The following is a 113815-nucleotide window of genomic DNA, read 5'->3' as shown; positions in this document are numbered from 1 at the left end:
CAGCAGATGACCACTACGGGCAAGTGCCGCCTCCGGCGTGAACTGCCCGCTGAGAATAACGCCATCGCACTCAAGACGACTAATTTGCCCCTTGGCGTCTTCGACGACGACGCCTTCCACCTTGGTGTCGCCCAGAATTTCAACCAAGCGCGTTCCCGTGTGGAGCGCCACACCGGCCAGCCTTGGGAACAATGCGCAAGGCCAGCGCGCTGTGACGTGCTTGTTGGCCTCGATCATTGCGATAGGGCGAATTCTGGCATGGCGGCAGGTCAGGATGGCCGAAAAGGCGACGAGTTCGCTGCCGAAGATAACCGGTCGCTGGAACGGGCGGCGGTTCTTGAGATACACCATGGATTGCAGCGCGCCCGTATTCAGAACGCCCGAGACACGGGCCCCAGAGACCAGCCGCGCGGATCGCGGGGTTTCGCGCACACCGGTGGCGAGGATCACCCGTTTTGCGTTGAGTTCAGTCACTCCAGTTGGTGTGGCAAGCCGCAGCTTGCCCTGCGCGCGGGCTTCTACAACGGTCGTAAGCGTGCGAATTTCAACGCCTGCAGTCTGTGCCGACGCGACAAGGCGTTCTGCATAGGTCGGGCCGGTCATGATGCGGTTGAACTCCCGCAACCCAAAGGGCGGATGTCCGCAATGGCGCGGAATACCGCCCGCCTCTGCTTCGCGCTCCAGCACGACGACTCGCTCCACTCCTGCGGATTTCAGCGCACTCGCGGCGGCCAGCCCGGCGGGGCCACCGCCGATAATTGCCACATCGACATCACTCATGAGAAAGACGCTCAGCCATCGCCGACACGAAACAGCCATCGGTCAGTTCTGCCAGCCGCGCCGAGCAGTAAAACCCCTGACACCGCCCCATAGTGGCGCGGGTTTGCCGCTTCAGACCTGCCAACGACCGTGCAGGCAACGGGCCATGCAAAGCGGTCTCTATTTCGCGCCTTGTGACCAATTCGCAGTGGCACACCACCTCGCCCGCGCCGTCTTGCTTCCAGTCGCGTGGGCCAGCCTCGGACAACATATTGGCTTTGGGCACTACAGGGTCAGGCAGCTTGTCATGCGATGCCCCCATTTTTTCGTACAAGCCATAAACGTGCCGCGCGATCCCCAACGCGCCGCTAAGACCGGTCGAACGGATGCCGCCCACGGTGATCCAGTTCTGCTCTGACGTCGCACTGACGCGGTATTCTTTCTGGTCGGATGCCGGACGCAGACCCGCATAGGTCGCCGTTATTGGCATGTCCTTCAATGCGGGGATTTTGGCGATACCATCTGCAATCAAAGCCTTCAGGGTCTCATCATCGGTAGAGGCGTCAGTGCGGCTGTCCTGCTCCTCGGCGGTCGGGCCGACGGCCAGATTTCCGAACACCGTGCGGAACACGACAATCCCTTTGGTTGTCTCGCTGGGAACGGGCAAAATGATCGCAGACACCAAATCGCTGGCAGCCTTGTCGAACACAACAAACTGCCCCTTACGCGGTTTAATTTCGAACTGCGCCGCGCCCAGCAACGCTCGATTCACGACATCCCCGTATAACCCAGCGCAGTTGATTACATGGCGCGCGCGGAGAGTTCCTTTTGTCGTCACAACGCGCCACTCCTCCCCATCAAACGTGCCCTCCGCAACCTCGCAAGAGGTAAACACCTTCGCGCCGTTCTCCATTGCTTGTCGCAGATAGACGTATGGCGCGGACCACGGATCAATGAGGCTTTCGCCCGGAACGTGGACCGCCCCCAAAGCGTTCCGACTGAGGTTTGGTTCCCACGCGCCTAAGGTTTCCGCGTCGACCAGTGCGACATCAGTCACACCTTTGAGATGCGCTTTGGCCTTGATGCTTTCGAGGTTGCGCAGCTCGTCTTGGGTCCATGCCACGACATAGGCCCCCGCATTGTCTTGCACCAATCCCAAGCTGTCGCGAATGGCCTGATATTCCGCGTATCCGTCGCGTATGCAGGCCAGTTCCAACGAGCCTTCGGGGGCATCAAAGCCGGTGTGCAGGATCGCGCTGTTTGCCTTGCTGGCACCGTCCAGAATGTCGGTGCCTTTTTCCAGCACAGCAACCCGCGCGCCTTCCAAAGTGAACCGTCGCGCCACGGCGCAGCCGACCACACCAGCGCCGATCACCACCACATCAAACAGTGATTGGTCCAAGACGGAGGCAAAATTTTCCGTTGATCGCTGTAGAAGTATTGACAATCCGTGACCAATTATTGACCGTTTGCTGACTACTTTTGTAGATTTCGTGACCATGTTAGTCAATATCGCCGGAAAACTATGAAAAAGCACAAGAGGCAATCCAAGCTGATCGAATTGGTCAGAAAGCGGGAAGAAGCGTCAGTCGAAGATCTGGCGCGGCTTCTTGAGGCATCGCGTGAAACTGTGCGCCGCGATCTGACGCAGCTGTCCGATCAGGGCAAAATCCAAAAGGTTCATGGCGGCGCAACCCTGCCCCGCGCCCTTGGTGAAGGGCATTTTCAACAGCGTATGTCTGAAAACGTAGACGCCAAAATGAAAATCGCAAAACTGGCTGCCGAGATATTCAAACCGGGCGAGACGTTGTTACTGGATACCGGCTCGACCACCTTATTTCTGGCCGAGGAACTGGCCAAATCCGCAGGTCTGACAATCGTCACGAACTCTACAGAAATTGCCCGCACCATAAGCAAGGGGAACAGCGGCAACCGCGTGTTTTTGTTGGGGGGCGAGTTCAGTGCGGCCAACAACCAGACACTTGGGGCGATGGCGACAACGCAGCTTCGTGCATTTCGCGCCCATCACGCTGTCTTGACCGTTGGCGCAATGGATGCGCGAACTGGGGCGATGGATTTCAATTTTGACGAAGCACAGGTGGCGCGGGTAATGATCGAACAATCCAACGAGGTCACCGTGCTTGCCGATGCCTCCAAATTCGAGGCCTTGGCATCGTTTGAAGTGTGTCCGCTTTCCTCGATCCATCGTATCGTTAGCGACGGCCCCGTCCCGAATGACATCCGCGAAGAACTTGTTGCCGCTGGCAAGCAAGCCGTGATCCTCGAATGAGCCGCCTTGTGACCTCCAAACTCCTAAACCAAACCGATGGGCCAGCCTTCGAGGTGGTCAACCGAAGCGGCCAGAGCCCCGTTGTGCTGGTCTGCGAACATGCTGCCAATCGCGTGCCGGCTGGGTTAGACAGCCTAGGCCTGTCCGAAGAACAACTTGAGGCGCATGTAGCATGGGACCCCGGGGCTTCGGCGTTGGCCAGAAAGCTTAGCGACACGTTCGACGCATCATTGATCGAAGCGCGGTTCTCGCGTCTGGTTTACGACTGCAACCGCCCTCCCGACGCCACCAGTGCGATGCCTGCAAATACCGAATTCTGCCCGATCCCTGGCAATGCACATATCACCGAGGCCGAGCGCGTAGCGCGCACCAAAGACATATACGAGCCGTTCCACGCGGCGGTTACAAAGGTCCTAAGTGAGACACCGGACCCCGTTCTGGTGACCATCCACAGCTTCACCCCCGTTTTCCACGGTAAGCCCCGTGATGTTGAAATCGGGCTCCTGCATGCAGCGGACACCCGTTTGGCGCAGGCGATGATGCCAACGCTCGAAAGCTCTGCTTACGACGCCCGTTACAACGCGCCTTACGGGCCAGAAGATGGCGTGTTGCACAGTATCGAAAAGCACTTGTCGGGTCGGCGTCTTCCTTATGTAATGATAGAAGTCCGCAATGATCTGATCGCGACCGACGCTGGCCTGTCCGACATTGCCACCCTACTCACGCAAAGCCTCACCCGTGCGCTCTCCAGCATGGGCGTTCCCCAGTCCCTAGCCAATCCGGATGTATCTGATGCCAAATAAACTGACCTTCGACGCGCTCAAAAAACAAGTGAAAGCCGGAGAGATCGACACGATCCTTGTCTGTCTGGTCGATATGCAAGGGCGTTTGATGGGCAAGCGCTTTCTAGCCCAGCATTTCGTCGACAGCGCCTATGAGGAAACCCATTGCTGCAACTACCTGCTGGCGACTGATCTGGAAATGGCGACGCCGGACGGCTACGCCTCCACCAGCTGGCAGTCGGGCTATGGCGACTATGTGATGAAGCCGGACTTGGAGACCTTGCGCCCCGTGCCGTGGCTTGAAGGGACGGCAATGGTTCTGTGCGACGTGTTGGATCACCACACGCATGAGGCTGTTCCGCATTCCCCACGTGCCGTGTTGAAGAAGCAGCTCGCGCGGTTGGACGCGCTTGGGTTTAGTGCAGCGATGGCGACCGAGTTGGAGTTTTTCCTGTTCGAGAAAAGCTATGACGAAATCCGCAAAGGCGGCTTTCGCGACCTGACCCCGATCAGCGGCTACAACGAGGACTACCATATCTTCCAGACCACCAAGGAAGAGCATGTGATGCGGCCAATCCGCAATCACCTCTATGCCGCGGGTATCCCGATTGAGAACACCAAGGGCGAGGCCGAGGCGGGGCAGGAAGAGTTGAACATTCGCTACGACGCGCCGATGAACTGCGCCGATCATCACACGATTGCAAAGCACGCCATCAAGGAAATCGCTTGGCAAAACGGTCATGCGGCGTCGTTTTTGCCCAAATGGCATCAAGACCGCGTCGGCTCGTCCAGCCACATTCACCAGTCACTTTGGAAGGAGGGAAAGTCCGCGTTCTATGACCCTGACGCCAAGCACGGGATGTCTGATCTGATGCGCCATTACATGGCCGGCTTGATCAAATACGCGCCGGACGTGACCTATTTCCTCGCGCCATATGTGAACAGCTACAAGCGGTTCCAGAAAGGCACCTTCGCGCCGACCGGCACCGTGTGGTCCATCGACAACCGCACCGCAGGCTTCCGGCTATGTGGCGAGAACACCAAGGCGGTGCGCGTGGAATGCCGTGTGGGTGGGTCCGACCTGAACCCGTACTTGGCTATGGCCACACAATTGGCCGCAGGCATTGCGGGCATCGAGGAAAAGCTAGACCTGCAACCTGCGTTGACCGGTGATGCTTATGAAGACACAGGTGCCAAGCAAATACCCGCCAACCTGCGCGACGCGATGGTCACGCTGAAAGGTTCCAACATGCTGCGTGCGGCGCTCGGGGACGTGGTAGTGGACCACTACCACCGCTGCGCAGAGGTGGAACAGGAAGATTTTGAGCGCGTTGTCACCGATTACGAAATCGCGCGCGGATTTGAGAAAGCCTGAGGGGGAAGACCAGTGACCAAAACTTTAAAATGCATCTCTCCGATTGACGGATCGGTGTTCGCTGAACGCCCCGTATTGAGTGTCCCCGAGGCCGAGGCCGTCGCCCGCACCGCGCGTAGCGCCCAACCCGCTTGGGCCGCACGCCCCTTGCAAGACCGCATTGATCTGGTGATGGCAGGCGTCGCCGCCGTGGGCGCGATGAACGACGAAATCGTGCCGGAGCTGGCCCATCAAATGGGTCGTCCGATCCGCTATGGCGGCGAGTTCGGCGGATTTAACGAGCGTGCCAGCCATATGGCCGAGATCGCGCAAGGCGCATTGGCGAACATCGAAGTCTCCAACGACGGTGACTTCCACCGCTATATTCGCCGCGTGCCACACGGCGTCGTGTTGGTCGTAGCCCCGTGGAACTATCCGTACATGACCGCAATCAACACCGTGGCCCCTGCCCTGATTGCTGGCAATACCGTGGTGCTGAAGCATTCCACCCAGACTTTGTTGGTCGGCGAGCGCATGGCGGCGGCCTTCCATCAAGCGGGCATCCCGAAAGAGGTGTTCCAAAGCATCTTCGTCGACCACGACACCACGTCACATCTGATCGGCAACCGCAGCTTCGATTTCGTCAACTTCACCGGCTCTGTCGGTGGCGGTCAGGCCATGGAGCGCGCGGCGGCGGGCACCTTCACCGGTGTCGGGCTGGAACTTGGTGGCAAAGATCCGGGTTATGTGATGGAAGACGCCGATCTGGATGCTGCGGTCGATACGTTGATCGACGGGGCGATGTTCAACTCCGGACAGTGCTGTTGCGGGATCGAGCGGATTTATGTGGTGGAGGCCCTCTACGACCAGTTTGTCGAGAAGGCCGTGGCGATCGTGAACGGCTACAAACTTGGCAACCCGCTGGACCCGGACACCACCATCGGCCCAATGGCCCATACCCGCTTCGCAAACGAGGTGCGTGGGCAAATCGCGGAGGCGATATCCGATGGTGCGAAAGCGCATATAGCCTCCTTCACAGAGGATGACGGCGGCGCATATCTGACGCCGCAAATCCTGACCAACGTGACCCATGATATGCGCGTTATGCGCGAAGAAAGCTTCGGGCCGGTTGTGGGCATCATGAAAGTCAAAGACGACGCGGAAGCGATTGCGCTGATGAATGACAGCGAATTCGGCCTGACCGCGTCGCTTTGGACAAAAGACATTGAACGCGCCCAAAGGGTCGGCGACCAGATCGAAACGGGCACGGTGTTCATGAACCGCGCCGACTACCTTGATCCGGCCTTGTGCTGGACGGGCTGCAAGAATACTGGACGCGGCGGCGGCTTGTCGGTCATTGGCTACCACAACCTGACACGTCCAAAATCCTACCATCTGAAGAAGGCACACTAAGATGAACCTGACTGGCAACTGGTCCTACCCGACCGCTATCCGCTTTGGCGCAGGGCGTATTTCGGAAATCGCTGACGCATGCAAATCTGCCGGCATGTCCAAACCTTTGTTGGTGACGGACAAGGGGCTGGCGTCGATGGAGATCACCACGCGAACGCTCGACCATCTGGAGGCGGCAGGCTTGGGGCGCGGGTTGTTTTCCGAAGTCGACCCGAACCCCACGGATAAGAACGCCGAAGCTGGCGTCGCAGTCTACCGCGAGGGCGGGTATGATGGCGTCGTAGCGTTTGGCGGCGGCTCAGGCCTTGATCTGGCGAAGGTTATCGCGTTTTGGGCTGGCCAATCCCGCCCGCTATGGGATTTCGAAGATGTCGGCGATTGGTGGACCCGCGCCAACCCCGACAAGATCGCGCCTATCGTCGCCGTTCCAACCACGGCTGGCACTGGCTCCGAAGTCGGGCGCGCCAGCGTGATCACCAACTCGGACACGCATGAGAAGAAGATCATCTTCCACCCCAAAATGCTGCCCACTGTGGTGATCTGTGACCCGGAGCTGACGGTTGGCATGCCAAAGTTCATCACCGCAGGCACCGGCTTGGATGCCTTCGCGCATTGCGTCGAAGCCTATAGCAGCCCGCATTACCATCCGATGAGCCAAGGGATTGCGTTGGAGGGGATGCGGCTGGTCAAAGAATACCTGCCCCGCGCCTATGCCACCCCGACCGACCTTGAGGCGCGCGCGCACATGATGTCCGCTGCCGCCATGGGCGCAACCGGTTTTCAAAAAGGTCTGGGTGCCATTCACGCGCTGAGCCACCCGATTGGGGCTGTCCATCACACCCACCACGGCACGACCAACGCGGTATGCATGCCTGCGGTGCTGCAATTCAACAAAGACGCGATAGCAGCGCGGTTTGATATGGTCGCCGCCTATCTGGGGATCGCTGGCGGGTTTGACGGGTTCTGCGCCTATGTGGACGAGTTGAACGCATCGATGTCGATCCCGAAAACACTGACGGAGCTTGGTGTAAAAAACGCGGACCTGGACTTGCTGACCGACGCCGCCTTGCGCGACCCGAGCACGGGCGGAAATCCGGTCGAGATGACCGCTGCGAATACCAAAGCGTTGTTTGAGGCCATACTCTAGCCGCCACATTAATCGGGTTGGCGGCGAGAGATGCGCCGCCGACTTCACACTATGCCTTCACACGCTCCATTATTGGATCATACAGCGGTGCCATATGGACCGTGCATGGCACCCGTTCTGTCGCGACCTCCAACTCGTAGTCGCCATCCATCACATAGTTCGCGTCAATGAGTTCATCCGATCGGACATAGCCGTATCCGATTGATTTGTTGAGCGTGTAGCCAAACCCGCCGCTGCTCAGCCACCCGACCCGCTTGCCGTTCCGGTAGATGGTTTCTCGACCGGACAGCACAATATCAGGGGCCGCGGTGAAGCCTGCGAGTATTTTCTTCACCCCGTTGTCCCGCTGCGCCTCGGCTGCTTTGCGCCCTTTGAAGTCGATGTTCTTTTTCAATTTCACCGCCCACGCCAATCCAGCCTCGGCGGGCGTGTGGTCTGGGCCTATATCCGCGCCCCATGCGCGGTAGCCTTTCTCCAATCGCATGCTTTCAATCGTCCGGTAACCTGCGTCTCGCAACCCGAACTCCGCGCCCGCTTCTACCAGTGCGGTGTAGACCGTGGTGGCGTATTCCACTGGCAGGTGAAGCTCCCAACCCAGCTCGCCAACATAGGTGACCCGCAATGCGTTCACAGGGCATCCGGCTATGCCGATGGTCTTGGCGGTGCCGAACTTGAACGCTTTATTGGAGACGTCTGCTTTGGTGACCTTTTCAAGAATGTCGCGTGCCTTTGGCCCCATCAGCGACAAGACTGCATATGCGGACGTCACATCGACCAGTTGCGCGTTCATGCCGTCAGGGATGTTGCGCGATATCCATTCAAAATCATGGGTCGCGAAACCGGTACCGGTGACGATGTAATACTCGTCCCGCGCCACGCGGACTGTAGTCAGGTCGCACTCAATGCCGCCACGATCGTTGAGCATTTGCGTGTAGATCAACGAGCCCACCGGCTTTTGCACGTCATTGGCCGCAATCCAGCTGAGCGCTGCTTCTGCGTCCGGCCCTTTGAGGACGAACTTGGCGAAGGAAGTCTGGTCGAACAACACCGCTGCTTCGCGCCCGGCTTTGTGCTCCTCGCCCACGACGTCAAACCAATTCTGTCGCCCGAAGCTATAGACGTCTTTCGGCTCCATCCCCGAAGGCGCGAACCAGTTTGGCCGCTCCCATCCAAGCTTTTCACCAAAGCAAGCGCCTTTGCCTTTCAGCGTCTCGTACAAAGGTGACTTCCGGCAAGGCCTGCCGGAGCTGTGCTCCTCGAACGGCCATGCCATCGTGTAGTGTTTGCCATACGCCTCGACAGTGCGTGTGCGGACCCAGTCAGTGTCGAAATGCGGGCGGCCAAAGCGGCGGATATCTACCGGCCACAGATCAAATGGAGGCTCGCCCTTGGCGACCCATTCCGCCAGCGCCATCCCCGCCCCGCCACCAGCGGCGATGCCGTAGGCGTTGAAGCCTGCACCGACGTAGAAGTTCTTTAGCTCCGGCGCTTCACCCAGAATGAAATTGCCGTCCGGTGTGAAGCTTTCCGGCCCGTTCACCAATTGCTTGATGCCAGCGGTCTGCAAGGCTGGCACGCGGCCCAAAGCAAGCTCCACAATCTGCTCGAAATGATTGAAATTGGAATCGAGCAACGTGTAGTGGAACCCCTCCGGGATACCTTTGAGCGCCCACGGGATCGGGTTCGGCTCGTAGCCGCCCATAACCAATCCGCCGACTTCTTCTTTGTAATAGGTCAATCTGTCGGGGTCGCGCAGCGTCGGCAGGTCAGACGTGACGCCGTCGATCTGTTCCGTGACCATGTACTGGTGCTCCATCGGCACCAGCGGCACATTCACCCCGACGGTCGCCGCGAAATCGCGGGTCCATTGGCCGCCGCATAGAATGACCTTTTCGCACTCGATGAAGCCCTTTTCCGTCATCACACCTTTGATCACGCCGTCTTCAAGCTTGATCTTGGTGACTTTCGTATCTTCGAAAATACGCGCTCCAGCCATGCGGGCGCCTTTAGCAAGCGATAGCGTGATGTCGGACGGGTTGGCTTGCCCATCGGTCGGCATGTATGCCGCGCCGACCACATCATCGACATTCATCAATGGCCACAAATCTTGCGCTTCTAATGGTGTGAGCAGCTGCATCTCCAGACCGAACGAATGTGCTGTCGTTGCCTGTCGCTTTACCTCGGTCCAACGTTCCTCGTTACACGCAAGGCGCAGGCCGCCATTCATTTTCCAGCCGGTTGCTTGGCCTGTTTCCTTCTCCAACGTGTTGTAGAGATCAACTGAATAGCCCAGCAATTGCGTGATATTTGCGTTGGACCGCAACTGCCCAACAAGCCCCGCCGCATGAAAGGTCGTGCCGGAGGTCAGTTTCTGCCGCTCCAGCAAGACGACATCAGTCCAGCCAAGTTTTGCCAGATGATACGCCGTGGAGCAGCCCACGATACCACCCCCGATAACGACGGCCTTTGCACTGGTTGGGAAGGTGCTCATGGTGTTCCTCACATTGCTTTGAAGTCAGACAGCGCGGCATAAAATCGCGACATGTTTTTTCGGGTGTATTCGGCGTAGTCGAAGTCGATTTCGGAGTGGATTTCCGACACCATGCTCCACATCGTTTCGCGCAGCAGGGAGGCGCATTTCATCGCCTGATAGCGATTGCGCAGCTGGTCCGTCACAGGGGTTTCGAAATAGGTTTCCAACAGCCAACTCTCTTGCCGTTCGTTCAGTTCATTGTTGGACGCGAGCCCGGCGAGATCGAACAGCGGGGAGTTGAAACCGCCATACTCCCAATCCAGCAACCACAACCGATTTCCATCATCTATGAAATTCGCTGCGAGCAGATCATTGTGCCCCAGAACCATCTGCACTGGCCCGACGGATCGCTCCAGTTTGTCCGCGGTTTCCAGTAGGTCCGGCAAAATTTTTGTGTAGCTTGACCGGCCGTGTTTCAACGACGCCGCGTAGTCACGCAGGACATGGAAAACCCAGAATGTCAGAATGGGGCCACGCAGAAACCGGACCGCATCGGTGTGACAGGTTTTGAGCAGTGGTACGATCCGCTCCAGCTTGGTGTCTTGGCGTATTGCTTCCTCGTCCAATGTGCATCCTTCGACGAAGTCCAACACCATGATGCCGGGCTCTGTATGCACAATAGTCGGCGCGATCCCCACCGCATATGCCGCTGCATGTACGGCTTGCTCGTTAAAGCGCATGATCTGGTGAAGCACGATGTCCTCGCCCACACGCACGACGTAGCGCTTGCCCTGATCCCAGACCGAGACGTTGAAATTGGTGATACCGCCGCCTAGAAACTCGACCCCCTCCGCGGCTTTCCAGATGGGCAAATTCGAGACCTTGTCCAAGGCTCTTTGTTCAGCTTCGGTCAAGATCCCATCCCCATTTTTGTGCGTGCTCTGGTGGCGAAAGCGGACAATATGCGGTCGGCAATGATGGCGATGAAGGCCACCGACAGCCCTGCAACAATACCTTGTCCGGTGTTGGCTTTGGTCAGGGCGATATAAACCTCCTGCCCTAGGTCACGCGTGCCGACCAAGGCGGTGATCACCAACATGGACAGCGCCAGCAAAATAGTCTGGTTCAGGCCAAGCAACAGTTCGGGCAAGGCCATGGGCAGCTTGATCCGCCAAAGCAACTGCCTTGGAGTGCAGCCGGACACCAGCCCGGCCTCTATGAGTTGCGGATCGACACTGCGCACGCCATGCGCCGCATAGCGGACAGCGGGGGCCATCGCATATAGCACCACCGCGACCATGGCCGAAAAGTCGCCGACGCGGAACAGCATCACAACAGGGATGAGATACACGAAACTTGGTAGGGTTTGCAGCGTGTCGATGAACGAGCCGATGATGCGGTTTGCCCTGTCGTTTTGGGCGGCAAATATGCCCAAGGGGATACCGATTGCCGAAGCCACCAATACCGAAACTCCGCAGAGGTAGACGGTGACCATTGCCTTGTTCCAAAGTCCGACGGCCGCGATAAAGGCTGTCAGAACACCACTAAGAAGCCCAAGTCCGATACCGCCGACCCGCCACCCGATCAATGTCATCACGATGATGCCCCACGCCCAAGGGATCCCCACGAAGAAGCGTTTCACGGGCAAGAGCAGATAGGTCAGGAACACGGTTTTGACCGCCTCGAAGGCATCGAAGAAATGGACGTTGATGTAGCCGATGACGTCCGACCAGAACGTGCCGGTCGATAGGGTCATGCTCTTGGGGTAGTCCTGAACGGCAGGGAAGATGTAGGACAGCAGGAAGGTCCCGACCGCCACGACCAACACGGAAACAAGCCAAGGATGACGCTTTGCTAAGTTTTGGGTGGTGTGGTTTGCCACCTCGTCGGGAACCCGTGTGGCGAAGGCCTGACTGAGCCTGTCCAGCGCGATTGCCATAACCACAATGGCGACCCCCGCCTCAATCCCGCCGCCGATATCTAAACGGCGCAACGCGGTCAAAACGTCATATCCAAGCCCGCCTGCGCCGATCATCGAAGCGATGATGACCATGTTCAGCGACAGCATGATCACCTGATTGACCCCCACCATCAATGTGGGTGCCGCCGAGGGGATGATCACCTTCCACATCAACTGTCGCTTGGTGCAGCCGACCATAACGCCCACGTCGTGAATTTCGCTTGGCACCCCTCTCAGGGCGACGATTGTCACGCGAACCATCGGGGGCATTGCGTAGATGATCGTCGCGACCAATGCGGCGACCGGACCGAAGCCGAACAGAAACAGGATTGGCACCAAGTAGGAGAAAACCGGGACGGTCTGCATCAGGTCCAACACGGGCCTGATCATGGTTTCAAAATATGGCATGCGATACGCAAGTATGCCCAGCAGCAAGCCCCCGACTGCCCCGATGGGAACGGCGATCAGAACCGAGGCCAGCGTCACCATTGCGCTGTCCCATTGGCCAAAGATTGCGAGGTAGCCGAAGCATCCCGCCATCAACGCGGCCAGATTCCAGTCGCGCGCATAATGGCCCATTGCAACCAAAGTGACGATGACGGCAACCCAGCTAAGCGACGGCGCCACATCCACTGCATCGCTGCCCAGCCCGACCGAAAAACCGTCGATCAGCGCGTTCCGCGCGAAGCTGTATGGAGCTTCAATCAGTGCGGATATGAACCGCGTTAAATCCCGAAAGCTGAACAGGCCGAAACTGGCGTCCTCGACCAGCCATTGCATGAAGGCGCTGATATTGGCTTCCAGATGCAGTTGCGCTTGGGCGGGGTATTTAATGATCCAGCGCGCACCAAGAGCCTTGTAAAGAGGGAAAGAATAAGCCGACAGCGCCCATGTGACCGCAAAGACAGGCAGCCAGAACAGGGCCGCCTTTTGTAGGAATATGCGGCGCAGCAGGTTCATTTCTTCAGCACCCGACCAACCAACACGTCAATGACAGCTTGCCGACCAATTGTGCCAACAGCGTTGCCATCGCCGTCCAGCACCCTGAAAGGCAAGTCGCTTGCCTCAAGCAGGTCCGCGACCGCTTCGATGCGCTGACCGATGCCCACGTCACCTGCTGTTTTGATGTCAGAGCCCCCGCTTGTCATCACAGCCCCGACCGTAAGCACTTTCGAGCGCGTCACATGGCGGGTGAATTCTTCGACGTAATCTGTCGCAGGATTTAAAACCAACTCCTCAGGGGTGGCGACCTGAACAACCTTGCCATCCTTCATGACGGCGATCCGGTCCGCCAGTCGAATGGCCTCGTCAAAATCATGGGTGATGAAGACAATTGTCTTGTGCAAAAGGTTTTGCAAACGCAGGAACTCGTCTTGCATCTCGCGGCGGATCAACGGATCAAGCGCCGAGAACGGCTCGTCCAGAAACCACAGGTCAGGCTCGACTGCCAGGGATCGCGCGATACCGACGCGCTGCTGCTGTCCGCCTGACAGTTGACGCGGATAATATGCCTCGCGGCCCTTCAGCCCGACCAGTTCTATGACCTCGCGCGCCCGCGCCTCGCGGGCAGCCCGCGGGACACCTTGCACCTCAAGCGGGAAGGCCGTGTTCTGCAGAACGGTCAGGTGTGGAAGCAAGGCGAATTGTTGAAACACCATGCCCATTTTCTTACGGCGGATTTCAATCAGTTCGGCATCGCTTGTGGTGAGAAGGTCTTTGCCTTCAAACAGAATTTCGCCGCCCGTCGGCTCCACCAGTCGCGACAGACACCGCACAAGGGTGGACTTTCCTGAGCCCGAAAGCCCCATGATCACGAAAATCTCTCCCTGCCGGATTTGCAGGTTCACCGCTCGGACCGCCCCGATCAGCCCGTTGGCCTTTAGCGCATCTGAGCTGGGATTTCCGTTATGCTCGCTGTGAATACGTGATGCCTGTGAGCCATAGATTTTCCAGACGTTTTTGCAGTCCAGTATGATGGGTTTTTCCATAACATCCTCAGATGCAGGCTAATCGGACCGGGAAAGCCGGAGATATCGCGCTTGGTAGGTTTGTCGGGTGGGCTCGTGCGCCCACCCCTTTGTCGCGGAGCTTAGTCGGCGATCCAAGTGGACCAAGCCGCCTCATTGGCCGCGAGCCAAGCGTCGGTCACCTCGTCGACCGATTTGCCGTCCAGATCGACCGCTGCAACCATATCTCCCATATCGTCATTATTGACCGAGAAGGCTTCGATTGCCTTGGCAGCACCCGGCCAAGTTTCGGCAACGGTTGAAGATGCAACTTTCCAGATCGGGCCGGTTGGCTTGCCGCAATCATAGGCCATCGAGGTGTTCATCCCGACGGACGGATCGTTGTAGCACTCGGCCGAGTATTCAGGGAACTTTACAAAGCTGCCTTCATACTTGGTCGGTGCCCAGTGCGGAGCGTAAATCCAAAGCACGATCGGCGCTTTGCGCTGGTAGGCACTTTCAAGTTCGGCGAACAATGCGGCGTCGGTGCCTGCGTGAACCACCTCGAAATCCATACCCAAGGCTTCGACGCGTTCATCATCAAAGCCGCCCCATGTGACCGGGCCACCCAGATAGCGGCCCATCGGTGCGGTCTCAGGCGTGGCGAACTCACTGGCACAATCGTTCAGTGCTTTCCAGTCGGGCAAACCTGGGCAGACCTCTTCCATATACGCCGGATACCACCACTCCTCGATGGCAATCATTCCGGTTTCACCCATATTGACCACCTTGCCTGTCGCCGTGGCCTCGTCCATGGCTTCGCGGCCGGTGGTTTCCCAGATTTCCATGGCAACATGCAAATCGCCCGTCTTAAGGCCCGCAAACTGTGCAATGTAGTCGGCCTGCACATATTCGACGTTATAGCCCGCTTTGGACAATACCTTGCCCATGAGGGTCGTTGTGACCAGTTGACCGGTCCAGTCATGCATCGTCAGCTTGATAGGCTCTTGAGATTCAGCAGCAGCCAAAGCTGCGCCAGCAATGCTAAGCCCTGCGACGGCAGCCGCGCTAAAAGTGAAAATACGCATAGAATTCCCCTGTCTTGTTCGAGTTGCAGACCCAGAGCCCCCCAAGAACGCTGGATTCGGTTTGTTCTTAACGTCGAAGTTTCAACACTCAGCGCCACATATCAATAGTAAAACCACATTTGTGTGGTTTTTATTGTAGTCGAACTGTGTAATTTGTGGCTTTCTGTATAAATATTCTACGATTCCTGAAAGACCCGCTTATGAATGCGCCCACCTCACCACATGCCAAGACCAGCCAAGATGCGCAGATTTCGCACCGTGCGAAGGAGATTTTGGACCTGATCACGGTGGCGGGCGGCAACATGCGGATTCAATCCATTGCGACTGCGCTGGATGTTTCCGAAGAAACGGTACGCCGGAACCTCAAGCCCCTCTCGGAGGGAGGGTTGGTGAAGCGGGTGCACGGAGGTGTCTATCTCCAGCAAAGCTCCAGCGAGTTGAGCTTTGCACAGCGCATGGACGAAAATCCTGTCCCCAAACAGCGCATTGCAGCCCATATCGCGGGATTGATCAGCGACGGCAGCTCACTATTTCTCGACATCGGTTCAACGACTACATTCATCGCAAAGGCGTTGCGCACCCACAAGGAACTGCTGGTTGTCACCAATTCTGTGGCGGTTGCCCATACATTGGCTGCGCATAACAACAATCGCGTCTTCATGCCGGGTGGGGAACTACGCGCTCATGACGGAGGCATTTTCGGGGCACAGGCCATTGAGTTCATCCGTCCATTCCATATGGACTTTGCTGTCCTTTCGACGGCGGCGATCAACGCGACCAACGGATTCATGCTGTTCGATCTGGAAGAGGCATATTATTCCCGCGCAATCATCGAGCGCGCCCAAACGCGGATCATCGCGGCCGATAGTTCTAAGTTCGGGCGCACAGCGCCCATCTCGATTGGGCCCGCGTCCGATGTAGAGTTGTTGATTACCGATGCCGCACCACCGCCCGACATCACAAATGCAGCGCGCGATTGGTCCACGGAAATCGTCGTCGTCGACTAGAACATAATCCAAAGGACGCACCTATATGCCCGATACTCTTGATACGCGCCTTGAAACGGTGCTCGGCATAACCGAAGACGCCAGCCGCATTTCACTTGCGCATTTCGAAGGCGCTTTGCACATCGACACCAAAGATGATGCCAGTCCCGTTACAATCGCGGATCAGGAAACCGAGCAATATATTCGGAGCAAACTCGAAGCCGCATTTCCCGAGGACGGAATTTTCGGAGAAGAGTTCGACAACCTGCGGCTGGACAGCGCTACCATCTGGGTGATTGACCCAATCGACGGGACCAGATCCTTTATTGCTGGTGTTCCATTGTTCGGGATGTTGTTGGCTATGGTTCAGGATGGCAGCCCTGTCCTAGGCATCTGCCGTCTACCCGCATTGGGGCAAGTGTTTTCAGCAGCCAAGGGCATGGGGGCAACGCGGAACGGTGCTGCCATTCGAACCTCCGGCCAGACAAAGCTGCGCGACGCGATGCTGTTCATCAACGAGGGCGAGAATATCTACGCCAATGAGCCGGATGTTTTCGATCGCCTCACCAAAGCAGGCAAGTTGCGGCGCCTGTCTTACGACTGCCAGCCCCATGCTTTGGTCGCGTCAGGGCAAATTGATGCCGTGGTTGACTACAACCTGAAGCCTTATGACTACCTCGCCATGGTTCCGATCATCGAAGAAGCCGGTGGCGTGATCACCGATTGGCATGGGGCAACCTTGGACTTCAACTCAGACGGTCGCGTCGTTTCGGCAGCAACGCCTGAGCTTCACGCCGAGTTGTTGACGCTGCTCAACGCGGACTAGCCGCGAACAGCGCTCAAATGATCTGCAAATTCTGGCGAGGTCATCAACGCCTTGCAGCGCTCGAACCGCCCGACCGAATACGCCCAGAAGTCCTCTGCCGGATTGCCATCCGCGTGTTGGATCAGCCCCCATAGCGTCCAGAGCAGATCACACATCGCTTTGTAGATCACCATTCGCCCCATTTGCGCAGCGGTGGGCGGCGCGCCAAAATAGGCGCTCAACATTTCAACGTCTTGAGAGGCAGTCAAACCCGCCTCAACCGACAAATCGCCCAAATCCCATAGGGCGTCGTTCATGCCCGAATATTCAAAATCAACGATCCACATTCTGTCGCCATCATCCAAAAAATTCTCGCAAAGCGGATCGCAATGGCTCGGCACTAGCTCCCCCGGTTTGTCCGATAGCAACTGTTTGATCGGCTGCGCTTCGGCCACGACGGTGTGATAGCCATCTGGCAAATTTGTCTCCTTTTGAGACAGCACATCCAGATACTCGTCAATCATGGCGAACAACTCAAAACGGAATTGAAAGGTACTTGGTGCGTTGTGTAGCTGGCGCAACGCCACCCCTGCCCGCGCAGGCGCCCTAGCGCGACTCTGAAACAGATCAGGGGTCATGGTGACAATGTCTTCGATGCACTCATTGACCATGACACCACTTGCGCTGTCAGCCCATAGAACCGCAGGTGCAACACCGGCCTCATGAGCCACGCGCGTGTTGTGAATCTCGACCTTGCGGTCGATGTAGTCCTCGGTCCCTTGACCCGGAATGCGGACCACCACGCTACGCCCCGCAACCTCGACGCGATAGACAAGATTGGTCAAACCGCCCATACGCTGGATGTCTATATCCGCGGCATCAATACCGGCAAAGCCTTCGACCTTGCGCAGCACCTCAAGAATTCGGGTTTCGTTTTCGTCTCTCATGCCTTGATCCCCCAGTTCATGCCTTCAGCCGCATATTCTGCGGGTCATATTGAGGCCCGTCTACCCGCGTGATTTTGTGGCGTTCTCCAAACACTTCCAACTCGAAATCGCGTTCGTCTAACAGTTGCGACGGCAGGTATCCGAAGATGATCGTCTTACTCACGGTGTACCCGAACCCCGCACTCGTCGCGACGGATACAGTTTTGCCGTCTTTTACGATGGTTTCACCACCCGTTGTGGGCAGTTGGTTGTCGCAAACAAAAGTACACAGACGCTTGTAAATTCCGTTGGCCTTCTGGTGTTCAAGCACTGCGCGCCCTACAAAGTCGGATTTGGTTTTCAGATGCACCCGAAAGCCCAGCCCTGCCTCGATTGGTGTATAATCTGGTGTGATGTCGGCGCTCCAATAAAGATAGCCCTTCTCCAAGCGCAAGCTTTCAATGGCGCGGTAGCCAATATCGCGAATGCCATGCGCCTCCCCTGCTTGCTTTAACGTATCGTAAACATGCCGCGCAAACTCTGTAGGGATGTGCAATTCCCAGCCCAGCTCTCCGACATATCCAATTCGTGCTGCCAGAACTGTGGCAGCTCCGACGACGATTTGCTGCGCCGTGCCGAAGGGAAACGCACCGTTCGACACGTCCTGTTCGGACACGCTTTGCAGCACATCACGGGCCTTGGGACCGCATATGTTTACGACCGCACGGGCCGAGGTCACGTCAATCAAATGAACCGACCCATCGGTAGGCAAAGCGCGACTGATCCAGTCGCTGTCATGCACGCCAAAGCCTGATCCGGTCACGATATAGAACCGGTCGTGCGCCGTGCGGGTGATCGTCACGTCGGCTTCAATACCACCCTTTGCGTTGCACAGCTGCGTGTAGATGACAGAGCCCACCGGCTTGTCCATGTTGGACACAGCGATGCGTTGCAAAGCTGGCAAGGCACCTGCACCAATCATCTCGAACTTGGAGAAACTGGACTGATCTATCAGGGCAACACCTTCGCGAACGGCCTGATGCTCTTGCGCCGCGTATTGCTTCCAGCCGGGGTTGATAAACGCCAATTGGTCAACCGGATCAACCCCGTCGGGTGCAAACCAGAGCGGACGCTCCCAGCCGTTTTTAGAACCAAAAATAGCGCCGCGTTGCTCCAGCCGCTCATGAAGCGGACTTAGTCGTAGGTTACGCGCCGTTTCCGCTTCTTGCCCCGGATAGCGCATCTTGTAGTGGTGGGCGTAGTGCTCGACCGCGCGGGGATACATGAATGCCTTGGTGGCGTGATGCGGGCTGAAACGGCGCACATCCAGCGGCCAAAGATCAAGGCTGGGGCTACCGTCGAGGATCCATTCCGCGATCATCTCGCCCGCACCACCACCCGCTGCAATCCCGTAAAGGAACCCCGTCGACAGCATCAGGTTTTTCAGGTTTGGGGCCCAGCCCATGACAAAATCACCGTCTGCGGAATACGGGATCGGTCCGTTGATGACTTGGCGGATGCCTACCTCGTTGACGACCGGCGTCACCTGCCCCGCCATTTCGGCCAATGGCGCAAAGCGGTCCAGGTTGTCGGGCAAAAGCTGGCGGATGAATTCTCCGGGGATACCCTTGTCCCCAAACGGCAGAGTGTCGTCTTCGTACCCACCGATGACCAAGCGCCCGCCGGCATCGGGCTTGTAGTAAACCAACCGTTCCGGGTCGCGCAGTGTCGGCAAGCCTTTCACCAACTCGGGATCGGGCAACGGCTCGGTGACAATATACTGGTGTTCCACCGCGCAGGCCGGGACGATCACGCCAAGCTTCGCCGCCAGCTCGCGGCTCCACATACCCGCGGCCAGAACGACCGTTTCCGCCTCGTAGTCGCCTTCGGTGGTCATCACTTTTTTGATGCGGTCGTTTACGATCTCAAAGTCGGTGACTTTCACACCTTGCAGGATTTTCGCTCCATGCATCCGCGCCCCGCTCGCGATGGCTTGGCACAGGCTGGCCGGGTCAACATGCCCGTCGGACGGGATAAACGCAGCGCCCTCCAAACCTGTCGCGTCAATATAGGGGAACAGCGCTTTCGCTTCGTCGGGCGAAATCATCTCCATTTCGAGATCGAAGCTGCGGGCCATTGTCGTCAAGCGCTTGGCTTCCAGCATCCGCTCTTTGGTTGCAGCAAGTCGTAGGCTGCCGACTTTTTTCCAGTCAAACGCCATCCCCGTCTCGGCTTCCAACTGGTCATACATCGCGACGGAGCGTTTCAGCATCCTTGTTGTATTGCGTGATGACCGTAGCTGTCCGACCAGACCAGCGGCATGCCACGTCGCCCCTTCAGTCAGCGACGCCTTCTCAAGAAGAACCACATCTTTCTCGCCGGACTTTGCCAAATGATACGCAATCGAGCAGCCGATGATGCCGCCACCAATGATCAGATGCTTCGCTGAATGTACCGCCATGACATGCCTGTAATGCTAAATTCTCCTCCTATAAGGCTTCCATTCAAAACAACATTTAGCAACATATTTTTTGCTTTTTGTTGAATTTCAGCCTTGAGGCACGATTTCGCATCCCATATTTTAGCTGAAATCTTAAAATGGGCACCCAATGTCAAAGCACGAGCAAGAAATCCTGTCCCTCGTAAACCTGCGGGGAACGATCACCGTGGTTGAGTTAGCTCAGACACTGGATGTCTCCGACCAGACGATCCGGCGAATTGTGAAGCCGATGGAAGAGCGCGGCGTTGTACGAAAAGTCCATGGCGCGCTCATCAGTACGCAAGAAGTTATGGATCCACCCTTCCTTGCGCGGATGAATAAAAACCGCGCAGCAAAGGTTGCGATTGCCAATTGCGTTGCCGAACTGGTGCAGGACGGATCGTCACTGGCCATAGATACCGGCTCCACGTCAGGGTATGTCGCTCAGGCTTTGCGGCGGCGGAAAAACCTGACAATCGTGACCAACTCTGCCTATATCGCCAGCACCTTGTCGATGGTCGAGGGAAACCGCGTGTTCATGGCTGGCACCCAGTTAAGAAACCATGACGGCGCAGCGTTTGACCGTGCGGCCTTTGACGTTATCGCAAGTCTCACGGTCGAGCATGCAATTCTCTCGGCCTCCTCGGTTCACCCGACACGCGGGTTCCTGGCCTTCGATCAATGTGAAATCGACATTGCGCGCGCGATGATAGATATCTCTGCACGAACAGTTATGGCCGTTGATGCGACGAAGTTCTCGGCAAGCGGCTCCCTGCCCTCACTACGCATGCCGGAGCTGCGGGCGAATGACGTGGTTGTTGTCGACCAATCTCCGGGAGCGGCGTTCTCGGATTTGATCGACCCCAAGCAGCTGGTTGTTGCGGCAGGCCAATAGGCTAAACGCGGCGTCCTTTGTCATTGAACGCCATCTCGTCGTCAGCACCCCAATCCACACCGACCGGATCGCCCGCGACCGGTAAAGCCATCGCGCCGTCCTGTCTGACCGTGAAGGTCTCAGTTCCCGAATCCATCCGCAGGTGAACGAGTGTCTCGGCCCCGAGCGCTTCGGTGAACACCACGTTTCCACTCAGCTTGCCCTGCCCCGAGGGTAGAAGGGTTATATGCTCTGGACGTATGCCGATTTTGGACGCCCCCTTTGGTGCGTCCGGCACCAAAGCCGCGTCGATGAAATTCGTCGCGGGTGAGCCGATAAAACCGGCCACAAACTCGGTCTGCGGGTTGGAGTACACTTCTAACGGCGCGCCGATCTGGTCGGCGACGCCACCGTTCATCACCACCATGCGGTCGGCCAGTGTCATTGCTTCGACCTGATCGTGGGTCACATAAAGCGCGGTGATGCCAAGGCGCGATTGCAATTCCTTGATCTCAAGCCGCATCTGGACGCGCAGCTTGGCGTCTAGGTTAGACAGCGGCTCGTCGAACAGAAACACCTTGGGCTTGCGCACAATCGCCCGCCCCATGGCGACCCGCTGACGTTGCCCGCCGGACAACTCGCGTGGCTTGCGTTTCAGGTAGGGTTCCAGCTGCAACATCCGTGCGGCCTCGGCCACCCTCTCCGTGATCTCCGCCTTGGGCGTCTTGGCGATCTTCAGGCCGTAGGCCATGTTTTCCTCGACCGACATATGCGGGTAGAGCGCGTAGTTCTGGAACACCATCGCAATGTCGCGGTCCATCGGCTCCACCCCGTTGACCTGCGCTCCGTCGATCAGGATCTCGCCGGAGGTCACCGTTTCAAGCCCTGCCACCATGCGTAGAAGCGTGGACTTGCCGCAGCCGGACGGACCGACGATGACGATAAATTCGCCGTCCTCGATGTCGATATTCACGCCGTGAATAACGTCGGTCTTGCCGAACGATTTCTTGATATTGTCGAGCTTGATCGTTGCCATTTATTTCTCGCTATCCACAAGTCCGCGTATGAAAAGACGCTGCATTGAGACCACCACAATCACCGGCGGCAGCATCGCCAGTATCGAAGTCGCCATGATCACCGGCCAGTCCGCATAGTCGTCTCCACTGGGGAACATCTGTTTGATGCCCATGACGATTGTGTTCATCGACGGGTCCGTGGTGATCAGCAGCGGCCAGAGGTATTGGTTCCAACCATAGATGAACAGGATCACGAACAGCGCCGCGATGTTGGTCCGGCTCATCGGCAGCAAAATGTCCCAGAAGAACCGCATGGGTCGCGCGCCATCGACGCGGGCGGCCTCGGCCAACTCGTCCGGCACGGTCATGAAGAACTGGCGGAACAGGAAGGTCGCCGTGGCGGACGCAATCAGAGGGAAGATCAGGCCGCTATAGCTATTGAGCATGCCGAAGCCCGCCACGACCTCGTAGGTCGGCACGATCCGCACCTCCACAGGCAGCATCAGTGTCAGGAAGATCAGCCAGAAGAACAGCCGCCGTCCGGGAAATTTGAAATAGACAATGGCAAAGGCCGACAGCAGCGAGATCAGGATTTTTCCAAGCGCGATACCCATTGCCATGATGAGCGAGTTCATCAGCATCAAAGCCACCGGCGCGTTGATGCCGGAGGTCAGCGCCTTGGAATAGTTGGTCAGGAACTGGTCACCCGGCCAAAGCGGCATCGGCGGGCTGATGATATCGGACTGGGTCACGGTGGAAGCAACGAACGCCAGCCAGATCGGAAAGAAGATGACAAGCACGCCGATGATCAGACCCACATGGGTGAAGTAGTGGCCGATTCCACGTTTCTCGACCATGCCCTCGTCAGGAATACGCGCCATCAGTAATGCACCCTGCGTTCGATGAACTTGAACTGCACGATGGTCAGCGCCCCTACGATCACCAGCAAGATCACCGATTGCGCGGCGGAGGAGCCAAGGTCCTGGCTCACGAACCCGTCCGAGAACACCTTATAGACCAGAATGGTCGTCGCCTGTTGCGGCCCGCCGGAGGTGATGGTGTGGATCACGCCAAAGGTCTCGAAGAAGGCGTAGACGATGTTGACCACCAGCAGGAAAAACGTAGTCGGGCTGAGCAGCGGAAACACGATCGTGCGAAACCGCGTCCAGAACCGTGCGCCATCGATGGCGGCGGCTTCGATCACCGATTTGGGGATCGCTTGCAGCCCGGCAAGGAAGAACAGGAAGTTGTAACTGACCCGCCCCCAGCTGGAGGCGACCACGACAAGGCCCATCGCCTCCGCCTCGTTCAGCACGTGGTTCCAGTCATAGCCGAGCAGGCCCAGATACCATGACACTACGCCCACGCGCGTGTTGAACATGAACAGCCACAGCACACCTGCGACCGCAGGGGCCACAGCGTAGGGCCAGATCAGCAGCGTGCGGTAGACGCCGGAGCCCTTGATCAGCCGGTCTGCAAGCACCGCCAGATACAGCGCGAAGCCCATGGACGTTACCGTGACCAATAGCGAGAAAACGGCGGTCGTCACGAAGGATGCACGGTAGTAGGGATCGCCTAAAAGATATTCGAAATTCCCCAGTCCAACCCACCGCATTGAAAGGCCAAACGGGTCGGGAATGAACAGAGACTGATAGATCGCCTGCCCAGCCGGATAGAAGAAAAACACCGCCGTGATAATGATCTGCGGCATCAGCAGGCACATGGGCAGAAGCCAGCCTTTAAAGGTGACGCGCTTTTCCATTCAGAGATTTCGCCCCTTCAATCCGTCGCAAGTGCAAGGCGCCGGAGTATGTCCAGCGCCTTGCAGATTTGATTTAGCGGTTTGCTTGCTCAAAGCGGCGCAGCAACGCGTCACCGCGCTCCTTGGCGCTATCAAGGGCAGTTTTCGCGTCTTTGTCACCGGCCCAGACAGCTTCCAGTTCTTCATCAATGATCCCGCGGATCTGGTCGAAGGAGCCCAAACGCAGACCTTTGGAATTGCCGGTTGGGGCTTTTCCAGTCATCTGCATGCCAGCAATCTCCGTGCCCGGATTAGCGTCATAGAACCCTTCCGCCTTGGTTTGCTCTGCAGCTTCTGTGGTGATTGGCAGGTAACCGGTGTTCTGGTGCCATTTCGCCTGAACGTCGGAACTGGACAGGAAAGACAGGAACTGGGAGACGCCTTTGTATTCTTCAGCGTCATGTCCAGCCATAACCCACAGCGACGACCCGCCGATGATGGTGTTTTGTGGGGCGTTGCCCGCACCTTCCCAGTACGGAAGCGTGCGAATGTCAAAGTCGAACTTTGCCTCCGCCTTCACGCCCGCATAGCCAGCAGAGCTTTCTGTAAACAGCGCGCATTCGCCTGCGCGGAAGTTCGCGCCGCCTTCGTTACGCCGTCCGGTGTAGATGAACTTACCGTCTTTAGCCCACTGCCCCATCGCTTCGATATGGGCGACCTGTACAGGCCCGTTCATCATCAGCTCGGTGTCGAGACCGGCAAAGCCATTCTCCTTGGACGCGAATGGCACGTCGTGCCATGCTGACAAGTTCTCCAGATGGACCCAGCTTTGCCAAGCGGTGACCAGCGGGCAATCCTCGCCGCCGGCCTTCAAACCGTCGAGCGCTTCGCCCACGTTCTGCCATGTGGACAGGTCCATGTCAGGATCCAGACCGGCAGCGGTGAACGCGTCACGGTTCACATACAGAACCGGCGTAGACGAGTTGTAAGGAAGTGACAGCATGTCGCCATCAGTCGTCGTGTAATATCCTTTGACAGCGCCCATATAGGCGTCAGGGTCAAACGGCGCACCGCCTTCTGCCATCACTTCGTAGACAGGCTTGATCGCACCTTTTGCCGCCATCATTGTGGCGGTACCGACCTCGAAAACCATCAGAATTTGCGGCTGCTCACCGGCGCGGAATGCGGCGATACCGGCGTTCAGAGTCTCGGAGTAGTTGCCCTTGTGGCTGCCAACGACAACAAAGTCTGACTGGCTTGCGTTGAACTCTTCGATTTGCTCGGCAAGCAGCTCTCCCAAGCGTCCGGTGAACGCATGCCACCACTGGATTTCTGTTGCAGCATACGCGTTTGATGACAGCGCGATGGTCGACGCAAACGCGCCGAGAAGTGTTCTGATCTTCATGATGTCCTCCCAGACTCACTAATGATTTCTATTCTATACCACCAGCTTAGCGGTACGGTTGCGAGCGTGGCAAGTCTGTTGGGCCACAGCGGCGTAACCCCAGCACCCGATTGCCTCGCGCAAGCTCTAGGTCTTGAAAGTAACAGGAAAAAGACGGCTGGTCGCAAATCCTGCATCCCCATCGTCTCGCTGTTTCGTAAGCGGTGCTTTCATGTCAGGTAAGCCCGAACACGTTTGGAGGTCACTATCCCGCTCAAAACCAAATCCGGCGGATTTAGCTTGTTCGTGGCTGCCGCCAGCGTGTTGCGCGTCGCTCGACCACACCGATGACGCCGTATTCAAGAACAAGCATCAACGCCACAAAGCTCAGCGCGTAAGCGAGCACGTATCCGGTTTCAAACAGCTGGAAGTAGAGATGTATCTGAAACCCGACCCCGTCACTGCGACCCAGAAATTCAACGACCAGCACAATCTTCCAGATGATTGCCAACCCATTGCGGGTGCTGGACGCCAGATAGGGCCATAGCTGAGGCAGGATGACATGACGCAACCGCGTTAGCACCGACATGCGATAGGCCTGCGACATCTCCCTGAGTTTGGGGTCAAGCGCGTGCACACCTTCGCGAACCGTGACCGCAACCATTGCTGTCTTGTTCAAGGCGACCGCCGTAATGGCAGCCACTTCATTGAGCCCGATCCACAGGTAGCACAGCACGATCACCACCAATGCCGGCACATTCAGCAGCACCACCAACCACGCCCCGAACCAGCGATTAAGCGTGTCGTTCATCCCCATGGAGATGCCGATGACGACGCCAAACGCCATGGCCAGAATGAACGCGAGCAAAACGCGTCGCAGGGTGGCGAGCACATGTCGGGGCAATTCGCCCGAGGCAGTTTCGCTAACAAAAATGCTCCAAACCTCACTTGGACTTGGCAACACCGTCGGATCTGCCCCCCACCACGCGGCACCGGCCCAAAGCGCAACCAGTCCGGCAAGGGAGATCACAACCACAATGGCTTGATTTTGAGGTGACGAGATCGACATAGCCGTCAGACTGTCACGGAAAGACCTGCGCGCCCAAGGGCTAATCAACGCGCTTATACCTTAGTCGAATAGGGGCTGCGCCCGCGCCCACCTAGTCTGCAGTTATGTTGGGAGGCAAATCACTCACTGCGCTGGTTTGGGGCGCGGCCCTTTGGGTCGCTTGCGCCCTGTCGGTTGTTGCGGAGCCGTTATCCCGCGAAACGCTAGCGCCTTATATCGTGCCGCCCATGTCGTTGGGTGAGCCGCTCAATGACCAAGGAGTCTGGCAATTGCTGAACTCCGGCGGGGCAGAAGCCGGATACGTCTTCGAGACAGAACCCATGGCCCCGCTTCCCGGTTTTTCCGGCGCCCCGATCAACATGCTGGTGGTTCTTGATCTGGACGGTCGGTTTCTGGACGTCAAACTCATCTCCCACAACGAGCCCATTTTCGTATCGGGTCTCGGTGAGGCTCCGTTCCACAAATTCTTCGAGCAATATCGCGGGCATTCCATCTCGGATAGTTTGGTGGTCGGCACGCCATATGGGGGCGGCGGAGGTGGGTCAGCCCTTGTCTATCTGGATGGGGTAACCAAGGCGACAGCCTCGGTGCGGATCGCGCATGAGAGTTTGCTTGCTGCGGCTCTGAAGGTCGCGCGCGAGAAAATGAACGGCATCTCGACCGGTCCGCCAGCCTATCCTAATCTCGAATATTCCGAACCGCTGGACTGGGCCGCGTTGGTCGAGCAAGGCATCGCAACCCGCAAAGTGGTTTCCAACGCCGAACTCAATGCCGTGTTTGAAGGTACCCTCTGGGAAGATGACGATCCGGAAGCGCAGGATGATCCCAACGGAACTTATCTTGATCTCTGGATCATAGACCTCGGCCCGCCGTCCATTGCAAAGGCGGTTTTGTCCAAGGACAGCTACGAAGAACTGCGCGAGTTCATGTCGATTTCGACGACGGACGAGCCGGTGCTGCTTGTCGAAACTGCCCGCCATGGGCTTATCACCGAAGACTTCGTGCGAAATACGGCGCCAGACCTCATCAGCGCCGATCAGGGGGGCTTTCCCGTGGCCTTCCGCGACGCCGATATCTATGTCGAGATGAACAATGACCTGCCCGAAGACATTCAAGACGGCGCCGCGCTGATTTTACGCACGGACCGGCGCCTCGGGTTTGATCCGGCAGCTGACTGGACCCTGCAAGTCAAAGCCCTTCGGTCCCATGGCGTGTTCCAACCCGAAGTCGGATCCGTCACGCTGACCGCAACCCACGCAACGCCGGAGCGGTTCTATTCGCGCCCCGAAGTCGTCAAGCCCACGCCGCCCTGGGTTGACGCTTTGCGCAACCGGGCCACTGATCTGGTTATACTTTGCGTTTTCGTCGTTGGGCTGATCGCTCTGCTGGGGCTGCGCCTCAACCGCTTGGCAGGACACAAGTTCTTCACCCCGATCCGATTAGGCATTCTGGCACTCGTGACGGTTTTCATTGGCTGGTGGGGACAAGGGCAATTGTCCATCGCAACCCCTATGGCGGTTCTTCGCACTGCGAAAGACAGCGGAAGCTTCGCGTTCTTGCTTTATGATCCGTTTTCTTTGGTCATCTGGGCCGTCACCATCCTTGGATTTGTCCTCTGGGGTCGTGGGCTTTTCTGTGGCTGGTTGTGCCCGTTTGGCGCGATGCAAGAATTTGCGCATCATTTGGGGCGTCTATTGCGCCTGCCGCAGATCGAGCCAACAGTGAAATGGGATCACCGTTTGAAATGGCTGAAATACCTCGTGCTGGCGGGTCTGGTAGCAATCATCTTTATCGCCCCTGCCCGACTCGATAAAGCCATTGAAGTGGAGCCTTTCAAAACTGCGATCACGACATTCTTCGTCCGCGAATGGTATTACGTGGCCTATGCCGTTGGCCTGCTGGTTTTGTCTATGGTGCTGTTCAAGGGCTTCTGCCGTTACCTTTGCCCGCTTGGGGCGGTCATGGCGATTGGCGGGTTGGTCCGGGGCCGCGACTGGATCGCGCGCCGTGCGGAGTGTGGCTCCCCATGCCAGCTGTGCCGCGTCAAATGCAACTACGGGGCGATCAAGAAAACGGGCGAGATCGAATACTCGGAGTGTTTCCAGTGCCTCGACTGCGTGACAATTCATGATGACGAGACACAATGCGTCCCGCTGATCCTCGCCGCCAAGGGGCGTAAAGTAGGGATGGCTGCCGAATGAAACTGACCCGCCGCCGTTTCCTTACAATTTCAGCTGCGTTCGCAGCCCTTCCGGCGCACGCCAACAGCTGGCAGGGCCGCGCATTCGGGGCCGATGTCAGCATTACGATCAACGGCCCGCGCGATTTGGCAAAACCAGCCCTCGCCGAAGCTCGACGAACCATTCGCGAAATTGAGCAATTGTTCAGCCTGTATGATCCAGCATCCAGCCTGTCCCGCTTGAACAACTCTGGCGCGCTCGTCGATCCCGACCGCTGCTTCCTTGCGCTCATGAAAGCTGCCGATGACGCCTACCGGATCACCGGTGGCCTTTTCGATCCGACCGTGCAGCCATTATGGCGCGCGCTTGCAGAAGAGCACGACCCGACCGTTGCCCGGGCCGCAATCGGATGGGAGAGAGTCAACTTTGACACTGATCGGATCACCCTTGATGCTGACCAATCATTGACCTTCAATGGGATCGCGCAAGGCTTTGCCACCGACCTCGTCGTCGATGCGCTAACGCGCAGCGGCTTGGCGAATACACTGGTTAACATTGGCGAGTATCGCGGGGTCGGCGGGCCATGGAGCATCGGGTTAAGCGATCCAGATCACGGCTACTTCGGGACACGTGCGCTCACTACCGGTGCTGTGGCGACCTCAAGCCCCTCAGCGCTTAGTCTGGGTGCGCATGCTCATATCTTACACCCCACCGCGCGCCCTCAATGGTCAACGGTGTCGGTCGAAGCCGCGACCGCCACGATGGCCGATGCTCTGTCCACTGCGCTGGTTTTGGCACCACGTGACGCGGTTGAAAACATCGCCCGCGCCGCTGGGCTTCGTCGGGTGACGCTGGTGACTTTCGACGGCGATCTGACCACGATCTAGCCCGACATGAAAAAGGCCCCGCCGAGGTGGCAGGGCCTTCCCATCACTTAATGCAAACCGGACTACGAAGCCGCCGCGACTGCCCGCTTAGTCATCACCGCCACCAAATGTGCGCGATATTCGGCAGAGCCGTGCAAGTCCGCGATCAAGTCGTCGGCACTCACGGTGAGACCGTCCAATGCACCCGCCGAGAAGTCTTTCGACAGTGCCTCCTCGGCAGCCGTCCAGCGATGCACACCCTCGTTGGAAGCCCCCGTGACAGCCACGCGAACACCGTCCGCAGTTTTCGCCACGAACACCCCGACCAGCGCGAAACGCGAGGCGGGTTGCACGAACTTTTGGTAGTTGGCTTTCTCGGGGATCGGAAACTTGACGGCGGTGATTATCTCACCCTCGTCCAGTGCCGTCTCGAACATGCCGACAAAATAGTCATCCGCCGCAATCTCGCGTTCATTGGTCACGATGGTCGCGCCAGAACCCAAAGCCGCCGCAGGATAACACGCAGACGGGTCATTGTTGGCAATGGAGCCGCCAATTGTGCCGCGACTGCGCACCGCCGGGTCACCGATGTTTGCGGCCAGTTCGGAAAGCGCTTTGTAACTGCCATCCGCCGCGACATCGTCATGAGTGGTTCCGCCGCCGATGGTCAAGACACCACCGGCAGAGGAAATCCCCTTCATCTCGGCCACGCCTGTCAGCGAGACCAGCTTTTCGGGGCTGGCCAAGCGTTGCTTCAGCGTCGGGATCAGGGTTTGCCCGCCCCCCAGCGCTTGCGCGTCTTCATTGCTCAATGCGGCGACCGCTTCGGCCACGGTTGCAGGGCGCTCTATGTCAAATGCATACATGTGCTCTCTCCTCTCAAGCGTTCTGCATGGCCGACCACACGCGGTGTGGGGTCATTGGCATGTCGATATGGGTGACGCTTTTACCGCCGGATTGCAACGCGTCGATAACAGCGTTCACCACCGTCGGAGGTGAGCCGATGGCCCCCGCCTCACCGCAGCCTTTCACACCCAACGGGTTATGCGTACAGGCATTCCCTTGGCTGTGATCGACGGTGTAGAACGGCAGATCATCTGCGCGCGGCATGACGTAGTCCATGTAGGACGCGCTCAGCAACTGGCCGTTCTCGTCGTAGGTGGTGTTTTCCAACAGTGCCTGACCGATGCCCTGGCCCAAGCCGCCATGCACCTGACCGGTCACGATCATCGGATTGATGACGTTGCCGAAATCATCCACTGCGGTCATGCTTTCCACGGTCACCTTGCCGGTCTCGGGGTCGACTTCGACCTCGCAGCAATAGGCACCGGACGGATAGGTGAAGTTGGCCGGATCGTAGAATGCGGTTTCCTCCAAACCCGGCTCGATGTCCTCCAGAGGGAACTCATGCGGGATGTAGGCTTTCAGCGCCACCTCCCCGAAGGTCACCGATTTATCCGTGCCAGCAACCGAGAACACACCGTCTTTCAGCTCAATGTCACCATCGGAGGCTTCCAACATATGGGCCGCGATCTTCTTGGCCTTGTTGATGATCTTCTCGGTGGCACGCACCACGGCGGAGCCGCAGACAGCCAACGAGCGCGAACCATAGGTCCCCATCCCGAACGGGATCTTGGACGTGTCGCCATGCACGATGTCGATGCTTTGCGGATCAATGCCCAGCATTTCTGCCACCACTTGCGGGAAAGCCGTCTCATGGCCTTGGCCGTGAGAATGCGCGCCTACCATGACGGAGAGGTTCCCCGTGGCGTTCACTCGAACGGTGGCTGCATCGTAGAGGCCCACACGAGAGCCAAGCACACCCACAAGGTTTGACGGCGCGATTCCGCAAGCCTCGATATAGGCGTTCACGCCGAAGCCGCGCAGCTTGCCTTTCTTCTCGCTCGCTTTACGACGAGCCTCGAAGCCAGCCACATCGGCGACCTTCTCCATCTGGTCCATCAGGGCATCGTAATTGCCGCTGTCATATTCCAGCCCGGCGGCACTCGCGAAGGGGTACTGGTCGGGTTTGATGAAGTTCTTCCGGCGCAACTCGATCGGGTCCATGCCGATTTCGCGGGCCGCTTTGTCGATGACACGTTCCAGCGAAAACGTCGCTTCCGGACGACCAGCGCCGCGGTAGGCATCAACCGGTGCCGTGTTGGTAAAGACCGCCTTCACATTCACATAGACGTTGGGAACTGTGTAGTTGCCCGCCATCAAAGTGCCGTGCAGGAAGGTCGGCGTCGCAGTCGAGAAGTTCGACAGATACGCCCCGACATTGGCCATGGTTTCGGTACGGAAGGCGAGGAAGTTACCGTCCTTATCCATCGCCAACTCGATCTTGGTGACGTGGTCACGACCATGCGCGTCCGTCAAGAACGCCTCGGTCCGGTCCGCAGTCCACTTAACCGGACGCCCGATCTTCTTGGCCGCTGCCAGCACCAGAGCCTCTTCACCGTAATGATAAATCTTGGAGCCGAAGCCACCCCCCACATCAGGGGCGATAACCGTCAGCTTGTTCTCTGGGATACCCAGCACAAACGCCGAGATCAAAAGCCGCGTCAGGTGCGGGTTTTGCGACGTGGTGTGCAGCACGTATTCGTCGTTGGCGCGGTTATACTGTGCCATGGAACAGCGTGGCTCCATCGCGTTTGGCACCAGACGGTTGTTGACCAATTCCAGCGTCGTGACATGATGCGCGCCTTTGATGGCAGCATCAGTTGCGGCGCGGTTGTCTTCGATCCAGCCCCAGTCAAAACACTGGTTGGTGCCGATTTCGTCATGCACATAGTGATCAGCCGCCAAAGCGTCCTTCATATTCACAAGCGCGGGCAGTTCTTCGATGTCAGCCTCAATGGCTTCAACGGCGTCTTTAGCCTGCTCGATTGTTTCGGCAATAACGGCGGCATAGGCGTCGCCTACATGACGTACTTTGCCGTGTGCCAAAACAGGCCGCTTGGGCTCTTTCATCGGCTCGCCATCGCGTGAGTTGATCAACCAGCCCGCGGGGTTGCCGCCAACTTCAACGAAGTCTTCGCCAGTGAACACCGCCAGCACACCCGGCATGGCTTCCGCTGCCGAAGTGTCGATGCTTTTGATCACACCATTGGCCACGGTCGAGCGCGCAAACACCGCCGACGTCTGGCCGAACATATTCATATCATCGCAATACTGACCTGTCCCGGTCAGAAAGCGGACGTCTTCGCGGCGCACTGTTGAGGCGCCAATTCCACCATCTTTGGGCATGAAAATTCCTCCCTTATATCTCTATTATTCGGCGGCGATGGCACTGACGTCCTGTCCGGACGCGGCCATGATTGCCTTGACGATGTTGTGGTAGCCCGTGCAGCGGCAGATGTTGCCTTCAAGATACTCGCGCACCTCGGCCTCTGACGGCTTGTGGTTGTCCTTCAGCAAAGCCGCCGCAGACATCACCATGCCCGGTGTGCAGAACCCGCATTGCAACCCGTGGTGCTCTTGAAACGCCGCTTGGATCACGTTCAGCGAACCATCCGCGTTGGCTTGCCCCTCGATGGTCGCCACATCGGCCCCATCAGCTTCCGCCGCAAACATAGTGCAGGATTTTACCGGCTTGCCATCCACATGAACGACGCAGGCCCCGCATTGCGAGGTGTCGCAACCGATATGGGTGCCGGTCAGGTGCAGGTCTTCGCGCAAGAAGGAAGACAGCAGCGTGCGCCCCTCCACCTCACCCGAGACGGACTTGCCGTTGATGGTCATCGTTACTTTGGTCATCCTATCCTCCCTTGGATATCTTTGTCTTCTCAGGCGCAGTCCGTCAGCTTACCAGCCGTTTGAACCAGCCCTTTTTCTTGGTCTCGTCATTGCCACCTGCGGCATCTTCTTCTTCGCCCGCCACCGGCGCGCCAACGGCGTCTTGGAAATTATTGAAGAACTGATCCGCCATCTTCTTGGCGAAGCCGTCAATGATGCGAGAGCCGAGTTGTGCGAGTTTTCCGCCGACCTTGGCCTCCACCTCATAGTGCAGAATGGTGCTATCACCCTGCGCCTCTAGGCGTACATCAGCGCCACCCTTGGCAAAGCCGGCAGCCCCGCCCTTGCCTTCGCCTGAAATCGTCATGCTCACTGGCTCGACGATCTCGCTCATCTGCACGGCCCCCTTGAAGGTCGCCTTCACCGGCCCGACTTTCTGGACAACCGTCGCCTCGAAACCTTCGTCGGCAGAGCCGGTCATTTCCTGGCATCCCGGCACGCAGGCTTTCAAAACTTCCGGGTCCAGCAAAGCAGCCCATACGGTGGCCACATCAGCATTAATCTCGCGGCTGTCACTCAAATTCATGGCAGATTCCGTTTCCTTGTTATGGCCAACCTACGTTCACGTCCCGCCCCCGCCTATGAGACTAAGGGTGTAGAAGCGGTTGCAGCATCAGCGATCCGGGGGCTGAAAACTCAGCCCAAAACTTTCGTAAATTTTCGCGATGCGACCGTCTTGCAGCGCGTAATTGATGGCGTCATCAACAGCGTATGACAAGGGGCGGTAGCGAAAATTCACGGCCACACCCAGTGTCCACTTGCTTACAGCGAAACCCGCGAGGGGCGGTTGATGCACCGCAGTGCTGTCGTCTAACCCGTATTCCAGTTGCGCCAATGGGCCCATCGCAGCCTTGGTCTTACCATCCGCGAGGGCCTCCATAGCAAGTCCCATATCCGCGAAGCGCTGCACGTGATTGGCAAGCTGACCACCTGCAAAAGATGACAGGTAGAAGTCGGAAATCGAGTCATTCTCAACGGCAACAGGATCAAACCTGAAATAGGCAGGCACAGGTTTTTCGTCAGGGTAGCTCTTTTTGTCATAGGCAATCGCGATGGACTCGGACGCGTATTGCCCCGTGAACACCACCTGCTCTACGCGGCACTTGAAAGCACTGTCATACGGGATCCGCATCATCACGTTGGAAACGCGTCCCCCGACGATCGGCCCCACCCAGATATTGTTGCGCAGGTCGGCTTCTAGGTTTTCACCGGCTGCGACGAAGTTAAACCGCGCCTCAATGCCCAAATCTGCCGCGATCAGTTTGGCGATCTCGACATCTACGCCTTTCGCCTTGCCAGCCTCCTCCCAACTGTAGGGTGGATAGTCTGCATAAACGGCGAAAAGCATGTGACCTTGATCCTGCAGCACATCTAGATCTTGCCCGACAACATCGCGTCCGACATTTTGCGGGCGCTCCTGCGGGACATAATCTGCGCAGGGATCAGCAGCGTGGACCTGCCCCGCCAAGAGCAGGCCCACAACCACCAGGGAGAAACGCTTTACGCCACGCATCATTGTCAGTGCGCTGCAGATAGGCCGATGGTCAGCGTTTCCGCTGCCGATTTATAGGCATCAGGTGTGCCATCAATGAGGTTCGCCGCACGATATGCGACCGAGTCAGCAACAGGTGCGCCTGATAGGGTTTCGATGCTGCCTGCGATTTCCGTCAGGCGCGATCTGATCGCATCTGCGTCTGCGCCACTCGTGTCGGTCGCATAGCCTGCCAACTGATCACGCAGTTCCTTGAGTTCGTCCGAAACCTCTTCCATCGCATCACTGTCCGGACGGGTCTCAATATAAGTGCGGATGGCCCATGCAGCGTCTTGCCCTAGCAACTCACCAAATGCCGGCATTTTGGTAATGCCGTTTTGGGTATAACCAGTGCGGAACCGCTCGACGAACCATTCGTCGCCGTATTCTTCAGCCTCAAGGAACCGTAAATCCGGGGCCAAACCACCTGAAACCACCTCCAAACCGTGGCAGCGCGCGCAGTTCTGGTTGTAACCGGAAGAGCCGATCTCGACGGCTTTCTGCCAAACCTCCTCCCCGACTTCGGAGGCTCGGTAAGGGTTTTCTGTCAACCATTCCTCGCCCGTCTCCGGCAAGCCGGCGGTGTCAACGGGCTGCGGGTTCACATCCCCATGTGCATAGGCCAAAGTGGTTGCCGCAAAGATGGCCCCTGCAGTCAATAAACCTTTGAACGAAGCGTTGTGCATTCCTATCCTCCCAGAACGGCGCAATTCCCTTTCCCTGCTTTTAAGACAGGCCAGATGCTTTGCGGTATTGGACTTTGGTTGTGGTCCGCCGGACTTCGCGACCAAAGTCTCATTCGACCGCTCGTAGATGGCTTGCTAGCCTCGACGGTAAGGGAGGACATTCTATGCATCGGGTCATAATTTTGACAACGGCCTTGCTTTGCGGGCAAGGCGCAACAGCTGACGTTGCACTGGATGTTGGGTATCTCAGTGTCGAAGCGCACCGCCCCCCGACGCTGTCAAATCTCGACCCGGTTCCTGCCAACCTTGGCTTGGCAGGCGCACAGACTGGTCTCCAAGACAACCTGACGACCGGCAAGTTTCTTGGTCATGGTTATAGCCTGATCGAAGTCCAAGTGTCCGTTGGAGAAGATCCTTTAGAGCCCGCCCGCGATCTCCTGCAATCGACCTCATTCATTCTATTGGACGCCCCCGCCGAGACGCTCGCCGCAATCGCGGACCTGCCCGAGGCGCAGGGCGCCATATTGTTCAACACTTCAGCGGGAGAGCTGTCATTGCGAGACACAGAGTGTCGCGCCAACCTTCTGCACAGCTTACCTTCTCACGCGATGCGCACCGACGCGTTGGCGCAGTTTTTCGTCCAAAGACGCTGGAACGATCTGGTGATGATCTTCGGCAGCTATGCGCAAGACCAAGCCTATGCCGAAGCCATGCGGCGCTCTCTCAAGAAGTTCGGAATGGCGCTATCCGAAGAAAAGTCTTGGGCGTTTGATGCCGACATGCGTCGCACGGCGTCTCAGGAAATTCCCTTGTTCACGCAGGACCTCGGCGACTACGACGCCTTGATCGTGGCGGACGAGCTGCACGATTTCGGCCGCTACGTTTTGTATAACACTTGGCAGGCGCGCCCTGTCGTGGGCTCCGAAGGTTTGTCTGCCGTCACGTGGTCCCCCGTGATCGAGCAGTGGGGTGCTGCGCAACTACAAAGCCGTTTCTCGGACGCCCATGCGCGCGACATGGCTACGCAAGACTATGCCGCTTGGGCCGCCATGCGCAGCCTAGGCGAAGCCGTGACACGCACCAATAGCGCGGACCCCGACACGCTGCGGAGCTACATTCTGTCTGACAGTTTCGAGCTTGCCGGTTTCAAAGGCCGCCCGCTCACCTATCGCGCATGGAACGGGCAACTACGCCAACCGATCGCCATCGCCCACCCGCGCGCCTTGGTGGCCCAAGCCCCGCTTGAAGGGTTTCTGCACCAAACGAACGAACTTGATTCACTGGGGCTCGATCGCCCCGAAAGCCAATGCGAGGCCTTCCAATAATGCTCCCCATCTCAAAACATGTCATCGCAGGCGGCACCGCCTTCTTGCTCTGCTCAACGACGACCCACGCCGGTGAAATCTGGGTCACAAACGAGAAAGACGATACCGTCTCGGTGATCTCAACCGAAACCTTGGAGGTCATCCAAACCTACGAGACGGGCGAGCGCCCGAGGGGGATTACCTTCTCCAAGGACTTTTCACGCGTTTATATATGCGCATCAGACAGTGACGCGGTGCAAGTCATGGACCCGAACACTGGCAAAATCCTCCACGACCTTCCGTCCGGCGAAGACCCTGAACAATTCGTCCTGCACCCTGATGACAAACATCTCTACATCGCCAATGAAGACGATGCGATTACCACGGTGGTCGACGTAGAAAGCCGCAAGGTCGTTGCGCAAATTGACGTCGGCGTGGAGCCGGAAGGAATGGCTGTTTCCCCCGATGGCATGGTCGCGATCACCACCTCCGAGACCACGAATATGGCACATTGGATCGACACCACGACCCAGCAGTTATTTGCAAATACCTTGGTCGACAGCCGCCCGCGTCACGCCGAGTTCGTCAAGGACGGCTCCGAGATGTGGGTTAGCTCGGAGATTGGCGGCACGATCACCGTCTTCGATGTGGCGACGCAAACCGAGAAGGCGAAAATCAGCTTTGAGGTTCAAGGCGTTCATCCTGATCGCGTTCAACCAGTCGGCTTCGAATTCACCGAAGGCGACACATACGCCTTCGTTGCCCTCGGCCCCTCAAATCACCTCGCCGTGGTGAATGCCGAGACCTATGAGGTCGAAGATTACATCCTTGTCGGCCGCCGCGTCTGGCATATGGCCTTTAACGCCGACAGGTCGCGACTGTTCACGACAAACGGCGTGTCCGGCGACGTCACCGTTGTTGACGTCGCTTCACGCAAAGCACTCAAATCCATCAAGGTCGGTCGATTCCCTTGGGGTGCTGCATTTCGCCCCTAGGGACCACGCTCCTAAACTTTCGCAGCAACTCCGAAAGGAATCTCCATGCGCTCAGCTCTCTTGGCATTAATCCTCACCACCTCGGCAGTATATGCGGAAGGCTTTGGTGCAGCTGGCCTGTTATCCGGCAAGAACAAAGAAGATCTGCCACCGATCATCCTGTCATCAGGCGTGCCACTATCCGATGCCCCGTGGGTGCTGAAGTCCGGCACGTATTACGAGTTCGAGATACAAGGTGACGGGTCGCAGGAACTGGCTTTGGTTGGCCCCGAGTTCTTTCGGGCGATCTGGGTCGACGAAATCGTGGTGGAAGGATTGGAAATCCGCCCTCTCGGCCTCGACAGCATCGAATTTGACGAGGCAGGGGAAATGGAAATAGGGTTCGTGGCAATCAAGCCGGGGCGTTACTACCTGAAAATACCGGGAACGACTGGCGAAACCCAACGCGTTGAAATCACCATCGAATGACTGGACTGAAAGTCTCTAATCTTAGCTACCACTACGGCGCGAAGATCGCGTTGAACGAGGTGAGTTTCGAGTTGAAGACCGGCGAGTTCTGCGCCCTTCTGGGTCCGAACGGAGCCGGAAAATCTACGCTGTTCAACCTGCTGACGCGTCTGTTCGTGTCACCGAACGGGCATATAGAGATCGCAGGTCACGATCTGTCACGTTCGCCGCGCAAGGCATTGGCACAGCTTGGTATTGTCTTCCAGCAAACCACTTTGGATCTAGACCTGACAGTGCGCCAGAACCTGTCCTACTTCGCAGCACTTCACGGCATATCCGGCGCAGACGCAACGCGGCGCATCGATGCATCGCTGGACCGTCTAGGCATGCTGGAACGCGCCGACGAGAAGGCCCGCACGTTAAACGGTGGCCACAAACGCCGCGCCGAAATCGCACGAGCTTTGATCCATAACCCCATGGTTTTGCTGCTTGACGAGCCAACGGTAGGACTTGACGCTGCCGCAAGGGCGTCCATCACAAGTCACGTTCATGATTTGACCGCTGACGGCACAACAATCCTTTGGGCGACCCACCTTACCGATGAAGTGCGCGATGATGACCGGCTGATCATCCTGCATCAAGCACATATTCTGGCCGATGGAACAGCGCGTGACATAAGCGGCAAAGCCCCGCTGCAAAGCAGGTTCCTGGACCTCACCGCGGCGCCTGTATGAGCGCTTACCTGACCTCCCTGCGCGCCATCGTTACCCGCGAGGCGCTGCGTTTCATCCACCAACGCGAGAGATTTATTGCAGCGCTCGTTCGCCCGCTCATCTGGCTGTTGGTGTTCGCCGCAGGGTTCCGCGCCGCACTTGGCCTGAGCATTATTCCACCCTACCAGACCTACATCACCTACGAGACTTACATCGTGCCCGGATTATGCGGAATGATCCTTCTTTTCAACGGGATGCAATCCTCTCTTAGTTTGGTTTACGATCGCGAAATGGGCTCGATGAAACTCCTTCTGACCAGCCCGTTGCCACGATGGTGGTTGTTGTTTTGCAAGCTCCTCGGCTCCACCATCATCTCGGTTCTGCAAGCCTATGCCTTTCTGGCGATCGCAGCCGCTTTCGGTATCACCATGCCTGCGATCGGATATGTCACGGTCCTGCCCGCGCTGGTCGTGGCTGGGGTCATGCTTGGGGCGCTTGGCCTGCTTTTGTCGAGTTTCATCAAGCAATTGGAAAACTTTGCTGGCGTGATGAACTTTGTGATCTTCCCGATGTTCTTCCTCTCTTCCGCACTTTACCCACTTTGGAAAATGGCGGAGTCCTCGAAACTGCTCTACACAATTTGCGCGCTTAATCCATTTACACACGCCGTGGAGCTGATCCGCTTCGCGCTTTACGCCAGCTTCAACGGGCCTGCCTTCCTTTGGACAGTGCTCGTGACAATCATGTTCACCGCAGCTGCGCTGTGGGGATATAATCCCGCCCGAACCGGAATAAGTCGCAGAGGCTGACCTATCCTACGACCACGACATGGGTGAGGTTTCAGGCGAGGTTTGCTATTCTAACCGCAACAACTCGGGATATATTCAAATGAACAGACTTGTCGTCATTGCTGCTTGCCTGCTTGTTCCAATGTCTGCCCTCTCGGCAGAAACAGCTTCTAGGACCATTGAGGGACAGCACGGAACACTGAACCCGCAAGACACGGGGATTGGCATGCTCAAGCGTAAAATAGAGCTGGGAATGACCGATACGGTAACTTGCGCGATGGGCTACTACGTCACCAAATCCGGAAGCCACGATCTTGCGCGCAAGTTCTTCAAACAATGCGCGGAGGCGGGATATACCGGTGCGATGACGTGGATGAGCCAGCTGGAAAACAACGGGCTTGGTGGTGACTACAATCCGGACGCCGCCACCGCATGGGACAAGCGCGCGGCCGATGCCGGGGATCCTGTTGGCAAGTTCAACTATGGTATCGGTTTAATCCGTGGCCACGGTGTTGACCGGAATGAAGACCTTGGGCGTCAGTACGTCGACGAGGCGGCCAATGACGGTCTGCAGATTGCGAAGCGACTGCAAGGTGCCGACTATGATTTGGACGAAGTAACGCCGGACGCCGACAATTGGAAATACGCGCCCTTGTTCTGAACATCGCTGATCACCTTGGCTGGCGTTCCCCCTAAAGTAACGATGCGGCTGGCGAGCTTTCGGGCTTCCTCCGCGACATGGGTGACCAGAATTGTCGTCACCTGATGCGCTGCCCTCAGAGTGGCAAACAGCTCCATCATCTCCTCAACCAACTCGGGGTCGAGTGATACGAAGGGTTCATCCATCAGCAACAAGTCTGGCTTGACTGCAAAAGCTCTGGCCAGTGACAAGCGCCGTTGCTGCCCAAGGGATAACTGCGACGGAAAATCATCTTCCCTGCCCGCAAGACCGACATCCGCCAATGCCTGATCCGCTTCAGCCACCGAGACTCCAGTCGCGATGCGAATGTTGTCGCGCAACGATCGCCACGGCAGCACGGTTGGCTCTTGAAACACCATCGCAACCACACCTTCTACATGGCACTGACCGCCATAGTCGCGTTCCAATCCGGAAATGATCCGCAGGAGGGACGTCTTGCCGATGCCGGATGGCCCCACCAATGCCAGCGTCTCGCCTCGCTTGACCTGAAGCGAGAACACTCCCAAAATCGGCAAGCCTCCCAAATCCAGCGAGGTTACCTGTAAATCCAAAACCGGTCTCGTTGTGTCCGGCTGTGAGCTGGTGAGGCTGGTCACCGCGCGCAGCACATCAGTTGCCGCTCTGCAAAAACGTGCCCTCGGGCAACTCTGTTGCTTTGCCCAACAAGTCTTCGCCCCCTAGCTTGACCATAAGCGCGAGCATGCGGGCTGCCGCCTTCTCGTCAACGGGGCCCGCGTCGGGTATGCCCGCGCGGAAGCCTGCCTTGAGCGCTTCGAACTGGGCATCCGTCTTCGCGTTCATATTCGGGCGCAAGCGGTCCCACTCGGCGTCGTCCTCGGCTAGGATTTCTTTGGCGGCGCGCGACGCCGCAGCCATCCCGTTAACCAGATCAGGGTGGTTCCTTAGCAATTCGCCTTTCACAACATAGCCCAAAAGCGGCGTGTTGGGGTCGAGCCCCAGATCGCTGGCTGCATCTGCAACGTCCACCAGTTTGCGCATCCCTGCGGCTTCCATCTTCGCCATGAAGTGCCAGAAATTAATCGCACCGGCGGTCTCGCCAGACAGTGCTGTTTTGAAGATCAGCGGTGGGGCGCCGAAAACCTGCTCGGTCTCTGCAGCCAAATCCATACCGTAGTTCTTTTCGGCGTAGGCGCGCAAAATCAGCCAGCTTTTATCCAAAGGTCCACCGGCGATACCGATCTTGGTTCCTTTTAGGTCTGCAAGTGTTTGCGCTGTGCTGTCCTTGCCGACCAGCAAACCGCCTACCGCCTTGGAATACGGGATGAACACATAGTCTTTCCCCGACGCCCTTTGCCGTGCGACCCAAAGCCAGTCGGAGACGATCACATCGGCCTCACCGCCCTGAAACGCGACTTGCGCGGCGGAACTGCCCGCCACGCCTTGCACCTGTAGATCAAAGCCGTTCGCGGCGTCCAACCCGTGTTGTTTGATCGTGTTCAGCTCCCAATTCACGGTGCCAAACTTCAAAACGGCAGCCCGCAATGCCGGGGCCTCTGCCCAAGCTGCCGTCGTCAAAAGGGCAGCGACCATAGCGCCACCGAGCGAGTTAAAGAATGTCATGTATGCCTCCCGTTTGTAGCAAGACTACCACTGGTCAGCCCTGCTGAAATACGACCAAAGGACAACGTGAGAACCACCGAGAGCTTGATGCAGATCAACTTAGCGCATCCCAGACAGGTGCATCCCTTACATGACCTAAACAGGAGATTTGATATGGGACGCACACAGTTTTTTAGCAGCCTCGCTTTTGCGGCAGGGCTTGCAAGCAGCGCAGCTTTCGCCGGAGCCGCCTACGAGAACGTAAAGGTTGAAGCGGGTAAAACCCTGTTCGATGCCGAGTGTCATCGGTGCCACGCGGACAATTCATCAGACCCGTCTTATGGCCCTACACTGATCGGCATTATTGGACGGCATGCTGGTACTGTGGCCGACTACGAGTATTCAGAAACGCTCGCCAATGCTCCAATCGTTTGGACGCCCGCCGCCCTCAGGGCTTGGATGGAAGACAACCAAGGCTTCATGCCCGGCACGAAAATGCGTCACGTCGGCATCACCGACCGCACCGTTCAAGACTTCATCTTGTCCTATTTGGCCACGCTAAAGAACTGAAGCGGCGATTAAAATTCGGCGCGGCTGCCTAGGGCTACCCGCGCCGAGCGCCTGTGAGTCGCATCAAAATCAAGATGCCGCCTCTCTGTGTCAAGGCGTTTGGGGTCTTACGACCAATGTTCAATATCTAGAAACAGTCTTTCTAAGAATACTCACCCTCGGGTCGGTCTGCGCTCTGAATTGGTGCGCGACCTTATTGGAACGGCAAAGGGAGGAACCACAATGAACAGGTTCGTAATGGCCGTGACAGCCGCAGTTTTGGCAACAGGTGTTGCACATGCGGAAGTCACCGAAGAAATGCTTCTGAACGACACGGCGTCTACTGGCGATGTGCTGACGAATGGTATGGGGCGCCATCTGCAACGCTACTCGCCTCTGGAAACGCTCAACAAAGACAACGTCAAAAATCTGGTTCCTGCGTGGGCCTTTTCGCTTGGAGGCGAAAAGCAGCGCGGGCAAGAAACACAACCTTTGGTGCACGATGGGGTGATGTATATCACCGGATCATATTCGCGGATGTATGCGATCGACATCAAGACAGGCAAGGAAATCTGGCAATATGACGCCCGCCTGCCTGAAGGCATCCTGCCTTGCTGTGACGTTGTAAACCGTGGTGCCGCGATCTTTGGCGACAACATCTATTTCGGCACGCTTGACGCCCGAATGGTCGCGCTGAACGCGAAGACCGGCGACGTCGTCTGGAACAAAAAGATTGCTGACTACAAAGCGGGTTATAGCTACACCGCAGCGCCGCTGATCGTCAGAGGCTTGGTCATCACCGGCAACTCCGGCGGTGAATTTGGCATCGTTGGCGAAGTGCAAGCGCGCGACGCGGAAACGGGTGATCTGGTTTGGACGCGCCCCGTGATCGAAGGGCACATGGGCACCCTGAACGGTGAAGAATCCACCATGACGGGTGAGCTGAACGCGACTTGGCCTGGTGACATGTGGAAGACTGGCGGCGGGGCCACATGGCTTGGCGGATCCTACGATGCCGACACGGACACCTTGGTGTTTGGTGCAGGCAACCCTGCCCCGTGGAACAGCCACCTTCGGAACGCTGGCACACCGGTCGAGGGCAACAAGGGCGACAACCTTTATGCCGCCTCCCGCATCGGCATCGACCCTGCAACGGGCGAGATCAAGTGGCACTACCAGACCACCCCACGCGAAGGCTGGGACTATGACGGCGTGAACGAAGTGGTGGCCTACACCGACCGTTCCGACAACAAGCGTTGGGCCACGGCTGACCGGAACGGCTTTTTCTATGTGCTGAACCGCGAGGACGGAAAATTCGTCTCGGCTGTGCCATTTGTGAAAGACATCACTTGGGCGGAAGGCATCGACGACACCGGTCGTCCAATCTTTATCGAAGAGGGCCGCCCGGGCGACCCAACGGCAGCAGCAGATGGCAAGAAAGGCGAGGTTGTCTTCGCATCCCCGTCCTTCCTTGGTGGCAAGAACTGGATGCCAATGGCGCATTCGCCCAAGACCGGCCTGTTCTATGTGCCTTCCAATGAATGGGGCATGGATATCTGGAACGAGCCGATCACCTACAAAAAAGGGGCTGCCTATCTGGGTTCCGGCTTCACCATCAAGCCAAACTACGAGGACCACATCGGCAGCTTGAAGGCCATCGACCCCGACACGGGTGAAATCAAGTGGGAGTTCAAGAACGACGCTCCTCTGTGGGGTGGCGTGATGACAACCGCAGGCGGTCTTGTCTTCACCGGCACGCCAGAAGGGAACTTCATCGCATTTGATGACGAGACAGGCGAGGAGCTTTGGTCCTTCCAGACAGGCTCCGGAATTGTCGGCCAGCCCATCACCTGGGAACAGGATGGCGAGCAATATGTCACCGTGATCTCCGGTTGGGGCGGCGCTGTCCCGCTTTGGGGTGGTGAAGTCGCCAAGAAGGTGAACTACCTCAACCAAGGTGGTCTGCTGTGGACATTCCGTCTGCCCGCACAGCTTGCGGCTAAATAAACCGATCAAAAAACATTGGACGCCTCCTTCAATTTAGGGGGCGTCTTTCTTTTCTTAGACTAAGACCTTTTGGCAAGTGACCGAGACCATGCCAACGCGCTAGTCTACCCCCATGACACCACATGGCTTGCCCACATCTGAACCTATCAAACAGCAATTGCAGAAAGGCTGGGCTTTGATCATTGATGATCACCCCCTCTTTTGCGACGCGTTGGAACTCACGCTGAAGTCGGTCGCGGATTTCAGCGAAGTCGTTACGGCCGATTGCCTTGAAGCCGCGCTTCAACGGCTCGACGGGCAAACACCACCTTCTTTGATCCTGCTTGACCTCAACCTGCCAGACGTGAGCGGCCTTGACGGGCTGATGCGCTTAAAGCGGCGCGCCGAAAAATCACCGGTCGTGATCGTATCTTCTATGACTGACAACTCGATCATCAACGGTGCCATCGTTGCCGGTGCTTCGGGCTTTGTTCCAAAACATAGCCGCCGCTCGATCTTCAAAGAGGCGATAGAGCACATCGCAAATGGCGGCATATACAAGCCTTCCGGTTTCGTTGAAGGAAACGCTTCCGAGGAAACCGGTGAAACCGTCTCACGCCTTTCCTCACTGACCAATCAACAGGCCCGTATTCTGGAGCTGATCTGTGAGGGCAAGCTCAACAAACAGATCGCCTACGACCTGTCGATTGCGGAGACCACGGTCAAAGCTCATGTCACTGCGATCATGCGCAAACTCGGCGTTCAAAGCAGAACACAGGCCGTATTGGTGGCGCAGGATGCGAAATTTGCAAGGGTCTTGCCAAGCTCTGATTGAGCGCCGTATCGTCGGGCTCAGGGAGATTAATTCAACATGTTGGTTGACGGTGGGACTGCAGACGTAACCGCATTGAAGGACCGTGCTCCTTCGGGCATTTTGTGTACTGCGCAAGTGCCATGGACGAACACGTCTCCCGTGACGCAGATACTCAAAGAACTTGGGTCGACCCTTTTTAGCGCAGTGGCCTTGTTCGTCAGCCCCCTTGCGGATTTCAGCTATGTGGTTGCCGAAGCCGAACGGTGTTTTCCCGATACGGATGTTCTGGCCTGTACGACCGCCGGAGAGATTGGCAACACCGGGTATGACGAAGGGCTCATCGTTGCGATCGGTTTTCCAAAGTCTGGGTTTGCAACCAAATCCCTATTGATTGAAGGTATCCAAGACCTGCACGCCCAGCCCCTCATCGACCGTATCGCGTTGGAACGTGTTGCCTTGCAAGAGCTGAATCCCGACATGGAACACGGCTTTGCCTTCCTTGTGGTCGACGGGCTGTCACTTAGCGAAGACACCTTGGCCGCGACCATCTCCCCTGCCCTGCGCGACATGCCAATTTTTGGCGGCTCGGCCGGCGACGGGATTGATTTCGGCGAGACACTCGTAGCCCTGAACGGCAAAATTTCCAGCAATGCAGCTGTACTGACCTTGATGAGAAGCCGTCACAAAGCTCGCGTCTTCAGCCTTGACCACCTTGTACCCACCGAACGGCAAATGGTGGTGACCGAAGCTGATCCGGACCGACGCATCGTTAAGTCTATCAACGCAGAACCCGCCGCTCGTGAATACGCGCGAATTGTCGGCAAGGACCCCGAACAGCTCGACCGCTTCACCTTTGCCTCGCATCCTGTCGTGGTGCGGATCGGTGGCACCCATCATGTTCGGGCGATCCAGCAAGTAAACGACGCGGGTGAACTGGTTTTCTTCTCTGCTATCGACGAAGGAATGGTTCTGACCGTCGCGAAGCCGGACAACATGGCCGAACACCTGCGCCGCAAGATGGAAGACCTGTCCAAGGACGGTGTTCCTGCCAACATTATCGGATGCGATTGCATCTTGCGCCGGATCGAGGCCGAGCAAACGCAGATGAGCCGAGAGCTTTCCGATATTTTGTCCTCCCATCGGGTGACGGGATTTTCGACCTATGGCGAACAGATTGGGCCTTTGCACGTGAACCATACGATGAGCGGCGTGGCCTTCTACCACACCGAGTCATCTTCAGAGTGACCTCAGATGTCGTTGATTAACCCCGCCGATTCAGTCGAGCGCCAGAACGAGAAGCTGTTGCAGATCGCGCAGTCTCTCATGCGGCGTGTAGAGCAAAAGAACGAGCAGTCCGGCCTTGCCTATCAACAGTTCGAACGCGCCGCGTTGCTGGAGACGCAAGTTCGCGAGCGCACGCGGGCGCTGGAGCGAACGCTTGATCTACTTCAAGATTCAAACGCCCGCCTCGAGATCGCGAACCTTGAAACAGAAACCGCGCGCGCCAACCTGACCGAAGCGATCGAGACGATCAACGAAGGCTTCGCGCTCTTTGACACCGAAGATCGGCTGGTTCTCTCCAACAGTCGTTTTTGTCGCGACTTGCTGGATATTGAGGAACGGCTGGTCGCAGGACTTCCGTTTCAAAACTATGTCTCTTTGATCTCCAGCAGTCGCTTTCTTGCACTGCCTGAGGGCCAGCAGCCCCAAGAATGGGCTCAGCTACGGATGCAGCGCCACGGCGACGAGCATGTGGTGTTTAACGTCCAACTTCTCTGGGACCGTTGGTTGCAAGTCAGCGAACACCGGACGTCCCGGGGCGGCACCGTCATCTTGCAAACCGATGTGACCGACATCATCCGCATGGAGCGTCAGGAACGCGACAAGATGCGCGACCAGCAAGCCAAAATGCTTCAAGCCACGCTGGACCACCTAAATCAAGGCGTCTGCATCTTCGACCACAACCAAATTCTTGTCGGCTGGAACAAGAAAATGGACGGTATGCTCGCCCCCCCGCGCAGGCGTGCAGCGATCGGTATGGAATTTTCCACGCTGTTGGACCGGTTACGGGATGATCTGGTTTTCCATGACGGATTTGACGCCGAGCATCTCAGCAAATGGGCCAACCATTCCATCAGGCGTCGGCCCATGGCGTTCGAAGTTAGTCGTGGCGGCAATCAAATTTTCAACGTCTTCGCGCAGGAAATGCCGGATGGCGGGTTTGTGATCAGCTTCACGGACGTCACTGCAGAGCGTGAAACCGCGCGGGCGCTTTATGAGATGAACGAGTTTCTTGAACGCCGCGTTCAGGATCGCACTCAGGAACTGGGTGTTGCACTGGCGGAGGCCGAGCGGGCCAATGCCTCCAAAAGCCGGTTCGTGGCAGCGGCAAGCCACGACCTCTTGCAACCGCTTTCCGCAGCAAAGCTCTTCATCTCCTCGTTGCCCGACAAGGTTGAAAATCCGGAGGCGCTGGAGGTTATCGCAAAAACCGAAACCGCTTTGATGGGCGCGGAGCAAATCATTGAGGCCTTGCTCGACATCTCAAAACTCGACGCAGGCAAAGCGGTCTTTAAAGTTCAGCCGCTCAACCTGTCGCGCATCTTCGCCCCGCTTCGTGACGAGTTGTCGCCATTGGCGAACAAAAAGGGCATCGAGCTTAGGATCGTAGATTGCGATTTGAGCGTGCGCAGCGACCCGGGCTATCTGCGTCGGATCGTTCAAAACCTCGTATCCAACGCGATCCGCTATACTAACCAAGGCCGAGTGCTTGTCGGTGTAAGACGCGTGGGGGAGCGTGCAAAAATCGAAGTCTGGGATACCGGACGTGGCATCCCAGAAAGCGAACAGCGTACGATTTTTCAAGAGTTCCACAGGCTTGATGCCACCAACTCGGAAGCGGGTCTTGGGCTGGGTTTGGCGATTGTTGAGCGTGCCTGTAAAGGTCTGGATCACGAGTTGAACCTATGGTCCGCACCAGGTGTCGGGAGTTGTTTTTCACTGATGGTTCCAGTCAACGACGCGAAAACGGAGCGCACGCAGCCTGAAGAATTCTCTCCATCCCGAGACGCAAAAAACTTGCACGGCCTCTTGTTCATGCTTGTCGAAAACGACCCCCAGCTGGCAAGTGCCATGTCGATGATGATCGAGGGCCATGGCGCATCCGTTATCCATGCACATAGCGCCGAAGAAGCGACCGCCCTGCTTCATGAAATCGAACTGATACCCGATGCGATGCTTTTGGATTATCACCTCGGTTACGGTCGGACGGGCACCGAATTCTACGAATCCCTGTCCGCCGATTATCGGGACGTCCCAACCGCCATCGTGTCAGCCAACCGCTCCAAAGAGTTGAAGGACACATGCAAGCGCCTGTCGCTGCGGCTGCTTGAAAAGCCGATCAGCAAAGAGAGCCTGAGAGGCTTCCTGTCCCAAATCCCGACGGCTCGCCACGTGGAGTTTTAGGCCATTCTCGATGCCTTCAGGCGTCTCGGTCCATTATCCACTTCACCTCCGGTGCTGGTAGGAAGCGCCATTTCCGAAGCGGCCCGGCCATCACATTCAGATAGTACATCTCGAACCCATAGGGCGCGCCGCAAGGATGGTGTCCACGCGGCACCAGAACCACATCCCCATCGGCCACCGCCATCGTCTCGTCCAGCTGCCCGTCGTCGGTATAAACGCGCTGAATACCGAACCCGTTGGCCGGGTTTAGCCGGTGGTAATAGGTCTCTTCGAGGTAAGTAATTCGTGGGTAGTCATCCTCGTCGTGGCGATGACTGGGATAGGAGGACCAGTGTCCCGCAGGCGTGAATACTTCGGTCACGAGCAAACTATCCGCGTAGTCCTCGTTCTCCATCGCGATGTTGTTGATGTGGCGTGTGTTGGTGCCTTTGCCGCGCTCTGTCAGTGTGATGCCATCCGGCCCGATCCGACGCGCTTCATGCCCGCCCTTCCCGGGTGCGGAGCAGACAGCGATGACGCACTCGGTTTCAGCCACCGCCGCCCAATCGGTTCCGTTCGGCATATAAAGGCAATGCGGCGGTGTTTTTTCAAACACGCTCATCCGGTCCCCTAAAACGCCCCAATCCCGTTCAGCGCCTTGTATCGCGGCCTTTCCTTCAACCATGACAAGGATCACCTCGCGATCACCCGTCGCTTCCGCGATGCGTTCACCGGCCCGCAAGCGATGAAGCGCAAACCCGACATAGCGCCAGCCAGCCGATTCAGGCGTGATGTCATGCACCTTGCCGTGGGTGCCGCATGGTTTTCGCTGAAGATCCGCCATATCGGGGGCTACCTTTCGAGTTGATCAAGAACCTCAATTACATCAGCGCGTGCCGACCGCCAGAGACTCCACCTCTAACCTTGTGCCACCATATGGCGCGTTGGGATAGGGGCGGTCTCATTTCACACGCTAGTAGTCTTTCTCGAAGAACACACCGATCCCCGTGTCGCCGTCACTGCTCAGGCGGCCGCGAACAGTTACTGTCGGGCTGACCTCAAGGTTGAGGTTGATCTGGCTTTCTCCATCACTCTTGACGGTGACATCTGTGTAGATGTTGTCAGAGATATACTTGCCCACTTTCGCTTGCGTGTTGCCGTCCGCATCGGTTCCGATATCCAAATCGTCGACACCTAGCTTGTCGCGGATGCCGTCGGTCAGACTGGTCCCGCTTCGCCCCGCAAGCGTCCGGACGGCTAAGGCCAATTGCACGGCCTGAAATGCCGAAATTTGCGTGACTTCGCGTCCAAACAGCAACAGGGACAGCGCTTCCTCCTCTGGCAGCTCTGGCGACGAGGTTACTGTGACTTCCGGCTCGGATGCCAAGCCTTCCAATAACAGCCCGACCGTCACATCCTCGACCTGAGACGTCGCAGCGAACTTGATCACCGGATCAAAGTCACCACGCAATCGCACAGATCCTTCGGTCAGATTTAGCCGCCTTCCCAACAAATCCAGACGACCACGGATCAGATCAAATCCACCGACAGGGTTCACGTTATTGGTGGTACCTGTCAGGCCCAAAGTGCCGCCCAGTTCAGCATCTAACCCCCGTCCGCGTACGAACAAGCGGCTAGGAATACGCAAGGTCAGGTTCAGCGGAAAACCCGGAGTGCTTGATTCCACGGCATCGCTTTCCTTGTCCAACCCGGCGAAGCGAAGCGTTCGGCGGACATCTTGCGACGGGTTCAAGTGGCGCAACCCTTCCAGTGCGGAATAGGAGGGACCAAATTGCGGGATCCTGATCTCCGCCGTTTCGACATCGATCACACCGCCGATTGTGGCTCCACCAATCAGCGCTCCGTTGACAGTCAAGCGCCCCCCGAGCGTGGTTTCGAACAGGGACGCATCGCGCAGAGTGACGCGCTGAAGGTCGGCAGTTAATTGGGCGTTATAGGGCGATGTCAGTGACACTGGGCCGCTCAGCGTTACACTGCCTCCGGTCGACACGCCCGCATCAAACGACAGCTGCGCCTGCCCACCAGAGAGCCGGACTTGCCCATTGATTTGGTTAAGGGCCGTGCTTCGCGACGGAATGGCTAAGCGGCCGTCAACAATGTTCACTTGGCCGGATACGGATTGCAACGCCGGTGGTCCGTTCACCTGAAGATCGAAACGCGCAAGTCCGGTCAGGTTTTGCCCCTGCAAACGCGCATTAATCAATGCCAAAGGGGCCGAGCCGTTCAATGCGACGGCGACCGTCGAGAAATCCTCAGCCACACGACCGTTGGCCGCGACAGCAACGCCACCAGGCCCCTGACCTGAGGCGTCAATCGCCCAGGATTGCTGCTGCTTCACCGCAGTACCGCTCACATTTGCCGGACCGGGAAAATCGGGAACGATCAAGCCCAGATTGGCAAGTGACACGCGGTAGTCCAATTGCCCCGCCTCCGGCCCAAAACTCCCGCTCACCTGCGCATCAAGGGCCGAGCCGTCGACTTCCAAACTTCGAATGAGTGTGACGCCCGCGACATCGCGGGTTGCGGAAAAATCAAACCGCGTGGCCCCTCTCAGCAATGGCTCGAGCGTTGGTTGACCGAACGCAATAGATTGCGCCTGACCGCTGGCCGTCAAATCGAAACTGCCTCTCAAGACATCCGCATTCCCCGACGCTTCGAGGTTTACCCCACCAGAAAGCCCCCGCCCTGCCAGCTTGGAGAAGGCCGACAGCCTTTCGACAGCTGCTGTAACCGTACCATCGACAAGAAGGTTGCCATCCTTAAAGCCCCGCACCGTGCCGCGATAGTCTGCCTGCGTCCCGCCGGGCAAGGACGCGGTTGTGGCAATGGTCCAAACGTCGCCATCTTGCGTCGCTTCAACCGTGAGGTCGGCAGCACCGCTCAACTCAGGGAGAGCTTTGGAGACATCCGGCAATTTGGCACGCAACGTGGCCACGCTTCCGTCTGTCCGCAACGTGGCGTTTGCGTCTATGCTTGCGTGGTCCGTCGCTATTCGTAGAGGCTCTGCCTTCAATCCGTTCTCGTTACGCGACAGCCCCAAAGTCAGCTTGCCCTCACCCGACAACAACGGGTCGAGTTGGGCGACACCTGTGGCAAGGTTGCGCGTTGTCCCGTCAAAATTAAGGTCTAGGACACCCGTCAAAGGTTCCAGCGCCCCAACAACGGCGAGATCCGCAGCACCAGATAAATCAATCTGTGCAAGCCCCGCAAAACGAGACAGATCTTCAGCGATCACCTGTAGGTCAGGAGTGACTTTTATAGCCTCAACGCTGTCGGTCGCATCGACCGAGAGCTCACCCGTCAGGCCATAGTCGCTGCCCGACAGGTCAATTTCACGCACACTCAGCACGCCGCTATTGGCCCACTCAAAAAGAAGTCCACCGCGCAACCGATCCCCGACAGCTTGTGCGAACGCCGCATCTTGTAAAGCGATGCCCTCAATCTTTAGCTGCAAGGTTCCGTCGACACTTTCGGCAGCCTTTTCAATGGTGCCAGCAGCGTCGAACTTGGCCAAGTCCAGCCGCAGCCCGGCTTGCTCCACTCCGCTGGCGCGTCCCAGAAGTTGCCAAGCCTCACCAGCCTCCGCATCGAATGTTCCGAATAGCTCCACCCGCTTAACAGACGTCGCAGGCCCCGGGAGTGGCAAGACGACAGTGTCGCCGTCCGGTGGCACAATTTCACCATCCAGCTTCAGTTTATTTGGCCAGCCATCCGCGCCAATTTCGGCGGAGCCTTGTATTTGCATTGCAGCGGTTTGGAGGTTCAGTTCATCAAGGTTGATACCCCCCACTACAGAGCGGTCCCCTCGCGCCTTTAGCTGGATATTGGTGCCAAGAAACTCGGCGAATTCCGGCACGAAGACCGGCGCCACGTCGCCGCTCAAATTCACTGCAAAGCCGGTGCCACCGTCGGCATCCGTTTTCAGCTCGACCACACCTTGAAGGCGATCTTCACCATCGGTCGCAAGCAGAATGTTCGCACTGAAATCCGTGACCGGATCATCGCCTTGAACCGTGAGCGTGATCGACGGATGGCCGGGTATGTTGAGCAGTTTTACCGCGATCCCGTCCGCAGGTTCGGTCAGGTTCAAGTCCAGTAACAGGTCGCGCGAGGTGTTGTCGAACTCAGCCGCCAGACTGAAATTCCCTGCTTGATCCAAGCGTTCGATTTCAAGAACAGCAACCCCGGCACCATTTGCCAAACGTGCATTTCCCGATACGGAAACTTGCGCCGCTTCCCCGAACATCTCGGCAGCAACATTGACGGCTCCGATCTTCAGGCTGTCGACATTGACCGACACAGGCAGGTCAGGCAATGAAAACGCGCCGCTCGCCTCCGGGGAGGGTAATGCTGTGTCTGCAGCGACCGGCTGCCGGATCAGATCAATTGTCTCAACGGATATTTCGGCAATCTCGATTTGGCCGCGCAACAAGGCAGAGCGGTTCCACGCCAGAGAGACACCATCCGCACTGAGCCAGACCCCTTCCGTATCGGCAACGGTAATACGCTCAACGGTCGCGCGCGCACTGAGCGCACCTTCGAAGCCTTCAAGCGTGACCTTCCCGCCATCGCTAGACAATGCGTCCTCTAGCAAGCCCTGAATATAGCCGCGATCGCTGTTTTCCTGCTGTCCGAGCGCCGCAAACGGGGCAAACACAAACAGCAAGCAAAGAAGAAGACCCCGCATCAGAATGCCTGCCCTATGCCGACATAAATCTGAACGCCATTTCCGGTGTTACCAGCAACAGGGGCCGCAACGTCCAAGCGGATCGGACCAACCGGTGTTTTATAGCGCAGGCCCAAGCCCGCGCCTGCGTGCCAGTCACCATTGCCCAAACTGTCCGCGCCGACATATCCGGCGTCCACAAATGCAACCACGCCGATGGTGTCGGTGATGGATTGGCGCACCTCACCCGACAGGCCCGCGAAGGAGCGCCCCCCCAAAGTTCCGCCTGCGACAGGTGTTGCAAGGGACTGGTAGGGTTGGCCCCGCACCGTGCCACCACCGCCGGAATAGAATAGAAAGTCGGGCGGCGCGTCTTGAGCTGTCACGCCGATCAAAGAGCCAAGCTGCAATCTACCCGCCAAAACCGTCTTCTTTTCCGAACCAACAGCATAGTAGCCTCGTGCATCAAAGCTCAGATGTGCCCCGCTTCGGCCCTGAACTGACTCGTAAAACGGTGTCGCTTTACCTTTCAGATAAAACCCTTGGGTTGCATCCAGCCTGTCATCCCGCGCGTCGTAGGTCAGCGAAATCGGGAAGCTGAACATCTGCAAGGTCCGCTTGGTATTCGGCGTGGCGTATAGGTCGGTCACTCGTGAATAGCTGTACCCGATCCCAAGCTCGCCTGTCAGCCGCTCGCCGAACTCATGCGAAGCACCGATAGCCAGCTCGACCTTCTTCTCGATGTAGTCTTCTTCGTCGGTGTAGTAGGTCCCGAATTCGGCAAAGAACAAGGTGTCGGGGCCATACACGGCAGGCTTTTCAAGGCGGAAGGACAACGCATAATCTATGCCGCTCGATGTTCCACCGATCTGTGCAATCTCGGAGTCGATGCGGAACAGTTCTGCCCCGCCCAGAAAGTTCCGGTGCAGCCAATATCCGGACACCGTCAGACCGTCCAAACTGGACAACTCCAGCCCGCCACCGATGCGGCGTGGCTTTCTGTCTATGACATTTATCTGCATATCAAGCGTGCCGTCTTCGGCGATCTCGTCGGCCTCTGTGACCTGGACCGACTTGAAGGTACCCACTTTGCGCAACCGCGCGGCAGCCTTCTTCACCGCGTCGGGGTCAAAGACCTTTCCGCTCGGCAGGCCTGCGATGTTTCTGACGCGTTTCTCGCGCACGGCTGTCTCGCCAGTCACCGCGACTTTACCGAAGGTGGCCCGCCGCCCTGTCGCGATCTCTACGTCCACATCAAGCTGTGCTGTTTTATGACGTGCCAACACCGATTGATCGGCAACCTCCGCTTTCGCGTAGCCAACCTGTCGCCAGTCGTCGACGGATTCTTTCACCGTGCTGCGGACGACATCTGCAAGCGCGGGTGCACCCGTTCTGAAACCGGACTGCAAAGGGCTGGTGTCAACCAACGGACCGATATTGGCTCTTCCAAACCGGAAAGGACGTCCGGGCTCCACGCGAATTTGCACGACATCCACGCGCGCCGGTTCACGGAAAGGATCAATGAGCGCCGCCTCTCGACCATCCACAAGCACGCTCACGACCGATGAGTAATACCCTTTTGAATACAACACTTCGATGAGTTGGGCATATTCCGACCGTGCCGCAGTGATTACATCACCGGTCGTTACATTACCGTCCAAAGCCCTCAGGACTGAGTTTGCCTGCAGGCTTTGCTGCAATTCGGCGTCCGCGCTGCCGATCAACTGCACATCAACGCGCTCAAGCGCGCTCGCAGTTCCGGGGAACATCATCCCAAGAAAGCCAGCGGTTATGAGACGAATTAAATTGTACTTGATCATCGACGTTGCACCCTAGGCCCAGACTATCCGAGGCGCGCGCAAGCCACCATCGCTTTAGCGCATCTCGGCATCAAATCGTGCTTGACCCGACCAGACCGAACACGCGCTTTTCTTTCAACGCGCGCCGCTCCTATTTTGTTCCCAATCCATGCGTTCCTTCGCGAAGGTCAAGCCGCACTTTCCAATGTCTCTTCGCGCTTTACGACGGCCTCTGCAAGACAATGCGCCACGGCAAACACAAGTGTGAACATGGCTCGCAAATTCTCCGCCTATCACCACGTTTGGGTTCAAAGCAACCATGACGGGGGTTCAGTATCCGCATGACCCGAGACCGCGGCCTGCGCGCACTCTTCCAGACTTCCAAATCGCACTTCGCACCCTGTCAGACCATTCGCGTAATGGGAGTATTTGCCCGAGTTGGTCATGAGAACTTTCGTATCCGGAGGGAACACCGGCTTTGTGATCGAGCACCAACAGAGATCGGCAATGACCTGAACGCCAGCACGCCGAAGCACGTCAACAAGGCCTTCCAACGTCGCGTCTTCCAACACTTTTCGACCGACTGTTACGATCATGGCAGTCTGTGGGTCGCAGGTCTTTCCATGCAGAAATTGTGCGAGCTTCCGGCATTCTGAGAGCGAGGCATGAGGGCTTCCGATCGCGACAAGGTCGACCTGTGCACCACCCGTATTGAACTCTTGCCAGACCAACGCCAAATCGGGCGACGTAATGTCGAAGACCGCCGCGTCGGCCACGAGCAGTCGCTCACCCTCTGGCGTATGACCGCGGACATGCAGCATCGGAGCCGCCGAGGTCGTGCCAAACGCCGCGCACAATGCTTTCAGGTCGTCGGAGGATGGCGAAGCATGCTCCAACCCCGTCAGAACAGGAATGCCGCTGGGCGATTTGCAACCTGCCAACCATCCCAACATCGGCCACAGGGCGTCATCATAGGTCTCGGGTAACGCGACGCGCAATTCGCACTCGGGCACACGGTTGGCGGCCAGGTACACGCCGGTATTCGGGGCGCGCCCCGTCATGGCAATAAACAGATCCAGATAATCCGGGTGTTTCTCGGTTCGTGCACCAAGAACGGAATTTGCAAAGATCACAGCATTCGATTCGGACCAGCCAATGGCCTCGCCCAATTGTGGCCTGTCGTCCAAAAGGTAGGGGGCGCAGGTAAAGGTCGCGCGCGCGCCCATAATCACATAGGCATCTGCAAGACGGCTGGCTTTATTGCCAAAATCAGGCACGACGCCTTGAGATGACCAGTTTTTACGGTCGACCGAAATCGCGTTGATCGTCGTGGGTATGCGGGTCTTCGCGCCCATCTGGAGCATCTTTTCTGCGAAGTCGAGATTGGCATCATGTGCAAGGATGCAGCCGTCGATATGCGCGCGGGTCACATCGACGAGATCACGCGCGCCCTGCACCGCCGCCATCAGGCACAAGACCTCCATCGCAACTTGCAACGCTGGTCCCTGTTGTCCAGCCAGCATGGCCCGGTCGGTGTCATTCAAGGCCAATTCGTCCAGATCAGGGTGTGATAAACCCACCGTCTGCCTGCCAAAAAACAGCTCATCACCACTAATTCTTGCGGTCGTTTCTTTGGACAATTCATCATAGATCATCGGCGAAAGCCGCAACACAGCGACCGGACGATCGAAAAGGCGCTCAGCGATCATCGCGCCCAGTGTCAGGATGTCTTCATCTTCGCGAAACACGAGTGCGGCAGGGGCGCAGCCATTCCGCGCCAATTGCAACAAAACGCCACTGCCGCTGCACGACCCGCGCGAGCTTGGCATCAAAACGATTTTTCCGGCAAGGCAAGCCCCGTGATCGGGATGGTGAGCATCAATGATCACCCCCGTATCAGGATCAACGCCACCCCAAAAACTCAGCCCTTCAAAGCAGGTCAGGACGTCCCCTTCGGCGTCGTTTTGAACAAGGAGCATCGCAATGGACGCGTCAGGCACTTTCAACATCCTCGCTCACAGCTTCGGAAATCACTAGCTCGGAGACAACCCACGAAGGCGTTCGGACCGGCGGCGCAGCATTTCCAGGACGAACAGCAACGCAACTGAGACTGCGATCAGGATCGTCGCCACAGCTAGGATGGTCGGGCTGATTTGCTCACGCAGGCCGGTGAACATCTGCCATGGCAACGTCTTTTGTCCGGCGGAACCTACGAAGAGCACCACCACAACCTCGTCAAACGACGTGATGAAGGCGAACAGGCCGCCTGAGACGACGCCAGGCAGGATCAATGGCATCTGCACGCGGAAGAAGGTTGTAACCGGTCCTGCGCCCATGTTGGCCGCCGCGCGGGTCAGCGATTGGTCAAAGCCCACCAAGGTCGCGGTCACGGTAATAATCACGAAGGGAATACCCAACGCTGCGTGCGCCAGAACCACGCCCCAGTAGGTACCCGTCAGCGTGAAGGGCAGCTCAAGCTTTCCGTAGAACGGGATCGGAATATAGGGGTTGGAATAGAAGAAATACATGCCCGTCGCCGAGATGATCAGGGGAACGATCATCGGTGAAATCAGCACCGCCATAATCGCCCGCCGGAACGGCACGTGGCTTTGGGACAGACCGATGGCGGCCAAAGTCCCCAAGGAAACAGACAAAATGGTTGCCACAGGGGCAATCTTCAACGAGTTACGTAGCGCCAGTTGCCAATCGGAATTGGTAAAGAAATCCTGATAGTGCTTCGTAGAATAGCCCGCAGGATCAAATGCCAGCATCTCCGGCGTGAAGGTAAAGAAGTTCTCCGCGTTAAACGACAGCGGGATGATCACAAGGATCGGCGCGATCAGGAAGAAGAAAATCACCCCGCAAATGACGCGGAAACTGTAGTACCAGACGCGCTGGCCGGTTGATGCATATGGTGGCAATCCAGACATATCTCAGCCCCCCAGCTTCACGTTATCAATGCCAACGATCTTGTCGTAAACCCAGTAGAGAAGCAGCACCACTGCCAACAGGATGGATCCCAAGGCCGCCGCCAGCCCCCAGTTCAAAGAACTGGAAATGTGGTAGGCAATCCGGTTGGAAATGAAGACACCCTTGGTGCCCCCCACCAGTTCCGGTGTGATGTAGTAGCCAATCGACAGGATGAATACGAGAATGCACCCTGCCCCGATCCCCGGCACAGATTGCGGGAAGTAGACCCGCCAGAACGCCGTCCAGTCGGTTGCGCCCAAAGACTTGGCCGCCCGCAGGTAACTAGGTGGGATTGTTTTCATCACCGAGTACAGCGGCAAAATCATAAACGGCAGCAGGATATGCGTCATGGCAATGATCGTACCCGTCTGGTTGTTGATCAGTTGCAGTCGCCCATCATCGGCAACAAGGCCGATCCAGACTAGAACGTCATTGATCACACCCTGCTGTTGAAGCAGCACTTTCCATGCCGAAGTCCTCACCAGCAGCGACGTCCAGAACGGCAGCAATACAAGGATCATCAGCAGGTTGGCCGTGCGATCCCTCAGGTTCGCCAGCAGCCATGCAATCGGGTAGCCTAAAAGCACGCACATACCCATGATCGACAGGGACATGATCATGGTGCGAATAAACAGCACAACATAGATCCTCTCGCTCTCGGGCCGCGCCTCGGCGCCATCTGGGCCTTTAAGCAAATCAACGGAGTTCAGGAAATAGCCATTGGTGTATTTCGGCGCGTAAATCTTGATGGTCTGCCAGACATCAATATCCAGCCAATCCTTATCGACTTCCACGAATTGATCGCGCAGCGAAACCGGCTCCACCCCCGAAACATCGACCGCGACGGGTAGCGAAGCCCCGGCGACTGCCTCGTTATAGAGGGCGGTGTAGACAAAATCCCATGGCTCTTCTTTGGCCGGATCGTCGTTGTCGACCTCCACGATCATTTTAGCCCAAGCATCATAAGTTGCAGCGGTTACAGGCACAGCGGCGCGGACGGTGTCGTCACTCATCCAAGCGGCCCATTGGCCCGGATCGGCATAGGCGGGGTCAGCATCGCGGAAAGCATCGGCATATACGTCGGTATCAAACCGCTTCACGCGGCGACCGGACTTACGAAACAGCGATGAAACGCCAGTCAGCTCATAATTCAAACGACTGCCCAGTCGCGTATGGGATTTGTATTCGGTGGCAAGCGCCATATCGGTATAAAGCGCGTTAAAAACTGCCTCGCCTGGCGCTTCTCCACTGGAGCTGTCCCAGCCTTCGAGCGCTTTGACAGTACGCGGCAAAGTATCCGACACAATCTCGTTTTCGACCGAGCGGAACAGCATGTCAGCGATTGGCATCACGAAGGATACCAGGATGAAAATAAGCAAGGGGGCGATCAGGGCCAGCGCGCGCAACTTCTGACGGCGCAAGGCGCGGTTAAGTGAGGCCTTTAGGGGCCGTCCATCTGCTGCCAAAACCTCTGTCACGTTTTCCGCCCCAGTCTTTGAAAAGTTCGTTCAAGCGAAATGGGGCGCAACACACGGTCGCGCCCCATAACCAATCAGTTTATTTGGACAACCATGCCTGGAATTTTGCATCCAGATCGTCACGGTAATCAGCCCACCACTCGTAGTTATACAAGAAGGTGTTCTTGGCGTTGTTCGGATCGGTTGGCATATGTGGTGCCATTTCGATACCCAAGTCAGCGTGCTTGCCGACCAGCGGTGCAGAAGATGCACGTGCCGGACCGTAAGCGATGTACTTGGACTGATCCGCCAAACGCTGTGTATCCGTTGCGAACTTGACGTAATCCAGCGCACGTGCTTCGCGCTCTGGGGTCAGGCCTGCGGGGATGATCCAGCCGTCGAGGTCGAACACTTGCGCGTCCCAGAGCATTGCAACGGGTTGCTTTTGCTCTTCAATCAAGCTGAACAAACGACCGTTATAGGTCGAGCCCATGACAACTTCGCCATCTGCCAGAAGCTGCGGCGTATCAGCGCCGGCGGACCACCAGATAACATCGTCTTTGATGGTATCGAGCTTGGCAAAGGCTTGCGCCTGACCTTCTTCGGTTTCCAGAACGTCATAGACTGCGTCCTTGGCGACGCCGTCACACAGCAGCGCCCATTCCATGTTGTTGATCGGACGCTTTTCGAGCGAGCGCTTACCTGGATAGGCATCGGTGTCGAAGATCGCGCAGATCTCAGTCGGAGCAGTGTCACCCACAAGATCCGTGCGGTAACCAACTGTGGTCGAATAAACGATCTGCGGGATGAAGCATTCGGAGACCAGCAAGTCGCCAAAATCGTCCGAAGCCTTGGAGCCGTCATCGCCATCTGCCAATTGCGTGTCAGGATCGATTTCCATCGCCAGACCTTCGTCGCACAGACGGATCGCGTCAGATGCTACAACGTCGACCACGTCCCATGTGACGTTGCCCGCTTCGTTCATCGCACGCAGTTTCGCCACGGCTTCGGCAGAGCTTTCATCGTTGATGATGTTGACTCCGGTATTCTCCATATAGGGCTCGTGATAAGCCTTTTGCTGCGAGTTGGAATACGCGCCGCCCCAGCTTACGATCGTCATTTCATTGGCCATATGCCCGTCCGCCAAGGCCATTGAGGCCGTCAGCGTCAGGCAAGATGTAGCCATCAGTTTCAGTGTCGTTTTCATGTATTTCTCCCAGTGTTTGCCCGGTCTTTCGTCGAAGGTTGGAGCGTTCCGGGCGACCGCTCCACCGCATGCATCAGGCGTCGAGCGCCCGGCAATCTTCCGGCATCCAGCCTATTTCGATCATCTGACCCGGCTTTAGACGGGCTTGATCCGGTGCGTTGCGTGTCTTGATCACGAATTCATCTGTACCCGCGACGCGCAACCGCGTTCTGAAAATATCACCCATGTATATGAACTCAAGCACTTCGGCTTTCAGAGTGTGGGCGTCGTCGTGCAAGCGTTCCCGATTGAATTCCACGCGCTCGGGGCGGATCGAAACTCTGGTGCGCTCCCCGACCTTTGTGACGTTGACAGGGACGGCGTCGATGATGTCACCGCTATCTAATTTCACAATGCAGGTATCGCCTTTGATCTCTTGAACAACGCCGTCCAAGGTGTTGTTTTCACCAATGAACTGCGCGACGAAACTGTTCTGCGGCTTCTCGTAAAGCTCGTCTGGTGCGGCCAGCTGCTGAATCCGTCCATCATCAAAAACCGCGACCCGATCCGACATCGTCAATGCCTCGGTCTGGTCATGGGTGACGTAGACCGTGGTGATCCCCAGCTCGTGGGCAAGGTTGGTGATTTCAAACTGCAATGTTTCCCGAAGCTGCTTGTCGAGAGCGCCCAAAGGTTCGTCCATCAAGACCAGTTCCGGCTCGAACACCAGCGCGCGTGACAGTGCAATCCGCTGCTGCTGGCCGCCCGAAAGCTGTGCGGGACGGCGACCTGCGAAATCACCCATCTGAACCATGTCCAACGCGCGTTTCACCTTCTCTTCGCGCTCGGACTTACCGATTTTGCGAACTTCCAGTGGGAAAGACAGGTTTTCAGCGACGGTCATATGCGGGAACAGTGCGTAGTTCTGGAACACCATACCAATGCCACGCTTATGCGGGGGGATGTTGTTGATCGAAACGCCATCGAGCAAAATATCCCCGTGAGTGGCTGTCTCAAACCCTGCCAGCATCATCAAGCAGGTGGTCTTGCCCGATCCCGATGGGCCAAGCATTGTGAGAAATTCGCCCTTAGGCATGGACAGATTGAGGTCCTTTACGACCAAGTTTTCCCCGTCGTAGCTTTTCTGAACGCGTTCAAAAGCTACGAATGCGGACTTTTCTTCAACCATCGAGACCATTTCCCCCAAATGACGTCTCACGCACGACACGCGAGTTTGTCGAATTTCGGCAATCCTGTCTGCTCAGTGTCCGGAACACAACCGGAATTCCAGAGAAAGGCCGCAAAGCCTTCCTCTGAAAGCATTTTTAGCCAACGACGTTAAAGTCAGGACCGTAAGGATAGCCCGTGATATTGTCATTTCCGTCCTCGGTAATGACTAAAATATCGTGCTCGCGATATCCCCCTGCTCCGGGCTGGCCATCGGCGATCGTCAGCATCGGCTCCATGGAGATGACCATGCCGGGCTCCAGCACCGTGTCGATATCCTCGCGCAATTCCAGCCCCGCTTCACGGCCGTAGTAGTGAGAGAGCACACCGAAGGAATGCCCGTATCCAAATGTGCGGTATTGCAACAGATCACGTTCCGCAAAGAAGGTGTTGATTTTCTCGGTTACCTCCGCGCAGCTTGCGCCGGGCTGGAGCAGGCTCATCCCGTATTCATGGGCGGCCACATTGGCTTCCCATATTTTCAGGCTCGCCGGATCGACCTCTTCAACAAACAGGGTGCGTTCCAGCGCGGTGTAGTAGCCCGAAATCATCGGAAAGGTGTTGAGGCTGAGGATGTCCCCCCGCTCCAGCTTGCGCGATGTCACCGGGTTATGCGCCCCATCGGTGTTTATTCCTGACTGGAACCACACCCAAGTGTCACGGTACTCGGCGTCAGGAAAGCGTTTGGCAATTTCCAGCTCCATCGCATCACGACCTGCCATGGCAACGTCGATCTCGCGCACGCCCGCCTTGATGGCGTCCTTTATGGCGTAGCCACCGACATCGGCGACATTTGCACCGGCGCGGATCAGATCAATCTCTGCCTTGGACTTGTGCATCCGCTGGATCATTGTTGCTGGTGCAATGTCTTTGGAGGATTTCGGGCTCAGGAACTCATCCAGCAGCGCCTTTTGCGCAAGACTGATGTGATCCCCCTCATATCCAATGGTTTTGCCCGATCCGGTGACCGATTGAATAGCGCGCCAGTAGTTGTTCCGCTGCCAGTCAGTATAGGTGACGTTGTCGCCATACCCACGGCGCCAGGGTTGTGCTGCATCAATGCCAGCGCTGAATGTCACGTTTGCGTCGGCAGTCACGACCAAGGCGTAAGGCCGCCCGAACGAACAATATAAAAAGCCGGAATAATAGGCGATGTTGTGCATTGAGGTGAACACGCAGGCATCGACACCTTCTGCGACCATCGTGGCGCGCAGCTTGGTCAGGCGCGCCTCGTATTCCGCATCAGCGAACGGAAGAACTCTCTCTCCCTGGTGAAAACGGTAGCTTTGTGGACGGTCCATTTGGTACTCCTTCGTTCCGCAAACCGAGACAGAATGAAGGATAAGAACCTTCCTCTCCGCGGCAGCGGCTAAGCAAGATCCCGGCGTTCAGGACGAAAACTCAGGGGTGCAACATGTGCAATGACGACGCCATCGTCAGCCCAACGCCTGCAATCTGTTCAAGTTGGGGGATTCTGGCAAGGTTAATCTTTTCGGGTTTCAGCATTCTCGACGCATCGCCTAAGAACTTTTCAGAGATCAATCCCATTTCAACACTTATTTCTTGTTCGCGCACACGCAACCTAGCTTCGCCCGCGAATTCGAAATCCAATTTCTCCGCGCTTGCATGGCGGCTGCCGTGTCGGGCATGATGCCTTATGGAACATTTCAGGCTAATGGCGAGATACATTCTGGCCCTGATCGCTATTTGCGCCGGCCTTCCCGCCAATGCGGAAATCTGGATCATTGCCACGCGGGCAAACAATATCCATTGCGAGATGGGCGATACGCCGGGGTCGACCCAGATGATGTGCAATATCTTCCGCAGATCCGGGCCACTTGCCCTCCCCAAACCCGCAGATTGCACAGCGCAGTGGGGCCACGCGTATTTCATCACCGACCGAGGGCCGGTTCAGATGCTATGTCTAGAGGAGCGATCGAATGACTGGCCGGGGAATGGTAAACTCGACATCGGCAAACCTTTGAAATTCGGCGGCGTCACATGTGCAGCAACCCGCAACAAGCTGAAGTGCAAGAACCTCGACGGCTATGGATTCTATCTGTCGCGCGGGGCCCAAGAGATTTTCTAAGTTGGCCAGAGCCATGTGACTTTGCGACCGATAGGATTGATGAATTCGCTTGGTCACGTGCAACGACACGCTGTGTTTTTTTGGGCCCGCACCGGAAATTTAGCTAAGGTTTCGCGGGTTCATAATATCGATCGAATTGCTGTCTGATCTTACTCAGTTTCGGATCAATGTAGGCGGTGCAAAAAGGCTTCTCGGTGTTTGACCTGTAGTAATCCCGAAACTGTTCCGGCGATAGTTTGAACCCGTCAAAGGGAAGCGTCATTGTGATAATGGAATTATCAAAGTCACATTGCGAGGCAATGATATGGCACCGAACCATATCTGCTTGGCTATCGGAATATACATACACCGCACTGCGATATTTACCGCGCATTTTGTGTTGAGATGTGCTGGCGTGCGTTCTCAAATGCACGTCAATCAACACCTGCAGCGGTATTACGTCCGGCTCGAAGGTAACGATAACGGCTTCCGAATAAGTGTCATGCGGGGCAAGGGATTTGATGAACCCCTGCTCCACTTCGGTGACGCCCCGAAGCGACTGGAACACTGCTTCCGTGCACCAGTGGCAGCCGCCGCCGAAGCCGATCTTCACTTGGTTGATTGAAATTCCGTCAGCGCAAAAACTGTTGATGCGACGCGAGTTTCACCCATCGGCACTTCCTGATGGACTGGCATTATTTCGAGCAACCCGCCCGATCCATTTTGAAAGCGGAGCCGCAGAGACGCCATGCAAAATGATCGACATGAAGACGGTCATCGAGACACAGGCGAGCAGTTCTTGTTCACCCAGGAAGTCGAATTCGTCCATCATGATGAGTGTAAACAGGATGGAAGCCAGGCCGCGCGGCCCGAACCAGCCCAGAAACAGTTTTTCCCGCAGGGCAAGGCCGGTTCCCAGAAGCGACAGCCAGATCGGCAACATTCGCACAACAGTCAGGAACAACGCGGCCAACACCACAGCTTCCCACGTCACGTGTTCTAATCCGTCCGGCAAGAGCAGCGCCCCAAAGACCAAAAATGCAAACATCGTAAGCAGTTGCCCGACACCCTCCATGAATTCCCCGATGAAGCGAATTTCATGCTTGTATGTATTGCCAAACACCATGCCCGCGACGAATGCTGCGATGAAACCGTTGCCCCCGACGATCTCCGCCCCGATGAAGGCGGAGAATGCCACGGCCAAAAAAGCGACCCCTCCCGCGGCTTCGGCCATAAGCTCATAGTCTTGGGCCGCATCCATGCTCTTGGCAAAAATCCAACCGAACGTGATGCCTACGATTGGCCCCAAAACAACTTGCAGCATTGCAGAGGACGCAAGCCCATCGGTATTGGCCCCCTCCAAACCCGCAGATGCCATGATTGCACCAAACAACACGAAAGGCAGCACCAGTCCGTCATTCAGCCCGCTTTCGACATTGATCGTCTGGCGCAGGCTTTCCGGCACATCAGGGCTAGAGACTACAGTCTGTCCCAGTGCCGCGTCGGTCGGGGTCAACACGGCAGCTGTCAAAAGCGCCATGGCCAGCCCGCTTTCTGGGTTGAGAAGATAGGCCACCATCATCCCTAATCCGATGGTGAGCGGCAACCCTATGATCAACATGCGTAACGGGGTTTTGAAGTTCCGGCGAAGAGTTCGAAACCGGACATGGCTCGCATCAGAAAACAAGACAAGCACTAGCGTAATTTCTGCCAAAAAGCGTTTGCCTTCAGCCAGTATCTCTGGCTCAGCCAACGCTTCGATTGGCCGAGCGCACAAGTACCCGATCACCATGAAGATAATAGGCAAAGTGACGATCGTCTTTGCGATTGCATTGGTGAGTAGCGAATAGATGAAGATGCTTGCCAAGACGGACAACACAATGAGGTCTGTAGACCAATGCAACGCTTCCATCTCAAGCCTCCAAAACGTGTGATGCACCCTGCTGCGACGGCTTATTCACTGCTGTGTAGCCAGCCGATTTAATCACCTGTCGAACAATTCCGTGAAATTCAACTCGAACGGGATCGCCCCGTCTGTTCTTACAACCAAAAGACGGGACGCGTCACGGACTAAGCAGATTAAGGAGTCCTAGGGATCAAGCGTCTTTGACAGGTAATCCATCAGCGCCCGCACGCGTCGGGGCTGAACTACCCCTGCTGGATAGACCATTTGCAGCGCATTTGGGTTCGGTGAGAACGCATCAAGGAGTGTGACAAGGGTGCCAGCCGCCAGATCGTGCCTCACGTCCCATTCGGATTTCAGCGCCACGCCCAGACCGTTCAGGCACCATTGCCGGATCACGTCGCCGCCGTCGGCAATCCGGTTGCCTTGAACACGGCAAGTTCGCTGTTTTCCATCAACGACAAAGACCCAATCCTGATCGGTGCTGCTGCCAAACCGCATGATCAGGCAATTATGATGGTCAAGATCATCAGGATGTCGGGGTACGCCGTTGCGTTTTAGATAGTCTGGGCTGGCGCAAATCAGGCGTTGATTGGGGCCCAGTTTGCGCGATTTCATCGTGCTATCAGATAATTCGCCGTATCGCAGGGCGAGGTCGATGCCTCGGCCGACCAGATCGATATACCCATCGCTCAGTGTCAGATCGACGGCAATTTCAGGATGTTGCAACATGAAGCTGTCAAGCAAAGGCACAATCTGGCTGCGGCCCAGATCGTTCGGTGCGCTCACATGAATTCTGCCAGATATCTTTTCGACGCCCAGCTTAATGCGGGCTTCGGTCTCTTCGGTTTCGGCCAGAATACGGCGCGCGCCTGTCACCAGCTCGCGGCCTTCGTCGGTCAGACTGAGCGAGCGTGTTGTGCGCGTCAAAAGCCGCGCGCCATAATGCGCCTCAAGGGCTGCCAGCCGGTCCGTCACGGTCGCGGGTGACAAGCCGACCTCACGGCCAGCCGCCGCCAACCCCCCTTTTTCGACGATCTTTAAGAACAATTTGAGGTTTTCGATCAGCATTTGACTTTCATTATACGGTCAGAGCAAATTATCATTTCACATTTTGATCAATTATGCGGCGAAATCGCAAGTGTTAGTTGATGCCCAACCAAAGGAGGGCATTATGCACCTTGATCACATCACCCTGCGCACACGCGATCTGGCTGGAACACGAGCGTTCTTTCTGGAGGTCTTTGACGAACTGGAAGAACGCGACCGGCCTAAAGCGATCCATCGAATCCCCGGACACTGGCTCTATGCGGGCGACAAGCCGATCGTTCACCTGATCGGCGCGCGTGGCTACGGGACAGATACCTCCGCCGAAGCCTTCGATCACGTCGGGATCTACCTAGACGGCTACAAGACGTTCCGCGCCAAGCTCGACGCTCTCGCGATCCCGTATTCCACCATGGATCTGCCCGAGATTGAAGAGCGACGTTTGTTCTTCCGAACGCCATCCGGTCCCCTTCTGGAGGTCGTGTTCACTGAACCCACGACGCCGCACGGCACCCCAATTATCTGATTTTTCTTCTGTTCCAGGAAAGGAACATCCCATGTCACTAAAATCGAGCATGCCGCTGCAGGTCTGGATATTGACCTTAGCCGCCTTCGCTATAGGCACCGCAGAATTTGTGATCGCCGGTATCCTCACCCAAGTCGCCGAAAGCCTGAACATCTCGGAAGGACAAGCCGGCCACCTAATTACGGCCTATGCGCTGGCCATCGTCATCGGCGGGCCAATCCTTACTTTGTGGCTGGCTAGATACCGCAAGCGGGTGGTCCTGATCGGGCTGATGGCGTTGTTTGTCGTCTCCAACCTGATCACGGCGTTCTCGACCGACTACACAACTTTGATGATCAGCCGTGTAATGGCCGGTCTGACACAAGGTCCGTTCTACGGGATCGGTGCTGTCGTTGCGACGCGTCTGGTGTCCGAGAAAATGGCCGGACAGGCTGTGGGCCAGATGTTTGCAGGCCTGACCCTTGCGAATGTTCTGGGCGTGCCTGCTGGCGCATGGATTGGCAACATCTATGGCTGGAACGTCACGTTCGTCGCTGTCGCCATCCTCGGCGCATTGGCCGCTACTGCCATTGCGTTCGCCATTCCGACACAAGGGGCAGAAGAACCAAAATCCGTACGCTCCCAGCTCGGAGCATTCCGGGACCCGCAACTGATCGCCAGCTTGATGATCACCACGCTGGGCTGGGTTGGGTTCATGACCTTCTATGGCTATATCGCGCCAATCGCCGAGAACATTGCAGGCTTCGAGCGGTCATCGCTGACCTGGATTTTGGTCATCGTCGGCTTGGGCCTGGTCTTAGGCAATACGTTAGGCGGCAAGACTGCTGACAAGAACCTAAGCGCTTCGCTGATCGGCTGGCCCGCCGCAATGATCGCCTCGCTAGTCGTTGTCGGACTGGTCGCCTCGCAACCCTATCTGTTCGTTGCCGCCGCCTTTGTCTTCGGTGTCGTCTCCTTCGCCAACGTGCCACCGATGCAAATGCGGGTCATGAAACACGGCGGCGACGCGCCGGAACTTGCGGCAACCGCCAACATCTCCGCCTTCAACATCGCCAACGCCTTGGGCGGGATCATCGGCGGGATCGTTGTCGATAGTAGCTATGGAGCAAGCTACATCCCTTTTGCCGCCACAATCGTGCCCGCACTCGGGTTAGCCTTCATCATCTGGCAAGAGCGCAAATCGTCCTCTCCTACCTTCACAGTTTAATTTGATCAAAAGGAACACCCCCAAGAAAGCCGTCGGATTTACACATTACTTGCCCGTGCAGAACGCCAATTCGTTTCTTAATCTAGACATCAAAACACAAACACCCAAGAGGCGCGACATTCTGATTGCCGTCGAAGCTGTCGCGGTAAGCCCGGTCGACAACAAAGTGCGCGCACCGAAGGACAAGATCGAGGACACCCGCGTATTATCGGGTACGGCGCATCAGGCGTGGTTGAGGCTATCTGCCCTGAAGCGACGCTCTTCAAGCCCGGAGACGAGGTGTATTATGCGGGCGACATCACACGCTCCGGCACCAACGCAGAATTCCACCTTGTCGATGAAAGCCAAGACTTCGCCCCGCCCACCTTAATCAGGATAAAAAAGCCCACAAAGTCGCTAACTTTGTAAGGCTTTTCCTTTGGATTGAGATTCCTAACCTTGATGTCGCTGAGAAGCATTGTGGGGGTACGCACTTTTTTCAAACTTCATCGCACCCCCAAATCTACCCCCTTTGTGGGGAAACGCAGTCGAATGTGAAAAGACGGCGCTGGACAAACGATCTCGATAAACCTCTTATAAACAAGGCTCAATCGAATGTCATCGGACAAATCTGGATACTGAAATGGTGCCCCCACACGGACTCGAACCGCGGACCTACTGATTACAAATCAGTTGCTCTACCAGCTGAGCTATAGGGGCACTGGGCGCGCTTATAATGCGATGGGATGTGATTTCGCAAGGCCGTAAATGAAACATTTATCCCCTCAATTTGCTTTCACGTTTGATTGCCCGCCGACAGGTCGGTAAACAGGCGTGAACCCGCAGACATTCGCAAGGCCTCGCTCGCATGGAAATCGTTCTACACGTCGGCGCGCACAGCACGGACGAAGATAACCTTCTGAAATGCCTTTATAAAAACAAGGCGACCCTTGGACAGCGCGGGATCGTTATCCCGGAGCCCTCGCGTTACCGGCCGGCCATCCGTGAAACCATGCAAGCCTTGGTGGGCGATGTCGCCCCGATCGAGACGCAAGAAGCGTTGCTTGATAGCATCATGGACGAAGACCAGGCGGAACGTGTCGTCCTAAGCCATGAGAGCTTTTTCTGTGTGCCGGGACGCAGTATCGGCAATGGTGAGTTTTATCCAACAGCCAGCTTTAAGGCCGCCAGATTGCGCAACCTATTTTCGCGTGAGGACGTGCGGTTCTGCATTGCGGTGCGTAACCCCGCCACCTTCATTCCAGCCGTGTTTGAGCGCGCTAAAGACCCCAATTTCGAGCATTTCCTCGATGGGTCCGACCCGATGGCGCTGCGATGGTCCGGCCTTATCACGCGCATCCGGTCCATGGTGCCGGACGCCCCCATTACTCTGTGGTGCAACGAGGATACCCCGTTGCTTTGGCCACAAATCCTTAAGGCAATCGCCGGCACAGATGACGGTTACCGGTTCGAAGGCGTCAATGATTTCCTCGGCACGATAATGGGCCGCGGTGGATTGAACCGTTTGGAAAGCTATCTGGAAACCCATCCGCCCCAGACCGAAAACCAGCGGGAACGCATCATTGCGGCTTTTCTCGACAAGTTTGGCGCGGCTGCGTTGGAGCAGGAAATTGACCTTCCCGGCTGGACCGAGGCGTATGTGAACCAGCTTTCCGAGTTCTATGACAGGGATCTGGAATTGCTTGATGCAATGCCCGGCGTCACGTTCTTGACGCCTTAGGCCACCTACATTCCAAGCGCTTCTTTATACAGTTCCAGAACGGCCTCTTCTTCCGAGATATCCTGCGGATCACGCTTACGCAGCGCCATCACCTTCCGCAGCACCTTGGTGTCGTAGCCACGACCTTTCGCCTCTGCCATTACCTCTTTTTGCGCTTCGGCGATGTCTTTTTTCTCCTGATCAAGGCGCTCGTAACGCTCGACGAATTGGCGCAGTTCATCTGCGGTGACACGGTAGGTGCTATCGACGACGGAGGTGTCAGACATTGGCGTGGTTCCTTGACGCTTGAATGGATCAGAGCCCAAGGGGATACTAAGCCCCGCCCCCGCCTTCAAGGTGCAAACGGTTGCGACATGCGCCGGAACGGGCTAGGCCACCGCCACAGACACGAAGGAGCGTACACCATGTCCAATCTGATCCCCCTCGGGGCTGTGATTACAATGATGGGTCTTCTTGGCCTGATCTGGTGCATCTACAAAGTCGCGCGCGCGCGCAAGCAGGGTCTCAGCGACGAAGAGTTGCGGGCTGTCATGCAAACGACCGTCGGATTGAACCTTGGGGCGCTGCTCTTGTCGGCGGTCGGCCTAATGATGGTCGTGCTGGGAATTATCCTTGCCTGAGGCCTAGATCGAGCCTGCTTCAACCATAAAATTGTTCGCCGTGCACATTGCCGCGTCGTCGGACGCCAGAAACAGCACCATGCGCGCCACATAGATCGGGTCGATAAGGTCAGGCAGGCATTGACGGGCGCGGTGCTTTTCTATGGACTCGGGCGTGACCCACAATTCCTTCTGTCGCTCTGTCATGATCCATCCCGGCACGACGGTGTTCACCCGAATACGGTGGTCGCCCAAATCGCGGGCCATCGTGCGGGTCAGGCCGTGCACTGCAGATTTGGCGGTCGCGTAGGCAGGAAAACCGCCTCCCGCCTCCATCCACGAGTTTGACCCCAGATTGATGATGCTCCCTTGTCCGGCCTCGATCATGCCCGGCGCCACGGTTTGGATTGCAAAGAACATGTGACGCAGGTTGTTTTGCATGCGTTCGTCCCAATACTCCGGTGTCACGTCGCGCCAGTCATGGCGGTCGTCGCGGGCGGCGTTGTTGACCAGAACGTCAAACGCACCGAGTTCCTCAGCCACTGATTCAATCGCCGTTTGCATCGCTGAAATATCGCGCAGATCGCACAAGGCATGGGACGCGCCAGTTGCTTGCGACAGCTGAGCACTTGCCTCCGCATCCCGGTCCAGAAAGGCCACCTTCGCCCCCTGATCTGCAAAGGCCGCAACCGTCAACGCCCCTATCCCCGACGCGCCGCCAGTTACCAAAACACGTTTGTCTTTGAGGCTGGGGTAATTGGCGAAGTCGGACATGGGAGAGCTCCTTGTGGTGTGTGCTTGCGAAGGTCGAAATCTGACGTCACACTCCCGCGCAAAGGGAGAATATGCAATGAGCAAAGAACGTGTGGGGTTCGTAGGAGTGGGCCTGATGGGGCACGGGATGGCCAGCAACATTCTGGCGGCTGGCCATCCGTTGACGGTCATCGCGCATCACAGCCGCGCTGCGGTAGAGGATCTTGTCGGACGTGGGGCTTCCGAAGTCGGTGATCTGAAGGCCGTCGCCCGCACTTCAAGTGTTATCCATATTTGCGCCCCCGGCTCCCCGCAGGTCGAAGCCATCGTGGCCGACATGCTGCCCGCCATGACCAAGGGTACGGTTGTCGTCGACTGCTCCACCTCTGATCCGGGGTCAACGGTCAAGCTGGCCGAACAGCTTGCAGCGCAGGGTTGCCATATGGTCGACGCGCCGCTTGGCGGTACACCCGTTCAAGCCGAGGCGGGTCAGCTCGCGACCATGGTCGGTGCGGCGGATGACATATTCGGCCGCGTCAAACCGATCTTGGAGACATGGGCGGGCGCAGGCGTTGTCCATCTTGGCGCTCCCGGCAAGGGTCATCAGATGAAGCTGCTGAACAATTTTCTAGCGATGGGTTATGCCGCGATGTATTCCGAGGCGCTGGCCCTCTCCGAAAAAGTCGGCATTTCCACCGCGCAGTTTGATAGTGTCATTCGCGGCTCGCGCATGGATTGCGGCTTCTACCAGACCTTCATGGGCTACGCTTTGGACGGCAACCGAGAGGCTCATAAGTTCACTCTAACCAACGCCTTCAAAGACATGCGCTATCTGGCGTCTATGGCTGACGGGGCGGGACTTGCCAACCCGATTGGTGGCGCGGTGAAAAACAGCTTTGCTATGGCGGTAAACACGGGCGGCGACGGGTCCGAGGACTACGTGCCACATCTGGTCGATTACGTCGCCAAAGCGAACGCGGTCACCAAGGCCTAGCTGGCATTCAGCTCGGCGAATTTCTGGCGCTCCTGCGCCAGCATTGTCAACACGGGCGCGGCCCCCCAAAGCGTCGGCTCTTCGGGTGCCAACACCGACAGGCGTGAGGCGATGATTGACGGCGTGGTCGCGTCTGCATCCATCATCGGGCCGCCCCTGCTGCGCGGGTAGCCAAAGCCAAGCATCATGACGACGTCAATGTCGCTGGGGCGCGCCGCCACGCCTTCGCCCAACAAGCGCGCACCTGCGTTCACGATGGCCAGCAATATGCGGTCGCGAATGTCACGGTCCGAGAACGTGCGCGGGGTGATCCCCTTTTGTGCACGGTGCTCCGCAATCAGTTTCAGCACGTCGCCATTCGGCACGCCTTGGCGTTGCCCTTCGGCGTAGATGTAGTAGCCGCGATTGGATTTCTGCCCCAGCCACCCCTGCTCGACCATCTTGTCGGCAATCTCGACATACCGCGCATCGGGATCGCGCGGCTTGGTCTGGCGACGAGCATAAGCAATGTCGAGGCCAGACATGTCCGCCACTTGATACGGCCCCAATTGAAACCCGAACGACCGCATCGCTCCGTCGATCTGCGCCGGCGTTGCGCCGTCTTCCAGCATAATGTCAGCCGCGTGGCGGTAAGCCTCAAGAATGGAATTACCAATATATCCTGTCCCGAACCCGGCATGGACCCGCGCCCGCACAGGTGTTTTCCCCAAAGCCCGCACAAAGCCCTGCGCCGTCATCACAGACTGGGCCGAAGCGGTGTCATGCACCCCGACCTCAACAAGCTTGTTGACCTGCGCCGGTGCAAAGAAATGCAGCCCGACGGTGTCTGCGGGACGCCCGCTCGCCGCGGCGAGGGCAGCTAGGTCCAGATAGGAGGTGTTCGTAGCAATCACCGCGTCCGGCTTCGCCAGCGCGCCAATCTCTGCCAGCATTTGCGATTTGAGATCGAAGTCTTCCGCAATTGCCTCAACAATCAAATCCGCCTCGCCCAACGTGTCGAGCTTGTTGGTCAGTTGCAAATGCGTCAGGGCAGCAGCCCCCTGCGCCTCCGACAACCGCCCCTTGGCGACGGAACGTTCGTAATACGCGCCGATGCGCTCCAGCGCCGCGTTCACACCACTTTCGCCCTGCTCGACCAAGGTGACCGCAAACCCGCTTTGCAGCGCGGCGATGGCGATACCAGCCCCCATCATCCCGCCGCCGACGATTGCCACACGGTCTACCTGCGCTGGCTTGGCCTCAGTTGCTTCGGGGAACTTCGCGGCGGCGCGCTCTGCGAAAAATGCGTGACGCAGGCCTTCGCTTTCTCGCGACGCGATGCAGTCCTCGAACGCGGATCGCTCCACGTCCAAACCCGTCTCCATCGGCAGCAGCAAAGCGGCCTCGACGCAATCGACAATCTTGTGCGGTGCGAGCGCATTTGCGCCCAATTCCATCGTGACCTGTTCACGACGCGCCGCAACCGACGCCATATACCCCGCGCCATCGGCAAGATGCGTCCGGTTGGCGCTGGTCGGTCGCGTTACAGCAACGGAGCGGGCATAATCCACGGCCTCCGTGCGCAAATCATTGTCGGTGACCAGGTCGATCAACCCCATCTCGGCGGCAATGCCCGCGCCGACCTGATTGCCCGAAAGCATCATATCAAGCGCCAGTTCCGGGCCAATCAACCGGGGCAGCCGCTGCGTGCCCCCGGCCCCAGGAAGGGTGCCAAGGTGAATTTCCGGCAATCCCATTCGGGCAGATTTTGCCGCGATGCGGTAATGCGCGGCCATCGCAAGCTCCAGCCCGCCACCCAGCGCGGTTCCTTGGATGGCCGCCACCACAGGTTTGCGCGCCCGCTCGATCAAATTGCACAGTTGTCCCAAAGACGGCTCTTGCGGCGCCATGTCGAATTCGCGGATGTCTGCCCCCACCGGAAATGTGCGGCCATTGGCGGCAATCACAACCGCGTCGGTTTGCTCATGCGCCACCGCGGCGTTTAAAGCGGCGGCAATTCCGCGGCGCACAGCGACCCCAAGCGCGTTGACCGGCGGGTTCTCGATCACAATAAGCGCGACATTGCCTTGGCGCTCGAGCCGGACGGGGTGTTTTGGGGCCTGTTTCATATGGCTTTTTCGCTTGGTTCATGAGCGATGTCTACTGCCTGTTTGATCAGCACCGGTATCGCAGCCGCGTATTTTTGTGCGGCCTCAGGATTTGAGGCATTTCCCCCCTGCGCCCGCGCCACGACACCTTGCAAAATAGCGGCCAGACGGAAGTAGCTGAACACCAGATAAAACGGCCAGTTTGCGGGCGGTGCGATCCCGCGCTTGTCGCAATATCGCGCTACATAGGCGCGCTCCGAGGGCAGGCCCAAGCTTTCGCGGTCCAGTCCGCCCAACCCGCGCATTCCGCCCTCATAGGGCAATCGCCATTGCATGCATTGATACGCCAGATCCGCCAGCGGGTGCCCCAAGGTGGACAATTCCCAGTCCAGCAAGGCAATCACCTCCGGCGCATCTTGCGCAAACATCATGTTGTCCAGCCGGTAGTCCCCATGCACCAACGCCACCTGCCCGTCATCGTCGGGCAAATGCAGCTCCAACCATGCCATGATACCTGTCATCCCGCGATCCGGCGTATCGACAGAGGCAAGGTATTGCCGCGACCAGCGATCAATCTGCCGTGCAAAGTAATTCCCCGGCTTGCCGAAACTGCTCAGGCCCACGTCAGCGACATCGACGCTATGTAACGCCGCCAGCGTATCGGCCATCGCGTCATAGATCGCACCACGCTCGTCCGGCGATAGGTCAGGCAAGCTCGGGTCCCAGAAGATGCGACCCTCCAGATATTCCATCACAAAGAAGGCCCGCCCTAACGGAGATGCTTCGTCCGTCGCTAGATGCAGCATCTTCGGCACGGGAACAGGGGTCTGGGCCAAGGCTGCCATGACCTCGAACTCCCGCTCGACCAGATGCGCGGATTTCAGCAGAACGCCCGGAGGTTTTGACCGCAGCACAAAGCTGCCCGTGTCGGTCATCATCTTGTAGGTCGGGTTTGATTGACCCGTTCCGAATTTCTCAAAACGCTTGATAGCCCCTAACTCCGGCATCTGCGCGGCAAGGTAGGGGTTCAAGCTGGCAATCATTGAATCTGTGGTCCCGCCCATATGCCGACATTACCCCGCTTTGCGCGATTGACAAGCGTCGCTCTGCCGCCGACCCTCTGCACAAATCTCAGGAGGCACATTATGGATTTAGGGATCAGCGCCAGACTGCGCCCCATCCGCGACGCGGTGATTGAAATGGTACGCGATGACATCGCGCCTCTTGATGCCGAGTATTTCGCTGAAGTCGAGGTCGGCGATCGCTGGGACCTCACCCCGCGCCAAAGCGAGATCATCGAAGGGTTGAAAACCAAGGCCAAGTCCGCTGGCCTGTGGAACCTGTGGTCCCCCGTCACAGGCCACGCGCTGTCCACCGTCGAATACGCCTATCTGGCCGAGGAAATGGGCAAGGCCCACCTCGCCCCCGAAACCTTCAACTGCAACGCGCCAGATACTGGCAACATGGAGGTGTTCGAGAAATACGGCTCCGACGCTATGAAGCAGCAATGGCTTGCTCCCTTGCTGGCTGGTGAAATCCGTTCCGCCTACCTCATGACCGAACCCGATGTTGCCTCCTCCGATGCGACCAACATTGCGCTGTCCTGCGTGCGTGACGGCGACGACTACGTCCTTAACGGCGACAAGTGGTGGGCCACTGGTGCGGGCGATCCACGCTGTGCTGTCTACATCGTCATGGTGCGTACAGTTCGGGATGGGCCGAAACATGCGCAACATTCGATGATCGTCGTTCCATCCGACGCGCCCGGTATCGAGAAGCTCCGCGCGATGGAAGTTTACGGCGACGACGAGGCCCCGCACGGCCACATGCATATCCGCTTCACTGATGTCCGTGTGCCTGCCGAAAACATGCTGCTGGGCGAAGGGCGCGGGTTCGAGATTTCCCAAGGCCGTCTTGGCCCCGGCCGCATCCACCACTGCATGCGTGCCATCGGCATGGCCGAAAAGGCGCTGGAACTGATGATCCGCCGCTCGCTATCGCGCGAGGCGTTCGGCAAGCCCCTCGCCCAGCTTGGTGGCAATTACGACTACATCGCCAATGCCCGTATGCAGATCGAGCAGGCCCGCCTGCTCTGCCTGAAAGCCGCGTGGATGATGGATCAGGGCGACGCCCGCGCCGCCGCCCCGTGGATCAGCCAGATCAAGGTTGAGGCCCCGCGCATCGCACTGGAAATCACCGATCAGGCCGTGCAAATGTTCGGCGCGCAAGGTATTTCCCAAGACACGCCGCTTGCCCGCCAATGGGCGCATCTGCGCACGCTGCGCCTCGCAGACGGCCCCGATGCCGTGCACCGTCGCCAAGTGGCCCGCGCCGAGCTTCGCAAATACACGCAGGAGAAAGTCTGATGCCCGAACTTCGCTACACCGCCAAAGACACCACCTGCGTGGGCTATGTCGCCTACCCGAAAGGTGCAGGACCGCACCCCGTCGTCATGGTCACACCCGCTTTTGGCGGCTTGGATGACTTCGCCCGAGGGAAGGCCGATTGGCTGGCAACCTTGGGCTACATAGGCTTCGCGGTGGACTATTACGGCGAGGGCCGCACCGCCCGCGACGAGATGCAAGCCACCGAGATGATGCATGTCCTGCAAGCTGACCGCGCGACACTCTTGGTGCGGATGCAGGCCGCGCTGGACACCGCTCACGCCCTACCCGACGCGGACAAATCGAACATTGCGGCCATTGGTTTTTGCTTTGGCGGCAAGGCGGTTCTGGATCTCGCCCGCTCCGGTGCCAAACTCGCAGGCGTCGTCCCGTTCCACGGCATCTTTGACGCGCCGCCCTCGGGCTGCTCCAAGATGCACACGTCTGTTCTGGTGCTGCATGGCTGGGACGACCCGCTCGCCACGCCGGATCAGGCAGTTGGTCTTGCCAAAGAACTCACCGAGCATTGCGACGACTGGCAGATGCTGGCCTTCGGCCATACCAGCCACGCCTTCACCAATCCGGCTGCGCAAAGCCCCGAGGCTGGCATGGCCTTTGCAGCGTCCTCCAACGACCGCGCCTTCGCCGCACTGCAAGCCTTCCTCGAAGAACGCTTCGCACAAAGCTAGACGCGCGCCTCAACCCGAAGTAACTGGTAGCCATGGATATTCGCACACTCTCCCCCGACTTCGCCGTAACACCTCAAATTCACATCTCGGACATCGAGGCGATCAAGGCCGAAGGCTTCACTCACATCATCTGCAATCGCCCCTCGGCCGAAAGCGCGCCCGGCGATAAACCCGACGAGATCGAAGAGGTTGTACTAGCCGCTGGCTTGACCTTTTGCGACAATCCCGTCGTCATGGGCCAACTTACCATGGACAATGTCGAGGCCCAGAAGGCGGACGGCAAAGCGCTCGCTTATTGCGCCTCAGGCACACGTTCCGCTATCGTCTGGGCGTTGGCGGAGGCGGGCAAACAACCCACCGCCGATATTCTGGATGCGCTCGACAAGGCAGGCTTCCCGATGCCGCAGCTTGGTCCCCAGATCGACGCACTTGCGAAAGGCTAGCACATGGATGATCCGCAACATCGCTGGCACGACATGGGCGGCGAGGCCGCTGGCCCCGTCCCGATGGATGGTCACGATTTCGCCATTTGGGAAAAGCGCGTGGATGCGCTGGTAATTCTTGGCCAGCAACGCGGCCATTTCACCGTCGACGGTCTGCGTCGCGCGCTGGAGGACATGGGTGAGCAAGCGTTCGAGAGCATGACCTACTACGAACGCTGGGTCGCTGCCCTCAACCAGAACCTGATCGAGGCCGGCGTCTACACGCTCGAAGAACTCGGCACCAAGATGGAAGAGATCAAAGCCCGCGGCGACACCTATGGCGCGGTGCAATCGTGACCCTGTCGCCCGGCACCAAGGTCCGCATCAAAACCATGTCGCCGCTTGGCCACATCCGCACGCCGCACTATCTGCGCGGCAAAACCGGCGTGGTGGAGCGTGTTCTAGGTCCGTTCAAAAACCCCGAACAGCTGGCCTACATGGTCCCTGCCCCAACGCGCACACTGTATCGGGTCCGCTTCGAGATGGGCCATATCTGGCCTGACGCCGAAGCCCCGCAAGACACACTGGACGCCGAAATCTACGAGCACTGGATCGACCAAGATGCCCCATGATCATCACGACCATGACCACCTGTCCCCCTCCGGCCATCCTTACCGCAAGGATAATGACGGGGCGCTGACCTATTGGCAGACGATGGAAATCGCCATCCGCGAATTGATGGTCGAAAAGGGCGAGCTGACCCCCGCGCAAATCCAAGCGCAGATCGACGCAATGGACGATCGCTCCCCTGCGAACGGGGCCGCAGTGGTGGCCCGCGCATGGACTGATCCCGACTTCAAGACACGCCTGCTGGACAACGGCTCCGACGCCGCCCGCGAAATGGGGTTCGACATCGGCCCGATGCATCTGGTCGCCGTCGAGAATACCGCCGACACCCACAACTTGATCGTCTGCACCCTGTGCTCGTGCTACCCGCGCAACCTGCTGGGCCTGCCGCCTGACTGGTACAAAACCCGCGAATACCGCTCCCGTGCGGTGCGCGAACCCCGAGCCGTCTTGCGCGAGTTTGGCGTTGATTTGCCCGCAAACACCACGCTGCGGGTCCACGACAGCACCGCCGACATGCGCTACATCGTGCTGCCCGCACGCCCCGATGGCACCGAGGATATGACCACCGAACAATTGGCCGACCTCGTCACCCGCGACAGCATGATCGGCACCGGCCTGCCTAAAGCGCCCTGATGGCGGAAAACAACGTCGCCCGCGGCATCGCCTTGATGATCGCGGCCACCCTCATGTTTACCCTAATGGATGTCTGCGCCAAGGCGCTCTCCACCCGCGTCGACACCGTGCAAACCCTCTGGGCGCGCTACACCGTGCAAATGGTGCTGGTCACGCTGATCGTGTCGCCGCGCCTGCGATCCGTCGTCCACACGCAACGCCCTGGGCTACAGGTCTTTCGCGCTATCGTGCTGCTTGGGACCACAGGATTTTTCTTCTTCGGCTTCAAGAAGATGTCGCTGATCGAGACCACGGCCCTCATGCAAACCGCGCCTATTCTCATCATGATCGGCGCTGCGGTTTTTCTGGGCGAGACCTTCGGCATTCGCCGCGCGGTCGCGGCAGCCGTGGCCCTGATAGGCGCCATGATCGTGCTGCGCCCTGGCACCGACGCCTTCACCCCCTACGCGTTGCTGACCCTTGGCGGGGTCATCTGCTATTCGACCTACGCGCTCGCCACCCGCTACGCCGGGCGCGGTGAGGACGTGTGGACCTCGCTGTTCTACACTGGAACCGTCGCCACGCTTGTTCTGTGCGTCATGGTCCCGTTCTTCTGGCAACCGCTAGAGGCCTCCGATCTGCCCTACATGCTCGGCGTCGGTCTTCTTGGCACCATGGGGCAATTGCTGCTGATCCGCGCGTTGTCCATGGCCCCCGCGTCGCTCCTTGCGCCCTTCACCTATGTGGCGCTGATCTTTTCCAGCGTCTGGGGCGTGGTGTTCTTCAACAACTACCCCGACGGCCCCGTCTATATCGGGGCGCTTGTTATCGTCGGGGCCGGGCTTTATGTCTGGCATCGTGAAACACGGGTTAAAACCAGCTAACACATGGCATTAGGCAGCACAGCAACAGCGCGCCGCGGCGTGGGCGAATTCGTCTCCTATCTGGCCATTCGTGGCGTGATCGGCGTCGCACTCGCTTTGCCCTATCGCTGGCGGGTGCCACTGGCGGGCTGGATCGTGTCGCGCATCGTGGCTCCCTTGGCGGGCTATTCCAAACGGGTGCGCGAGAACCTCGCCTATGTCTGCCCAGACATGCCGCAAGCCGAGGTCGACCGCCTCGCCCGCGCTGTTCCCGACAATGCTGGCCGCACACTGATCGAGATATATTCCGGCAAAGGCTTCACCGACCGCTTCAAGCACGCGCCCCTCACGGGCGAAGGTGTGGCGGCACTTCGCCAAGCGCATGCAGACGGGCGACCCGTCGTCCTCGTCACAGGCCATTTCGGCAATTACGATGCCCCGCGCGCGGCGCTGATTGCAGCAGGGTTCAACGTCGGTGCGCTTTACCGTGAAATGAACAACGGGTTTTTTAACCCGCATTACGTCGCCGCCATCAGCAAGGTCGGCACGCCGGTCTTTCCACGCGGGCGTCAGGGGTTGGCAGGATTGATCAAATTCCTGCGTGGCGGTGGCATGGCAGGCTTTCTGGTCGACCAATACATGTGGGACGGCGAGGATTTGACCTTCTTCGGCAAGCCCGCCCCGACGGCCTTGTCCGCGGCAGATCTGGCATTGAAATACAACGCTTTGGTCATTCCCGTTTACGGCATACGCCAACCGAACGGTCTGGATTTCGAGGTCGTCTGCGAAGCCCCCATCCCCCATTCGACGCCCGTCGAGATGACACAAGCCCTCAACGACTCGCTAGAGGCTTTGGTGCGCCAACACATGGATCAGTGGTTCTGGATTCACCGCCGCTGGAAGCCCGAGCAGGCAGAGGTCCGTCAGTCGACCCGCGCCGCAGCCAAGATGGGGCCGGACGATCCGTCCTGAATAAGAACCACCGCCGGATGATCCCCCGGCGCGTCCGCCTGCATGTTCAAGTCGGCATCACCGTTCCAGCCACCGACCGAAACCATGCTTTCCACCACATTATGGTAGGTCACATCCTTGCCCGCGTTCTCGCCGGAGCGAATACTGACAACCCGTTCGCGCATATAGCGCACGACTTGAACCAGCATGTCGCTTGGCACATCACCCGTCCGTTGGGCTGAAATTTGCAAAGCGCCAGAGCCATCACGGCTTAGCTTCAACGAAACCACATCCGGTGCGTTCTTGTGCTGGTCAATGAATTTGGCCAGTTGCATGGCCTTCGTGCCAACGATCTGATCCGTGCCACCAATGACCATCTGAGGCGTGTAGATCATCGTGCTTTTGGCCGCGCGGGCGTAGCCGCGCTGTCGCGCCGTGTGTGCGGGATCGGCAAATTCATCGACCCAGCCAAGGTAGTCCCAATAATCCACATGCAGGCTCAACGCGATGACGTCTTCGCGGTCTGCCAACTCGCCCAATATCGCGTCAGCTGGTGGGCAGGACGAACAGCCTTGCGACGTGAACAGCTCCACCACCACCGGTCCGCCGGCTAGGGCTGGCGCGGTGCTGGCTAGGGTCAAAGAAGCAAGTGCGGCGGCGGTTAGGCGTTTGATCATATCAATCTCGGAATTCCATGTGCGACTTCTCTTTATCTAGGCTGTCACTCCATCGCGCGCCAATCAAGCCTTTGCGAGCACGTCGTCAGAGCCATCGCCGTGTGGCTTGCATATAAGTTTCGGCCTCGGCCCCAAACACCGCGCGAAGGGAGGCTTCCTCCGGCACAATAAAACGCCTGTTGATGAGGACAACGAAGAGCGGGATCAGGATCAGGCACAAAAATTGCCCCCGCCCTACGACTGCGGCGGCCAGAATAATCGCCATGCCCACATAGATCGGGTTGCGCGACAGTTGGTACGGCCCCTCAACGATCAGGTTTTGGGGCGTGTGATGTGGCTCGATTGTGGTCTTGCGCAGCCAGAACCAAACCGCCGACCACGCGATCAACACCAGTCCGATGGCGATCCCGCCCCAACTCACAACGTCAAGCAAGGGAGCATCCACGCGCCATGGCAAAAAGCGCGCGGCCAGCCAGTTCACCCCCATAAACAATAACAGCCAAATCGGTGGTAGGTCGGGGAAATTCTTCATGCGTTGATACTGCCTCCAGCGCCGCTCGGAAGAAACCCTTGCCGCATAAAAAAGGCCCGCCGCGACGGTCTCGCGACGGGCCGAATTTTCAACTCAGATGCTTAGGACACAGCCAAGTCACGCAGCACGTAGTGCAGAACACCACCATGCTCGATGTATTCCTTCTCGATTGCGGTATCGATCCGGCATTTCAGCGTGATGTTTTTCACCGTGCCATCGGCCATGGTGATTTCGCAAGGCACGTCGGATAGCGGCTTCAAATCGCCTTCAAGGCCAGTGATGTTCACAGTCTCGTCGCCAGTTAGATCCAGAGATTTGCGAGTGTCGCCGCCGGTAAACTCGAACGGGATCACCCCCATACCAACAAGGTTGGAGCGGTGAATACGCTCGAAGCTTTCCGCGATCACAGCCTTAACACCCAGAAGCGCGGTGCCTTTGGCAGCCCAGTCACGCGAGGAACCAGCGCCGTATTGCTCGCCCCCGAAGATAACCAGCGGTGTGCCTTGCTCTTGATACGCCATCGCCGCGTCAAAGATCGACGCTTGCTTGCCGTCTGGCCCTTTGGTGTAGCCACCTTCGACGCCGTCCAGCATCTCGTTCTTGATGCGGATGTTGGCGAACGTGCCGCGCATCATGATCTCGTGGTTACCACGGCGCGAGCCGTAAGAGTTGAACTCGCGCGGGGCAACCTGACGCTCGATCAGATACTGACCCGCAGGGCTGCTTTGCGCAAACGAGCCCGCCGGGGAGATGTGGTCGGTCGTGATCATGTCGCCCAGAACGGCCAGAACTTTGGCCCCCTTCACGTCCGTGATCACGCCCGGCTCTGCCGACATATCCTGGAAGTATGGCGGGTTCTGCACATAAGTGGATGTCGCAGGCCAGTCATAGGTCAGGCTGTCGGTTGTCTCCACGCCCTGCCATTTTTCGTCACCCTTGAACACATCGGCATATTTTTCGCGGAACGCTTCGCGGGTGACGGTTTGCTCGACCAGATCCGCGACTTCCTTGGAGGTTGGCCAGATGTCTTTCAGGTAGACGTCATTGCCGTCCTTGTCTTGGCCCAGCGGGTCCTTCGCGATGTCGATATTCATGTCGCCAGCCAGTGCATAGGCCACAACCAGCGGCGGCGAGGCGAGGTAGTTCGCACGCACGTCGGGGCTGATGCGCCCCTCGAAGTTGCGGTTGCCTGACAATACGGACGTTGCGATCAGGTCGCCCTCGTTGACGGCTTCGGACAGTTCCGGTGCGATGGGGCCGGAGTTGCCGATACAGGTAGTGCAGCCGTAGCCCACAAGGTTGAAGCCGATGGCATCCAGATCCTCTTGCAGGTTTGCGGCTTCCAGATAGGCCGAAACCACCTGAGAGCCCGGCGCCAGCGAGGTTTTCACCCAAGGCTTGCGCGTCAGACCCAGCGCACGCGCCTTGCGTGCCACAAGCCCTGCCCCGATCATCACATAAGGGTTCGAGGTGTTGGTGCACGATGTAATCGACGCAATCACGATGGAGCCGTCATGCAGGCGGTAATCCTGACCTTTAACGGCGTAGGATTTGTGGTGACCCACATCACCTGGGATGTGCGCAGGTGCCGGTTGTCCGCCCTCGCCCGTCCATTCTTTCTTCTCGTCCGTCGGCGCGCTTTTCTCGGGGCGCTGTCCTTTGATGTATTCGCCGAATGCTTTTGCCGCTTGATCAAGCGCGATGTAGTCCTGTGGACGTTTCGGGCCGGAAATCGCTGGCACGATAGTGCTCATATCAAGGCTCAGCGTGTCGGTGTAGATCGGCGCGTAATCCGCACCGCGCCAGAAGCCGTTCTCTTTGGCGTAGGCTTCAACCAGCGCGATGGTCTCTTCCTCGCGGCCGGTATTGGTGAGGTAGCGCAGCGTCTCGTCATCAATCGGGAAGAAGCCACAGGTCGCGCCGTATTCCGGTGCCATGTTGGCGATCGTCGCACGGTCCGCCAGCGGCAGATTGTCGAGGCCCTTGCCGTAGAATTCTACAAACTTACCAACCACACCCTTTTCGCGCAGCATTTCAACGACTTTCAGCACAAGGTCAGTGCCGGTGGTGCCTTCGACCATGGCCCCCGTCAGCTCGAAGCCCACAACTTCAGGGATCAGCATGGAAATCGGCTGGCCCAGCATCGCGGCCTCGGCCTCAATGCCGCCAACACCCCAGCCCAGAACAGCAGCGCCGTTAACCATGGTGGTGTGAGAGTCGGTGCCGACCAGCGTATCGGGATAGGCCACCATCTCGCCGCTTTGGTCCTTGTCGGACCAAACGGTCTTGGACAGATACTCAAGGTTCACCTGGTGACAAATACCGGTGCCGGGCGGCACAACGCGGAAGTTGTTAAACGCGGACTGGCCCCATTTCAGGAAGGTATAGCGCTCCATGTTGCGCTCGTATTCGCGGTCGACGTTCATCTGGAACGCGCGCGCATTGCCAAACTCGTCAATCATGACCGAGTGGTCAATGACCAGATCAACCGGGTTCAGCGGGTTAATCTTCTCAGGATCGCCCCCAAGGTTTTTCAACCCGTCACGCATCGCGGCCAGATCAACCACGGCAGGCACGCCGGTGAAGTCTTGCAGCAGGATACGGGCGGGGCGATATGCGATTTCCTTGGGGTTCTTGCCGCCTTGCTTGGCCCAGTCCGAGAACGCCTTGATGTCATCGACATGAACCGTTTTGCCGTCCTCAAACCGCAGCATGTTTTCCAACACCACTTTCAACGCTGCGGGCAGTTTGGAGAAGTCGCCCAAGCCAGCTTCTTCAGCCGCCTTGATCGAATAATAGGCGAAGGTTTTGCCACCGGCACTTAAGCTGCGGCGGGTCTTGGCGGTGTCTTGTCCGACGACGATAGGCATAGCTGGGACTCCCGTTTTGATATGGAAAGTGAATTCTGGAGCGGTCATGCCCCAAGTTTTTCAGGCGATCAAGGGGGCATAACGTCCTTCTACCACTTTTTGTATACTATTGCATACATTTTTACCTGTTTTCGCCACGCAGCCGATGCGCTAGGCGTGTTTCGATGAAATTTGGTGTCGAAAATCTGGCCTGCCGACGTGGCGAGGTGACAGTGCTCACTGGCGTAACTTTCGAGGTCGCCGCGGGTGAGGCGCTTATTCTGCGCGCACCCAATGGTGCGGGCAAGACCACCTTGCTGCGCTGCTTGGCAGGTCTGACACCGCCCGTCTCTGGCAAGCTGAGCTTCTCGACCGAGGATGTCGCCTACGCCGCCCACGCGGACGGTTTGAAGGCGCAATTAAGTGTCGAAGAGAACCTGCAATTCTGGGCCGACATCTTCGGCACCCGCGATATCAACCCCGCCGTTGAAACCTTCGATCTGGAAAGCCTGCTCACGCGCCGCGCGCAAGACCTCTCCGCAGGTCAAAAACGTCGCTTGTCGCTGTCGCGCCTGATGCTCACCGGTCGCGCAATCTGGGCGCTGGATGAGCCCACCGTCTCGCTCGACGCTGAAAACGTCGCCCGCTTCGCCGCCGCCATCACCGCGCATCTGGCAGCAGGCGGCTCCGCCATCTTAGCCACCCATATCGACCTCGGCTTGCCCTCCGCGCGCACGATCGACCTCTCGCCCTATCGCGCAGTCTTGCAAGACGCCCCGTCGGATGACCCCTTTCTGGACGAGGCGTTTTTATGATCGCCCTCCTTCGCCGAGACTTGAAACTCGCCATCCGCGCAGGTGGCGGCTTCGGCCTTGGTCTTGCGTTTTTCCTGATCCTTGTGGTGCTGGTCCCCTTCGGCGTCGGGCCAAATGCCGACATCCTGTCGCGCATCGCCCCCGGCATCCTGTGGGTTGGCGCGCTGTTGTCCTGTCTGCTGTCGCTCGACCGCATTTTCCAGCTCGACTACGAGGATGGAACGCTCGACCTGCTCGCCACAGCACCCCTCCCGTTGGAGGCCGCCGCAACGCTCAAGGCCCTCTCCCACTGGCTCACCACAGGATTGCCCCTGACACTTGCCGCCCCATTCCTTGGCGTACTGCTTAGCATGCCAAGCGGCGCAACCTTCTGGCTGGTGGCCTCTCTCGCCATCGGCACCCCCGCCCTTTCCATGCTCGGCACCTTCGGCGCGGCCCTGACAGTCGGCCTGAAACGCGGCGGGTTGCTGGTGTCCCTCCTGGTCCTGCCGCTCTACATGCCAACGTTGATTTTCGGGGCCGAGGCTGTGCGCCGAGGCGCGGAAGGCCTGCCTGCCAGCACGGCCTTGCTGTTTCTCGCAGCCATCACTGCAGGCTGCGCTGCGCTGCTGCCCTTCGCCTCCGCCGCCGCCCTTCGGATGAACCTGCGCTAGAGCGCGCGCGAATGTGACATTTGGCCCGTCGCAAATCCCATTGCCCCGCGCGAAAGCATCCCATAACAGTAGCCCATGTCGATCTGGGAATACGCAAATCCGACCCGCTTCATGCAGACATCTGGCAAGCTGTTGCCAACGGTGGCTGTGTTGTCTTTGCTGTGTCTGGTCATTGGCCTGATCTGGGGGTTCTTCTTTACCCCGGACGATTACCGCCAAGGCTCCACCGTCAAGATCATCTACCTACACGTGCCCAGCGCCCTGATGGCGATCAATGCGTGGCTGATGATGCTTGTCACCTCGCTGATCTGGCTGGTCCGTCGCCACCACGTTTCCGCCCTCGCGGCCAAGGCTGCCGCCCCTATCGGTCTGACCATGACACTCATCGCGCTGATCACTGGCGCGATCTGGGGCCAGCCGATGTGGGGCACATACTGGGCATGGGACCCGCGCCTGACCTCGTTCCTGATCCTGTTCCTGTTCTACCTTGGCTATATGGCGCTTTGGGCGGCGATCGAGAATCCCGACACCGCCGCCGACCTCACCTCGGTCCTCTGCCTCGTCGGCTCCGTCTTCGCGTTGCTATCCCGCTACGCGGTCAATTTCTGGAACCAAGGCTTGCACCAAGGCGCGTCCCTGTCGCTGGACAAGGAGGAGAACGTCGCCGACGTCTTCTACCTGCCGCTGCTTGTCGCCATCGCGGGTTTCGTGCTGCTATTCCTTGCGCTCGTCCTCCTGCGCACGCGCACCGAAATCCGCATCCGCCGCGCCGGCGCCCTGGTCGCGCGCGAACGTCTTAGCTAACCGCAGCCCTCTAAAGGACGCATCATGCCCGATCTTGGAAAATACGCCGACACCGTGCTGTCCGCCTATGCCATCTCCATCGCAATCCTGATCGGCCTTGTCGCGCTGTCTGTCTGGCAATCGCGCCGCGCGCGTGCCCGCCTCGCCGAGATCGAGGCACGCCGCAATGCTGCGAAATCCCGTTGATTTCATCTCAGTAGATATACCTGATCTGGTCTGACCAATACCGCTCCATCCGGTGCAGCGAATGATTGATGGTATCAATCCCGTCATTGCCGAGGATGCCGTTTTCCTCCAGACCAATCGCGTGCCGCTCGAACAGATCGGTCACATGCTGGCGTACCTCGCGGCCCTTTTCTGTCAGGCGCACACGCACCGACCGCCGGTCAATCTCGCAGCGCTGATGGTGCATATAGCCCATCTCCACCAGCTTCTTGAGGTTGTAGGACACGTTCGATCCCTGATAGTAGCCGCGCGATTTCAACTCCCCCGCGGTCACTTCGTTCTCGCCGATATTGAATAGGAGCAACGCCTGAACGGAGTTGATGTCGAGGACGCCCAACCGTTCAAACTCGTCCTTGATCACGTCCAGCAGAAGCCGGTGCAACCGCTCCACCAAAGCAAGGCTTTCCAGATATCCGGTCATAAACATGCGAGCCTGTGGGCTGGCAACGGGGTTGTGCATACTCATAATTTGTTCTCCGACTGCGGGTGCTCGCACAGCCGGAATAGTCGGAGAATCACCAATAAACGGTTAAATGCGCGAAAATCTTCGCTAAAAGGTCTTCGATCCCTTAACCGCTTGCGCAATCAGCCCGGCGAAGCGCTCCGGAGCCGCCGCCTGCCCCGAGGCCCATTGGTACATGTCATGATCGCTCTCGCTCAGCATCTCGTCATAAAGCGCCAGATCGTCATCTGACAGCCCGTCCAACCCGTGGGTGGCAAAGCCGCCAAGGATCAAATCCATCTCCTTGATCCCGCGCCGCATGGACCGCAGCTTCAGTCGCCGCAGCTTCGTCTCCCGTGGCTCGCCGTCCGGTCCTAGCTCTTTCATTCCGGTGTCCTGAGCAGTTTCCCCAGCCGTTTTTCCAGCCGTCCCAGATGATCCGCCAGCCGCGCGAACTCTGCTTTGGTCCGGCGAATATCCAGCAAGATGTCCTTGACGTCACCGGGTACTTCCACCTCGCCGACAGGGGCATCCAGACCATCGCCCTCGCCGGTCAACAGCCAGCGCATGGAGACATTCATCATCCCCGACATCATCGACAATCGGTTCGCGCGCGGTTCGTCCACGTCGTCTTCCCAGCCGCGAACCGTCTTCAGCTTCACGCCCAGCTTCTTGGCAAAGTCTTCCTGCGTCAGCCCCTGTGCTTCGCGCGCGGCGGCGACCCGATCCCCGAATGTGGCGTTCTCGTTGCTGAAATAGGTGTCTTGGTCGTCCATTTTGAACTCCTAGAAAAGGCGTTATCGCTTGATTGCGCTTGGGCCTATCCGTAAGACCCTCTTGTCCATTGTTCAACCTGACGAGGCGTCACATGTCCTTCCTTTCCGAGACCCTTTCCCGCGTAAAACCGTCACCGACCATCGCCGTGACCCAGAAAGCCGCAGAGCTGAAACGCGCCGGCAAGGACGTGATCGGCCTTGGTGCGGGCGAGCCGGATTTCGACACGCCAGACAATATCAAGGACGCCGCCATCGCCGCGATCCATGCAGGCAAGACCAAATACACGGCCCCCGACGGCATCCAAGAGCTGAAAGAGGCGATCTGCGCCAAGTTCAAGCGCGACAACGGGCTGGACTACACGCCTTCGCAGGTCTCTGTCGGCACCGGAGGCAAGCAGATCCTTTATAATGCGCTGATGGCCACCTTGAACGAGGGCGACGAGGTCGTAATCCCCGCCCCCTACTGGGTCAGCTACCCCGATATGGTGCTGCTGGCGGGCGGCACGCCGGTCATTGCGGAAGCGTCGCTGCAAACCAACTTCAAGCTCACCGCCGACCAGCTTGAAGCTGCGATCACCGACAAGACCAAGTGGCTGATCTTCAACTCGCCCTCCAACCCCACCGGCGCGGGCTATTCGTGGGACGAGCTGAAAGAGCTGACCGACGTGCTGATGCGCCACCCTCATGTTTGGGTGATGTCGGACGACATGTATGAACACCTCGCCTATGACGACTTCAAGTTTTGCACCCCCGCGCAGGTAGAGCCCGCCCTGTATGACCGCACGCTAACCGTCAACGGGGTCTCCAAGGCCTACGCGATGACAGGCTGGCGCATCGGCTATGCCGCTGGTCCAGAAAAGCTGATCGGGGCGATGCGCAAGGTGCAGTCCCAATCCACCTCCAACCCCTGCTCTATCAGTCAATGGGCGGCGGTCGAGGCATTGAACGGCACGCAGGACTTCCTCGCACCAAACAACGAGAAATTCGTGCGCCGCCGCAATATGGTGGTGGAGATGCTCAACGCCGCCGAAGGCATCGCCTGCCCGACGCCGGAAGGCGCGTTTTACGTGTACCCGTCCATCGCGGGCTGTATCGGCAAGACCACCGCCGCAGGCACCAAGATCGAGGATGACGAAACCTTCGCCACGGCCCTTCTGGAGGAGCACGGAGTCGCCGTCGTCTTCGGGGCCGCCTTTGGTCTCTCCCCCAACTTCCGCGTCAGCTACGCGACCTCGGACGAGAACCTCAAAGAGGCTTGCACCCGCATCCAGACCTTCTGCGCGGCGCTTAAGTAGCCAAGCCAGAGACCGCGCCCGGCGCGGTCTCATCTCCGGCTGGAAGGTCGACTTTGGGCCCAAAATTGCATGACACTGCGCTTGGTTCAAATGATTGCTTAAGCAAAAGCAAATTGGCTCAACAGTTTGCCAAAAGAACACCGCACTTGGAAAGTGAACGGCATCCTTTATATATGTCGCCAATGTGTTTTGGCGAAGACTGGAAAGATCATGAGTGCGCTCGAACGGCACAACGTAAAAACCTCGGGCTCAGGTGCTCGCTCGCTGGTGTTTGCCCATGGTTTTGGATGTGATCAATCTATGTGGCGGCACGTGGCTCCGCATTTCGAAGACAGGTTCACAGTTGTTACGTTCGATCACATTGGGGCCGGAGGCTCTGACAGCAAAGCTTACGATCCCGCAAAGTACGCAACCCTGAATGGCTACGCCGCAGACGTGGTTGAAATAGCTGAGGAACTCGACATCCAGGATGGAATCTTTGTTGGACACTCCGTCAGTGCAATGATTGGCGCGCTTTCAAACGTCGCAAGACCCGACATTTTTTCAACGTTAATCTTGGTTGGCCCCTCTCCGCGCTATGTCGACGATGCCGATTACGAAGGTGGCTTCAGCGCGGATGACATCGATGACCTTCTTGCCTCTCTAGAGGAAAACCCGCTTGCGTGGTCTGCATCAATGGCCCCGATGATCGTCGGAAACCCCGACCAACCCGAGCACGGCGAGGAATTGGCCCAGAGTATTTGCAAGCTCGACCCCGATATTGCGACCGGATTTGCCCGTGCCACATTCACATCCGACAACCGCGATGATTTGCCGAACGTCACCGCAAGAACACTTATTCTTCAGTGCCGGAATGATATTATCGCCTCCGAGCGCGTGGGAGCGTATGTGCGTGACAAAATTCCGGGAAGCCAACTCGTTATGCTGAATGCCTCCGGCCACTGTCCCAATCTGACTGCGCCCGAAGAAGTCATCGCCGCAATTCGCGATTTTGTGTAATGTCCGATACTGGAGTGCTTTCTGACGAGGCGTTGATGCAGTCAAGCGCACCTTGCGGCTTGCTCAAAACTGATCATCTCGGAGCCGTCCTCGTGGCGAATGAGAGGTTGGGGCTCTGGTTGGGTTTATCTTCTTCTGATTTGTGCGGGACGCCTTTGACGCAGCTGTTTTCCAAGGCCAGCCGGATAGTTTTTGAAACCAGTATCGTACCGCTCCTATCCCTCTCAGGCCAAGTCGATGGAGCAAGCCTTGATCTTGTGAATAGCGAGGGCACGAAAACGCCTGTCCTGCTTAGTGCGGCGGTTAGCGGCTCCGGAGAAAGCAGTGTTACAACTTTTGTTTTCTTGTTGGCAGACGCCAGGCGCGCGTTCGAGCGGGACCTCGCCAAAGCTAAGGTCGAAGCGGAAACCCAGCTCTCATCGTCGCAACGTGAAGGAGAGCTTCGTGAGCAATTCATCGCGATACTTGGTCACGATCTCCGGAACCCTTTGGCCTCAATCTCGTCTGCAATGAACATTCTCTCGCGGGAAACGCTGAGCGATAAAAACAAGCGCATCGTTACATTGACCAGAGGCAGCATTCAGCGAATGTCACTCCTGATCGACAATATCATGGACTTTGCTCGTAACCGCTTGGGGGGTGGTATCAATCTGACGCTATCAGAGGGGTCGGCACTGGAAAATGAGATCGAACAGGTCGTCGCCGAACTGCGTTCCGTGCATCCGGACCGGGACGTGTTACTCGATCTTGGCAATGCCGATGACGTGAAATGCGATGTGCCACGTCTTGGCCAACTGTTATCAAATCTACTCGGCAACGCGATTACCCACGGCGACCCGAAACGACCGATCCATGTTGTTGCCAGAAAATCGGCTGATAACTTTTTTGAGTTGAGCGTTAAGAACTTTGGCCCGCCTATCCCGCCCTCAGCGATGGAGCGGTTGTTTGATCCGTTTGTAAGAAGCGACAATCATGGCGATCAAATGGGCTTGGGGCTGGGTCTCCACATTGCGTCCGAAATAGCCAAAGCGCATGATGGAAGTCTGGATGTTCAATCAACCGACAGCCATACAATATTCACGCTTCGGATCCCGCAGGGATAGGCGTATTCAGGCCCCCTGCATTACGGCTCTGCCATCCACATGCGGCAAGACGTGCTGCCTGTAGTTGGTGAACTCTGTTGACCAACTACCGCCCGGAAAACTTAGGTTAAGACGCGCTGGATCAAGGTATGCTTTGTCCCGCGAAGCCGGCCTTTGACATGCGCCGACGGACGGCTTGCGCCTTCGGGCCTCTCGTTCGCGGCGTGTCTAAACCCCCTCACCGCTTCCTCCCCAATTGCACCAGCGCAATCGCCGCCAAAGCAGCCACGACCACCGCTGTCAGCAAGCCGCCCCAATCAGCTAACAGTGTCGCCAAGGCTTCCAGATTTGATCCGAACGCATACCCGAGCGCCACATAGGCGCTAACCCAGATGGCCTCGCCCAACGCATCGAGAATGGTAAACGACAACCGCCCGTATCCGGCAGCCCCCGCGGCGAAATTCACCCACGGCCCCAAAGGGGCCACGGCCCACGTGCTGAAGAATACTGCCACGCCACCCCATTTGCCGACAGCATGCTGCGCGCGCGCATAAAGCGCTGATCTTTTGGGCTTTGACACCAGCCGCTTGGTCAGCCAGCCGCCGCCCAACCGGCCCAGCTGGAACCCCGTCTGGTCCCCCGCCAAGGCCGACACATAGGCGACCGAAATCACCTGCCACAGCACCAGATCGCCCGCAGCGGCAAATGCGCCCCCCGCCAGCATCACCGCCGAGGTCGGGACAGGCACGGCGAGGCAGGAAAAATAAGCCGACAAGGCAACGATCACCAAGCCCCATCTGGCCACAAGTTCGAAGAAAAATTCGGTCATGGATGCTTGGCCTGATGCGCTGCAATAGCCGCCTCCAAGATCGCGATGATCTCCTCGACGTCGACGCCCCGCGCTTTGGCGATTTCTTCCAGTGAGGTGCGCGGCGTCCCGCCCTCGATCCTGTCGCCCAGCGCATCCGAGACAACTTGCGGCGGCACTTGCCACGAGCGCACGACATAGCGCGGCGACATCCATCCATCTATGGGCTGAAACTGATTGGCCTCGTCTTGCCAGTAGATAAAAGACGCGACCGCGCGAAAGCCGTACACCCCGATGAAGGCCAGCGCGATACATAGCACCCCGATCAAGGCGTAACGCAGAAACTTCGCTCCGTGGTCCGATTCAGCCTGATCCTTACCCATCGCCCGCGTCGCTCCTCTGGAAGTTTTTGTCAGCGCCAGCAAAGCAGAGCCTTGGACAAACTTCCAGTGCCGTCCTTGCGGCCAAACTTCGCTGATGCTGCCGGTCAGGTGTCGCCGTTGCTTGTCCTGCGGCTATCACCGTCGCAAGATATCTCCCAAACCAAAGCGGAGGCCCCCATGTCCGACTACGAAACCCGTTTCGACGCCGCCCTCTCAGAGCTTGAGGTCGCCGGCATCTGGCGCTCCAACGCCCAGCCGCCCTATGTTTGGGTCATGCGCAGCGTGGGTCTGCACCCGCGCTTGCCTCATTACCTTCCGTTCTGGCGGGCGGCCTTGGGCCAAGGCGTGTTTTTCGGCGCATTCTGGGGTCTCATCATGTACGTCACCACTTGGGGCCCACAAAACCTGCCCATGGGCGTCATGCTTGTCTCATCGGTGATCGCGGGGATGTTCTTCGGGCTGTTTATGGCCTTGTATTACAAGCACTGCCGACGCCGCTACAACTTGTCGGATTGGGTGGACCTGCATCGCGCGCCAAAGGGAGGATTCGCCGCGTAAATCCCTGTTTCCTCAATGCCCTACCCTGTGCTAGCGTCGCCCAAACCAACAAAACGGGTCAAACCGAGCATATGTCAGCCGAGCTTCCAGAGTTTTATTTTCGCGTTCGTGAGAACGGGGCCACCGTGTTTCGGGTGGACACCGAGAACCGCCAGCGGCGCATCGAGATGTCCGAAATCGCCGTGGTCAATATCCGCAAAGGCCAGATCAAGCCCCATGGCGACCACGAAATCAGCGCCGAGGAACTCGAGGTCATCGAAGACTGGATGGACGAGCGGACAACCGTCCTCGCCACCCGCGAAATCGACGATATCTACCGCGCCATCGACTATCTCAACCTGACCACCCACTGGGCGCAAACCCGCGCCGAGGAGGACCAGCTGGACGAGGTTACCGACGCGCTGCTGCTGGCGATGCACGACCTGCGCACGGTGCTGGTCCGCAAGAAAGCCGACCGGCTGCTGAAGGACGACTAGCCGCCCTTCCCGCAAAAATCCCGTATGTCGCATGCCCGCTTCGGCAATCCACCGCCGTGCCGGACTGCGTGCTATTGCGTCGGCCAGTCGCCGCTGGCGGGGCCCGCCTTTGATCGCAAGGATTGGCTCAAAACGCCGCGCCGCGCACCAACCCGTTCCCCAGCGCTCCGTCCTGCGTCATGCCCTCGCTCGAGGCAGATCGCAACTCAAGGAGACACACCATGGCAATTGCCACAGATCTCGAGCGCTACATGCTTGACCTGATCAACGACGAGCGCACGTCCCGCGGCCTCGACACTTTGCAACTGGAGCAAAACCTGAACGCCTCTGCCGATGCGCATTCCGAATGGATGCTGGAGGCTGACATGTTCTCGCATACCGGCGCGGGCGGCTCGACCGCCACCGGGCGCATAGAAGCTGCGGGCTTCGATCTCGACGGAAGCTGGCAGACGGCGGAAAACATCGCCATCCAGTCCGAGCGCGGCGACCCCGGCTTCGAGGACGACGTGGCCCAGCTGCATGAAAACCTGATGGACAGCCCCGGCCACCGCGCCAATCTGCTGGACCCCGACCTTGACTATATCGGCATCGGGATTGATGTCGGCGACTTTGACTACGGCAGCGGCGAATATAATTCGGTGATCGTGACGCAGAACTTCGGCTCCACACAAGGCGAGGTTGATCTGGACACAGGCACCGCGCCCGCCCCAGAGCCGACCCCTGCGCCAACGCCAGAACCCACACCTGACCCAGCGCCCGAACCTCCCACCGCCCCCTCCGGCGGCTTCAACCTCGACGAGCTGCTCGCCATCCTCGAGAACGGGGATTTCTTCCAGTTCGCCTTCGACTGCAATCCTGATGCAGGCAACTGGGCGGATGAAACGATCACACAGCCAAGCACAGAACTTGCAGGCACACCTGCTGCGAACTGGCTCGACATGGCCGCTTTCGATATCGGCGGTGCGCAAACCATGCTCGACACCTTCGACTTCAGCTTCGACTTTATCTAGATCATCGGGGGCAGGCGTAGACCAGCGGCTGCCCCTTCCCGCTAGGCGGTCTTCAGTTCGGCATACCGCCGCGCAAAGCGCCACCACAGCGCGCCCGCCGCAAACATCAACCCGATCACCAAGCCAAGCCAGACGCCGACGCCGCCATAGCCCAAACTCACGCCCAGCACGTAACTCGCGGGAATGCCCAAGCCCCAATAGCTCAGTGCCGCCGCATACATCGGCCAGCGGGTGTCTTGAATGCCGCGCAACAAGCCCAGCGCCATCACCTGCCCCGCGTCGACCAGTTGGAATAGTGCCGCAACGGCAAGCAAGCTGGCACCAATGGTCAGAATGGCGGTGCGGTCGGGGCTGTCGGGGTCAAGGAAACCTGTCATCAACAACTCCGGCACCGTCAGGAAGGCGATGGTTGCCAAGACCACGGCCCCCATCGACAGTATCACCACGGCGCGTGCGCCTAAGGCCAGCCCGTCCCAATCCCTGCGCCCCATCGCGCGCCCCGCGCGCACCGTGGCCGCTTGGCTCAGTCCCACATGGATCATGAAGGTCGCGGCGGTGATTTGCAGCGCAATGCCATGGGCCGCCAAAGGCAAGGTGCCAATCAAGCCGATGATCAGGGCCGAGGCCGAGAACATCCCGCTCTCCGCCAAATTGGTCAGCCCGATGGGCCAGCCCAAGCGAAACACTTCGCGAAAGGCTTCGGGGTCAGGTCGCCAGATGCGCTGGAACAACACATGCTCCCGCGTCGCCGATCCGCGCACCACGTAGACGCCCAGCACAGCCAGCGTCACCACCTGCGAAATCACCGAGGCAATCGCCGCTCCACGCAGCCCCAATTCCGGCATCCCCAGATTGCCGAAAATCAGCGCGTAATTCACCAGCACGTTCAAGAACACGGCCATAATGGTGACCCACAGAACAACGCCGGTGCGCTCCAATGCGGCAAGGTAGCTCTTGATCACCATGACCAGCAGGGCCGGAAACAACCCGAACCCTGCAATCCTCAGGTAGTCCTGCGACAGCGTGGACAGTTCGGGGTCCTGCCCCAAGGCCCGCAACAGCGGGTCCGACCAGATCATCAACGGCAGGAACGCCAGCGCGTAAAGCACCGACAACCAAAGCCCCATACGGGTGACGCGGCGGATACGGGTGCCGTTCTCCGATGCGGCAGCCTCTGCCACCATCGGCATCACGGCAAAGGAGAAGCCCGCCCCCATGATGAACACCACGAAGAAGAACGATGTCGCCAGCACGCTCGCCGCCAGCGCGGTCACGTCATACCAGCCCAGCATGATCGTATCGACCATATGCACGGCAAACTGGGCCAGATGGCTGCCCACCAGCGGCAGGCCCAGCACCAGAACGGCGCGCATATGTTGAGGAAATGTCATCCGTCCAGCCTTAGAAGCAAGACCGCGCGGGGGCAATGCTCTTGGCGTGGCCCGAGCGCGCCATCAAGCGACCACGCTATGATGCTGAGTGTGCGGACTAAGCGGCCGTTGATAGTTCTGATCTAGACATCCGCTCATGTTGGGATTTGTATCCAATCAATGTACATTGTCACGGGAATTGAAAACTTACAGGTGATCCAAATCGTGCGACACAATGCCAAACCCGCTTCAAATCTTGCAGGTCGGCAAGTCTACTTTTTCGAGCCTTCGCAATGCATGCGGGCGTCAAATTCGGTCCATCAAAGAGGGATGCGGCAAGCTCAGCAATTCGCTCCCCCCTGTAAGCACCACAATAAGCAAGTTTCGATTCTGGCATAGAAAAACCGGGATGCCATTCCACGGGACAACCGAGATTATGCGCATGTCTTTCGACAGCGGAGTTGCGAAAGCTTGGATCAAGCACGATGGCACTGACATCATCCGAAAGGTCTATTGCACCGTGAATTTGGGCTTCCACGTAATGATCAAGCGGTTCATCGACTGGCCGGACAGCCTCAAGAAGCCCCATTTTGTCGGCTACACCGAAGTGCTGTGGATCAAGGTGGCTGTCGGGATAACAAAATGTTGCGCGATCTAAAACATCGGGGCGAAGACGTAAATGCGCCGAACCGAACCTTGGTGAACCACCAACAGCTATCTGCTGATTGTTCAAAGCCCCATATTTCGGGCGGGCCTTGGCTTCAGCGGAATCGTAGGCTCCGCCGAAGATACGGCTTTCCCAAAGCAATCGACCACTATCTTGGTGAACCGACATCGCGCCATTGCTAATCCCAGTTTCGAATTGGGAACGGTAAGCGCCATCTCGAGCAAGGGCCTCAATCACAAGCTCATCACCATGAAGGACGTCAGGATGAAAATTTATGGTAATTGCGCAATCTCTGGCGATAGGTAGTCCGCTGGACTTGTTACGAACGTGGTGCATCGCGTGCTCAATAATCGCAAACGACGGCAGTTCAGTTTGAGGCATGACCATCTCGTTCATCAAATTTTTCTGAAGCTGACATTCGTCCTTTGTGCAGCATCGGTCAATAAGGGCTCCAAGCCGACCTACCCCGCGCGAGGGCGACAGCTTTCGTCATGCCGCCAAAGCGACCCTTTCCGGCTGGGAATATCCCGCGTCATGGCTCCTGCCCGCCCCCTCCAAACGCCGCAACTAAGCCAGAATTCCGCCAAGCTGAGGATGCAATCACCCGTCATTTTAACCAAAGTTGAACCATCCGCCCTCTCGGCGGCGTAACCAGTCACGAAAGCGAGCATAGAATGACACTCGACTCTATTCCGGCCCACCGACGCGGCGCACTCGCGCGCTTTTTGCGCGACACCTCCGGCGCGGTGGTCGTCGATTGGGTCCTCCTGACCGCCGCAATCGCGGGTATCGCTATGGCCGTGGCCACAACCGTCAACACAGGGATGGAAAACGCCTCCACCGACATCAAACGCTGCATGAAAATTCAGGGCAAGATGTGGACAAACGACAATGGCGACGACTACGCCAAGCGGATGAAGCGCATCAAGAACCGCTGTAGCAAACTGTAACGGACAAGGGCGCGAAACCGCCCTTCCCCCCGCCACGCCGCTCTGCCATAATCACGCTCAAACCAACAAAAACGAGCAGCGGTATGAGCGACCTTCTTTCCAGCGGGCCAGATGACTACAACGCCTCCTCCATCGAGGTGCTGGAAGGGCTGGAGCCCGTCCGCAAACGCCCCGGCATGTATATCGGCGGCACCGACGAGCGCGCGCTGCACCATCTGGTGGCCGAAGTCCTCGACAACTCCATGGACGAGGCCGTCGCCGGTCACGCCAACCGGATCGAGGTCACGCTGAACGCCGACTACTCCGTCACCATCTCCGACAACGGCCGCGGCATCCCGATTGATCCGCACCCCAAGTTCCCCGACAAATCCGCCCTCGAAGTCATCCTCTGCACACTCCACGCAGGCGGCAAGTTCTCCGGCAAGGCCTATCAGACCTCTGGCGGCCTGCACGGCGTCGGCGCATCCGTGGTCAACGCGCTCTCCGACAGCATGGTCGTGCAGGTCGCCCGCAACAAAGAGCTGTTCGAGCAACGCTTCTCGCGCGGCATTCCCCTTGGACCTATCGAGAAAAAAGGCCCCACCCAGAACCGCCGCGGCACCACGGTCACCTTCCACGCGGACGCCGAAATCTTCGGCTCTCACCGCTTCAAGCCCGCCCGCCTGTTCAAGTCCATCCGCTCCAAGGCCTACCTGTTCTCAGGTGTGGAAATCCGCTGGAAAACCGAGATCGACGACGGCGAGACCCCCGCCACCGCCACCTTCCACTTCCCCGGCGGCCTCTCCGACTACCTCACCGAAACGCTCGGCAAGGCCACCACCTATGCCGACACCGCCTTCGCCGGCACCGTCGACTTCAACGAAAAGTTCAACGCCGCGGGCAAGGTCGAGTGGGCCATCAACTGGACCCCAGCCCGCGACGGCTTCATCCAAAGCTACTGTAACACCGTGCCGACCCCCGAAGGCGGCACCCACGTGCAAGGCTTCTGGGCCGCGATCCTCAAGGGCATCAAGGCGTATGGCGAGCTGACCAACAACAAAAAGGCCGCGCAGATCACCCGCGACGACCTGATCTCCGGCGGCTGCGCGCTGGTGTCTTGCTTCATCGCGGAGCCTGCGTTCGTGGGCCAAACCAAGGACCGCCTGTCCACCGAGGCCGCCGCCAAAATGACCGAAGGGGCCGTGCGCGACCACTTCGACAACTGGCTCGCCTCCGACACCAAATCCGCAGGCGCCATCCTCGATTTCCTCGTGCTCAGGGCCGAGGAACGCCTGCGCCGCAAGCAGGAAAAAGAGACCTCCCGTAAATCCGCCACCAAGAAGCTGCGCTTGCCCGGAAAGCTGACCGATTGCACCAGTAAAACCCGCGCAGGCACCGAGTTGTTCATTGTCGAGGGCGACAGCGCTGGCGGTTCCGCCAAGGGCGCGCGCAACCGCGTCACGCAGGCGCTGCTGCCGCTCAAGGGTAAAATCCTCAACGTGCTGGGGGCCGCGTCCGGCAAGCTGCACTCGAACTCAGAGATTAACGATCTATGCGAGGCTTTGGGCGTCGGCATGGGCACCAAGTTCAACGTCGAGGATTTGCGCTACGACAAGATCATCATCATGACCGATGCGGATGTCGACGGCGCGCATATCGCGTCGCTGCTGATGACCTTCTTCTTCATCCAGATGCGCCCGCTGATCGACCAAGGCCACCTCTACCTCGCCTGCCCGCCGCTCTATCGTCTGACCCAAGGCCCCAAACGGCTCTACGTCGCCGATGATGTCGCGAAGGAAGCCGCTATGGCCAAGGGCTTGGGCGGCAAGGGAAAAATCGACGTGCAGCGCTTCAAAGGTCTGGGCGAAATGGACGCGAAGGACTTGAAAGAAACCACAATGGACCCCGCCTCCCGCGTCCTCATCCGCGTGACCGTGCAAGAAGACGAGCCGGGCGAAACCTCCGACCTGGTCGAGCGCCTCATGGGCAAAAAACCGGAACTGCGGTTCGAGTATATCCAGCAAAACGCGAAGTTTGTTGAGGATGTGGACGTTTGAGTAAATGAAAATGCCACTCTTACAGCAGATTTCCTCGCATTTCAGTAGCCAACAGTGGAACTACTTAGAAAGATGGGCAAATGGTCCTCTAGCAAGATTATCAATCGGTATTCCTCTCTTCGGGTATTTGATCCTTTTCAATGATGAATTGGCGACTATTCTCAAGTTTACTTACGTTACTGGGGAAAAAGACACTTTTTTTCTTTCTCCAGATACCCGCCTGCAACTTCTCTATTTTGGACTAGTTTTTTTGGCCGTAGCTACAGCTTGGTATAATTGGCGGAAACCTATGGTTTTGCACCAAGCAACTTCTCAAGTCGCGTACGCAGAGTATGCAATAGCAAATTACCCGATAATTGATCTAATCGAGATTTATAAACTGGTAGATGAGCATAGCTCTCAACCACTCACCGCCTACTGGACGTTTGGAGAGAAGGATCTTGAAAAATTTATTTTTGACGCTGAAGGGCAGCAGAAAAACGGTGGAGCATTCAATCCTTCACTTGCGAATAATCGCGAAGTCGCACTGAATAAAAACGGCGAGTTTCTGAGAAGCATGTTAATTGAGTTCTTTCGACAACAAGTTGGCGAGAGGAAAACGGAGCAAGTTTTTTTGATGCTCCTGAGCCTTTCTGGCTTTACGATGCTCTCTATTCCGAGTCTTGATTTCTTTGTTTCTGTTGTTCTTGCAGCCTTCTCTTAGAGTGGTACCGCCGTCACGCGGGGTGGCGATCTAACGCCAGTGACATCCACTTTATGGCAGCCAAACTCCTCCCCCAAAACTGACCGTCCACACCGTCAGCCAAATCGCCGCCCCATGGGGCGTGACGGCGATGCGCGGCGGCCTGCGGCCTTGATTCCGCGCGAGGCGCTAAACCCCTACTCCTGCACCCCTTCCAGATAGGTCACCAGATCAATCACCGGCTGGCTGGTCATGATCATCACCCCATCCTCGCCGCGGATGGTCTCGCCACGGCCCTCGAAGAACTGACCGAAGATCGGCATCGGGCTGCCATGCGACACCAACGGGTCACGCCCGTCGATCCGGCTGATCGCACGAACACGCGGAAAGACCCCGTCATTCTCGGACGCAAGCTGGGTCAGGTCCGTCGGCTGGATCACCAGCACCGAGTTCATCGGCCCGCCCCCTTTCGCGTCCACCCCGTGGCAGGTGGCGCAGTATTGCATGAACAAATCGCCACCCGCCTCGACGTCCTGTGCTGCGGCGGTGAGCGGGGCCAGAATTGCGACGGCCAAAGCGATGGATCGGATCATGATGTGCACTCCTCTGCTGACACGCCCAAGTCTACAGGGCGACTGCCCCTCGCGCCTTGATATGCGTCAACCGCGCTTCAGTGCCCGACGCAAAGCCGACGCTTTGCCGACCGTTTGCAGACCGCAAAAATCACTCCGTTTGCAGGCTGCGCAGATACTCCGCCACCAGCAGCAACGGCTCCGGCACAGGCGTCATCACCCCGTCCAGTTCGATCTGGTCCATCGGCCCCGAAAAGAAGCTGCCGAACTCCGGCATCGCTGTCTCGAACGCCGGATTCCGGTGGAACCCGTCAATGGTGCTCAACACCCGCTCCATCGGGAAAACGCCTTTATTACGGGCACTTAGCGTCGTCAGATTCGCTGGCTTGCGCTCCAGACCCGAGGCCACCCAGCCCGATCCGGTGCCATCCGTGCCATGACACGCCGTGCAATTATCCGCGAATAACTGTGCCCCCGTAGGCGGCTCCTGCGTGCATCCTGCCAGCAGGCCAAGTGCCAGTAAATAAACAATTTTCATCTGCGCCTCCATTCGTTTTGAGGTCAGACTAACAGCTTCCAAGCCCCTCGTCTTGCGCCAAGTCAAACCCTCTTGCCCTAGTCGCGAAGACTTGCCACTGTGCGCCATGCGCACGCTAATTCTCCTTGCTTTCCTGAGCCTTACCGCCTGCGGTCGCCCCCTGTCCGAGGCCGAGATGCGCTTCGCGTCCGAGTTCCACGGCCCCGATCTCGACACCTCCAAGGTGCGCATCCGTCAGGCCCCCGTCCTGAAGCTCTACAACGCTACCTACCCGACCCCGCCCCGCAGCACCTGTGCGCAGAAAATCCTGCCGCCAGTGACCGGGCCGACCATCACCAGCGCCCCGGGCGCCACTGTTTTATTCAATACAATCAACGTGAACCCGGACTACGCCGCCCGCGACTACCTGCCCGCCTACCCCGACGCTGCCCTGCTGCTCGCGTCGATGTTTCTGGCCCATGAGCTGGTCCATGTCTGGCAATGGCAAAACCGCGCGACCACCGGATATCACCCGCTAAAAGCCGCACGCGAGCACCAAAGCCACCCCGACCCCTACCTGTTCGAGCTGTCCAACACCGCAGAGTTCCTCGATTTCGGCTACGAGCAACAAGGTGCCATCGCCGCCGAATATATCTGCTGCGCCGCCCTTGCCCCCAAGGCCCGCCGCACCACGCGGCTGGAACGCCTGCTGACCCCGCATTTCAATCTCGCCGCCATGACCACCCGCCTCGATAAGTCCAAAATGCTTTTGCCTTGGAGCGGGGTGGAGTTGAATGGCATCTGCGACTAGCCTGATAATCTGGAGGGATTTTTGATGAATACATATGACTTGTCCGGCCGCGTGGCCGTGGTCACCGGCGGCGTGCAGGGAATCGGCCTGGCTGTGACGGAACGCCTGCAAGCCTCGGGTGCGAAGGTCGCTGTTTGGGACATGCAGGACGCGACCTCCGGCAATTTCAACACCACCTGTGACATCTCCGATATGGGCTCGGTCAAAGCAGCGCTCACCGCCACGGAAGACGCACTTGGCCCCGTCGACATTCTGGTCAATTCCGCAGGTATCGCGGGTCCGAACGCTCCGATCCAAGACTATGACGACGACGCGTGGTCGCAAATCATCGCCATCAACCTGACTGGCACTTACAACACCAACAAGGCGGTGCTGCCGGGCATGCAGGCGCGCGACTATGGCCGCATCCTCAACATCGCCTCCATCGCGGGCAAGGAAGGCAACCCGAACGCCTGCGCCTATTCGGCGTCCAAGGCGGGCGTCATTGGCCTCACCAAATCAGCAGGCAAGGAAAACGCCGGCCACAACATCGCGGTGAACTGCCTCACGCCCGCGGCTGCCCGCACGCCAATTTTTGACCAGATGAGTGAGGAGCATATCGGCTACATGCTCTCCAAAATTCCCCGCGCGCGCTTTCTGGAGGTCGAGGAAGCCGCCAGCATGATCGCGTGGATCATCTCTGCCGAGAACTCGTTCACCACCGGCGCGGTGTTTGATCTGTCCGGTGGGCGGGCGACATATTGAACGCAAACCCACGGACCATTGTCAGCATCATCGGCTATGCGCTTGTTGCACTCTTAATTGTTGTTGCCGGATCTGTTGTTATCCTGTCGACATTCGAGTCGCAAAAATCCATTATGTACCAAACAGTTAAAATCACAGCACGCGGTCCCTCGAGCGTGAGCGACACCTCTGCGGCGCGAAGTGAACCAATTATCGAAATACAGCTGGCAAATGGACAAACACGCCACCTGCCCAACTTATACTATGCCTTGCACCCAGAACTTGAGATCGCCTGTCTCAGCATCAGCGAAGGCAGCTACAGCGGCACACAAAAATTGGCACTGGTTCCTATAGACCTGTGCAAGGCGCCGTGATGATACCAGGCTCATAAGCGGAAATTTGCACACCATTGCGCCGATAATGCCCGCTTGCCCCGCTACCGCGCCCATGTTTCACTTTGGCACAAATATTCCCGCCGGAGGCTCCATCCGTGAGCAACACATCCTACGCCCTGATCATGCTCGCCGCCGGTATCGGCATCCCCGTACTTGCGGCGCTGAACGCCAGCTTGGGGCGTACTATTGGCGCACCCGCCGCGGCATCCGTCGTGCTGTTCGCGGTGGCGTTAATCAGCGCGCTTGTGGTGGTCCTGATCACCGGTCCAGCGGCGATTGCCAATGTCGCCAGCGCGCCCAAGCACCTGCTCTTTGCAGGTGTGCTTATCGCATTCTACGTGTTGACCATCACGTATATCGCGCCGCATTTCGGCATCGGCAACGCGGTGTTCTTTGTGCTGCTGGGCCAGCTCATCTCTGCTGCGCTAATCGACCATTTCGGCTTGTTCGGCGCGCTCCAAACGCCACTCACGCTGACGCGGGCGACAGGTATTGCAGTCATGGCAGCTGGCGTTTTCCTGACCCAGATAACAGGCCGTGCCTAAGCGAGCTGTGACAGCTTGCTCCAAAGCTCGTCTGCAACCTGAACCACCGTCGCCTCCGCGCGCGACGCGCCGGGGATACGCGCCCCGGGCTGCTCTGCCACGGCCTCAACAACACGCGCCACACGCGCGTCGAAGGCGTCCGTATAGGTGCCCGGATCAAGCAGCAGATAGAACTGCCCCAACCCATGCGGCGGACCATCCGCCAATTTCAAACCGCCTACATCCAGCGAGTTGACAGAGCCTGTCATAGCCGCTGCCATCACCTCGCCCATCAGGCCAAAACCCCAACCCTTGTAGCCGCCCGCAGAGACCAAAGCCCCTTTCAGTGCGGCTTCCGGATCGGTGGTCGGCTGGCCTTCCGCATCCACGGCCCAACCCAAAGGAATGCTCTCTCCCGCGGCCTTGGCCATGGTAATTTTCCCCAAAGCCACAGCGGATGTAGAGAAGTCGAAATGCATCACCGGAGCGTCAGCCCCCGGCACCGTCATGGCCATTGGATTGGTGCCGATCACCGCCTTGTTTCCCCCCGGAGGGGCCACAACGGGCGACGCATTGGTGAAGCCGATCCCCACCAGTCCGGCCGCCGCGATCTGCTCGGTGAAATACCCCAGCGAAGTGCAGGTATGCGCGTGGGCCACCGCCAGCGACGCGGTGCCGTTTTCCTTGGCCGCTGCAATGGCCTCCGGCAACGCGCGGGCAAAGGCCGCTTGGGCAAAACCGAACTTGGCGTCCGCCTTGACCGATGCCGGGCGCGGACGCGTAACCACAGGCTCCACATCGCCCTTCACACGGCCCGAGGCCAGTTGCAGACAGTAGCTTTCCAGATAATAAAGCCCGCAAATGACGTTGCCGGTTTCCTCGGCGCGGCGCACGGCGCGGGCGACTTCCGCCGCCACCCAAGGAGCGGCTCCGTAGCGGGTCAGGGCCGCGACACTTAGGGCTTCAATCTCGTCAAGTGTCACTGTCGCCATGATTTACCCTGCCTTTTCTTCCAGCATCATCCATTCTTCTTCGGCAGCGTCGAGGACGGCCTGCCGTTCCACCAGCGCATCCGTGGCCTTTTGGAACTTGGCCGGATGGTCGGTGAACAGGTTCGGATCAGACAGGAACTCGACCAGTTTGGCAATCTCTGCCTCCAGACGCTCCATCTCGGCGGGCAAAGCCTCCAAGCGATGTTTCTCGGTGAAGGACAAGCCACCGTCGGATTTCTTTTCCTCGGCTGCTTTACGCCCCTTTTCACGGCGCGTTTGCGCGGGCTTGTCGGACAGGACGGTGTCGTCCCCGCCTTCGATGGCCTGCGATTTGTAGTCAGACCAGCCACCCGCATAGACGGTCGCCTTGCCATCTTTCAGCGCCACAGTGGTCGAGGCGACGCGGTCCAGAAAATCACGGTCGTGGCTGACCAGAATGACCGTGCCGTCATAGTCGCCGATCAACTCTTGCAACAGGTCCAGCGTCTCGATGTCCAGATCGTTGGTCGGCTCGTCGAGGATCAGAAGGTTGCTTTCCCGCGCCATGATCCGCGCCAGCAAAAGCCGCGCCTTCTCGCCGCCGGAGAGAGATTTCACCGGTGCGCGGGCCTGTGCCTCGTCGAAGAGGAATTCCTTGAGGTAGCCCACCACATGCTTCGGCGTGCCACGCACCATGATGTGGTCGCCCTGCCCGCGCACACGGGTGGTCGGGTCCTCGGTCAGCGACGCCCACAGGGTCGCCTCGGGGTCCAGCGCCGCGCGGTTCTGGTCGAACACGGCCATTTCCAGATTGGTGCCGATTTTAACCGTGCCGGAATCGGGGGCAATTTCTCCGGTCATCAGCTTTAGCAGCGAGGTCTTGCCCGCCCCGTTCGGACCTACCAAAGCGATCCGGTCGCCGCGGTTCACCTTCAGCGAGAAGTTCTTGACGATGGTCTTGTCATCAAAAAACAGCGACACGTCCTCCATCACGAAGACCTGCTTGCCGGATTTAGGTCCAGCCTCCAACGCCATTGCAGCGGAGCCTTGTCTTTGGATCTGGCTGGCGCGTTCCGCCCGCAAATCCTGCAATGCTCGTACGCGGCCCTGGTTGCGCTTGCGCCGCGCCGAGATGCCTTCAACAGCCCATCGCGCCTCCGCCTTGATCTTGCGGTTAAGCTTATGGCGTTGCTGGTCTTCTTCTTCCCACATCTTGTCACGCCATTCCTCGAAACGGTCGAAGCCCGTCTCCTGTCGGCGCACCTGCCCGCGATCTACCCACAGCGTCGCGCGGGTCAGCGCGCGCAGGAAGGCTCGGTCGTGCGAGATCAGGATAAACGCGGCACGGGTCGATGACAGATGCCCCTCAAGCCACGCAATCGCCTCGATATCCAGATGGTTGGTCGGTTCGTCCAGCAGCATCAGCTCCGGTGCTTCGGCCAGCAGTTTTGCTAAAGCCGCACGGCGACGCTCCCCGCCGGAGGCCGCAGAGACCTCGGCCTCAAGGTTCAGCTTCAACCCTTCGGCGGCGCTTAAAAGCTTGTATTCCTCGCTCAGGTCCATCTCGCTCAATGCGAAATCGCCCAGCGTCGCAAATCCCGTCAGATCAGGATGTTGTTGCATATAGCCGGTGGTCACGCCCGGGGCGAGGAACCGCGCGCCCGCGTCTGGCTCGATCAACCCGCCCATGACCTTCATCAGGGTCGACTTGCCCGAGCCGTTGCGGCCCACAAGGGCCACGCGGTCACCGGGCTGAACCACGAGGCTCAGGTCTGAAAACAAGGGATCACCGCCGAAGGTCAGCGATATATCGGTGAGTTGTAAATAAGGTGTACGTGCCATGGGACCACCCGCTACGGCGTCGCGGCAATGGCGTCAACACATCACCCTGCGATGGCGCGTAAAAGCTTCTTGCGGGCGGGGGGAATCGCGCTGATTTCCAGCCCCGTAAAGACGTGCAGGGTATTCAGGTCGCGGTCGACCACTGCATGATCGCTGACCCAGCCACCCATAATCAGGTAGGTGCGCAACAAGGGCGGCATCGCACTCATCGCGGCCTTCAGATCAGGTCGCATCAGCCGCAGCTTGCGCGCAAACGGAAACACGAAAGGCGCTTTGACTCGCGGCAACCAGCGTTTGGGGGCCAAGTGGCGATCTTTTAGCAATGAGAACGCGTCCAGATAGGCCTCCTCCGAGGTGCCTTTGAAGGACGAGCAGCCGAACAGCATTTCCACCCCTGCCTCGTCCACATATTTGGTCAGCGCCCCCCACGCGACGCGCAGGATGTCGGGGTCGGTATGGTCAGGGTGCACGCAAAATCGGCCCATTTCGACCATCGCACCTTCGAATTTTGCCAGTTTAGACAGGCCGTAATGCTGTGCGGAATAGCTTTGTTCGATGGCGCGCCCGTTATCCAGTGGCATCAGGCGGAAGCAGCAGACAAGCGTATCGCTCGACACGTCTTCAACCAGCATGTGCAAACACTGGTCGTCAAAATCGTCGGCATCAAGTCCGGCGGGCGCGTTGCGAAACACCAATGCGCGCAGGCGTTGGGTTGCGTCGACATCGGCGGGGCCATCCGCAAAGCGGGCGACATAGCGGCCTTTGCTCAGCAGCGGCATATCAGTCGACCTCCGGCACCAGTGGCGCCATAGGTGGGGCCACTTCCTTGCAATTACCTAAGTATCATACAGGCCCTTACGCAAGGATGCGTCGGTCAGAAAGGCCGGATAGCGCAGGATTAATCGCCGAGCGCCTCGCCCAAGTCGATCCGGCCGAAGTTACGGATGATCTGGCGAATGAAGGTCACGTCACGCACTGTGGTTTCGGTGACGCGGCGCGACAGCGTGACAACACGACCGTCTTCCAGCCCGAACCGTTCCACATTTTGCAGCACATCATCATCGCTAAAGCGCAAGGCGACGACCTGACGGTCAATTTCCTGAGGCTTCTTATAGGCGTAGTGGCGCATTTTGCTGCCCACATAGAACCAGTCACCACCGCGCAAAACGCCAGACGAGGACGGTTTGCCAACAAGCTCTTCAACGGTTCCGCGAGTGTCGACGCCGACAGTCAGCGACTGCAGGTCCTCTTCAATCGGGATATACCCGTGATTGCGGATGATCTCGGAACAGCCTGCCACGACCAGCAGTACCGTCGCTGCGACCAGCTTCACCAGCCGCGAGGCCTGCTTGTTCTCACCGTGCCGCATGCGCGACCCCCGTTTTTTGTTCGTGTCTTGCTCTACTCGGGCCCAAAGGCTTAGAGAAGGACTTACAGAAGGACGCGCAAGTGATCAAGAAAGATAGCTCTCCTATGGCGAAGACAACTCTCCTAAGGCTCGCAGACCTGCCCAGCCGCAAAGCCACCCAGATCAGTTACATCCCAGATGCCAACGCCATGGCGCAGTTGGCCGAGGAGATGGACCTGAGCGCCCTGCGCAAAATGCGGCTCGAAGGCACGCTCCAGCCGCTTGGCAACAAGGACTGGCGTCTGGAGGCCCGCTTTGGTGCAACCGTCGTGCAGCCCTGCGTTGTAACGCTGGAGCCTGTGACCACCCGCATCGAGGAGCCGGTGTTGCGCCAGTACCTGTCTGACTGGCAGGCCCCGACAGATGCCGAGGCCGAAATGGATGGCGACGACGTCTCCGAACCGCTACCGGCTGCAATCGACATCGCGGAAGTGGCCGCCGAGGCACTCGCGCTGGCCGTTCCACGCTACCCACGCACGGACGGCGCGAAACTTGCCCAGACCGATTTCACCAAACCCGGCGCGGAGGCGATGACTGACGAAGATGTGAAGCCTTTTGCGGGCCTCGCCTCTTTGAAAGCCAAGCTGGAAAACCCTGACAAAGACTAGTCCCGCACTTTAGCGCCGCGAATCTCTTGCCAAACGCAACGGAATGGGTATTTTCCGCGCTTCTTGAGATTATGGCTCTGGACGTGCCGCGCCTGAGGCGTTAGACGCCCACGGAACGCCGTCGACAGACGCTACATTGACACACGGGCCAACGATGGCCCCTTAAACACCAAAGGTTGAGACATGGCCGTCCAGCAGAATAAAGTATCCAAGTCGCGCCGCAACAATCGCCGCGCCCATGACGCGCTGGTGGCTGCGAACCCAAACGAGTGCAGCAACTGCGGTGAGCTGAAACGCCCACACCACGTTTGCCCGTCTTGCGGCCACTATGCAGAGCGCGAAGTTGTCGCTCTGGCGAACGAAGTCGATCTGGACGACGACGCCGCTTAAGCCTAGGCTGCGTCGCAACAATAATGCGGCAAACAGGCAGGCTTCCGGTGAGTTCAACTGACACAGTCATTTCAATTGACGCTATGGGCGGGGACTTGGGCCCCGCCGTTGTCGTTGAGGGTATGGCAAAGTCTGCCGCAATAAACCCCGATCTTCGCTTTATCGTGCACGGCGACAGCGCCGAGCTGGAAAAGCATATCGCAAAACGCGGCATCACCGACCGCTGCGATATTCGCCACACCGATGATGTGGTCACCATGCATGAAAAGCCGTCCCATGTGATGCGGCACGGCAAGAACACGTCAATGTGGTCGGCCATCGACGCCGTGCGCGCGGGTGACGCCACCGTCTGCGTCAGCTGCGGCAATACCGGTGCGCTGATGGCGGTCTCCATGATCCGTCTGCGCAAAGTAGCGGGTGTGAACCGCCCGGCCATTGCCTGCCTCTGGCCGTCGCGTAATCCCTCCGGCTTCAACGTGATGCTGGATGTGGGGGCTGATATCCGCGCCGATCAGGATGATCTGCTGCAATACGCCCTTATGGGTCTCAGCTACGCCCGCAACGGCTTCGGCCTCGCCCGTCCGCGCATCGGGCTGCTCAATGTGGGCACCGAGGAGCACAAAGGCCGCGCAGAGCTTAAAGTCGCCCATGAAATGATCGAGGCCGCGGCGAAATACAACGATTTCGAGTATGTCGGCTTCATCGAAGGTGGCGACATCCCGTCGGACCGCGTCGATGTGATCGTGACCGATGGGTTTACCGGCAACGTGGCCCTTAAAACCGCCGAAGGCACCGCGAACCTGATTTCCGGCAGGATGCGTGAGTCGTTTCAGCATTCAGTCTTCTCGCGTTTCGCAGCCTTGCTGGCCTATCCGGCCTTGCAACGGCTTAAAAAACGTATCGACCCGCGCCAGGCGAATGGCGGGGTGTTTCTGGGCCTCAACGGCACCGTGGTGAAATCCCACGGATCGGCGGATGCCACAGGCGTATCGGCGGCGATCAAGCTGGCAGTGCAACTGGCGCAATCAGGTTTTGGTGAGAAGCTGGCGGCGCGGGTTGCATCCATTACCGAAGCGGGTCAATCTTCAGAACCGGCTTTGAAAACGCCGGATGCGGCAAAGGGCAAATCCAACACATGAGCATGATCCGGTCCGTTTTGCGTGGCATGGGCCACGCCCTGCCCGAACGCGTCGTCGAAAACGCCGAGTTTGAGACTTGGATGGAAACCAGCGACGCGTGGATCAAGTCCCGCTCGGGTATTGAACGCCGTCACTTCGCCGCCGAAGGGCAAACAACCTCTGATCTTGCCACCGACGCCGCGCGCGCCGCGCTTGCAGATGCGGGCATGGACGCCGAAACGCTGGATGCGATCGTCGTCGCCACCTCGACCCCCGACACAACCTTCCCCTCCGTCGCGACCATGGTCCAAGGCAATCTTGGCATGAAAAACGGCTTTGCCTTCGACGTGCAGGCCGTCTGCGCGGGCTTCGTCTTTGCCATGTCCAACGCCGACGCGCTGATCAAATCCGGTCAGGCCAAGCGGGTGCTGGTCATCGGTGCGGAGACTTTCTCGCGCATCATGAACTGGGAAGATCGCTCCACCTGCGTTCTGTTCGGCGACGGTGCCGGTGCCGTGGTTCTGGAAGCCGCCGAAGGCGATGGAACCCCGCAAGATGCAGGCATCCTCGCCACCGACCTGAACTCTGACGGCAGCTACCGCGACCTGCTTTATGTCGATGGCGGCGTCTCCAAGACCCAGACCACCGGCGTATTGGTCATGCAAGGCAAGGAAGTCTTCCGCCACGCCGTCGAGAAGCTCGCGAAAACCGCCGAAACCGCACTTGAGAAAGCCGGATTGAGCGACGCGGATGTCGATTGGGTCGTGCCACACCAAGCCAACTTGCGCATCATCAAGGCGACCGCCACCAAGATGAATATTCCCATGGATCAGGTCGTCGTGACCGTTCAGGACCACGGAAACACCTCCGCCGCATCGATTCCCCTTGCCCTGTCAGTGGCCAAGTCCGAAGGCAAATTTGCGCCGGGACAGTTGCTTGTAATGGAGGCGATTGGTGGCGGATTGGCATGGGGCGCCGTGGTTTTGCGCCTCTGAACGGGGAAAACCCGCCTAAAGCGCGCATAAAGGGTGCAATACAAGCCCTTGATATTGACTCGGAAATTCCCCCAAGCCTATCGTCTTGAAAACAACGACGAGGGGGACGACATGACTGCCAAAACATTGACCCGCATGGATTTAAGCGAAGCCGTGTTCCGAGAGGTCGGCCTGTCGCGCAATGAAAGCGCCGATTTGGTCGAAAGTGTGCTCAAGCACATGTCCGACGCACTCGTTACCGGACAGCAGGTTAAAATTTCGTCTTTTGGCACATTCTCGGTCCGCGAAAAGTCCGCTCGGGTCGGCCGCAACCCCAAGACGGGCGAAGAGGTTCCGATCCATCCCCGCCGCGTGCTGACATTCCGTCCGTCGCATTTGATGAAAGATCGCGTGGCCTCTGGCAACAAGTCCTGACCCGCCGATAAGGGAGGTCTGATTTTATGGCGACCAAAGCCCGCGATGCGTTCCGCACCATTTCCGAAGTGGCCGATTGGCTCGATGTGCCCGCACATGTGCTGCGCTTTTGGGAAAGCAAATTCAGCCAGATCAAACCCGTGAAGCGCGCCGGTGGCCGCCGCTATTACCGCCCCGATGATATGCTGCTGATCGGTGGTATCAAGAAGCTGCTGCATGACGACGGCATGACCATTCGCGGTGTGCAAAAAATGCTCAAAGAAGACGGCATCAAGGTCGTCGCTGCCCTGTCGCCCTCCCTCGATGGCGTGGACGAGGCCGCCTCTCCACGCACCGCACAACGCAAAGCCGCCGTTCCGGATGTCGAGGACGCAGTGGAGGAAACATCAACGGAGGAAACACTTCCCGCCGAGGATCAAGAGGCCGTCGCCGCTTGGGACGCCGATGCGAAAGAGGAAACTCCGGCACCGCAAGAGCGCGCACCTTTGGAAATTGATACGCCCGCAGCGCAGGACCCAGCCGCTGATGATGCCGAAGCGGCCTCATCGGATGACGCGCCAGAAGATGCACCGGAGGCCCCGTTCATCGACGTGGAAGAGGAACCACAGTTCGGCGGCGACAACATCGTCGAGCTTCCGACGCGCACCGATCCGGAACCAGAGCCAGAAGTCGCAGCCGCGCCAGAGCCAGAGCCAGAGCCAGAGCCAGAGCCAGAGCCAGAGCCAGAGCCAGAGCCAGAGCCAGAGCCAGAGCCAGAGCCAGAGCCAGAGCCAGAGCCAGAGCCAGAGCCAGAGCCAGAGCCAG

At 58.1% G+C, this 113815-nt stretch carries 114 protein-coding genes and 1 tRNA gene (1 of these 115 cut by a window edge); 59 read left to right on the top strand and 56 right to left on the bottom strand.

Annotated features, from left to right (window positions below; translation table 11 throughout):
* Both BUB72_RS03695 and BUB72_RS03690 read right to left on the bottom strand, forming a co-directional pair.
* On the bottom strand, positions 1–780 hold the 5' portion of the coding sequence (locus BUB72_RS03695) for an NAD(P)/FAD-dependent oxidoreductase (RefSeq protein WP_073140838.1). 456 nt of this gene lie to the left of the window's left edge; only the first 780 of its 1236 coding nucleotides appear in the window; the start codon lies at positions 778–780; its stop codon lies off the left edge, out of view.
* Positions 773–2161 carry an NAD(P)/FAD-dependent oxidoreductase gene (locus BUB72_RS03690; RefSeq protein WP_073140837.1) on the bottom strand — a complete coding sequence of 463 codons (1389 nt, stop codon included), beginning with the start codon at positions 2159–2161 and terminating at the stop codon, positions 773–775. The genes BUB72_RS03695 and BUB72_RS03690 overlap by 8 nt, the downstream gene beginning before the upstream one ends.
* Before the next feature lie 123 nt (positions 2162–2284).
* On the opposite strand from BUB72_RS03690, the gene BUB72_RS03685 reads away from it, so the two are divergent.
* The 5 genes from BUB72_RS03685 to BUB72_RS03665 are packed head-to-tail and all read left to right on the top strand — an operon-like array spanning position 2285 to position 7745.
* Positions 2285–3049 carry a DeoR/GlpR family DNA-binding transcription regulator gene (locus BUB72_RS03685; protein ID WP_073140835.1) on the top strand — a complete coding sequence of 255 codons (765 nt, stop codon included), beginning with the start codon at positions 2285–2287 and terminating at the stop codon, positions 3047–3049.
* Positions 3046–3852 (top strand): N-formylglutamate amidohydrolase, encoded by an 807-nt coding sequence (locus tag BUB72_RS03680; RefSeq protein ID WP_073140833.1) that lies wholly within the window; start codon positions 3046–3048, stop codon positions 3850–3852. The genes BUB72_RS03685 and BUB72_RS03680 overlap by 4 nt, the downstream gene beginning before the upstream one ends.
* Complete coding sequence (locus BUB72_RS03675; protein WP_073141664.1) at positions 3842–5206, top strand: glutamine synthetase family protein; 1365 nt, start codon at positions 3842–3844, stop codon at positions 5204–5206. The genes BUB72_RS03680 and BUB72_RS03675 overlap by 11 nt, the downstream gene beginning before the upstream one ends.
* A 12-nt stretch (positions 5207–5218) precedes the next feature.
* On the top strand, positions 5219–6598 hold the full coding sequence (locus tag BUB72_RS03670; RefSeq protein WP_073140831.1) for an aldehyde dehydrogenase family protein: 1380 nt from the start codon (positions 5219–5221) through the stop codon (positions 6596–6598).
* A gap of 1 nt (position 6599) precedes the next feature.
* Positions 6600–7745 carry an iron-containing alcohol dehydrogenase gene (locus BUB72_RS03665; protein ID WP_073140829.1) on the top strand — a complete coding sequence of 382 codons (1146 nt, stop codon included), beginning with the start codon at positions 6600–6602 and terminating at the stop codon, positions 7743–7745.
* Between the two features lie 49 nt (positions 7746–7794).
* Here BUB72_RS03665 and BUB72_RS03660 read toward each other — a convergent pair whose 3' ends face one another.
* From BUB72_RS03660 to BUB72_RS03640, 5 genes are all read right to left on the bottom strand, one after another.
* The gene (locus tag BUB72_RS03660) at positions 7795–10236 is read right to left on the bottom strand and encodes a GcvT family protein (protein WP_073140826.1); all 2442 of its coding nucleotides are present in this window, start codon (positions 10234–10236) and stop codon (positions 7795–7797) included.
* 8 nt (positions 10237–10244) lie between these two features.
* Positions 10245–11132 carry a choline kinase family protein gene (locus BUB72_RS03655; RefSeq protein WP_073140825.1) on the bottom strand — a complete coding sequence of 296 codons (888 nt, stop codon included), beginning with the start codon at positions 11130–11132 and terminating at the stop codon, positions 10245–10247.
* Positions 11129–13138: an ABC transporter permease gene (locus BUB72_RS03650; RefSeq protein ID WP_073140823.1), complete on the bottom strand. Its 2010-nt coding sequence runs from the start codon at positions 13136–13138 to the stop codon at positions 11129–11131. Before BUB72_RS03650 ends, BUB72_RS03655 begins: the two co-directional genes overlap by 4 nt.
* Positions 13135–14166, bottom strand: coding sequence for a quaternary amine ABC transporter ATP-binding protein (locus tag BUB72_RS03645; RefSeq protein WP_073140821.1), 1032 nt, complete (start codon positions 14164–14166; stop codon positions 13135–13137). The genes BUB72_RS03650 and BUB72_RS03645 overlap by 4 nt, the downstream gene beginning before the upstream one ends.
* A gap of 101 nt (positions 14167–14267) precedes the next feature.
* Positions 14268–15212 carry an ABC transporter substrate-binding protein gene (locus BUB72_RS03640; RefSeq protein ID WP_073140818.1) on the bottom strand — a complete coding sequence of 315 codons (945 nt, stop codon included), beginning with the start codon at positions 15210–15212 and terminating at the stop codon, positions 14268–14270.
* Positions 15213–15412: 200 nt separating this feature from the next.
* Between BUB72_RS03640 and BUB72_RS03635 the strand changes: the two genes are divergently transcribed.
* A complete protein-coding gene (locus BUB72_RS03635; RefSeq protein ID WP_083588555.1) occupies positions 15413–16219 on the top strand; it encodes a DeoR/GlpR family DNA-binding transcription regulator in 807 nt (268 codons plus the stop codon).
* 25 nt (positions 16220–16244) lie between these two features.
* Positions 16245–17024 carry an inositol monophosphatase family protein gene (locus tag BUB72_RS03630; RefSeq protein WP_073140816.1) on the top strand — a complete coding sequence of 260 codons (780 nt, stop codon included), beginning with the start codon at positions 16245–16247 and terminating at the stop codon, positions 17022–17024.
* Here the strand turns inward: BUB72_RS03630 and BUB72_RS03625 are convergent.
* Together BUB72_RS03625 and BUB72_RS03620 are read right to left on the bottom strand one after the other, a co-directional pair.
* Entirely contained in the window at positions 17021–17950 is a 930-nt protein-coding gene (locus tag BUB72_RS03625; RefSeq protein WP_073140814.1) for a choline/ethanolamine kinase family protein, read from the bottom strand. The genes BUB72_RS03630 and BUB72_RS03625 overlap by 4 nt on opposite strands.
* 16 nt (positions 17951–17966) lie before the next feature.
* A complete protein-coding gene (locus tag BUB72_RS03620; RefSeq protein WP_073140812.1) occupies positions 17967–20390 on the bottom strand; it encodes a GcvT family protein in 2424 nt (807 codons plus the stop codon).
* 148 nt (positions 20391–20538) lie between these two features.
* Between BUB72_RS03620 and BUB72_RS03615 the strand changes: the two genes are divergently transcribed.
* Complete coding sequence (locus tag BUB72_RS03615; RefSeq protein WP_073140810.1) at positions 20539–21303, top strand: DeoR/GlpR family DNA-binding transcription regulator; 765 nt, start codon at positions 20539–20541, stop codon at positions 21301–21303.
* 1 nt (position 21304) lies between these two features.
* Here BUB72_RS03615 and BUB72_RS03610 read toward each other — a convergent pair whose 3' ends face one another.
* The 5 genes from BUB72_RS03610 to BUB72_RS03590 form a co-directional block, all read right to left on the bottom strand.
* Positions 21305–22318 (bottom strand): ABC transporter ATP-binding protein, encoded by a 1014-nt coding sequence (locus tag BUB72_RS03610; protein ID WP_073140807.1) that lies wholly within the window; start codon positions 22316–22318, stop codon positions 21305–21307.
* Positions 22319–23155, bottom strand: a complete 837-nt coding sequence (ugpE, locus tag BUB72_RS03605) for a sn-glycerol-3-phosphate ABC transporter permease UgpE (protein ID WP_073141659.1) — start codon at positions 23153–23155, stop codon at positions 22319–22321.
* Between the two features lie 23 nt (positions 23156–23178).
* Positions 23179–24060, bottom strand: a complete 882-nt coding sequence (ugpA, locus tag BUB72_RS03600) for a sn-glycerol-3-phosphate ABC transporter permease UgpA (protein WP_073140805.1) — start codon at positions 24058–24060, stop codon at positions 23179–23181.
* Positions 24061–24133: 73 nt separating this feature from the next.
* A complete protein-coding gene (gene ugpB / locus BUB72_RS03595) occupies positions 24134–25444 on the bottom strand; it encodes a sn-glycerol-3-phosphate ABC transporter substrate-binding protein UgpB (protein WP_073140803.1) in 1311 nt (436 codons plus the stop codon).
* Between the two features lie 274 nt (positions 25445–25718).
* Positions 25719–26492, bottom strand: a complete 774-nt coding sequence (locus BUB72_RS03590) for an ABC transporter permease (RefSeq protein WP_073140801.1) — start codon at positions 26490–26492, stop codon at positions 25719–25721.
* Positions 26493–26596: 104 nt separating this feature from the next.
* Here BUB72_RS03590 and BUB72_RS03585 point away from each other — a divergent pair, with 104 nt between their 5' ends.
* Positions 26597–28693: a 4Fe-4S binding protein gene (locus BUB72_RS03585; RefSeq protein WP_073140799.1), complete on the top strand. Its 2097-nt coding sequence runs from the start codon at positions 26597–26599 to the stop codon at positions 28691–28693.
* Positions 28690–29559 carry an FAD:protein FMN transferase gene (locus BUB72_RS03580; RefSeq protein ID WP_073140797.1) on the top strand — a complete coding sequence of 290 codons (870 nt, stop codon included), beginning with the start codon at positions 28690–28692 and terminating at the stop codon, positions 29557–29559. The genes BUB72_RS03585 and BUB72_RS03580 overlap by 4 nt, the downstream gene beginning before the upstream one ends.
* 62 nt (positions 29560–29621) lie before the next feature.
* Here the strand turns inward: BUB72_RS03580 and BUB72_RS03575 are convergent, their stop codons facing one another.
* The 6 genes from BUB72_RS03575 to pedF all read right to left on the bottom strand — a co-directional run bounded on the left by BUB72_RS03575 (position 29622) and on the right by pedF (position 35553).
* On the bottom strand, positions 29622–30404 hold the full coding sequence (locus BUB72_RS03575) for an FAD binding domain-containing protein (protein ID WP_073140795.1): 783 nt from the start codon (positions 30402–30404) through the stop codon (positions 29622–29624).
* A gap of 13 nt (positions 30405–30417) precedes the next feature.
* Entirely contained in the window at positions 30418–32787 is a 2370-nt protein-coding gene (locus BUB72_RS03570) for a xanthine dehydrogenase family protein molybdopterin-binding subunit (protein WP_073140793.1), read from the bottom strand.
* 24 nt (positions 32788–32811) lie between these two features.
* Positions 32812–33297, bottom strand: coding sequence for a (2Fe-2S)-binding protein (locus BUB72_RS03565; protein ID WP_073140791.1), 486 nt, complete (start codon positions 33295–33297; stop codon positions 32812–32814).
* Between the two features lie 43 nt (positions 33298–33340).
* The gene (locus BUB72_RS03560) at positions 33341–33862 is read right to left on the bottom strand and encodes an SRPBCC family protein (RefSeq protein ID WP_073140790.1); all 522 of its coding nucleotides are present in this window, start codon (positions 33860–33862) and stop codon (positions 33341–33343) included.
* A gap of 87 nt (positions 33863–33949) precedes the next feature.
* Positions 33950–34849, bottom strand: a complete 900-nt coding sequence (locus BUB72_RS03555) for a substrate-binding periplasmic protein (protein ID WP_083588585.1) — start codon at positions 34847–34849, stop codon at positions 33950–33952.
* Between the two features lie 5 nt (positions 34850–34854).
* The gene (pedF, locus tag BUB72_RS03550) at positions 34855–35553 is read right to left on the bottom strand and encodes a cytochrome c-550 PedF (protein WP_073140788.1); all 699 of its coding nucleotides are present in this window, start codon (positions 35551–35553) and stop codon (positions 34855–34857) included.
* A gap of 164 nt (positions 35554–35717) precedes the next feature.
* Here pedF and BUB72_RS03545 point away from each other — a divergent pair, with 164 nt between their 5' ends.
* The 6 genes from BUB72_RS03545 to BUB72_RS03520 all read left to right on the top strand — a co-directional run bounded on the left by BUB72_RS03545 (position 35718) and on the right by BUB72_RS03520 (position 40461).
* Positions 35718–36878 (top strand): ABC transporter substrate-binding protein, encoded by a 1161-nt coding sequence (locus BUB72_RS03545; RefSeq protein ID WP_073140786.1) that lies wholly within the window; start codon positions 35718–35720, stop codon positions 36876–36878.
* Positions 36878–37852 (top strand): YVTN family beta-propeller repeat protein, encoded by a 975-nt coding sequence (locus BUB72_RS03540; protein WP_073140783.1) that lies wholly within the window; start codon positions 36878–36880, stop codon positions 37850–37852. Before BUB72_RS03545 ends, BUB72_RS03540 begins: the two co-directional genes overlap by 1 nt.
* A gap of 45 nt (positions 37853–37897) precedes the next feature.
* Positions 37898–38320 carry a cupredoxin domain-containing protein gene (locus BUB72_RS03535; RefSeq protein ID WP_073140781.1) on the top strand — a complete coding sequence of 141 codons (423 nt, stop codon included), beginning with the start codon at positions 37898–37900 and terminating at the stop codon, positions 38318–38320.
* Positions 38317–39033, top strand: a complete 717-nt coding sequence (locus BUB72_RS03530; protein WP_073140779.1) for an ABC transporter ATP-binding protein — start codon at positions 38317–38319, stop codon at positions 39031–39033. The genes BUB72_RS03535 and BUB72_RS03530 overlap by 4 nt, the downstream gene beginning before the upstream one ends.
* Entirely contained in the window at positions 39030–39821 is a 792-nt protein-coding gene (locus tag BUB72_RS03525) for an ABC transporter permease (protein WP_073140777.1), read from the top strand. The genes BUB72_RS03530 and BUB72_RS03525 overlap by 4 nt, the downstream gene beginning before the upstream one ends.
* A 79-nt stretch (positions 39822–39900) precedes the next feature.
* Positions 39901–40461 (top strand): tetratricopeptide repeat protein, encoded by a 561-nt coding sequence (locus BUB72_RS03520; RefSeq protein ID WP_073141655.1) that lies wholly within the window; start codon positions 39901–39903, stop codon positions 40459–40461.
* Here BUB72_RS03520 and BUB72_RS03515 read toward each other — a convergent pair.
* Both BUB72_RS03515 and BUB72_RS03510 read right to left on the bottom strand, forming a co-directional pair.
* Complete coding sequence (locus tag BUB72_RS03515; RefSeq protein ID WP_245814712.1) at positions 40401–41051, bottom strand: ABC transporter ATP-binding protein; 651 nt, start codon at positions 41049–41051, stop codon at positions 40401–40403. The two genes, BUB72_RS03520 and BUB72_RS03515, sit on opposite strands and share 61 nt — an antisense overlap.
* Before the next feature lie 58 nt (positions 41052–41109).
* The gene (locus BUB72_RS03510) at positions 41110–42081 is read right to left on the bottom strand and encodes an ABC transporter substrate-binding protein (protein WP_073140772.1); all 972 of its coding nucleotides are present in this window, start codon (positions 42079–42081) and stop codon (positions 41110–41112) included.
* A 153-nt stretch (positions 42082–42234) separates the two neighbouring features.
* Between BUB72_RS03510 and BUB72_RS03505 the strand changes: the two genes are divergently transcribed.
* The 5 genes from BUB72_RS03505 to BUB72_RS03485 all read left to right on the top strand — a co-directional run bounded on the left by BUB72_RS03505 (position 42235) and on the right by BUB72_RS03485 (position 48874).
* On the top strand, positions 42235–42630 hold the full coding sequence (locus BUB72_RS03505) for a c-type cytochrome (RefSeq protein WP_073140769.1): 396 nt from the start codon (positions 42235–42237) through the stop codon (positions 42628–42630).
* A 222-nt stretch (positions 42631–42852) separates the two neighbouring features.
* Complete coding sequence (locus BUB72_RS03500) at positions 42853–44616, top strand: PQQ-dependent methanol/ethanol family dehydrogenase (RefSeq protein ID WP_073140767.1); 1764 nt, start codon at positions 42853–42855, stop codon at positions 44614–44616.
* Between the two features lie 112 nt (positions 44617–44728).
* Positions 44729–45430: a response regulator gene (locus tag BUB72_RS03495; RefSeq protein ID WP_073140765.1), complete on the top strand. Its 702-nt coding sequence runs from the start codon at positions 44729–44731 to the stop codon at positions 45428–45430.
* A 36-nt stretch (positions 45431–45466) separates the two neighbouring features.
* On the top strand, positions 45467–46654 hold the full coding sequence (locus BUB72_RS03490; protein ID WP_073140763.1) for an FIST N-terminal domain-containing protein: 1188 nt from the start codon (positions 45467–45469) through the stop codon (positions 46652–46654).
* Positions 46655–46660: 6 nt separating this feature from the next.
* Complete coding sequence (locus BUB72_RS03485; protein ID WP_073140760.1) at positions 46661–48874, top strand: hybrid sensor histidine kinase/response regulator; 2214 nt, start codon at positions 46661–46663, stop codon at positions 48872–48874.
* A gap of 16 nt (positions 48875–48890) precedes the next feature.
* On the opposite strand, the gene iolB is transcribed toward BUB72_RS03485, so the two are convergent.
* From iolB to BUB72_RS03435, 10 genes are all read right to left on the bottom strand, one after another.
* Positions 48891–49697: a 5-deoxy-glucuronate isomerase gene (gene iolB, locus BUB72_RS03480; RefSeq protein WP_073140758.1), complete on the bottom strand. Its 807-nt coding sequence runs from the start codon at positions 49695–49697 to the stop codon at positions 48891–48893.
* Positions 49698–49826: 129 nt separating this feature from the next.
* Positions 49827–53561 carry a translocation/assembly module TamB domain-containing protein gene (locus BUB72_RS03475; RefSeq protein WP_073140755.1) on the bottom strand — a complete coding sequence of 1245 codons (3735 nt, stop codon included), beginning with the start codon at positions 53559–53561 and terminating at the stop codon, positions 49827–49829.
* Positions 53561–55360: an autotransporter assembly complex protein TamA gene (locus BUB72_RS03470; protein WP_083588553.1), complete on the bottom strand. Its 1800-nt coding sequence runs from the start codon at positions 55358–55360 to the stop codon at positions 53561–53563. The genes BUB72_RS03475 and BUB72_RS03470 overlap by 1 nt, the downstream gene beginning before the upstream one ends.
* Positions 55361–55647: 287 nt before the next feature.
* Positions 55648–57339: a cis-3-hydroxy-L-proline dehydratase gene (gene lhpI / locus BUB72_RS03465; RefSeq protein ID WP_342742147.1), complete on the bottom strand. Its 1692-nt coding sequence runs from the start codon at positions 57337–57339 to the stop codon at positions 55648–55650.
* Between the two features lie 33 nt (positions 57340–57372).
* Positions 57373–58269, bottom strand: a complete 897-nt coding sequence (locus BUB72_RS03460) for an ABC transporter permease (protein WP_073140753.1) — start codon at positions 58267–58269, stop codon at positions 57373–57375.
* A gap of 3 nt (positions 58270–58272) precedes the next feature.
* Positions 58273–59787 carry an ABC transporter permease gene (locus BUB72_RS03455; RefSeq protein WP_073140750.1) on the bottom strand — a complete coding sequence of 505 codons (1515 nt, stop codon included), beginning with the start codon at positions 59785–59787 and terminating at the stop codon, positions 58273–58275.
* A gap of 79 nt (positions 59788–59866) precedes the next feature.
* Complete coding sequence (locus BUB72_RS03450) at positions 59867–60973, bottom strand: extracellular solute-binding protein (protein WP_073140749.1); 1107 nt, start codon at positions 60971–60973, stop codon at positions 59867–59869.
* A 73-nt stretch (positions 60974–61046) separates the two neighbouring features.
* A complete protein-coding gene (locus tag BUB72_RS03445; protein WP_073141647.1) occupies positions 61047–62141 on the bottom strand; it encodes an ABC transporter ATP-binding protein in 1095 nt (364 codons plus the stop codon).
* Between the two features lie 136 nt (positions 62142–62277).
* Positions 62278–63480, bottom strand: coding sequence for an aminopeptidase P family protein (locus BUB72_RS03440; RefSeq protein WP_073140747.1), 1203 nt, complete (start codon positions 63478–63480; stop codon positions 62278–62280).
* A 100-nt stretch (positions 63481–63580) separates the two neighbouring features.
* Entirely contained in the window at positions 63581–63868 is a 288-nt protein-coding gene (locus BUB72_RS03435; protein WP_139250604.1) for a hypothetical protein, read from the bottom strand.
* Between BUB72_RS03435 and BUB72_RS03430 the strand changes: the two genes are divergently transcribed.
* Positions 63855–64268 carry a DUF6636 domain-containing protein gene (locus BUB72_RS03430; protein WP_073140742.1) on the top strand — a complete coding sequence of 138 codons (414 nt, stop codon included), beginning with the start codon at positions 63855–63857 and terminating at the stop codon, positions 64266–64268. The two genes, BUB72_RS03435 and BUB72_RS03430, sit on opposite strands and share 14 nt — an antisense overlap.
* Before the next feature lie 103 nt (positions 64269–64371).
* Here BUB72_RS03430 and BUB72_RS03425 read toward each other — a convergent pair whose 3' ends face one another.
* From BUB72_RS03425 to BUB72_RS03415, 3 genes are all read right to left on the bottom strand, one after another.
* Positions 64372–64860 carry a peptide-methionine (S)-S-oxide reductase gene (locus BUB72_RS03425; protein ID WP_245814710.1) on the bottom strand — a complete coding sequence of 163 codons (489 nt, stop codon included), beginning with the start codon at positions 64858–64860 and terminating at the stop codon, positions 64372–64374.
* A 51-nt stretch (positions 64861–64911) separates the two neighbouring features.
* Positions 64912–66159, bottom strand: a complete 1248-nt coding sequence (locus tag BUB72_RS03420) for a cation:proton antiporter (RefSeq protein WP_073140736.1) — start codon at positions 66157–66159, stop codon at positions 64912–64914.
* A gap of 177 nt (positions 66160–66336) precedes the next feature.
* A complete protein-coding gene (locus BUB72_RS03415) occupies positions 66337–67221 on the bottom strand; it encodes a LysR family transcriptional regulator (RefSeq protein ID WP_073140733.1) in 885 nt (294 codons plus the stop codon).
* A gap of 103 nt (positions 67222–67324) precedes the next feature.
* Here BUB72_RS03415 and BUB72_RS03410 point away from each other — a divergent pair, with 103 nt between their 5' ends.
* The 3 genes from BUB72_RS03410 to BUB72_RS19025 all read left to right on the top strand — a co-directional run bounded on the left by BUB72_RS03410 (position 67325) and on the right by BUB72_RS19025 (position 69338).
* The gene (locus BUB72_RS03410; RefSeq protein WP_073140730.1) at positions 67325–67723 is read left to right on the top strand and encodes a VOC family protein; all 399 of its coding nucleotides are present in this window, start codon (positions 67325–67327) and stop codon (positions 67721–67723) included.
* Between the two features lie 31 nt (positions 67724–67754).
* Positions 67755–68930 carry an MFS transporter gene (locus tag BUB72_RS03405; RefSeq protein WP_073140726.1) on the top strand — a complete coding sequence of 392 codons (1176 nt, stop codon included), beginning with the start codon at positions 67755–67757 and terminating at the stop codon, positions 68928–68930.
* Positions 68931–69158: 228 nt separating this feature from the next.
* The gene (locus BUB72_RS19025; protein ID WP_245814707.1) at positions 69159–69338 is read left to right on the top strand and encodes a hypothetical protein; all 180 of its coding nucleotides are present in this window, start codon (positions 69159–69161) and stop codon (positions 69336–69338) included.
* 215 nt (positions 69339–69553) lie between these two features.
* Here the strand turns inward: BUB72_RS19025 and BUB72_RS03395 are convergent.
* Positions 69554–69629: transfer RNA gene (locus tag BUB72_RS03395), tRNA-Thr, on the bottom strand.
* A 148-nt stretch (positions 69630–69777) separates the two neighbouring features.
* Here BUB72_RS03395 and BUB72_RS03390 point away from each other — a divergent pair.
* The gene (locus tag BUB72_RS03390; RefSeq protein ID WP_073140723.1) at positions 69778–70650 is read left to right on the top strand and encodes a hypothetical protein; all 873 of its coding nucleotides are present in this window, start codon (positions 69778–69780) and stop codon (positions 70648–70650) included.
* Between the two features lie 5 nt (positions 70651–70655).
* Here the strand turns inward: BUB72_RS03390 and BUB72_RS03385 are convergent, their stop codons facing one another.
* Positions 70656–70916, bottom strand: coding sequence for a DUF2312 domain-containing protein (locus BUB72_RS03385; protein WP_073140719.1), 261 nt, complete (start codon positions 70914–70916; stop codon positions 70656–70658).
* A 138-nt stretch (positions 70917–71054) separates the two neighbouring features.
* Here BUB72_RS03385 and BUB72_RS03380 point away from each other — a divergent pair, with 138 nt between their 5' ends.
* The gene (locus tag BUB72_RS03380; protein WP_073140716.1) at positions 71055–71270 is read left to right on the top strand and encodes a hypothetical protein; all 216 of its coding nucleotides are present in this window, start codon (positions 71055–71057) and stop codon (positions 71268–71270) included.
* Between the two features lie 3 nt (positions 71271–71273).
* Here the strand turns inward: BUB72_RS03380 and BUB72_RS03375 are convergent, their stop codons facing one another.
* A complete protein-coding gene (locus BUB72_RS03375; protein ID WP_073140713.1) occupies positions 71274–72023 on the bottom strand; it encodes an SDR family NAD(P)-dependent oxidoreductase in 750 nt (249 codons plus the stop codon).
* Between the two features lie 76 nt (positions 72024–72099).
* Between BUB72_RS03375 and BUB72_RS03370 the strand changes: the two genes are divergently transcribed.
* Complete coding sequence (locus tag BUB72_RS03370) at positions 72100–72996, top strand: NAD(P)-dependent oxidoreductase (RefSeq protein WP_073140710.1); 897 nt, start codon at positions 72100–72102, stop codon at positions 72994–72996.
* Here BUB72_RS03370 and BUB72_RS03365 read toward each other — a convergent pair.
* Positions 72993–75104, bottom strand: a complete 2112-nt coding sequence (locus BUB72_RS03365) for a 3-hydroxyacyl-CoA dehydrogenase NAD-binding domain-containing protein (RefSeq protein WP_073140706.1) — start codon at positions 75102–75104, stop codon at positions 72993–72995. The two genes, BUB72_RS03370 and BUB72_RS03365, sit on opposite strands and share 4 nt — an antisense overlap.
* A complete protein-coding gene (locus BUB72_RS03360) occupies positions 75101–76147 on the bottom strand; it encodes a phosphotransferase family protein (RefSeq protein ID WP_073140703.1) in 1047 nt (348 codons plus the stop codon). The genes BUB72_RS03365 and BUB72_RS03360 overlap by 4 nt, the downstream gene beginning before the upstream one ends.
* Positions 76148–76228: 81 nt before the next feature.
* Between BUB72_RS03360 and BUB72_RS03355 the strand changes: the two genes are divergently transcribed.
* The 8 genes from BUB72_RS03355 to BUB72_RS03320 are packed head-to-tail and all read left to right on the top strand — an operon-like array spanning position 76229 to position 81655.
* Positions 76229–77449, top strand: coding sequence for an acyl-CoA dehydrogenase family protein (locus tag BUB72_RS03355; protein WP_073140699.1), 1221 nt, complete (start codon positions 76229–76231; stop codon positions 77447–77449).
* Positions 77449–78156 carry a dienelactone hydrolase family protein gene (locus BUB72_RS03350; protein WP_073140687.1) on the top strand — a complete coding sequence of 236 codons (708 nt, stop codon included), beginning with the start codon at positions 77449–77451 and terminating at the stop codon, positions 78154–78156. The genes BUB72_RS03355 and BUB72_RS03350 overlap by 1 nt, the downstream gene beginning before the upstream one ends.
* A gap of 32 nt (positions 78157–78188) precedes the next feature.
* A complete protein-coding gene (locus tag BUB72_RS03345; RefSeq protein ID WP_073140684.1) occupies positions 78189–78599 on the top strand; it encodes a protein tyrosine phosphatase family protein in 411 nt (136 codons plus the stop codon).
* Between the two features lie 3 nt (positions 78600–78602).
* The gene (locus tag BUB72_RS19160) at positions 78603–78935 is read left to right on the top strand and encodes an SH3-like domain-containing protein (protein ID WP_073140680.1); all 333 of its coding nucleotides are present in this window, start codon (positions 78603–78605) and stop codon (positions 78933–78935) included.
* Positions 78932–79210, top strand: coding sequence for an SH3-like domain-containing protein (locus BUB72_RS19155; protein ID WP_073140677.1), 279 nt, complete (start codon positions 78932–78934; stop codon positions 79208–79210). Before BUB72_RS19160 ends, BUB72_RS19155 begins: the two co-directional genes overlap by 4 nt.
* Positions 79200–79841: a nitrile hydratase subunit alpha gene (gene nthA / locus BUB72_RS03330; protein WP_073140674.1), complete on the top strand. Its 642-nt coding sequence runs from the start codon at positions 79200–79202 to the stop codon at positions 79839–79841. Before BUB72_RS19155 ends, nthA begins: the two co-directional genes overlap by 11 nt.
* A complete protein-coding gene (locus BUB72_RS03325) occupies positions 79841–80704 on the top strand; it encodes a DMT family transporter (RefSeq protein ID WP_083588551.1) in 864 nt (287 codons plus the stop codon). Before nthA ends, BUB72_RS03325 begins: the two co-directional genes overlap by 1 nt.
* Positions 80705–80707: 3 nt before the next feature.
* On the top strand, positions 80708–81655 hold the full coding sequence (locus BUB72_RS03320) for a lysophospholipid acyltransferase family protein (RefSeq protein WP_073140670.1): 948 nt from the start codon (positions 80708–80710) through the stop codon (positions 81653–81655).
* Here the strand turns inward: BUB72_RS03320 and BUB72_RS03315 are convergent.
* From BUB72_RS03315 to acnA, 3 genes are all read right to left on the bottom strand, one after another.
* Positions 81607–82311 (bottom strand): DUF1223 domain-containing protein, encoded by a 705-nt coding sequence (locus BUB72_RS03315; RefSeq protein WP_073140667.1) that lies wholly within the window; start codon positions 82309–82311, stop codon positions 81607–81609. The two genes, BUB72_RS03320 and BUB72_RS03315, sit on opposite strands and share 49 nt — an antisense overlap.
* An 85-nt stretch (positions 82312–82396) precedes the next feature.
* Positions 82397–82843, bottom strand: coding sequence for a methyltransferase family protein (locus tag BUB72_RS03310; protein ID WP_073140663.1), 447 nt, complete (start codon positions 82841–82843; stop codon positions 82397–82399).
* A 101-nt stretch (positions 82844–82944) separates the two neighbouring features.
* Complete coding sequence (acnA, locus tag BUB72_RS03305) at positions 82945–85713, bottom strand: aconitate hydratase AcnA (RefSeq protein ID WP_073140659.1); 2769 nt, start codon at positions 85711–85713, stop codon at positions 82945–82947.
* A gap of 164 nt (positions 85714–85877) precedes the next feature.
* On the opposite strand from acnA, the gene ccmA reads away from it, so the two are divergent.
* The 4 genes from ccmA to ccmD all read left to right on the top strand — a co-directional run bounded on the left by ccmA (position 85878) and on the right by ccmD (position 88150).
* A complete protein-coding gene (gene ccmA, locus BUB72_RS03300; RefSeq protein ID WP_073140656.1) occupies positions 85878–86507 on the top strand; it encodes a heme ABC exporter ATP-binding protein CcmA in 630 nt (209 codons plus the stop codon).
* Entirely contained in the window at positions 86504–87160 is a 657-nt protein-coding gene (ccmB, locus tag BUB72_RS03295; protein WP_073140652.1) for a heme exporter protein CcmB, read from the top strand. The genes ccmA and ccmB overlap by 4 nt, the downstream gene beginning before the upstream one ends.
* 75 nt (positions 87161–87235) lie before the next feature.
* Positions 87236–87964 (top strand): heme ABC transporter permease, encoded by a 729-nt coding sequence (locus BUB72_RS03290; protein ID WP_073140648.1) that lies wholly within the window; start codon positions 87236–87238, stop codon positions 87962–87964.
* Positions 87965–87988: 24 nt separating this feature from the next.
* On the top strand, positions 87989–88150 hold the full coding sequence (gene ccmD / locus BUB72_RS03285; protein WP_425435145.1) for a heme exporter protein CcmD: 162 nt from the start codon (positions 87989–87991) through the stop codon (positions 88148–88150).
* A 7-nt stretch (positions 88151–88157) separates the two neighbouring features.
* Here the strand turns inward: ccmD and BUB72_RS03280 are convergent, their stop codons facing one another.
* The 3 genes from BUB72_RS03280 to BUB72_RS03270 all read right to left on the bottom strand — a co-directional run bounded on the left by BUB72_RS03280 (position 88158) and on the right by BUB72_RS03270 (position 89407).
* Positions 88158–88655 carry a MarR family winged helix-turn-helix transcriptional regulator gene (locus BUB72_RS03280; protein ID WP_073140641.1) on the bottom strand — a complete coding sequence of 166 codons (498 nt, stop codon included), beginning with the start codon at positions 88653–88655 and terminating at the stop codon, positions 88158–88160.
* 84 nt (positions 88656–88739) lie between these two features.
* Positions 88740–89018: a succinate dehydrogenase assembly factor 2 gene (locus BUB72_RS03275; RefSeq protein WP_073140638.1), complete on the bottom strand. Its 279-nt coding sequence runs from the start codon at positions 89016–89018 to the stop codon at positions 88740–88742.
* Positions 89015–89407, bottom strand: a complete 393-nt coding sequence (locus BUB72_RS03270; protein WP_073140635.1) for a helix-turn-helix domain-containing protein — start codon at positions 89405–89407, stop codon at positions 89015–89017. The genes BUB72_RS03275 and BUB72_RS03270 overlap by 4 nt, the downstream gene beginning before the upstream one ends.
* Before the next feature lie 92 nt (positions 89408–89499).
* Here BUB72_RS03270 and BUB72_RS03265 point away from each other — a divergent pair, with 92 nt between their 5' ends.
* From BUB72_RS03265 to BUB72_RS03255, 3 genes are all read left to right on the top strand, one after another.
* Positions 89500–90702 (top strand): pyridoxal phosphate-dependent aminotransferase, encoded by a 1203-nt coding sequence (locus BUB72_RS03265; RefSeq protein WP_073140631.1) that lies wholly within the window; start codon positions 89500–89502, stop codon positions 90700–90702.
* A gap of 153 nt (positions 90703–90855) precedes the next feature.
* On the top strand, positions 90856–91701 hold the full coding sequence (locus BUB72_RS03260) for an alpha/beta fold hydrolase (protein WP_217653839.1): 846 nt from the start codon (positions 90856–90858) through the stop codon (positions 91699–91701).
* A complete protein-coding gene (locus BUB72_RS03255; RefSeq protein ID WP_073140623.1) occupies positions 91701–92804 on the top strand; it encodes a sensor histidine kinase in 1104 nt (367 codons plus the stop codon). Before BUB72_RS03260 ends, BUB72_RS03255 begins: the two co-directional genes overlap by 1 nt.
* Before the next feature lie 217 nt (positions 92805–93021).
* Here BUB72_RS03255 and BUB72_RS03250 read toward each other — a convergent pair whose 3' ends face one another.
* Together BUB72_RS03250 and BUB72_RS18760 are read right to left on the bottom strand one after the other, a co-directional pair.
* Positions 93022–93612, bottom strand: coding sequence for a DedA family protein (locus tag BUB72_RS03250; RefSeq protein WP_073140620.1), 591 nt, complete (start codon positions 93610–93612; stop codon positions 93022–93024).
* Positions 93609–93974, bottom strand: a complete 366-nt coding sequence (locus BUB72_RS18760; RefSeq protein WP_073140617.1) for a hypothetical protein — start codon at positions 93972–93974, stop codon at positions 93609–93611. The genes BUB72_RS03250 and BUB72_RS18760 overlap by 4 nt, the downstream gene beginning before the upstream one ends.
* 51 nt (positions 93975–94025) lie before the next feature.
* Here BUB72_RS18760 and BUB72_RS03240 point away from each other — a divergent pair, with 51 nt between their 5' ends.
* The 3 genes from BUB72_RS03240 to BUB72_RS03230 all read left to right on the top strand — a co-directional run bounded on the left by BUB72_RS03240 (position 94026) and on the right by BUB72_RS03230 (position 96018).
* A complete protein-coding gene (locus BUB72_RS03240; RefSeq protein WP_073140613.1) occupies positions 94026–94532 on the top strand; it encodes a DUF6404 family protein in 507 nt (168 codons plus the stop codon).
* Positions 94533–94603: 71 nt separating this feature from the next.
* Entirely contained in the window at positions 94604–95008 is a 405-nt protein-coding gene (locus tag BUB72_RS03235) for a hypothetical protein (protein WP_073140610.1), read from the top strand.
* A gap of 221 nt (positions 95009–95229) precedes the next feature.
* Positions 95230–96018 (top strand): CAP domain-containing protein, encoded by a 789-nt coding sequence (locus tag BUB72_RS03230; RefSeq protein ID WP_073140607.1) that lies wholly within the window; start codon positions 95230–95232, stop codon positions 96016–96018.
* A gap of 41 nt (positions 96019–96059) precedes the next feature.
* Here BUB72_RS03230 and BUB72_RS03225 read toward each other — a convergent pair whose 3' ends face one another.
* Both BUB72_RS03225 and BUB72_RS03220 read right to left on the bottom strand, forming a co-directional pair.
* Positions 96060–97409, bottom strand: coding sequence for an MATE family efflux transporter (locus BUB72_RS03225; protein WP_073140604.1), 1350 nt, complete (start codon positions 97407–97409; stop codon positions 96060–96062).
* Between the two features lie 169 nt (positions 97410–97578).
* Positions 97579–98451, bottom strand: a complete 873-nt coding sequence (locus BUB72_RS03220; protein WP_217653838.1) for a DUF3626 domain-containing protein — start codon at positions 98449–98451, stop codon at positions 97579–97581.
* 278 nt (positions 98452–98729) lie between these two features.
* Here BUB72_RS03220 and BUB72_RS03215 point away from each other — a divergent pair, with 278 nt between their 5' ends.
* From BUB72_RS03215 to BUB72_RS03205, 3 genes are all read left to right on the top strand, one after another.
* Positions 98730–99005: a Flp family type IVb pilin gene (locus tag BUB72_RS03215; RefSeq protein WP_073140601.1), complete on the top strand. Its 276-nt coding sequence runs from the start codon at positions 98730–98732 to the stop codon at positions 99003–99005.
* Between the two features lie 83 nt (positions 99006–99088).
* Entirely contained in the window at positions 99089–101041 is a 1953-nt protein-coding gene (gene parE / locus BUB72_RS03210) for a DNA topoisomerase IV subunit B (protein ID WP_073140599.1), read from the top strand.
* 4 nt (positions 101042–101045) lie between these two features.
* Positions 101046–101744, top strand: coding sequence for a hypothetical protein (locus BUB72_RS03205; RefSeq protein WP_139250603.1), 699 nt, complete (start codon positions 101046–101048; stop codon positions 101742–101744).
* A 176-nt stretch (positions 101745–101920) separates the two neighbouring features.
* Here BUB72_RS03205 and BUB72_RS03200 read toward each other — a convergent pair whose 3' ends face one another.
* Both BUB72_RS03200 and BUB72_RS03195 read right to left on the bottom strand, forming a co-directional pair.
* A complete protein-coding gene (locus BUB72_RS03200) occupies positions 101921–102316 on the bottom strand; it encodes a c-type cytochrome (RefSeq protein WP_175549115.1) in 396 nt (131 codons plus the stop codon).
* Positions 102317–102446: 130 nt separating this feature from the next.
* Positions 102447–102833, bottom strand: coding sequence for a c-type cytochrome (locus BUB72_RS03195; RefSeq protein ID WP_073140592.1), 387 nt, complete (start codon positions 102831–102833; stop codon positions 102447–102449).
* 106 nt (positions 102834–102939) lie between these two features.
* Between BUB72_RS03195 and BUB72_RS03190 the strand changes: the two genes are divergently transcribed.
* The 4 genes from BUB72_RS03190 (at position 102940) to BUB72_RS03175 (ending at position 105286) form a co-directional block, all read left to right on the top strand.
* Complete coding sequence (locus BUB72_RS03190) at positions 102940–103623, top strand: hypothetical protein (protein ID WP_073140588.1); 684 nt, start codon at positions 102940–102942, stop codon at positions 103621–103623.
* A gap of 24 nt (positions 103624–103647) precedes the next feature.
* Positions 103648–104367 carry an SDR family NAD(P)-dependent oxidoreductase gene (locus BUB72_RS03185; protein ID WP_073140583.1) on the top strand — a complete coding sequence of 240 codons (720 nt, stop codon included), beginning with the start codon at positions 103648–103650 and terminating at the stop codon, positions 104365–104367.
* Complete coding sequence (locus BUB72_RS03180; RefSeq protein WP_073140578.1) at positions 104364–104720, top strand: hypothetical protein; 357 nt, start codon at positions 104364–104366, stop codon at positions 104718–104720. The genes BUB72_RS03185 and BUB72_RS03180 overlap by 4 nt, the downstream gene beginning before the upstream one ends.
* A 143-nt stretch (positions 104721–104863) precedes the next feature.
* Positions 104864–105286 (top strand): DMT family transporter, encoded by a 423-nt coding sequence (locus tag BUB72_RS03175; RefSeq protein ID WP_073141639.1) that lies wholly within the window; start codon positions 104864–104866, stop codon positions 105284–105286.
* Here the strand turns inward: BUB72_RS03175 and BUB72_RS03170 are convergent.
* The 4 genes from BUB72_RS03170 to BUB72_RS03155 all read right to left on the bottom strand — a co-directional run bounded on the left by BUB72_RS03170 (position 105283) and on the right by BUB72_RS03155 (position 109447).
* Positions 105283–106257, bottom strand: a complete 975-nt coding sequence (locus tag BUB72_RS03170; protein WP_073140575.1) for an Ldh family oxidoreductase — start codon at positions 106255–106257, stop codon at positions 105283–105285. The genes BUB72_RS03175 and BUB72_RS03170 overlap by 4 nt on opposite strands.
* Positions 106258–106260: 3 nt before the next feature.
* Positions 106261–108078, bottom strand: coding sequence for an ABC-F family ATP-binding cassette domain-containing protein (locus BUB72_RS03165; protein WP_073140571.1), 1818 nt, complete (start codon positions 108076–108078; stop codon positions 106261–106263).
* A 41-nt stretch (positions 108079–108119) separates the two neighbouring features.
* The gene (locus BUB72_RS03160; RefSeq protein WP_073140568.1) at positions 108120–108857 is read right to left on the bottom strand and encodes a GNAT family N-acetyltransferase; all 738 of its coding nucleotides are present in this window, start codon (positions 108855–108857) and stop codon (positions 108120–108122) included.
* 119 nt (positions 108858–108976) lie between these two features.
* Positions 108977–109447 carry an outer membrane protein assembly factor BamE gene (locus tag BUB72_RS03155; RefSeq protein WP_073140565.1) on the bottom strand — a complete coding sequence of 157 codons (471 nt, stop codon included), beginning with the start codon at positions 109445–109447 and terminating at the stop codon, positions 108977–108979.
* Positions 109448–109527: 80 nt separating this feature from the next.
* Between BUB72_RS03155 and BUB72_RS03150 the strand changes: the two genes are divergently transcribed.
* From BUB72_RS03150 to BUB72_RS19015, 6 genes are all read left to right on the top strand, one after another.
* Complete coding sequence (locus tag BUB72_RS03150) at positions 109528–110094, top strand: YceD family protein (protein WP_342742145.1); 567 nt, start codon at positions 109528–109530, stop codon at positions 110092–110094.
* A gap of 183 nt (positions 110095–110277) precedes the next feature.
* Complete coding sequence (gene rpmF, locus BUB72_RS03145) at positions 110278–110484, top strand: 50S ribosomal protein L32 (protein WP_073140558.1); 207 nt, start codon at positions 110278–110280, stop codon at positions 110482–110484.
* A 23-nt stretch (positions 110485–110507) separates the two neighbouring features.
* A complete protein-coding gene (gene plsX / locus BUB72_RS03140; protein ID WP_073140553.1) occupies positions 110508–111623 on the top strand; it encodes a phosphate acyltransferase PlsX in 1116 nt (371 codons plus the stop codon).
* 2 nt (positions 111624–111625) lie between these two features.
* Positions 111626–112597 (top strand): beta-ketoacyl-ACP synthase III, encoded by a 972-nt coding sequence (locus BUB72_RS03135; protein WP_073140550.1) that lies wholly within the window; start codon positions 111626–111628, stop codon positions 112595–112597.
* Between the two features lie 111 nt (positions 112598–112708).
* Entirely contained in the window at positions 112709–113011 is a 303-nt protein-coding gene (ihfA, locus tag BUB72_RS03130) for an integration host factor subunit alpha (protein ID WP_073141637.1), read from the top strand.
* Positions 113012–113037: 26 nt separating this feature from the next.
* Positions 113038–113815 (top strand): MerR family transcriptional regulator (locus BUB72_RS19015; protein ID WP_175549114.1); only part of this gene is annotated, 778 nt, incomplete at its 3' end.

The organism is Litoreibacter ascidiaceicola (assembly GCF_900129235.1).
GTDB lineage: Bacteria > Pseudomonadota > Alphaproteobacteria > Rhodobacterales > Rhodobacteraceae > Litoreibacter > Litoreibacter ascidiaceicola.
Note: the sequence above shows the minus strand (reverse complement) of the source record. Positions and strands in the feature narration are given on the sequence as shown.

Bases quoted from the DNA above. Each gene is read 5' to 3' on its own strand.
- BUB72_RS03685 (WP_073140835.1), top strand. From the start codon at position 2,285: ATGAAAAAGCACAAGAGGCAATCCAAGCTGATCGAATTGGTCAGAAAG.
- BUB72_RS03680 (WP_073140833.1), top strand. From the start codon at position 3,046: ATGAGCCGCCTTGTGACCTCCAAACTCCTAAACCAAACCGATGGGCCA.
- BUB72_RS03675 (WP_073141664.1), top strand. From the start codon at position 3,842: ATGCCAAATAAACTGACCTTCGACGCGCTCAAAAAACAAGTGAAAGCC.
- BUB72_RS03665 (WP_073140829.1), top strand. From the start codon at position 6,600: ATGAACCTGACTGGCAACTGGTCCTACCCGACCGCTATCCGCTTTGGC.
- BUB72_RS03660 (WP_073140826.1), bottom strand. From the start codon at position 10,236: ATGAGCACCTTCCCAACCAGTGCAAAGGCCGTCGTTATCGGGGGTGGT.
- BUB72_RS03650 (WP_073140823.1), bottom strand. From the start codon at position 13,138: ATGAACCTGCTGCGCCGCATATTCCTACAAAAGGCGGCCCTGTTCTGG.
- BUB72_RS03645 (WP_073140821.1), bottom strand. From the start codon at position 14,166: ATGGAAAAACCCATCATACTGGACTGCAAAAACGTCTGGAAAATCTAT.
- BUB72_RS03640 (WP_073140818.1), bottom strand. From the start codon at position 15,212: ATGCGTATTTTCACTTTTAGCGCGGCTGCCGTCGCAGGGCTTAGCATT.
- BUB72_RS03635 (WP_083588555.1), top strand. From the start codon at position 15,413: ATGAATGCGCCCACCTCACCACATGCCAAGACCAGCCAAGATGCGCAG.
- BUB72_RS03630 (WP_073140816.1), top strand. From the start codon at position 16,245: ATGCCCGATACTCTTGATACGCGCCTTGAAACGGTGCTCGGCATAACC.
- BUB72_RS03625 (WP_073140814.1), bottom strand. From the start codon at position 17,950: ATGAGAGACGAAAACGAAACCCGAATTCTTGAGGTGCTGCGCAAGGTC.
- BUB72_RS03620 (WP_073140812.1), bottom strand. From the start codon at position 20,390: ATGGCGGTACATTCAGCGAAGCATCTGATCATTGGTGGCGGCATCATC.
- BUB72_RS03615 (WP_073140810.1), top strand. From the start codon at position 20,539: ATGTCAAAGCACGAGCAAGAAATCCTGTCCCTCGTAAACCTGCGGGGA.
- BUB72_RS03610 (WP_073140807.1), bottom strand. From the start codon at position 22,318: ATGGCAACGATCAAGCTCGACAATATCAAGAAATCGTTCGGCAAGACC.
- ugpE (WP_073141659.1), bottom strand. From the start codon at position 23,155: ATGGTCGAGAAACGTGGAATCGGCCACTACTTCACCCATGTGGGTCTG.
- ugpA (WP_073140805.1), bottom strand. From the start codon at position 24,060: ATGGAAAAGCGCGTCACCTTTAAAGGCTGGCTTCTGCCCATGTGCCTG.
- ugpB (WP_073140803.1), bottom strand. From the start codon at position 25,444: ATGAAGATCAGAACACTTCTCGGCGCGTTTGCGTCGACCATCGCGCTG.
- BUB72_RS03590 (WP_073140801.1), bottom strand. From the start codon at position 26,492: ATGTCGATCTCGTCACCTCAAAATCAAGCCATTGTGGTTGTGATCTCC.
- BUB72_RS03585 (WP_073140799.1), top strand. From the start codon at position 26,597: ATGTTGGGAGGCAAATCACTCACTGCGCTGGTTTGGGGCGCGGCCCTT.
- BUB72_RS03580 (WP_073140797.1), top strand. From the start codon at position 28,690: ATGAAACTGACCCGCCGCCGTTTCCTTACAATTTCAGCTGCGTTCGCA.
- BUB72_RS03575 (WP_073140795.1), bottom strand. From the start codon at position 30,404: ATGTATGCATTTGACATAGAGCGCCCTGCAACCGTGGCCGAAGCGGTC.
- BUB72_RS03570 (WP_073140793.1), bottom strand. From the start codon at position 32,787: ATGCCCAAAGATGGTGGAATTGGCGCCTCAACAGTGCGCCGCGAAGAC.
- BUB72_RS03565 (WP_073140791.1), bottom strand. From the start codon at position 33,297: ATGACCAAAGTAACGATGACCATCAACGGCAAGTCCGTCTCGGGTGAG.
- BUB72_RS03560 (WP_073140790.1), bottom strand. From the start codon at position 33,862: ATGAATTTGAGTGACAGCCGCGAGATTAATGCTGATGTGGCCACCGTA.
- BUB72_RS03555 (WP_083588585.1), bottom strand. From the start codon at position 34,849: ATGCGTGGCGTAAAGCGTTTCTCCCTGGTGGTTGTGGGCCTGCTCTTG.
- pedF (WP_073140788.1), bottom strand. From the start codon at position 35,553: ATGCACAACGCTTCGTTCAAAGGTTTATTGACTGCAGGGGCCATCTTT.
- BUB72_RS03545 (WP_073140786.1), top strand. From the start codon at position 35,718: ATGCATCGGGTCATAATTTTGACAACGGCCTTGCTTTGCGGGCAAGGC.
- BUB72_RS03540 (WP_073140783.1), top strand. From the start codon at position 36,878: ATGCTCCCCATCTCAAAACATGTCATCGCAGGCGGCACCGCCTTCTTG.
- BUB72_RS03535 (WP_073140781.1), top strand. From the start codon at position 37,898: ATGCGCTCAGCTCTCTTGGCATTAATCCTCACCACCTCGGCAGTATAT.
- BUB72_RS03530 (WP_073140779.1), top strand. From the start codon at position 38,317: ATGACTGGACTGAAAGTCTCTAATCTTAGCTACCACTACGGCGCGAAG.
- BUB72_RS03525 (WP_073140777.1), top strand. From the start codon at position 39,030: ATGAGCGCTTACCTGACCTCCCTGCGCGCCATCGTTACCCGCGAGGCG.
- BUB72_RS03520 (WP_073141655.1), top strand. From the start codon at position 39,901: ATGAACAGACTTGTCGTCATTGCTGCTTGCCTGCTTGTTCCAATGTCT.
- BUB72_RS03510 (WP_073140772.1), bottom strand. From the start codon at position 42,081: ATGACATTCTTTAACTCGCTCGGTGGCGCTATGGTCGCTGCCCTTTTG.
- BUB72_RS03505 (WP_073140769.1), top strand. From the start codon at position 42,235: ATGGGACGCACACAGTTTTTTAGCAGCCTCGCTTTTGCGGCAGGGCTT.
- BUB72_RS03500 (WP_073140767.1), top strand. From the start codon at position 42,853: ATGAACAGGTTCGTAATGGCCGTGACAGCCGCAGTTTTGGCAACAGGT.
- BUB72_RS03495 (WP_073140765.1), top strand. From the start codon at position 44,729: ATGACACCACATGGCTTGCCCACATCTGAACCTATCAAACAGCAATTG.
- BUB72_RS03490 (WP_073140763.1), top strand. From the start codon at position 45,467: ATGTTGGTTGACGGTGGGACTGCAGACGTAACCGCATTGAAGGACCGT.
- BUB72_RS03485 (WP_073140760.1), top strand. From the start codon at position 46,661: ATGTCGTTGATTAACCCCGCCGATTCAGTCGAGCGCCAGAACGAGAAG.
- iolB (WP_073140758.1), bottom strand. From the start codon at position 49,697: ATGGCGGATCTTCAGCGAAAACCATGCGGCACCCACGGCAAGGTGCAT.
- BUB72_RS03475 (WP_073140755.1), bottom strand. From the start codon at position 53,561: ATGCGGGGTCTTCTTCTTTGCTTGCTGTTTGTGTTTGCCCCGTTTGCG.
- BUB72_RS03470 (WP_083588553.1), bottom strand. From the start codon at position 55,360: ATGATCAAGTACAATTTAATTCGTCTCATAACCGCTGGCTTTCTTGGG.
- BUB72_RS03460 (WP_073140753.1), bottom strand. From the start codon at position 58,269: ATGTCTGGATTGCCACCATATGCATCAACCGGCCAGCGCGTCTGGTAC.
- BUB72_RS03450 (WP_073140749.1), bottom strand. From the start codon at position 60,973: ATGAAAACGACACTGAAACTGATGGCTACATCTTGCCTGACGCTGACG.
- BUB72_RS03445 (WP_073141647.1), bottom strand. From the start codon at position 62,141: ATGGTTGAAGAAAAGTCCGCATTCGTAGCTTTTGAACGCGTTCAGAAA.
- BUB72_RS03440 (WP_073140747.1), bottom strand. From the start codon at position 63,480: ATGGACCGTCCACAAAGCTACCGTTTTCACCAGGGAGAGAGAGTTCTT.
- BUB72_RS03430 (WP_073140742.1), top strand. From the start codon at position 63,855: ATGGCGAGATACATTCTGGCCCTGATCGCTATTTGCGCCGGCCTTCCC.
- BUB72_RS03435 (WP_139250604.1), bottom strand. From the start codon at position 63,868: ATGTATCTCGCCATTAGCCTGAAATGTTCCATAAGGCATCATGCCCGA.
- BUB72_RS03420 (WP_073140736.1), bottom strand. From the start codon at position 66,159: ATGGAAGCGTTGCATTGGTCTACAGACCTCATTGTGTTGTCCGTCTTG.
- BUB72_RS03415 (WP_073140733.1), bottom strand. From the start codon at position 67,221: ATGCTGATCGAAAACCTCAAATTGTTCTTAAAGATCGTCGAAAAAGGG.
- BUB72_RS03410 (WP_073140730.1), top strand. From the start codon at position 67,325: ATGCACCTTGATCACATCACCCTGCGCACACGCGATCTGGCTGGAACA.
- BUB72_RS03405 (WP_073140726.1), top strand. From the start codon at position 67,755: ATGTCACTAAAATCGAGCATGCCGCTGCAGGTCTGGATATTGACCTTA.
- BUB72_RS03390 (WP_073140723.1), top strand. From the start codon at position 69,778: ATGGAAATCGTTCTACACGTCGGCGCGCACAGCACGGACGAAGATAAC.
- BUB72_RS03385 (WP_073140719.1), bottom strand. From the start codon at position 70,916: ATGTCTGACACCTCCGTCGTCGATAGCACCTACCGTGTCACCGCAGAT.
- BUB72_RS03380 (WP_073140716.1), top strand. From the start codon at position 71,055: ATGTCCAATCTGATCCCCCTCGGGGCTGTGATTACAATGATGGGTCTT.
- BUB72_RS03375 (WP_073140713.1), bottom strand. From the start codon at position 72,023: ATGTCCGACTTCGCCAATTACCCCAGCCTCAAAGACAAACGTGTTTTG.
- BUB72_RS03370 (WP_073140710.1), top strand. From the start codon at position 72,100: ATGAGCAAAGAACGTGTGGGGTTCGTAGGAGTGGGCCTGATGGGGCAC.
- BUB72_RS03365 (WP_073140706.1), bottom strand. From the start codon at position 75,104: ATGAAACAGGCCCCAAAACACCCCGTCCGGCTCGAGCGCCAAGGCAAT.
- BUB72_RS03360 (WP_073140703.1), bottom strand. From the start codon at position 76,147: ATGGGCGGGACCACAGATTCAATGATTGCCAGCTTGAACCCCTACCTT.
- BUB72_RS03355 (WP_073140699.1), top strand. From the start codon at position 76,229: ATGGATTTAGGGATCAGCGCCAGACTGCGCCCCATCCGCGACGCGGTG.
- BUB72_RS03350 (WP_073140687.1), top strand. From the start codon at position 77,449: ATGCCCGAACTTCGCTACACCGCCAAAGACACCACCTGCGTGGGCTAT.
- BUB72_RS03345 (WP_073140684.1), top strand. From the start codon at position 78,189: ATGGATATTCGCACACTCTCCCCCGACTTCGCCGTAACACCTCAAATT.
- BUB72_RS19160 (WP_073140680.1), top strand. From the start codon at position 78,603: ATGGATGATCCGCAACATCGCTGGCACGACATGGGCGGCGAGGCCGCT.
- nthA (WP_073140674.1), top strand. From the start codon at position 79,200: ATGCCCCATGATCATCACGACCATGACCACCTGTCCCCCTCCGGCCAT.
- BUB72_RS03325 (WP_083588551.1), top strand. From the start codon at position 79,841: ATGGCGGAAAACAACGTCGCCCGCGGCATCGCCTTGATGATCGCGGCC.
- BUB72_RS03320 (WP_073140670.1), top strand. From the start codon at position 80,708: ATGGCATTAGGCAGCACAGCAACAGCGCGCCGCGGCGTGGGCGAATTC.
- BUB72_RS03315 (WP_073140667.1), bottom strand. From the start codon at position 82,311: ATGATCAAACGCCTAACCGCCGCCGCACTTGCTTCTTTGACCCTAGCC.
- BUB72_RS03310 (WP_073140663.1), bottom strand. From the start codon at position 82,843: ATGAAGAATTTCCCCGACCTACCACCGATTTGGCTGTTATTGTTTATG.
- acnA (WP_073140659.1), bottom strand. From the start codon at position 85,713: ATGCCTATCGTCGTCGGACAAGACACCGCCAAGACCCGCCGCAGCTTA.
- ccmA (WP_073140656.1), top strand. From the start codon at position 85,878: ATGAAATTTGGTGTCGAAAATCTGGCCTGCCGACGTGGCGAGGTGACA.
- ccmB (WP_073140652.1), top strand. From the start codon at position 86,504: ATGATCGCCCTCCTTCGCCGAGACTTGAAACTCGCCATCCGCGCAGGT.
- BUB72_RS03290 (WP_073140648.1), top strand. From the start codon at position 87,236: ATGTCGATCTGGGAATACGCAAATCCGACCCGCTTCATGCAGACATCT.
- ccmD (WP_425435145.1), top strand. From the start codon at position 87,989: ATGCCCGATCTTGGAAAATACGCCGACACCGTGCTGTCCGCCTATGCC.
- BUB72_RS03280 (WP_073140641.1), bottom strand. From the start codon at position 88,655: ATGAGTATGCACAACCCCGTTGCCAGCCCACAGGCTCGCATGTTTATG.
- BUB72_RS03275 (WP_073140638.1), bottom strand. From the start codon at position 89,018: ATGAAAGAGCTAGGACCGGACGGCGAGCCACGGGAGACGAAGCTGCGG.
- BUB72_RS03270 (WP_073140635.1), bottom strand. From the start codon at position 89,407: ATGGACGACCAAGACACCTATTTCAGCAACGAGAACGCCACATTCGGG.
- BUB72_RS03265 (WP_073140631.1), top strand. From the start codon at position 89,500: ATGTCCTTCCTTTCCGAGACCCTTTCCCGCGTAAAACCGTCACCGACC.
- BUB72_RS03255 (WP_073140623.1), top strand. From the start codon at position 91,701: ATGTCCGATACTGGAGTGCTTTCTGACGAGGCGTTGATGCAGTCAAGC.
- BUB72_RS03250 (WP_073140620.1), bottom strand. From the start codon at position 93,612: ATGACCGAATTTTTCTTCGAACTTGTGGCCAGATGGGGCTTGGTGATC.
- BUB72_RS18760 (WP_073140617.1), bottom strand. From the start codon at position 93,974: ATGGGTAAGGATCAGGCTGAATCGGACCACGGAGCGAAGTTTCTGCGT.
- BUB72_RS03235 (WP_073140610.1), top strand. From the start codon at position 94,604: ATGTCAGCCGAGCTTCCAGAGTTTTATTTTCGCGTTCGTGAGAACGGG.
- BUB72_RS03230 (WP_073140607.1), top strand. From the start codon at position 95,230: ATGGCAATTGCCACAGATCTCGAGCGCTACATGCTTGACCTGATCAAC.
- BUB72_RS03225 (WP_073140604.1), bottom strand. From the start codon at position 97,409: ATGACATTTCCTCAACATATGCGCGCCGTTCTGGTGCTGGGCCTGCCG.
- BUB72_RS03220 (WP_217653838.1), bottom strand. From the start codon at position 98,451: ATGAACGAGATGGTCATGCCTCAAACTGAACTGCCGTCGTTTGCGATT.
- BUB72_RS03215 (WP_073140601.1), top strand. From the start codon at position 98,730: ATGACACTCGACTCTATTCCGGCCCACCGACGCGGCGCACTCGCGCGC.
- parE (WP_073140599.1), top strand. From the start codon at position 99,089: ATGAGCGACCTTCTTTCCAGCGGGCCAGATGACTACAACGCCTCCTCC.
- BUB72_RS03205 (WP_139250603.1), top strand. From the start codon at position 101,046: ATGAAAATGCCACTCTTACAGCAGATTTCCTCGCATTTCAGTAGCCAA.
- BUB72_RS03200 (WP_175549115.1), bottom strand. From the start codon at position 102,316: ATGATCCGATCCATCGCTTTGGCCGTCGCAATTCTGGCCCCGCTCACC.
- BUB72_RS03195 (WP_073140592.1), bottom strand. From the start codon at position 102,833: ATGAAAATTGTTTATTTACTGGCACTTGGCCTGCTGGCAGGATGCACG.
- BUB72_RS03190 (WP_073140588.1), top strand. From the start codon at position 102,940: ATGCGCACGCTAATTCTCCTTGCTTTCCTGAGCCTTACCGCCTGCGGT.
- BUB72_RS03185 (WP_073140583.1), top strand. From the start codon at position 103,648: ATGAATACATATGACTTGTCCGGCCGCGTGGCCGTGGTCACCGGCGGC.
- BUB72_RS03175 (WP_073141639.1), top strand. From the start codon at position 104,864: ATGCTCGCCGCCGGTATCGGCATCCCCGTACTTGCGGCGCTGAACGCC.
- BUB72_RS03170 (WP_073140575.1), bottom strand. From the start codon at position 106,257: ATGGCGACAGTGACACTTGACGAGATTGAAGCCCTAAGTGTCGCGGCC.
- BUB72_RS03165 (WP_073140571.1), bottom strand. From the start codon at position 108,078: ATGGCACGTACACCTTATTTACAACTCACCGATATATCGCTGACCTTC.
- BUB72_RS03160 (WP_073140568.1), bottom strand. From the start codon at position 108,857: ATGCCGCTGCTGAGCAAAGGCCGCTATGTCGCCCGCTTTGCGGATGGC.
- BUB72_RS03155 (WP_073140565.1), bottom strand. From the start codon at position 109,447: ATGCGGCACGGTGAGAACAAGCAGGCCTCGCGGCTGGTGAAGCTGGTC.
- rpmF (WP_073140558.1), top strand. From the start codon at position 110,278: ATGGCCGTCCAGCAGAATAAAGTATCCAAGTCGCGCCGCAACAATCGC.
- plsX (WP_073140553.1), top strand. From the start codon at position 110,508: ATGCGGCAAACAGGCAGGCTTCCGGTGAGTTCAACTGACACAGTCATT.
- BUB72_RS03135 (WP_073140550.1), top strand. From the start codon at position 111,626: ATGATCCGGTCCGTTTTGCGTGGCATGGGCCACGCCCTGCCCGAACGC.
- ihfA (WP_073141637.1), top strand. From the start codon at position 112,709: ATGACTGCCAAAACATTGACCCGCATGGATTTAAGCGAAGCCGTGTTC.